102 protein-coding genes and 2 tRNA genes are annotated in these 114,266 nt (G+C 65.1%); 59 read left to right on the top strand and 45 right to left on the bottom strand.

Going from position 1 to position 114,266, the window contains the following annotated elements:
* The first annotated feature begins 191 nt into the window (after positions 1-191).
* Genes DVT68_RS17190 through DVT68_RS17180 form a run of 3 tightly spaced genes read left to right on the top strand, consistent with a single transcriptional unit; the run spans position 192 to position 1,844 of the window.
* Positions 192-701, top strand: a complete 510-nt coding sequence (locus tag DVT68_RS17190; protein ID WP_114826357.1) for a DoxX family protein — start codon at positions 192-194, stop codon at positions 699-701.
* A gap of 28 nt (positions 702-729) precedes the next feature.
* Entirely contained in the window at positions 730-1,116 is a 387-nt protein-coding gene (locus tag DVT68_RS17185) for a thioredoxin family protein (protein ID WP_114826355.1), read from the top strand.
* On the top strand, positions 1,116-1,844 hold the full coding sequence (locus DVT68_RS17180) for a cytochrome c biogenesis CcdA family protein (protein ID WP_114826353.1): 729 nt from the start codon (positions 1,116-1,118) through the stop codon (positions 1,842-1,844). Before DVT68_RS17185 ends, DVT68_RS17180 begins: the two co-directional genes overlap by 1 nt.
* Positions 1,845-1,923: 79 nt before the next feature.
* Here the strand turns inward: DVT68_RS17180 and DVT68_RS17175 are convergent, their stop codons facing one another.
* The 5 genes from DVT68_RS17175 to DVT68_RS17155 form a co-directional block, all read right to left on the bottom strand.
* Positions 1,924-2,304 (bottom strand): potassium channel family protein, encoded by a 381-nt coding sequence (locus DVT68_RS17175; protein WP_114826351.1) that lies wholly within the window; start codon positions 2,302-2,304, stop codon positions 1,924-1,926.
* 87 nt (positions 2,305-2,391) lie between these two features.
* Complete coding sequence (locus tag DVT68_RS17170) at positions 2,392-3,426, bottom strand: DUF2955 domain-containing protein (protein ID WP_114826350.1); 1,035 nt, start codon at positions 3,424-3,426, stop codon at positions 2,392-2,394.
* A complete protein-coding gene (locus tag DVT68_RS17165) occupies positions 3,426-4,547 on the bottom strand; it encodes an HlyD family secretion protein (protein WP_114826348.1) in 1,122 nt (373 codons plus the stop codon). The genes DVT68_RS17170 and DVT68_RS17165 overlap by 1 nt, the downstream gene beginning before the upstream one ends.
* Positions 4,547-6,127 (bottom strand): TolC family protein, encoded by a 1,581-nt coding sequence (locus DVT68_RS17160; protein ID WP_199536116.1) that lies wholly within the window; start codon positions 6,125-6,127, stop codon positions 4,547-4,549. The genes DVT68_RS17165 and DVT68_RS17160 overlap by 1 nt, the downstream gene beginning before the upstream one ends.
* Positions 6,128-6,145: 18 nt before the next feature.
* On the bottom strand, positions 6,146-7,252 hold the full coding sequence (locus tag DVT68_RS17155) for an AI-2E family transporter (RefSeq protein ID WP_114826346.1): 1,107 nt from the start codon (positions 7,250-7,252) through the stop codon (positions 6,146-6,148).
* Between the two features lie 299 nt (positions 7,253-7,551).
* Here DVT68_RS17155 and DVT68_RS17150 point away from each other — a divergent pair, with 299 nt between their 5' ends.
* Both DVT68_RS17150 and DVT68_RS17145 read left to right on the top strand, forming a co-directional pair.
* The gene (locus tag DVT68_RS17150) at positions 7,552-8,394 is read left to right on the top strand and encodes a class I SAM-dependent methyltransferase (protein ID WP_114826344.1); all 843 of its coding nucleotides are present in this window, start codon (positions 7,552-7,554) and stop codon (positions 8,392-8,394) included.
* A 285-nt stretch (positions 8,395-8,679) separates the two neighbouring features.
* On the top strand, positions 8,680-10,173 hold the full coding sequence (locus tag DVT68_RS17145; RefSeq protein ID WP_114826342.1) for a S10 family peptidase: 1,494 nt from the start codon (positions 8,680-8,682) through the stop codon (positions 10,171-10,173).
* Between the two features lie 454 nt (positions 10,174-10,627).
* On the opposite strand, the gene DVT68_RS17140 is transcribed toward DVT68_RS17145, so the two are convergent.
* The 6 genes from DVT68_RS17140 to DVT68_RS17115 form a co-directional block, all read right to left on the bottom strand.
* Positions 10,628-11,662 (bottom strand): TraB/GumN family protein, encoded by a 1,035-nt coding sequence (locus DVT68_RS17140; protein ID WP_158543530.1) that lies wholly within the window; start codon positions 11,660-11,662, stop codon positions 10,628-10,630.
* 167 nt (positions 11,663-11,829) lie between these two features.
* Positions 11,830-13,422 (bottom strand): inorganic phosphate transporter, encoded by a 1,593-nt coding sequence (locus tag DVT68_RS17135; RefSeq protein ID WP_114826338.1) that lies wholly within the window; start codon positions 13,420-13,422, stop codon positions 11,830-11,832.
* Between the two features lie 117 nt (positions 13,423-13,539).
* Positions 13,540-14,970, bottom strand: a complete 1,431-nt coding sequence (locus DVT68_RS17130; protein ID WP_114826336.1) for an aldehyde dehydrogenase family protein — start codon at positions 14,968-14,970, stop codon at positions 13,540-13,542.
* 15 nt (positions 14,971-14,985) lie between these two features.
* A complete protein-coding gene (locus tag DVT68_RS17125; RefSeq protein ID WP_114826334.1) occupies positions 14,986-16,629 on the bottom strand; it encodes an acetolactate synthase large subunit in 1,644 nt (547 codons plus the stop codon).
* A gap of 110 nt (positions 16,630-16,739) precedes the next feature.
* A complete protein-coding gene (gene xseA, locus DVT68_RS17120; protein WP_114826332.1) occupies positions 16,740-18,119 on the bottom strand; it encodes an exodeoxyribonuclease VII large subunit in 1,380 nt (459 codons plus the stop codon).
* Between the two features lie 107 nt (positions 18,120-18,226).
* Positions 18,227-19,684 (bottom strand): phospholipase D-like domain-containing protein, encoded by a 1,458-nt coding sequence (locus DVT68_RS17115; RefSeq protein ID WP_114826330.1) that lies wholly within the window; start codon positions 19,682-19,684, stop codon positions 18,227-18,229.
* A gap of 122 nt (positions 19,685-19,806) precedes the next feature.
* On the opposite strand from DVT68_RS17115, the gene DVT68_RS17110 reads away from it, so the two are divergent.
* Positions 19,807-21,747: an acetyl-CoA hydrolase/transferase C-terminal domain-containing protein gene (locus DVT68_RS17110; RefSeq protein ID WP_114826328.1), complete on the top strand. Its 1,941-nt coding sequence runs from the start codon at positions 19,807-19,809 to the stop codon at positions 21,745-21,747.
* 55 nt (positions 21,748-21,802) lie between these two features.
* On the top strand, positions 21,803-22,153 hold the full coding sequence (locus DVT68_RS17105) for a GFA family protein (RefSeq protein ID WP_114826326.1): 351 nt from the start codon (positions 21,803-21,805) through the stop codon (positions 22,151-22,153).
* A gap of 54 nt (positions 22,154-22,207) precedes the next feature.
* Here the strand turns inward: DVT68_RS17105 and DVT68_RS17100 are convergent, their stop codons facing one another.
* Positions 22,208-22,948 carry a helix-turn-helix domain-containing protein gene (locus tag DVT68_RS17100; protein ID WP_114826325.1) on the bottom strand — a complete coding sequence of 247 codons (741 nt, stop codon included), beginning with the start codon at positions 22,946-22,948 and terminating at the stop codon, positions 22,208-22,210.
* Positions 22,949-23,121: 173 nt separating this feature from the next.
* Between DVT68_RS17100 and ispG the strand changes: the two genes are divergently transcribed.
* The 5 genes from ispG to DVT68_RS17075 all read left to right on the top strand — a co-directional run bounded on the left by ispG (position 23,122) and on the right by DVT68_RS17075 (position 26,518).
* Positions 23,122-24,378: a flavodoxin-dependent (E)-4-hydroxy-3-methylbut-2-enyl-diphosphate synthase gene (gene ispG, locus DVT68_RS17095; protein ID WP_114826474.1), complete on the top strand. Its 1,257-nt coding sequence runs from the start codon at positions 23,122-23,124 to the stop codon at positions 24,376-24,378.
* 7 nt (positions 24,379-24,385) lie between these two features.
* A complete protein-coding gene (locus DVT68_RS17090; protein WP_114826323.1) occupies positions 24,386-25,063 on the top strand; it encodes a class I SAM-dependent methyltransferase in 678 nt (225 codons plus the stop codon).
* Between the two features lie 14 nt (positions 25,064-25,077).
* Positions 25,078-25,371, top strand: a complete 294-nt coding sequence (locus DVT68_RS17085; protein ID WP_114826321.1) for a DUF1905 domain-containing protein — start codon at positions 25,078-25,080, stop codon at positions 25,369-25,371.
* Positions 25,372-25,465: 94 nt separating this feature from the next.
* Positions 25,466-26,284 (top strand): HD-GYP domain-containing protein, encoded by an 819-nt coding sequence (locus tag DVT68_RS17080; RefSeq protein ID WP_114826472.1) that lies wholly within the window; start codon positions 25,466-25,468, stop codon positions 26,282-26,284.
* A gap of 48 nt (positions 26,285-26,332) precedes the next feature.
* Positions 26,333-26,518: a hypothetical protein gene (locus DVT68_RS17075; RefSeq protein ID WP_114826320.1), complete on the top strand. Its 186-nt coding sequence runs from the start codon at positions 26,333-26,335 to the stop codon at positions 26,516-26,518.
* On the opposite strand, the gene DVT68_RS17070 is transcribed toward DVT68_RS17075, so the two are convergent.
* Positions 26,515-27,480 (bottom strand): GlxA family transcriptional regulator, encoded by a 966-nt coding sequence (locus tag DVT68_RS17070; RefSeq protein WP_114826318.1) that lies wholly within the window; start codon positions 27,478-27,480, stop codon positions 26,515-26,517. The two genes, DVT68_RS17075 and DVT68_RS17070, sit on opposite strands and share 4 nt — an antisense overlap.
* Before the next feature lie 114 nt (positions 27,481-27,594).
* On the opposite strand from DVT68_RS17070, the gene DVT68_RS17065 reads away from it, so the two are divergent.
* On the top strand, positions 27,595-28,233 hold the full coding sequence (locus DVT68_RS17065; protein WP_114826317.1) for a cysteine hydrolase family protein: 639 nt from the start codon (positions 27,595-27,597) through the stop codon (positions 28,231-28,233).
* On the opposite strand, the gene aat is transcribed toward DVT68_RS17065, so the two are convergent.
* On the bottom strand, positions 28,219-28,950 hold the full coding sequence (aat, locus tag DVT68_RS17060; RefSeq protein ID WP_114826315.1) for a leucyl/phenylalanyl-tRNA--protein transferase: 732 nt from the start codon (positions 28,948-28,950) through the stop codon (positions 28,219-28,221). The genes DVT68_RS17065 and aat overlap by 15 nt on opposite strands.
* Before the next feature lie 95 nt (positions 28,951-29,045).
* On the opposite strand from aat, the gene DVT68_RS17055 reads away from it, so the two are divergent.
* Positions 29,046-30,455 (top strand): serine hydrolase domain-containing protein, encoded by a 1,410-nt coding sequence (locus DVT68_RS17055; protein ID WP_158543529.1) that lies wholly within the window; start codon positions 29,046-29,048, stop codon positions 30,453-30,455.
* An 18-nt stretch (positions 30,456-30,473) separates the two neighbouring features.
* Here the strand turns inward: DVT68_RS17055 and DVT68_RS17050 are convergent, their stop codons facing one another.
* Positions 30,474-31,616 carry a GNAT family N-acetyltransferase gene (locus tag DVT68_RS17050; RefSeq protein ID WP_114826312.1) on the bottom strand — a complete coding sequence of 381 codons (1,143 nt, stop codon included), beginning with the start codon at positions 31,614-31,616 and terminating at the stop codon, positions 30,474-30,476.
* A gap of 170 nt (positions 31,617-31,786) precedes the next feature.
* The gene (gene trxB, locus DVT68_RS17045; protein ID WP_114826311.1) at positions 31,787-32,752 is read right to left on the bottom strand and encodes a thioredoxin-disulfide reductase; all 966 of its coding nucleotides are present in this window, start codon (positions 32,750-32,752) and stop codon (positions 31,787-31,789) included.
* A 675-nt stretch (positions 32,753-33,427) separates the two neighbouring features.
* Between trxB and DVT68_RS17035 the strand changes: the two genes are divergently transcribed.
* The 3 genes from DVT68_RS17035 (at position 33,428) to DVT68_RS17025 (ending at position 37,305) form a co-directional block, all read left to right on the top strand.
* The gene (locus DVT68_RS17035) at positions 33,428-35,755 is read left to right on the top strand and encodes a DNA translocase FtsK (RefSeq protein ID WP_114826307.1); all 2,328 of its coding nucleotides are present in this window, start codon (positions 33,428-33,430) and stop codon (positions 35,753-35,755) included.
* A gap of 215 nt (positions 35,756-35,970) precedes the next feature.
* Positions 35,971-36,633 (top strand): outer membrane lipoprotein periplasmic chaperone LolA, encoded by a 663-nt coding sequence (gene lolA, locus DVT68_RS17030; protein WP_114826305.1) that lies wholly within the window; start codon positions 35,971-35,973, stop codon positions 36,631-36,633.
* Between the two features lie 9 nt (positions 36,634-36,642).
* On the top strand, positions 36,643-37,305 hold the full coding sequence (locus DVT68_RS17025) for a YoaK family protein (protein WP_114826303.1): 663 nt from the start codon (positions 36,643-36,645) through the stop codon (positions 37,303-37,305).
* Positions 37,306-37,317: 12 nt separating this feature from the next.
* Here the strand turns inward: DVT68_RS17025 and DVT68_RS17020 are convergent, their stop codons facing one another.
* Entirely contained in the window at positions 37,318-40,314 is a 2,997-nt protein-coding gene (locus tag DVT68_RS17020) for a ligand-binding sensor domain-containing diguanylate cyclase (protein ID WP_233523531.1), read from the bottom strand.
* Positions 40,315-40,740: 426 nt separating this feature from the next.
* On the opposite strand from DVT68_RS17020, the gene DVT68_RS17015 reads away from it, so the two are divergent.
* The 6 genes from DVT68_RS17015 (at position 40,741) to DVT68_RS16990 (ending at position 46,035) form a co-directional block, all read left to right on the top strand.
* Positions 40,741-42,087: a replication-associated recombination protein A gene (locus tag DVT68_RS17015; protein WP_425477526.1), complete on the top strand. Its 1,347-nt coding sequence runs from the start codon at positions 40,741-40,743 to the stop codon at positions 42,085-42,087.
* A 20-nt stretch (positions 42,088-42,107) separates the two neighbouring features.
* Entirely contained in the window at positions 42,108-42,737 is a 630-nt protein-coding gene (locus DVT68_RS17010) for a 2-hydroxychromene-2-carboxylate isomerase (RefSeq protein ID WP_114826300.1), read from the top strand.
* A gap of 81 nt (positions 42,738-42,818) precedes the next feature.
* The gene (locus tag DVT68_RS17005; protein ID WP_114826298.1) at positions 42,819-43,394 is read left to right on the top strand and encodes a hypothetical protein; all 576 of its coding nucleotides are present in this window, start codon (positions 42,819-42,821) and stop codon (positions 43,392-43,394) included.
* 396 nt (positions 43,395-43,790) lie between these two features.
* The gene (gene serS, locus DVT68_RS17000; protein WP_114826296.1) at positions 43,791-45,071 is read left to right on the top strand and encodes a serine--tRNA ligase; all 1,281 of its coding nucleotides are present in this window, start codon (positions 43,791-43,793) and stop codon (positions 45,069-45,071) included.
* A gap of 10 nt (positions 45,072-45,081) precedes the next feature.
* A complete protein-coding gene (locus DVT68_RS16995; RefSeq protein WP_114826295.1) occupies positions 45,082-45,441 on the top strand; it encodes an LrgA in 360 nt (119 codons plus the stop codon).
* A 504-nt stretch (positions 45,442-45,945) separates the two neighbouring features.
* Positions 45,946-46,035, top strand: a tRNA-Ser gene (locus DVT68_RS16990).
* Between the two features lie 64 nt (positions 46,036-46,099).
* Here the strand turns inward: DVT68_RS16990 and DVT68_RS16985 are convergent.
* From DVT68_RS16985 to DVT68_RS20890, 3 genes are all read right to left on the bottom strand, one after another.
* Positions 46,100-47,962 (bottom strand): caspase family protein, encoded by a 1,863-nt coding sequence (locus tag DVT68_RS16985; protein ID WP_114826293.1) that lies wholly within the window; start codon positions 47,960-47,962, stop codon positions 46,100-46,102.
* Positions 47,959-48,600: a hypothetical protein gene (locus tag DVT68_RS16980; RefSeq protein ID WP_114826292.1), complete on the bottom strand. Its 642-nt coding sequence runs from the start codon at positions 48,598-48,600 to the stop codon at positions 47,959-47,961. The genes DVT68_RS16985 and DVT68_RS16980 overlap by 4 nt, the downstream gene beginning before the upstream one ends.
* A 120-nt stretch (positions 48,601-48,720) precedes the next feature.
* Entirely contained in the window at positions 48,721-48,993 is a 273-nt protein-coding gene (locus DVT68_RS20890; RefSeq protein WP_199536114.1) for a helix-turn-helix domain-containing protein, read from the bottom strand.
* A gap of 920 nt (positions 48,994-49,913) precedes the next feature.
* Here DVT68_RS20890 and DVT68_RS16970 point away from each other — a divergent pair.
* The 6 genes from DVT68_RS16970 (at position 49,914) to DVT68_RS16945 (ending at position 55,203) form a co-directional block, all read left to right on the top strand.
* On the top strand, positions 49,914-50,552 hold the full coding sequence (locus DVT68_RS16970) for a DUF5671 domain-containing protein (protein WP_114826290.1): 639 nt from the start codon (positions 49,914-49,916) through the stop codon (positions 50,550-50,552).
* Positions 50,549-50,989 (top strand): hypothetical protein, encoded by a 441-nt coding sequence (locus DVT68_RS16965; protein ID WP_147281761.1) that lies wholly within the window; start codon positions 50,549-50,551, stop codon positions 50,987-50,989. Before DVT68_RS16970 ends, DVT68_RS16965 begins: the two co-directional genes overlap by 4 nt.
* Before the next feature lie 201 nt (positions 50,990-51,190).
* On the top strand, positions 51,191-52,039 hold the full coding sequence (locus tag DVT68_RS16960; RefSeq protein ID WP_114826287.1) for a hypothetical protein: 849 nt from the start codon (positions 51,191-51,193) through the stop codon (positions 52,037-52,039).
* A gap of 157 nt (positions 52,040-52,196) precedes the next feature.
* Positions 52,197-52,967: a TIGR00266 family protein gene (locus tag DVT68_RS16955; protein WP_114826285.1), complete on the top strand. Its 771-nt coding sequence runs from the start codon at positions 52,197-52,199 to the stop codon at positions 52,965-52,967.
* Positions 52,968-53,148: 181 nt separating this feature from the next.
* A complete protein-coding gene (locus DVT68_RS16950) occupies positions 53,149-53,706 on the top strand; it encodes a sugar O-acetyltransferase (RefSeq protein ID WP_114826283.1) in 558 nt (185 codons plus the stop codon).
* Positions 53,707-53,970: 264 nt separating this feature from the next.
* Positions 53,971-55,203, top strand: a complete 1,233-nt coding sequence (locus tag DVT68_RS16945; RefSeq protein WP_199536112.1) for a patatin-like phospholipase family protein — start codon at positions 53,971-53,973, stop codon at positions 55,201-55,203.
* Positions 55,204-55,603: 400 nt separating this feature from the next.
* Here the strand turns inward: DVT68_RS16945 and DVT68_RS16940 are convergent, their stop codons facing one another.
* From DVT68_RS16940 to DVT68_RS16930, 3 genes are all read right to left on the bottom strand, one after another.
* Positions 55,604-56,107 (bottom strand): PepSY domain-containing protein, encoded by a 504-nt coding sequence (locus DVT68_RS16940; protein ID WP_114826464.1) that lies wholly within the window; start codon positions 56,105-56,107, stop codon positions 55,604-55,606.
* A 461-nt stretch (positions 56,108-56,568) separates the two neighbouring features.
* Entirely contained in the window at positions 56,569-56,757 is a 189-nt protein-coding gene (locus tag DVT68_RS16935; protein WP_114826282.1) for a hypothetical protein, read from the bottom strand.
* 343 nt (positions 56,758-57,100) lie between these two features.
* Positions 57,101-57,634, bottom strand: a complete 534-nt coding sequence (locus DVT68_RS16930; protein ID WP_114826280.1) for a dihydrofolate reductase family protein — start codon at positions 57,632-57,634, stop codon at positions 57,101-57,103.
* Between the two features lie 309 nt (positions 57,635-57,943).
* On the opposite strand from DVT68_RS16930, the gene DVT68_RS16925 reads away from it, so the two are divergent.
* Positions 57,944-60,295 (top strand): winged helix-turn-helix domain-containing protein, encoded by a 2,352-nt coding sequence (locus DVT68_RS16925; RefSeq protein WP_114826279.1) that lies wholly within the window; start codon positions 57,944-57,946, stop codon positions 60,293-60,295.
* Positions 60,296-60,493: 198 nt separating this feature from the next.
* Here the strand turns inward: DVT68_RS16925 and DVT68_RS16920 are convergent, their stop codons facing one another.
* The 3 genes from DVT68_RS16920 to DVT68_RS16910 all read right to left on the bottom strand — a co-directional run bounded on the left by DVT68_RS16920 (position 60,494) and on the right by DVT68_RS16910 (position 64,073).
* The gene (locus DVT68_RS16920) at positions 60,494-61,759 is read right to left on the bottom strand and encodes an MFS transporter (RefSeq protein WP_158543528.1); all 1,266 of its coding nucleotides are present in this window, start codon (positions 61,757-61,759) and stop codon (positions 60,494-60,496) included.
* Positions 61,760-62,208: 449 nt separating this feature from the next.
* Positions 62,209-63,090, bottom strand: coding sequence for a threonine/homoserine exporter RhtA (gene rhtA / locus DVT68_RS16915; protein ID WP_114826277.1), 882 nt, complete (start codon positions 63,088-63,090; stop codon positions 62,209-62,211).
* 167 nt (positions 63,091-63,257) lie between these two features.
* Positions 63,258-64,073, bottom strand: coding sequence for an META and DUF4377 domain-containing protein (locus DVT68_RS16910; RefSeq protein WP_114826275.1), 816 nt, complete (start codon positions 64,071-64,073; stop codon positions 63,258-63,260).
* A 168-nt stretch (positions 64,074-64,241) separates the two neighbouring features.
* Here DVT68_RS16910 and fabV point away from each other — a divergent pair, with 168 nt between their 5' ends.
* Both fabV and DVT68_RS16900 read left to right on the top strand, forming a co-directional pair.
* The gene (fabV, locus tag DVT68_RS16905) at positions 64,242-65,447 is read left to right on the top strand and encodes an enoyl-ACP reductase FabV (protein WP_114826274.1); all 1,206 of its coding nucleotides are present in this window, start codon (positions 64,242-64,244) and stop codon (positions 65,445-65,447) included.
* Between the two features lie 90 nt (positions 65,448-65,537).
* Positions 65,538-66,974, top strand: coding sequence for a cryptochrome/photolyase family protein (locus tag DVT68_RS16900; RefSeq protein ID WP_114826272.1), 1,437 nt, complete (start codon positions 65,538-65,540; stop codon positions 66,972-66,974).
* 62 nt (positions 66,975-67,036) lie between these two features.
* Here the strand turns inward: DVT68_RS16900 and DVT68_RS16895 are convergent, their stop codons facing one another.
* The gene (locus tag DVT68_RS16895; protein WP_114826271.1) at positions 67,037-68,242 is read right to left on the bottom strand and encodes a cation:proton antiporter; all 1,206 of its coding nucleotides are present in this window, start codon (positions 68,240-68,242) and stop codon (positions 67,037-67,039) included.
* A 61-nt stretch (positions 68,243-68,303) separates the two neighbouring features.
* Entirely contained in the window at positions 68,304-69,773 is a 1,470-nt protein-coding gene (locus tag DVT68_RS16890; RefSeq protein ID WP_114826270.1) for an MFS transporter, read from the bottom strand.
* Between the two features lie 263 nt (positions 69,774-70,036).
* On the opposite strand from DVT68_RS16890, the gene rnk reads away from it, so the two are divergent.
* Entirely contained in the window at positions 70,037-70,447 is a 411-nt protein-coding gene (gene rnk, locus DVT68_RS16885; protein WP_114826269.1) for a nucleoside diphosphate kinase regulator, read from the top strand.
* 51 nt (positions 70,448-70,498) lie between these two features.
* Here rnk and DVT68_RS16880 read toward each other — a convergent pair whose 3' ends face one another.
* Together DVT68_RS16880 and DVT68_RS16875 are read right to left on the bottom strand one after the other, a co-directional pair.
* The gene (locus tag DVT68_RS16880) at positions 70,499-71,119 is read right to left on the bottom strand and encodes a phosphatase PAP2 family protein (RefSeq protein WP_233523530.1); all 621 of its coding nucleotides are present in this window, start codon (positions 71,117-71,119) and stop codon (positions 70,499-70,501) included.
* Between the two features lie 162 nt (positions 71,120-71,281).
* Entirely contained in the window at positions 71,282-71,902 is a 621-nt protein-coding gene (locus tag DVT68_RS16875; protein ID WP_114826268.1) for a phosphatase PAP2 family protein, read from the bottom strand.
* Positions 71,903-72,032: 130 nt separating this feature from the next.
* Here DVT68_RS16875 and ligA point away from each other — a divergent pair, with 130 nt between their 5' ends.
* From ligA to gloA2, 3 genes are read left to right on the top strand one after another with little or no spacing between them, the layout of a single operon-like run.
* Positions 72,033-74,423 carry an NAD-dependent DNA ligase LigA gene (ligA, locus tag DVT68_RS16870; RefSeq protein WP_114826267.1) on the top strand — a complete coding sequence of 797 codons (2,391 nt, stop codon included), beginning with the start codon at positions 72,033-72,035 and terminating at the stop codon, positions 74,421-74,423.
* Positions 74,420-75,376 carry an EF-P lysine aminoacylase EpmA gene (gene epmA / locus DVT68_RS16865; protein ID WP_114826266.1) on the top strand — a complete coding sequence of 319 codons (957 nt, stop codon included), beginning with the start codon at positions 74,420-74,422 and terminating at the stop codon, positions 75,374-75,376. The genes ligA and epmA overlap by 4 nt, the downstream gene beginning before the upstream one ends.
* A 4-nt stretch (positions 75,377-75,380) precedes the next feature.
* On the top strand, positions 75,381-75,782 hold the full coding sequence (gene gloA2 / locus DVT68_RS16860; protein ID WP_114826265.1) for an SMU1112c/YaeR family gloxylase I-like metalloprotein: 402 nt from the start codon (positions 75,381-75,383) through the stop codon (positions 75,780-75,782).
* A gap of 273 nt (positions 75,783-76,055) precedes the next feature.
* Here gloA2 and aqpZ read toward each other — a convergent pair whose 3' ends face one another.
* Entirely contained in the window at positions 76,056-76,754 is a 699-nt protein-coding gene (aqpZ, locus tag DVT68_RS16855; RefSeq protein ID WP_199536110.1) for an aquaporin Z, read from the bottom strand.
* Positions 76,755-76,968: 214 nt separating this feature from the next.
* Between aqpZ and DVT68_RS16850 the strand changes: the two genes are divergently transcribed.
* Positions 76,969-78,291: an MFS transporter gene (locus DVT68_RS16850; RefSeq protein ID WP_114826264.1), complete on the top strand. Its 1,323-nt coding sequence runs from the start codon at positions 76,969-76,971 to the stop codon at positions 78,289-78,291.
* Between the two features lie 197 nt (positions 78,292-78,488).
* Here the strand turns inward: DVT68_RS16850 and hflD are convergent, their stop codons facing one another.
* The 3 genes from hflD to DVT68_RS16835 are packed head-to-tail and all read right to left on the bottom strand — an operon-like array spanning position 78,489 to position 80,753.
* Positions 78,489-79,112, bottom strand: coding sequence for a high frequency lysogenization protein HflD (gene hflD / locus DVT68_RS16845; RefSeq protein ID WP_114826263.1), 624 nt, complete (start codon positions 79,110-79,112; stop codon positions 78,489-78,491).
* Between the two features lie 10 nt (positions 79,113-79,122).
* A complete protein-coding gene (mnmA, locus tag DVT68_RS16840) occupies positions 79,123-80,262 on the bottom strand; it encodes a tRNA 2-thiouridine(34) synthase MnmA (protein ID WP_114826262.1) in 1,140 nt (379 codons plus the stop codon).
* Positions 80,259-80,753, bottom strand: a complete 495-nt coding sequence (locus DVT68_RS16835) for an NUDIX hydrolase (protein WP_114826261.1) — start codon at positions 80,751-80,753, stop codon at positions 80,259-80,261. The genes mnmA and DVT68_RS16835 overlap by 4 nt, the downstream gene beginning before the upstream one ends.
* A gap of 153 nt (positions 80,754-80,906) precedes the next feature.
* Here DVT68_RS16835 and clpS point away from each other — a divergent pair, with 153 nt between their 5' ends.
* Positions 80,907-81,233: an ATP-dependent Clp protease adapter ClpS gene (gene clpS, locus DVT68_RS16830; RefSeq protein WP_114826458.1), complete on the top strand. Its 327-nt coding sequence runs from the start codon at positions 80,907-80,909 to the stop codon at positions 81,231-81,233.
* 63 nt (positions 81,234-81,296) lie between these two features.
* Positions 81,297-83,564: an ATP-dependent Clp protease ATP-binding subunit ClpA gene (gene clpA, locus DVT68_RS16825; protein WP_114826260.1), complete on the top strand. Its 2,268-nt coding sequence runs from the start codon at positions 81,297-81,299 to the stop codon at positions 83,562-83,564.
* Between the two features lie 157 nt (positions 83,565-83,721).
* On the opposite strand, the gene infA is transcribed toward clpA, so the two are convergent.
* The gene (gene infA, locus DVT68_RS16820; protein WP_019466733.1) at positions 83,722-83,940 is read right to left on the bottom strand and encodes a translation initiation factor IF-1; all 219 of its coding nucleotides are present in this window, start codon (positions 83,938-83,940) and stop codon (positions 83,722-83,724) included.
* 83 nt (positions 83,941-84,023) lie between these two features.
* Positions 84,024-84,299, bottom strand: coding sequence for a polyhydroxyalkanoic acid system family protein (locus tag DVT68_RS16815; RefSeq protein WP_114826259.1), 276 nt, complete (start codon positions 84,297-84,299; stop codon positions 84,024-84,026).
* Between the two features lie 872 nt (positions 84,300-85,171).
* On the opposite strand from DVT68_RS16815, the gene DVT68_RS16810 reads away from it, so the two are divergent.
* The 5 genes from DVT68_RS16810 to kdsB all read left to right on the top strand — a co-directional run bounded on the left by DVT68_RS16810 (position 85,172) and on the right by kdsB (position 90,554).
* Positions 85,172-85,939, top strand: coding sequence for an FHA domain-containing protein (locus tag DVT68_RS16810; protein ID WP_114826258.1), 768 nt, complete (start codon positions 85,172-85,174; stop codon positions 85,937-85,939).
* A gap of 99 nt (positions 85,940-86,038) precedes the next feature.
* The gene (gene serC / locus DVT68_RS16805) at positions 86,039-87,124 is read left to right on the top strand and encodes a 3-phosphoserine/phosphohydroxythreonine transaminase (protein ID WP_114826257.1); all 1,086 of its coding nucleotides are present in this window, start codon (positions 86,039-86,041) and stop codon (positions 87,122-87,124) included.
* A 77-nt stretch (positions 87,125-87,201) separates the two neighbouring features.
* Positions 87,202-88,290, top strand: a complete 1,089-nt coding sequence (pheA, locus tag DVT68_RS16800) for a prephenate dehydratase (RefSeq protein ID WP_114826256.1) — start codon at positions 87,202-87,204, stop codon at positions 88,288-88,290.
* Positions 88,291-88,331: 41 nt separating this feature from the next.
* Positions 88,332-89,636 (top strand): 3-phosphoshikimate 1-carboxyvinyltransferase, encoded by a 1,305-nt coding sequence (gene aroA / locus DVT68_RS16795; RefSeq protein ID WP_114826255.1) that lies wholly within the window; start codon positions 88,332-88,334, stop codon positions 89,634-89,636.
* A gap of 144 nt (positions 89,637-89,780) precedes the next feature.
* The gene (kdsB, locus tag DVT68_RS16790) at positions 89,781-90,554 is read left to right on the top strand and encodes a 3-deoxy-manno-octulosonate cytidylyltransferase (protein ID WP_114826254.1); all 774 of its coding nucleotides are present in this window, start codon (positions 89,781-89,783) and stop codon (positions 90,552-90,554) included.
* A gap of 6 nt (positions 90,555-90,560) precedes the next feature.
* Here the strand turns inward: kdsB and DVT68_RS20575 are convergent, their stop codons facing one another.
* Complete coding sequence (locus DVT68_RS20575) at positions 90,561-90,719, bottom strand: hypothetical protein (RefSeq protein ID WP_199536108.1); 159 nt, start codon at positions 90,717-90,719, stop codon at positions 90,561-90,563.
* Positions 90,720-90,858: 139 nt separating this feature from the next.
* Between DVT68_RS20575 and DVT68_RS16785 the strand changes: the two genes are divergently transcribed.
* From DVT68_RS16785 to DVT68_RS16755, 7 genes are all read left to right on the top strand, one after another.
* On the top strand, positions 90,859-91,335 hold the full coding sequence (locus DVT68_RS16785; RefSeq protein WP_114826253.1) for a low molecular weight protein-tyrosine-phosphatase: 477 nt from the start codon (positions 90,859-90,861) through the stop codon (positions 91,333-91,335).
* 19 nt (positions 91,336-91,354) lie between these two features.
* Entirely contained in the window at positions 91,355-93,181 is a 1,827-nt protein-coding gene (gene uvrC / locus DVT68_RS16780; protein WP_114826252.1) for an excinuclease ABC subunit UvrC, read from the top strand.
* Between the two features lie 177 nt (positions 93,182-93,358).
* The gene (pgsA, locus tag DVT68_RS16775; protein ID WP_114826251.1) at positions 93,359-93,967 is read left to right on the top strand and encodes a CDP-diacylglycerol--glycerol-3-phosphate 3-phosphatidyltransferase; all 609 of its coding nucleotides are present in this window, start codon (positions 93,359-93,361) and stop codon (positions 93,965-93,967) included.
* A gap of 60 nt (positions 93,968-94,027) precedes the next feature.
* A tRNA-Gly gene (locus DVT68_RS16770) sits at positions 94,028-94,103 on the top strand.
* Between the two features lie 152 nt (positions 94,104-94,255).
* On the top strand, positions 94,256-94,990 hold the full coding sequence (locus DVT68_RS16765; RefSeq protein WP_114826250.1) for a hypothetical protein: 735 nt from the start codon (positions 94,256-94,258) through the stop codon (positions 94,988-94,990).
* A gap of 4 nt (positions 94,991-94,994) precedes the next feature.
* On the top strand, positions 94,995-95,501 hold the full coding sequence (locus DVT68_RS16760) for an RNA polymerase sigma factor (RefSeq protein ID WP_114826249.1): 507 nt from the start codon (positions 94,995-94,997) through the stop codon (positions 95,499-95,501).
* 134 nt (positions 95,502-95,635) lie between these two features.
* Positions 95,636-96,100 (top strand): hypothetical protein, encoded by a 465-nt coding sequence (locus tag DVT68_RS16755; protein ID WP_147281760.1) that lies wholly within the window; start codon positions 95,636-95,638, stop codon positions 96,098-96,100.
* Positions 96,101-96,123: 23 nt separating this feature from the next.
* Here DVT68_RS16755 and cycA read toward each other — a convergent pair whose 3' ends face one another.
* The 5 genes from cycA to DVT68_RS16730 all read right to left on the bottom strand — a co-directional run bounded on the left by cycA (position 96,124) and on the right by DVT68_RS16730 (position 100,977).
* Entirely contained in the window at positions 96,124-97,536 is a 1,413-nt protein-coding gene (gene cycA / locus DVT68_RS16750; protein WP_114826456.1) for a D-serine/D-alanine/glycine transporter, read from the bottom strand.
* An 81-nt stretch (positions 97,537-97,617) separates the two neighbouring features.
* Positions 97,618-98,343, bottom strand: coding sequence for a 2OG-Fe(II) oxygenase (locus DVT68_RS16745; protein WP_114826247.1), 726 nt, complete (start codon positions 98,341-98,343; stop codon positions 97,618-97,620).
* Positions 98,344-98,439: 96 nt separating this feature from the next.
* On the bottom strand, positions 98,440-99,438 hold the full coding sequence (locus DVT68_RS16740) for an AraC family transcriptional regulator (protein WP_114826246.1): 999 nt from the start codon (positions 99,436-99,438) through the stop codon (positions 98,440-98,442).
* A gap of 19 nt (positions 99,439-99,457) precedes the next feature.
* Positions 99,458-100,342, bottom strand: a complete 885-nt coding sequence (locus tag DVT68_RS16735) for an oxidoreductase (RefSeq protein ID WP_114826245.1) — start codon at positions 100,340-100,342, stop codon at positions 99,458-99,460.
* Between the two features lie 95 nt (positions 100,343-100,437).
* On the bottom strand, positions 100,438-100,977 hold the full coding sequence (locus DVT68_RS16730) for a DUF2058 domain-containing protein (protein WP_114826244.1): 540 nt from the start codon (positions 100,975-100,977) through the stop codon (positions 100,438-100,440).
* 152 nt (positions 100,978-101,129) lie between these two features.
* Here DVT68_RS16730 and DVT68_RS16725 point away from each other — a divergent pair, with 152 nt between their 5' ends.
* Positions 101,130-101,528 carry a YidH family protein gene (locus DVT68_RS16725; RefSeq protein WP_199536107.1) on the top strand — a complete coding sequence of 133 codons (399 nt, stop codon included), beginning with the start codon at positions 101,130-101,132 and terminating at the stop codon, positions 101,526-101,528.
* Positions 101,529-101,928: 400 nt separating this feature from the next.
* Here DVT68_RS16725 and DVT68_RS16720 read toward each other — a convergent pair whose 3' ends face one another.
* From DVT68_RS16720 to DVT68_RS16710, 3 genes are all read right to left on the bottom strand, one after another.
* Positions 101,929-103,137 (bottom strand): acetyl-CoA C-acyltransferase, encoded by a 1,209-nt coding sequence (locus DVT68_RS16720; protein WP_114826243.1) that lies wholly within the window; start codon positions 103,135-103,137, stop codon positions 101,929-101,931.
* A 196-nt stretch (positions 103,138-103,333) separates the two neighbouring features.
* Positions 103,334-105,721: a 3-hydroxyacyl-CoA dehydrogenase/enoyl-CoA hydratase family protein gene (locus DVT68_RS16715; RefSeq protein WP_114826242.1), complete on the bottom strand. Its 2,388-nt coding sequence runs from the start codon at positions 105,719-105,721 to the stop codon at positions 103,334-103,336.
* A gap of 68 nt (positions 105,722-105,789) precedes the next feature.
* Positions 105,790-106,416, bottom strand: a complete 627-nt coding sequence (locus DVT68_RS16710) for a TetR/AcrR family transcriptional regulator (protein WP_114826241.1) — start codon at positions 106,414-106,416, stop codon at positions 105,790-105,792.
* A gap of 225 nt (positions 106,417-106,641) precedes the next feature.
* Between DVT68_RS16710 and ndk the strand changes: the two genes are divergently transcribed.
* From ndk to der, 7 genes are all read left to right on the top strand, one after another.
* Complete coding sequence (gene ndk, locus DVT68_RS16705; RefSeq protein ID WP_114826240.1) at positions 106,642-107,067, top strand: nucleoside-diphosphate kinase; 426 nt, start codon at positions 106,642-106,644, stop codon at positions 107,065-107,067.
* A gap of 5 nt (positions 107,068-107,072) precedes the next feature.
* A complete protein-coding gene (gene rlmN, locus DVT68_RS16700) occupies positions 107,073-108,212 on the top strand; it encodes a dual-specificity RNA methyltransferase RlmN (protein WP_114826239.1) in 1,140 nt (379 codons plus the stop codon).
* Positions 108,202-108,999 (top strand): type IV pilus biogenesis/stability protein PilW, encoded by a 798-nt coding sequence (gene pilW, locus DVT68_RS16695; RefSeq protein ID WP_114826238.1) that lies wholly within the window; start codon positions 108,202-108,204, stop codon positions 108,997-108,999. Before rlmN ends, pilW begins: the two co-directional genes overlap by 11 nt.
* Positions 109,000-109,070: 71 nt before the next feature.
* Positions 109,071-110,063, top strand: coding sequence for a helix-turn-helix domain-containing protein (locus DVT68_RS16690; protein ID WP_233523529.1), 993 nt, complete (start codon positions 109,071-109,073; stop codon positions 110,061-110,063).
* A gap of 153 nt (positions 110,064-110,216) precedes the next feature.
* Complete coding sequence (locus DVT68_RS16685) at positions 110,217-110,861, top strand: YfgM family protein (RefSeq protein ID WP_114826236.1); 645 nt, start codon at positions 110,217-110,219, stop codon at positions 110,859-110,861.
* Complete coding sequence (bamB, locus tag DVT68_RS16680) at positions 110,858-112,084, top strand: outer membrane protein assembly factor BamB (protein WP_233523528.1); 1,227 nt, start codon at positions 110,858-110,860, stop codon at positions 112,082-112,084. The genes DVT68_RS16685 and bamB overlap by 4 nt, the downstream gene beginning before the upstream one ends.
* A 24-nt stretch (positions 112,085-112,108) precedes the next feature.
* Positions 112,109-113,509 carry a ribosome biogenesis GTPase Der gene (gene der / locus DVT68_RS16675; RefSeq protein WP_114826234.1) on the top strand — a complete coding sequence of 467 codons (1,401 nt, stop codon included), beginning with the start codon at positions 112,109-112,111 and terminating at the stop codon, positions 113,507-113,509.
* Positions 113,510-114,266: the final 757 nt, after the last annotated feature.

Raw genomic sequence — 114,266 nt, 5'->3', positions numbered from 1 at the left:
ACAGGGACATTCTCGGCATCGCGGCCGGCGCGGGCTGTCCCCCGGCGTCCCGCATTTGTGCCCGATCGTCCGGTCGTGCGGTCCTGCCGAAGGACCGGACGGACGGCAAGAAAGCGCGGACGGGTGAACATGGCGGCCGACGCAGGTGATTCGCATGATGCGGTTCCGTCCCCACCACGGAATGCCCTGCCATGCGTCAGCTCATCGCCACCACGGCCTCGCGCCTGCTCGAGATCCTCAACCGCGTCGACTGGCTGGGGCCGCTCGTCGTACGCGTGGTGTTCGGCTACTTCTGGCTGGAGACGGGCATCGCCAAGGTGCACAACCTTGGCGGGTTCACCCAGCGCTTCGTCGGCTGGGGTATTCCGTATCCCGCGTTCAGCGCGACCTTGTCTTCCTGGACCGAACTGATCGGCGGCCTGTTGCTGATGCTCGGCCTGTTCACGCGGCTGGTGTGCATACCCATGCTGATCAACATGGCGGTGGCCGTAACCCTGGTCGTCTCGACCAACCTGATGGGCCTGGATGACTACGTCGAGGCGGATGAAATCGTCTACAGCCTGATTTTCTTCTGGCTACTGGTGTGCGGCCCCGGCAAGGCGAGCCTCGACACGCTGGTGGCCCGCGCCCTCGGCATCCGGCCCCGATCCGTCGACACGACGACGGCCACACGCGCCACGGTCCGCGCCATCACCCACTGACAGCCCGCCATCGGGAGCAAAGGTCGCCATGAACACGAACATCTTCGGCGTCGCCATCGGAGCATTGCTGCTGGCGCTGGCCGTTCGAGCGCACGCCGATGAGGCGCCATACAACGCCACGCAGTACCAACAGGCCATGGCCGCCGGCAAGCCGGTCGTGGTCTATCTTCATGCTGACTGGTGCCCTATCTGCCGGGCGCAGAAGCCGATCGTCGACCGCCTGTCACGCGAGCCGAAATTCAAGGCGGTGACCATTTTCGTCGCCGACTTCGACACGGAAACCGCGCTCGAGCGATCGTTGAAAGTCACCCAGCAATCCACCTTCGTGGTGTTCCGGCAGGGACACGAGGTGACCCGCTCGACCGGGCAAACGGCTGAGCCGGAGATTCGCGCGACCCTCGAGCAGGCTCTCTGATGGATTTCGGCCTGGGCACGTTTGCGCTGGCATTCCTGGCGGGCGCAGCGACCCTGCTTTCTCCCTGCGTGCTGCCGCTGCTGCCGATCCTGCTGGCATCGGCGATGTCGCGGCATCGCTGGGGCGCGGCGATGCTGGCGCTGGGCCTGAGTCTCTCCTTCGCACTGGCAGGTACGGTGCTGGCGAGCGTGGGCGCGTCGGCAGGGCTCGATCCGCGGACATTCCGACGGATCGCTGCGTGGCTCATGCTGCTGTTCGGCCTGGTCATGCTGCTGCCGCCCTTGCAGCGCGTGTTCGAGAGGATGACCGCCCGAGTGGGCAACACCGGGCAGCAGGCCCTCGGCGGCGTGCGCGGCGGGGGCGTCTTCAGCCAGTTGTCGGTCGGCCTGCTGCTGGGCCTGGTATGGAGCCCTTGCGTGGGGCCGACGCTGGGCGCCGCCACCACGCTGGCGGCGCAGGGGCGGCATCTACCCCAGATCGCGCTGCTGATGGTGGTGTTTGGCCTGGGGGCGGGACTACCGCTGCTGGTCTTGAGCACGGTCTCCGGCGCCGCCATGACCCGTGCACGCGGCGCGCTGGTGACGTTGGGAATGGTGGCCAAGCGCGTGCTGGGTGGCTGCTTCGTGCTGATCGGCTTGCTGGTGCTGAGCGGATTCGACCGCCGGATCGAGGCGCTGCTGCTGGGCGTCAGTCCAGACTGGCTGACGCGCCTGACGACTTCGCTCTAGCAACGAGCGCGGGACCCTTCCTCCGTGCGATGGGGTTGCAGCGCAGTTTTGATTGCCGACGTGCGCCGTTCGCCTTCCACTAGTCTGGAAGATCAATCTCGCGGGAGGCCGCTTGAACCCCGCGCACCGCCGCGGCGATGATCAGCCCGGTGATCAGCAAACCATCCAGGCCCAGCAGCAGCGCATCAAGCCGGCCGAAAGCCGTGGTCGGCACGACGTCGCCATAGCCGATGGTGAGCGCGGTGATACCGCAGAAGTAGATGGTTTCACCAAAGTGCGTGGGTGTCCGGTTCAATGTCTCCACCGGGCCACCGAAGTAGTACATCGCGACGGTCAAGATGGCGAACAGGAGCAGCAGGCCGGCCAGGATCGCGCCCAGATACCAGAGCGTTTCCAAAAACTCCGACAGCACGTCGCCAGCTCTCAGTCGGACTTTTCCTTCCTTCGCGGTCTTTGCCATGGTGGAAACCTCTCGATCGGATATGGCCGGCCCCGCCGGTGTGGTGGGCGGATGCATGCGGCGGCGCTCAGGTGCGCATGCCGGTGGCTAGGAGCTTGGTTGGGGAAGACGTTGCCTCACCTCGAGTAGCTGGAGCATGAAGCACGCATACAGGGTGACGGCGATGAACAGCCCCATGCGCACCGCAAACGCCGTATAGACGTCTTTTCCCGCGACGCTGTCCTGCACCGATTGGCCCAGCAGGATGATCAGGGTGACCAGGGTGTTGAGCCAGAAGCCGGGCTTGTACCGGCCCGGGCGCAGACCGTACAGCTTGCGCGCCACCGCCAGGCCGAACAACAGCATCCACAGGAAGAACATCCATAGATTCACGAACCACTTCAGTGCGAACCAGAACAGGATCGCCAGCAGTCCGCCAAGCAGCGTGGAGCCCAGCAGCTCGCGCGCCGCGCCGCGTGCTGAGGTCGTGCAACTTTGCCGTCCGAGGCTCACCGATTTCATGATGATGGGCATGTAGGCGGCTGGATCGGCCAGCGCGAACAGGAACGCAGGCAACACGACTAGCGTCGCGCGCAGCGCCAGGCGACTGGCTTCGCGATTGGACAAGCTGCGGCTCGCCGCCGCCCTGGGAGCGCCGGCGGGATCGGGTAGAAGCCAGTGGCAAAACGCGAGCACAAGGACGGCGAGCAACAGTCCCTTGATCAAGGCCCCTACCACGGTGATGGCCAGTTGCATCTCGGCGGCGCCTGCAGCGGAGATCATGGTCAGGCCGGCGGCCAGGAAGGTCGCGACCAGGTTGTTGCCGCCGCGCAGGCCGTAGCGAAAGGCCAGGAACAGGCACAGCCCCACCAGCAGCACACCGGCCTGGACGTAGTAGCGAAGCAGGGGAACCAGCAGCAGGCCACTGCCCGTGGCGAGCCCGACCACCAGCGGTAGCCCCAGCGCTGCCTTGAGTGGGAGCGGTCGCGGCAGTGTCGCGAACAGGAATACGGCGAACACGGGCGCCACCATCGGCAGCGGCAGGTCCATGCCAAAACTGATCGCCAAAGTCAGCGCCGTGCCGAGGCCCATGCGCAGCGCACGGCGCCCAAGGATCTCTCGTTGGCTGGATGGGGTTGTCATCAGTAGACGTAGGAGAGCCAGCTCATCACCCGCAGGAACACCCGGCCGAGCGGATTGAGCGGGTTGCCACTCGTGGGAAACGCCATCACTTCGACTTGCCCGCCGACACGGATATCGCCCGTGGGCACCGTTTCGTCGGGCGCAAACTCCACGATCACCGGGAAGCGTTGCGCCGGCCGCAGCCAGTCGCGGCTGTTCTGCACCGTGGGCAGGGAGCCCGGCGGCGTGGGCTGGCCTGCGCTGACGCCGTAGCTGATGCTGCGTATGCGGCCCCGGAACAGCTCGCCCGGCCGCGAATCCAGCACCATCTCGACTGGCGTGCCGGGGCGCAGATGACCGAGATTGTTCTCGGTCATGTCCGCGCTCACCCAGACGTCGTGGATGGCGATCAGCGTCATCACCGGGGCGCCCGCAGCCGCGAACTGTCCAATATCCGTGCGCAGATCGGTGACCAGTCCCGACGAGCGCGCGCGTATTCGGGTATTGGACAGATCGAGCTCCGCCTTCTCGACAGCCGCCGTGGCGCTGCGCAACTGCCCGTTCTGCGCATCGCTGCCGCCCTGCTGCTCGCGGGCGCGTTCCACTTCGGCCTGGGCGGCGCTGACCTGACTGGTGGCTTCGTCGTGGGCGGCCCGCGCAACTTCCAGGCGTCGCAGCGAGATCGTGCCCTGGTCCTCGCTATAGAGTCGTTCGAGACGATCACTGTCCTGGCGGGCCTTGACCTCGTTGGCGTTGGCGGCGCGCAGCTTGGCTTCCGCGGAATCGATGCCCGCCGTGTTCGCGCCGATCTGGCGGCGCGTCGTTTCCAGGTTGGCGCGCGCGCTGGCCAAGGCGATCCGGTACGGTTCCGCATCCACTTCGAACAGCACCTCGCCTGCCTTGACCTCCTGGTTGTTGCGAGCGAGTACGCGGGTGACGCGGCCCGAGACTTCCGCCGCCACTGGGATGACGAAGGCCTGCACGCGCGCTTGTTGCGTGTAGGGCGTGTAGCGGTCGGCGAGCAGGTACCACAGCAGGCTCACGCCGATCAGGATCAGCGTCCACTTCACGCCCTTGCCCGAAGGCTCGGCAGCGGGAGGCGTGGGCGCCGCGCTCGGGGCGGGCGAGGGTGCGTCGCTCATCAGGGTTGGCCCTTGGGCTGGGAGATGCTGGCGGACGGGGCGTGCGGCTCATCGAACAGGTCGCCCCAGTCGGTGCGCTCTTGCATCTGCTGGCGGGTGGCGGGATCAATCAGCGGCTGGTCGGTATGCCAACCGCCACCCATGGCCTTGTAGAGGGCGATCAGGCTGCCCACCGCGTTGCTGCGGTTGACGATGTACGCATCCTGCTGGGCGAAGAGTGCGCGTTGCGCATCGAGCACGCGCTGGAAGTCCGAGTAGCCCTCGCGGTAAAGCGTGTTGGCCAACGCCAGCGAGCGGTGCGCGGCCTGCTCCGCGTCGTGCAGGATGGTGTCGCTTTGCAATGCCGATAGCAGTCCGGTGGCGGCGTCGTCAGCCTCGCGTGCGGCCTGGCGCACGGTGTTCTGGTAGGCGACCTCCAGTTGCTGAAGGCGGGCGTCCTGCACGCGCACGTTATTCATGATCCTGCCGTGGTCGAACACGTTCCAGGTGATGCTGGGACCGACCGCGAGGGCCAGCTTGCTCGGTGAGCCTGCGATGGAGCTGGCGCTGAGCAGCGAGTCGGGCGTGCCGGAAGATGAGCTGCCGCTCCATGCCAGCGTGCCCAGCAAGGTCACCGACGGATACAGGTCCGCCTTGGCCACGCCGATGAGTGCCGATTGCGACGCCATGTAAAGCTCGGCGGAACGCACATCGGGACGACGCAGCAGCAGGTTGGCCGGCACATCCTGAAGTACCGCATGATCGACCAGCGGGATCACGCCTTCCTTTCCCGCCTGCACCTCCAGCTCAGGCAGCGGGCCGGGCGGGCGGCCGATCAGTACGCACAGCGCGTGCTGCGCCAGCATGATCTGGCTTTCCAGTTGCGGGATGCTGCTCAGCGTGCCCAGGTATTGGGTCTTGGCCTGCTGGAAGTCCAGTTCGTCGGTTTCGCCACCCTTGAACAGGCGCTCGGTGATCTCGAAGCTGCGCTTCTGCAGCACGGCGTTTTCACGCGCGATGCGCAGGCGTGCCTCGGCCGTGCGCATGGTGTAGTAAGTGTCGGCGACCTGGGCGTGCAGCAGCACCAGCACGCCATCGCGATTGGCCTGCGAGGCGAAATAGGCCGCATCCGCCGACTCGATGGCGCGCCGGAAGCGACCCCAGAAGTCCAGCTCCCAGCCGATGTCGAAACCCGCGCCGTACTGCCAGGAGCCGCTTGAGCTCGTGTCGCTGCCGGAGTGCTTGCTCTTGGTGTACAGGGCCTGGCCACCGATCTGTTGCACCTGGGGGTAGCGCCCGCTCTCGGCAATACCCAGTTGGGCGCGCGCCTCCAGCACGCGCAGTCCTGCCACCTTCAGGTCGGCATTGTTGGCGTCTGCCTCGGCCATCAGGCGCTCGAGGTTCTGGTCGCCGAACACCTGCCACCACTGGCTGGCGTCCGGCTGCGCACGCTGGGACGTGGCCTGTTCGACCTGTGGGCTGCTCCAGTGCTCGCTCAGGTCGGCGTGCGGCGGGTGGAAATCCGGGCCCACGGTGACGCAACCGCCGAGGCAAACCATGCCGGTCAGCAACAACCGGTTTGGGCCAGAGAGGCGCGACACGGCACGTGTCCCACGACGTCAGGGCTGTTTCGGCTCGACCGGCGGCGCCTCGGCGTGCGGCTGGTCCTCGACCCAGCGCCAGAACAGTTGATAGCCGACGGCCAGCACTACCGGGCCGATGAACAGGCCGATTACCCCGCCGGTCACCATGCCGCCGAGCGCGCCGATAAGCACCACTGGCATCGGCACATCGACGCCGCGACCGAGCAGCAGCGGCTTGAGCACGTTGTCCGCCAGGCCCGCCACGAAGACATAGACGGCGAACACGACCCCGCCGACGGTGAATCCTTCGGTGGCGAACACGAAGATGATCACCGGGATGGTGATCAGCGTGGCCGGCAACTGCATGATGCCCAGCAGCAGCACGGCCAGCGCCAGCAGGCCTGCACCGGGGATGCCCTTGGCCACGAATCCGATGCCGACCAGCAACATCTGGATGAAGGCGATGCCGACCACGCCCTGGGCTACCGCGCGGATGGTCGCGGAACACAGATCGGTGATCTTCGGGCCGCTTTCTGCGCCGAAGATGCGCGAGGCGATCTGTTCGGCGCTGTGCCTGGACTCTTCGCCGTAGGCCATGAAGATGCCCGAGATGATCAGGGCGAAGAAAAAGATAAGCAGGCCCGCGCCAACGCCGGTGGCGGCATCCAGCAGCCCCGTCGCGACACCCTTCAGATGCGGCATGAAAGTCTGCAGCAGGCCGGTCAGGTCCGTCGAGGCCTGTTGCCAGAACGCATACACCTTGCCGCCGATCAGCGGCCAACTTGCCACGGACTCGGAAGGCGCAGGAATGCGCAAGCTGCCGCCCTTGACGATTTCAATGCCGTGCTCGATCGAGTCGACCAGGGCTACGCCAAGCAGATAGGTGGGAATGGTGATGACGAGGAGCGAGATGACGACAAGCAGCGTCGCCGTCAGTCCGTCCTTGTTGCCCAGGTGTTTTCGCAGGCGCAGGTGCAGCGGGTACAGGGCCACCGCCAGGATCAGCGACCACACCATCAAGTTGGCGAACGGGTAAAAGATCCGGAAGCAGGAGACCGCGAGGATCACGATGAGACCCGCGCGAATCAGCACGTCAAGCATGCCGCGGGAGAGTTTCTTTTCAGTAATCGGCGCAGACAGCATCGATGATCTCCTTGCTGGTTGCAGTAGAGATATCCGAGCAGTAAGCCAAAGTAGTCGAGTGGCCTATGCCGGCCGGCGCCGGGAACCCAGCACCTCGATAGTCCGCCGGGGTGGCGTGTTTGACGCACGAAATTTTAGGTCGGGGGGCCTACCGGTGCATCGGTAGATTTACTTAACGTGCGCGGCGGTAATGCGAGAGTGTCGCGTTTGGGCCTTTGTGCCGTGGCGGCGCCCGTGCACGCTAAACTTCACACCTTTGCTGGGCGCCTGATGGGCCCCGCTTCAGGTGAGGTTTCGTCTTGTCGCACTATTCCGGTCCGTTGCTCACGCGCCCCGTTCTCGACACGCTGCTGGCTGCACGCGATGCAGGCGAGGGCGCATGGCGCGGCTCCCTGGACCTCGGTCGTTCCAGCGGCGACGCCGTGCTGGCGCCGGATGCATGGGAGTGGAAAGGGTTGCGCTATCCCTATCCGCACAAGCTGAAGGACCGCACGATCTACTACTGGGATGGTGAGGAATTCTCGCCGGTGTCGCGCTTTTCCGGATCGCTGATCAAGCTCGTGCCCACCGAATGGGGCGCGCCCACCTTCGAGATCGACGGCATCAAGATGCTGCCCACGTCGAAGGAGTCGCCGTTCGAGGACGCGCGACGCAAGGTGGCGCTGGTCGAGCCGCGCGGCAAGGTGCTGCTGGACACCTGTGGCGGCCTTGGCTACTTCGCTGCCTGCTGCCTCGAGGGCGGCGTCGCGCGCGTCCTGTCGTTCGAGAAGAATCCCGATGTGCTGTGGTTGCGCACGATCAACCCGTGGTCGCCGGACCCGGACGATCCGGCCCACGCCGGTCGCCTGCAGCTGACGCACGCAGACGTGTCGCAGGCCATCACTCAGGTCGCTGACGCCTCGGTGGACGCACTGCTGCACGACCCACCGCGCTTCGGCATCGCGGGGGAGCTCTACTCCCAGGTGTTCTACAACCAGCTGGCGCGCGTGCTCCGGCGTGGCGGACGGCTGTTCCACTACACCGGCAGCCCCAACAAGCTGACCAGCGACCGCGACGTTCCGCGCGAGGTGGCGACGCGTCTGGAGAAGGCGGGTTTCAAGGCGCAGCTGGCGCTGGATGGCGTGCTGGCGACGCGGCGCTGAGCCTTTTCGGACCCGGGCGCCGCCAGCTGCCGCAAGCAATTTCGCAGGACTGAGGCGGTCACCCCTGCCGAACGGCACTGGTGGTGGGGTCGGCCGTGCCGCATCTATTGGCGTTCGCCCGGGCGTCCCTTGGCCTGTTCCCACGTAGAGCAGGGGAGTGGCGCGCGCCGGGGCGTCCATCGCTTTCCGTTGAACTGCCTTTGTGTGAGATGCCTGATGAATCGTGATGTACCTGCTCGTGCTCGTGTAGCCCGCGCCGGCCGATGCGCCGCCTGGTGTGCGGCCATGCTGGTGGCCGGATTGGCGCTGGCCCCGTGGTCGACCGCCGCGGCTGCCGCGGCCAAGGACGCCAAGCCGGCGGCCGATGCCGCCGCCGACAAGAAGCCCGATGCGGAGCTGCCGCCCCTGCCGGCGGACAAGACCATCAAGCAGAGCGTACGCGTGGGTGGCCGCACGCTGTCCTATGAGGCGACGGTTGGCACCATCCCGGTGCGCGACGCCAAGGGCAAGAAGATCGCCGACGTGGTCTACACGGCCTATACGGTGTCCGGCAACGATCCGCACCGCCCGGTGACGTTCGCCTTCAATGGCGGTCCCGGCGCGTCGTCGGTGTACCTCAACATGGGCGCCATCGGTCCCAAGCGCATCCAGTTCGGCGTGGATGGCGACGCGCCATCCGATGCCGCGGTCACCAAGGACAACCCCAACACCTGGCTCGACATGAGCGACCTGGTGTTCATCGATCCGGTGGGCACCGGCTTCTCGCGCTCGCTGGAGGATGAGGAGCAGACCAAGAAGGACTTCTACTCGACCGAGGCGGACATCAAGTACCTCTCGCGCGTGGTCTACGACTGGCTGGTCAAGCATGGCCGCCTGCGCGCGCCCAAGTACGTGATGGGCGAGAGCTACGGCGGCTATCGCGCGCCGCGCATCGCTTATGCGCTGCAGACCAAGATGGGCGTCGGCGTGAACGGCCTGGTGATGGTGTCGCCGTATCTCGATCCGGCCGCCATCGGCGACGGCGATGCGCTGTCGCCGCTGCCGTGGATGATCAACCTGCCGTCGATGACGGCGGCGCACCTGGAAGGCCAGGGCCGGCTGAGCCCGGCGGCGATGGCCGACGTGGAGAACTACGTGCGCACGCAGTTCGTCACCGACTTCCTCGCTGGCCGCTCCGATCCCGGCGCGATCAGCCGCATCGTGCAGAAGGTGTCGAGCTACACCGGCCTCGAGCCGTCGGTGGTGTCGAAGCTGGATGGCCGCGTGGACATCGGCTCCTACCTGCGCGAAGTGCATCGCGCCGACAAGAAGATCGGCAGCGTGTACGACTCCAACGTCACCGCGTTCGATCCGTTCCCGGGCTCGGCCGAGCGCCAGTCGGGCGATCCGATCCTCGATGCGCTGCTGGCGCCGACCACCAGCGCGATGGTGGACTTCGTCACACGCGAGGTGGGCTGGCAGACCGATGCGCACTACGAGGCGCTGTCGTACGCGGTCAACAAGGCCTGGGATCGCGGCAACGCGGACGACAAGCCGGTCGCCGACCTGCGCAAGGCCATCGGCAACGACCCGAACATGAAGGTGCTGATCGTGCACGGCTACAACGACCTGTCGTGCCCGTACTTCACCTCGCGCCTGATCATCGACCAGATGCCGACATTTGGCCAGTCGCAGCGCGTGAAGCTGTCGGTGTACCCGGGGGGCCACATGTTCTACAGCCGTCCCGGCAGCGCCTCGTCGTTCAAGGCGGATGCGGCGACGCTGTATGGCGTGAAGTAAATCCGTCGCCGCACATTCGTCATTCTTGCGCCCCCCTGAGGGGGCGCAGATTGCGGCGCCTTTGCTCCCAATGGACCCAAAGTCGCTGGATTCCCGCTTTCGCGGGAATGACGTTGTGGTATTCGAAGACGCTTGCAGTACAGCCACACCGGCAGCGTCGCCTCATCCAGCCCAGGTTCGGCGAAGGTGTATGGCGTGAACACGGGCGGCGTCGCCCCGTCTAAGGCAGATCTGGCTAAGTTGCATGGCGTGAAGCTGAATCGCCTCTACACATTCGTCATCCCTGCGAAAGCAGGGATCCAGTGCCTTTGCTCTTGAACGCCTGGAAGTCGCTGGATCCCCGCGCTTGCGGGCTGACGGCCGGCGAAATGGAGTGTCGAGGTTGACCTATTGGGGCTTTGGGCTCGCGGTCCCGCCAGCGCCGATCACAGCGAGCGCCACCCAAGCACGTACGTCAAGGCACCACCACACCCTCCGGCGCCCTCACGATGTAACCCAGCGACTTGAGCCGGGCCAGATAGCCATCCGGTGACATCAGCTGGTCCATGGTGAGGATCGCCACGGTGCGCTTGTTGCGGGTCATCGCTTGCTGCGCGGCCTGGAACCAGGTGGCCTCGATGCGCTTCGGCAGGTCGGGGATGTTGAGCTGGTGCTCGAAGTCGCCGTTGATGGCGGCCACCACGCAGGGCTCGTAATTCGTGCCCTGCATCAGCTCCTGCAGCGTCTTCATGTCACCAGTGGCCCAGGCATTGGCGCGCTGGGTGAGCGTGGGCATGTCGTGCTCGACCATGTGCATGGTTTCGTCGAGACAGGCGATGCCCTGCTTCTGTGCCTGATCGGCGCCCTGGGTCAGGCCGGGAGCGTGGCTTATGACCTGCTCGTAGCGCACGCCGATCACGCGGGTACCGTGCCGGTGGGCCAGCTTTTCCACCATGCCTTCTACGTCGGTTTCGGCGGTCAGGCCATTGGCCTTGAGCGCCTTGAAGTAGAGCTGTTCGGCCACCACGATCGGGCGCATGTATTCAAGCGCGTCGTCATCGCCCAGATACTGATGCCTGACGGCTTCCCAGCGCGCGTACATCTCCGGCGGCAACAGATCGCGCAAGGTGGCGCCGCCTGGATTGAGTTTCGCAGCCGGCTGCAAGGCGAGGCGCGAATACAGGCTGGTCGGCATCTTCAGGTGCGCCGACGGCGCTTCCAGCAGTTCGGTGGAGCGGGCGAGCGCCTGCTCCAGTGTGTTCCACTGCCAGTCGGCGTCCTTGGGCAGCGGCGACAGCGTGCCGATCACCCACATGATGTGATCGCCCCGCCGCACCTCCCACAATGCCGGCCCGGGCAACTCCCCGTGCACGGTCACCGTCTGCAACTGCACGGCAGTCGCGGCGCTGGCCGGAACCTGTTGGGCGGTGGTGGGCGGGCTGCTGGATTGCGCCGAGGCGTGGGCGGCGATCAGCAGCGTCCCAAGGAAAACTGCGGTCTTTGCGTGCATCCGGGAAGCTCCATGAGGGGGACGCGACGGCTTCGGCCCGACGCGGCGGGCCCGCATGATTGAACAACACCCATGGCCGTCACGCCATATATGGCGAGTGAAGGCTGGCCGCGGAGGCCCTTGCTTCCGCCTCGGGGACAGGCGCCGCCCGCCCCTGGTGATAACGCTCAAAAGAGGTGGCGGAGGACCATGTAGAGGCCGCCGGCTAGCAGGATCGAGGCGGGCAGGGTGAGCACCCAGGCCATCAGCAGGTTGCGCACGGTGGCCCATTGCAAGCCTGAACCGTTCGCCGCCATGGTGCCGGCCACGCCCGAGGTGAGCACGTGGGTGGTGCTGACGGGCAGGTGGTACATGTCCGCGGCCTGGATCAGGCCCATCGCCACGAACTCGGCTGACGCGCCCTGGGCGTAGGTAAGGTGTTCCTTGCCGATCTTCTCGCCCACGGTGACCACGATGCGCTTCCAGCCCACCATCGTGCCCAGGCCCAGCGCGAGCGCCACCGCCACCTTCACCCACGGCGGGATGAACTGGGTCGCCAGGGTGCCCAGGCCGCGCCAGCTGGTCAGCGTGGCGGTCTGCTGCTTGGTCAGGTCGGGCTTGGCCAGCACCAGCGGGATCGCCGTGGTGACCAGGTAAATGTCATTGCGCACGTTGCCCATCTGATCCGGCGGCACCGAGCGCAACGAGGGGCGATTGCCGACCTGATGGTCGATCTCGCCGATCAGCGCGGCGAGTGCGGGGACCGTGCTCGGCAGCAGCTGGCGTTGGCGCAGCGCTTCGGTGATCTGGTCGCGCGGATCGCCGCCGACGGGCGAGGTGGTGGCGCCGAGATCGGTGAGCACCTGCCGCGCCTCCACCGACACCTGGTGGAAGGTCTTCACCTGGCTGCCCGCTACCGCGCCGTTGAGCGCATAGGCGGTCGGCACGGTGCCGATCAGGATCAGCATGATCAGGCCCATGCCCTTCTGGCCGTCGTTGGAACCGTGCTTGAAGCTCACGCCGGTGCAGGTGAGCACCAGCAGCGCGCGGATGGGCCACGGCGGCGGCAGCTTGCCTTCGGGGGCGCGATACAGCGCCGGAATCCTCACCACCGCCTTCAGTATCAACATCAGCAGGCCGGCCAGCAGGAAGCCGGCGATCGGCGAAAAGATCAGGCCCCTGAACACGCCGATCGCTGCGTCCCAGTTCACGCCGCTGGTGCCGCCGCTGGTGGAGATCAACTGGTTCGCCAGGCCCACGCCAATGATCGAGCCGATCAGCGTATGCGAGGAGGAATTGGGCAGGCCGAAGTACCAGGTGCCGAGGTTCCACACGATCGCCGCCAACAGCAGGGCGAAGACCATGGCGAAACCGGCCTGGCTGCCCACCTGAAGGATCAGTTCCACCGGCAACAGCGACACCACGGTGAAAGCCACCGCGCCCGATGACGTGAGCACGCCGAGGAAGTTGAACGTGCCCGACCAGATCACCGCCAGGTTGGGCGGCATGGCGTTGGTGTAGATCACGGTGGCCACGGCGTTGGCGGTGTCGTGGAAGCCGTTGACGAACTCGAAGCCCAGCGCGATCAGCAGCGCGACGCCGAGCAGGACGAACGGCGTGATCGAATGGGCGCGTACGCCGGACAGGTCCTGCACCAGGTGCAGGCCGGCGTAGACGCCGCCGATCAGCAGGATGATCCCAAACAGCAGGGCGAAGAGGCGCCCGCTGGCCTGGGACTGGCCGGTGGTAGTGGCAGTGGCGACAGCGGCTTCGGTCTGCATGACGTGCCCTCAAGGTCTGCCCACGTGAAGCAAAACACCGGTGCAAGACAGCTACATGACAGCCTGCGCGGAGAGCCGCCACGGCGCCCTGCGCGTGGCGGTGATACCCACGCCGGCTTACAGCTCGCGCATCACCATCAGGCGAATCTCGGTCATGTCCTCGATCGCGCAGCGCACGCCTTCGCGACCGATGCCGGACAGCTTCAGGCCGCCATAGGGCATGTTGTCCACGCGGAAGCTGGGGACGTCGTTGACCACCACGCCGCCTTGCTCCAGCTCGTTCCAGGCGCGCATGGCATGGGCAAGGCTGTCGGTGAAGATGCCGGCCTGCAGCCCGTAGTCGGAGTCGTTGACCATAGCCACCACCTTGTCGAAGCTCTTGAACGGAGCCAGCAGGGCGAACGGGCCGAATGCTTCCTGGCGATGCGCCTTGGCGCTGGTCGGCACGTTTTCCATCAACGTGGCCTCGAGCATGGCGCCCTTGCGCTTGCCGCCGCACAGGATCTTGCCGCCGCCCTTGCGCGCCTCCTCGATCCAGCCCTCCAGGCGTTCGGCGGCGGCCTCGTCGATCATCGGGCCGAGGAAGGTGTCCTTTTTCTTCGGGTCGCCCGCCTTGAGCTTCTTCACCGCGGCGACCAGGCGCTTCTTCAGTTCGTCGTACAGCGACTCATGCACGTAGATGCGCTGCACGCTGATGCAACTCTGGCCGGACTGGTAGAAGGCGCCGAACACCAGGCGGTCGATCACGCGGTCCAGGTGCGGCTCCTGGTCGGCATCGACAATGCACGCGGCGTTGCCGCCCAGCTCCAGCGTCACCTTCTTGTGCCCGGCGCGGGTCTTGAGATCCCAGCCGATCTGGCTGCCGGTGAAGGACAGCAGCTTGAAGCGCGGATCTTCCACCAGCGGGTTGGCGTGCTTGCCGTCCAGCGTCAGCACCGAGAATGCGCCCTTGGGCAAGTCGGTCTCGGCCAGCACTTCGCCGATGATCAGCGCGCCGATCGGCGTGCGCTCGGCCGGCTTGAGCACGAACGGGCACCCCGCCGCGATCGCCGGCGCGACCTTGTGCGCCACCAGGTTGAGCGGGAAGTTGAACGGCGTGATGAAAGAGACCGGGCCCAGCGGCACGCGCTTGGTGTAACCGTGGTAGCCGTCCAGGCGCTTGGCGAGTTCGAGGTTGATGGTTTCGCCGTTGACGCGCACCGCTTCCTCGGCGGCAATGCGGAAGGTTTCGATCAGGCGGGTGACTTCGCCATCGGAGTCCTTGATCGGCTTGCCGGCCTCCACGCACAGCGCATACGCCAGTTCCTCGCGGCGCTCGGCAAAGCGTTGCGCGCAGTGTTGCAGCACCTGCTGGCGCGCCCACGGCTTGAACTCGCGCATCGGCCCCGTTGCCTTCACCGCGGCGGCGATGGCTTTCTCGGTGGCCTTGGCGTCGGGCACGGCCACGCGCGTGGCGACCTTGCCGCTGTACTTGTCCAGCACATCCATCATTTCCTTCGAGGTCTGCGGCTGGTTGGCGAGGTAGTACGGATAACTTTTGGCGAGCATGGAAACTCCAGACGATCAGACGGCTGCGCTCAGCCGACGGATCTCTTCGTTGAGGATGCGGTGATTGTCCGAATAGTCGATGGCCAGGTCGATCAGGTGCACGCCGCCGGTGTCGAACGCGTGCCGCAGCGTGGGCAGGAATTCGTCCGCGCTTGCGGGGCGGTGGCCACGCGCGCCATGCGCTTCGGCGAACTGCACGAAATCGGGGTTGCCGAACACCATGCCGTAGTCGGCATAGCCCATCTCGGCCTGTTTCCAGCGGATCATGCCGTAGGCGTCGTCGCGCAGCAGCAGGATCACCAGGTCCAGCTTGAGGCGCACCGCGGTTTCCAGCTCCTGCGCATTCATCATGAAGCCGCCGTCGCCGCAGATGGCCAGCACCTTGCGCTCCGGATAAACCATCTTCGCCGCCATCGCCGAGGGCAGGCCGGCGCCCATGGTGGCGAGCGCGTTGTCGAGCAGGATGGTGTTGGGCTCACGGGCGCGGTAGTAACGGGCGTACCAGATCTTGTACATGCCGTTGTCCAGGCAAAGCACGCCGTCGTCGGGCATGAATCGGCGGGTGTCGTCGACCACGCGCACCGGATGCATCGGGAAGCGCCCGTCGCGGGCATGATCATCGAGCTGCCGGTGGAAGGCTTCGCGCACCCGGTCGAAGAAGTGGAAATTCCAGTGTTCCTGCGCCTGCAGCGCGTCGGTGAGCCGTTCGACGGTGTGCGCGATGTCGCCCACCACCTCGATCTGCGGGAAGTACACCGCGTCGACTTCGGCGCTGGAGAAATTCACGTGGATCACCGTGCGCCGCCCCTTGCGCATCAGGAATGGCGGTTTCTCCACCACGTCGTGGCCCACGTTGATGATCACGTCGGCCGCATCGATCGCGCGGTGCACGAAGTCGCCATCGGACAGGGCCGCGTTGCCCAGCCACAGCGGGTGATCCTCGTCGATCACGCCCTTGCCCATCTGCGTGGTGAAAAACGGGATGCCGAGCTTGTCGATGAAGGCGCGCAGCGCCACCGTCGTGCGTTGCCGATTGGCGGCGGCGCCGATCATGAGGATGGGATGCCTGGCCTTGCTGATCGCCTCGGCGGCCTGCACCAGCGCGGCATCGTCGGGCGCGGGGCGGCGCGCGTATTCGGTGGGCAAGAGGATGGCGTCTTCCACCGTGTCGCGCGCGATGTCCTCGGGCAGTTCCAGGTGCACGGCGCCGGGACGTTCCTCCTCGGCGCGGCGGAACGCTTCGCGGATGCGCGCGGGGATGGTGGAGGCGGACACCAGTTGGCGCGTGTACTTGGTCAGCGGTTGCATCATGTCGACCACGTCGACCAACTGGAACAGGCCCTGCTTGTGCTCGCGGATGGGCTTCTGCCCGGTGATCATCAGCATCGGCATGGCGCCGAGCTGGGCATAGGCCGCGGCGGTGACCAGGTTGGTGGCGCCGGGGCCAAGGGTGGAAAGGGCGACGCCCGCTTCGCCGGTGAGACGTCCCCAGGTGGCGGCCATGAAGCCGGCGGCCTGCTCATGTCGGGTGACGATCAGCTGGATCGAGGATCCGCGCAGCGCTTCCACCAGATCCAGGTTCTCCTCGCCCGGCACGCCGAAGATGCTACGCACCCCTTCGGCCTCCAGCGCCTTGACGAACAACGCAGCAGCCTTCATGCGACGCTCCCCGCGATGAAGCGGTCAGGATGCGGGAGGGCGCGTTCAGACCACGTGAGGTGCTGGCCCTTGCGGGACCGCACGCGGTGTGAGGCCGCGGAGCTTCGTCGTTACGGCTTGGCTGGCTTGTCGCCCACGGGGCGGGGGCCGGTCACGGCTAGCGGCAGTTCGCCATCGGCGAGGCGTGCGCGGAGAGGCGTGCCTTCGGCCACGTTGTGCGACGAGCGCAGCACCTTGCCCTGCGCATCGAACAGTATCGCGTAGCCGCGATCGAGCGTGGCCAGCGGGCTGATGGCGTGCAGCGCGCGGCCCGCTTGCCCCAGGGTGAGGCGCTCGCGTTCCAGGCGCCGCTCGATGGTCTGGCGCAGGCGCTGGGACAGTTCGGTGAGCTGTCGCTGCAGTAAGGCCAGGTGCTGGCGCGGATGCTGGGCCAGCAGCCGGGCATGCAGCCGTTCGAGTTTCACCCGCCGCCATTGGGCCTGCTCGCGTTGAACGCCCAGCAGGCGACGGTGCAGGTTCATCAGCCGCTCGCGGTCGCGTTCCAGCCGCGCCTGCGGCCGTTGCGCCTGCAGGCGGGCAAACAGGTGGTCGACGCGCTGGATCCGCGACTGCAGTCGCCGCTGTTCCAGCGTCACCAGCCGTTGCTGCAACTGGTGCAGATGACGCCGGAGCGCCTGCGCGTCTGGCGCCAGCAATTCCGCCGCGGCCGACGGCGTGGGCGCGCGCAGGTCGGCGACGAAGTCGGCAATGCTGAAGTCGATCTCGTGGCCCACCGCCGACACCACCGGAACAGCGCTGGCGTGGATGGCGCGCGCCACCTGTTCGTCGTTGAAGGCCCACAGGTCTTCGAGCGAACCGCCGCCCCGGGTGAGCAGCAGCACGTCGTAGCGTCCGCTGGCCGAGGCCTTGCGCAGCATGTTGACGATGGCGGGTGGCGCCTCGCGACCTTGCACCGGCACCGGCAATACCTCGACCTCAGCCAGCGGCCAACGCCGCGACATCACGCTGAGCACGTCGCGGATCGCCGCGCCGGTAGCCGAGGTGATCACGCCGATGCGGCGCGCATAGTGGGGCAGGGCGCGCTTGCGCGCCGGGTCGAACAGGCCTTCGGCATCGAGCCGGGCCTTCAGTTGCTCGAACTCGCGTTGCAGGGCGCCTTCGCCGGCCGGCTCCATGTGCTCGGCGACCAACTGGAACTCGCCGCGGGGCTCGTACAGGCCCACCCGTGCGCGCACCAGCACGTGCATGCCATCGGCGGGTCGGAACTTCAGCCAGCCGCTCTTGGGGCGGAACATGGCGCAGCGCACCTGCGCGCTGCTGTCCTTGAGGGTGAAGTACAAATGCCCCGACGCCGGGCGCGCCACGTTGGACAGCTCGCCCTCGATCCAGATCAGCGGCAGCGCGTCTTCCAGCAGGTCTCGCACCAGCCGGTTGAGCGAGCTGGGCGTGAGGATCTGCCTTGAAGGCGGCTGGTCGTCGGACATCTGCATGGACTGTGCAGCCTATCACGGTTCGCTTGAAGAACAATCGCTTGGCCGATTCAGTGCAAGCATTTTCTCGCTTGCGGGACGCTGACCGGCCGGTCGCGGCGAGGGCTTCAGTCTTCGGCGGCAGGGTACTCGTGGCGTCGGCGGCGTCGCCGCAACTGCCAGGCCCGGGCGACAAAGTTCAGCGACAGCCAGACAGCGACCACGGCCAAGGGCAGGCCCAATACCAGAGGCCACAGCAGGGCGACGATGGCGAGCAGCGCGAGGACCAGCGCGGTGGTGAGCAACGGGCTGACCGAGGTGTCGCCGAGCACCCGGCGGTCGGTCAGCGCCGCGCCTACCGTGTTGGCGATGCGCAGCGCGCCCGCGGCGGTGCGTCCCGAGCTGCCGCCGGGCCGGCGCTGCCTGGGGGGGCGCGCCATGCTGCTGCACACCTGTTCGGACTGGCGGGCCCAGCGCCTCGGCGCAAGCACGATCTCGGTGGCGTTCTCCAGGTCGCGTTCGTATTGGGCGGCCAGCAGGGCGGCGAAGCCGGCGTCTTCCACTGCCACGTCGATCTCGCGATTGCTCAGCCAGCTGGCGAGGTTGAGGTTGGAGGAACCAACACGCGCCCACCGTCCGTCGGCAACCGCCGACTTGGCGTGCAACATCGACCCGTTCCACTCGAATACGCGGATGCCTGCCTTGAGCAAGGGGCGGTAGCCGGCGCGGGACATGCTCGCCACCGCCGGGATGTCGCTGCTGCCCGGCACCAGCAGGCGCACGTCCACGCCATCGTGGGCGGCGGCGGCCAGCGCCTGCGTGTAGGTGGCCACGCCGACGAAATAGGCGTCGGTCAGCCACAAGCTTCGGCGCGCCATCGAGGCGATTAGCTGGTCCAGCCGATACATGCCGGCAGTAGCAGGTTGTGTAGCGATCACGCGCAGCGCCACGCCGCCCTCCGCAGCGGCGCCACCGGGCGGTGGGGGGGGCGTTGGCAACGGCGTGCCGATGCTTGACCAGCTTTCCGCAAACGCAGACTCGAGCTCGGCCACGGCCGGGCCGCGCAAGGCGACGCCGGTATCGCGCCAGGGCGCCACGCCGCGCCTGGGGTCGCCCAACCACTTCTCGCTGAGGCAGACGCCGGACAGGAAGCCCAGCCTGCCGTCGACCACCAATTGCTTGCGATGGTCCCGGCTGATCCAGCCGAACGGCTGTCCGAATCGCGGCGGGTTGTAGGCGCGCACCTGGCCGCCGGCTTTGCGCAGCGGTTCCCAGAAGCTGTTCCTCAATTGGCCCCTGCAGCCCAGCCAATCGTAGATGACGGCCACGAACACACCGCGCCGTGCGCACTCCACCAATGCTTCGAGGAAGGAGCGCCCCACGGCGTCGTCGCGGATGATGTAGTTCTCCAGCAGCACGCGGCGTTGCGCGCCGCGGATCGCGGCGAGCCATGCCGTGAAGTGCGCCTCGGCATCGATCAGCAATTCCGCGGCGTTGCCGCCGAGCAGGGGCGCCCCGGCGGCGCGACTGAGGGCTTGTTCGGCCAGCAGCCGGGCGGAAGTGGAAGCAGGCGGCATCGGACTCATGAAGACGGAGTGTAGGCCATGCCTGTGCGGCGCCTTCAAGCCGTATTCACTCCCGCCATGCCACGAATACCCCACTGACGCATGGGATGCCGCCGCAATGAACCTTCTGTCATGCTTGATCCATGTCGCCTGAGCAATGTCACACTGACACCGAAGCCTGTGCGCAGCACATTGCCGAGCGGCTCGGTCCCGACCTGCGCGTGGCGGCCCCGCTGGGGCTGGGGAAGCCGCATGGACTTCTCAATGCGCTGTACAAACTGACGGTCGCCGACACCTCGCGCACGTTGTCGCTGTATACGGCGCTGTCGTTGACGCGACCGCATCCGGCGCCGGGCTTCGAGCAGCGCTTCGTGGCGCCTTTCGTCGAGCGGCATTTCGGCGCCGACGCGGTGGATCCGCAATACGCGATCGACCAGGCGCGCCAGACGCTGCCTTCGAACGTGGCCGTCCACGAGTTCTACATGCAGTCGGGCGCGCTGCTGCGCTCGCCCAGCGCGCAACGCAACTACATCAGCCAGAACTACACGCACGTGGCGCGCGACCTGGCCGTGCAGGACATCAACCTGCTGGTGCAACTGGTGGCGAAGCGCCAGACGCCTGAGGGCGTGCGTTACAGCCTGTCATGCAATCCCGATCTGACCCTGGACTTCATCGACCAGGTGGTGCAATCGGGCAAGCCGCGCCCGTTGTGCGTGGCGGTGGTGCATCCGGAGATGCCGTACGTGAGCGGTCACGCTGAGGTAAGACAGGACTATTTCGACGTGGAGTTGCGGCCGGAGTCCTTGCCGAAGCTGTTCGCCTTGCCGCGGCAGCCGATCGACCTCGTCGAATACTCGCTCGGCCTGCATGCGAGTGCGCTGGTGCGCGATGGCGGCTGCCTGCAGATCGGCATCGGGGCATTGTCCGATGCGCTCGTCTACGGATTGCGCTGGCGCCACGAGGACAACATGCAGTGGCGGCGCGCGCTGGTGGCGCTGGATCCGCGTGGGAGCACCCATGCCCTGGCCGCACGGATGGGCGGGCTGGCGCCGTTCAAGACGGGCCTGTATGGCGCGAGCGAGATGGTCATGGACGGATTCATGCACCTGCAGCGCGCCGGCATCCTCAAGCGGCGCGCCTGGGACAACATCGCGCTCGAACGCGCGGCGGCCAGCGGCCGGCTGTCGCCGAAAACGCCAGGTGGCCACTATCTGCGTGGCGCCTTCTTCCTCGGTTCGCAGGCGCTGTACGACTGGATAGGCGAGCTGGAACGGGACGACCCGGACGCGCTGGACATGTGTCGCGTGTCCAACGTCAACCAACTCTATGGCGACCACCAGGCGCTGGCCGTGATGCAGCGCCGCGGCGCGCGCTTCTTCAACACCTGCATGATGGCGACCTTGCTGGGTTCGGCCGTGTCCGACGGACTGGAAGACGGCGCCGTCGTGAGTGGCGTCGGCGGCCAGTACAACTTCGTGGCGATGGCGCAGGAGTTGCCCGAAGGACGTTCGGTGCTGATGCTGCGCTCGACCCGGCGCGGCCGGGATGGCGCCGAGACCAACATTCGCTGGAACTACGGGCACACCACGATCCCCCGCCATTTGCGCGACATGATAGTGACCGAGTACGGCGTGGCGGACCTGCGCGGCAAGACCGACAGCGAATGCATCGAGGCCATGCTGTCGATCACAGATGCCCGCTTCATCGATGCCTTGTGCGCCGAGGCCAAGTCCAACGGCAAGCTGGCGGCCGATTTCCAGGTGCCTGAGCGCTGGCGCAACAATCGCCCGGAATTCCTGCGTGATGCGCTGGCGCCATGGCAGGCCAAGGGCCTGTTGCCAGCGTTTCCGTTCGGCAGCGATTTCACCGACGAGGAACAGCGCCTTTTGCCGGCCCTCGACTGGCTCAAGCAACGCAGCGCCAACTGGCGCGGCAAACTCGGCATCCTGCACGCCATCGCGCGCCCGGGCGCGCCGGTGGAAGGCGAAGGTGAAGCGATCGCCCGCATGGGCCTCGCCCAGCCGTCCGGTCTGCGCGAGCGAATGCTGCGTCGGATGCTGGCCGGCGCGTTGCGTCGAACCTGACTCGCGTCCGCCTGATTGGCGGCGTCTGGGGTCCTTTCCACAAGGAGTCATCGACATGTACCAGGGCAGTTGCCATTGCGGTCGCATCGCCTTCGAAGTCGAAGGCGAGCCCGCTCAGGTGTATGAGTGCAACTGCACCCATTGCAGTCGCAAGGGCATCCTGTGGTGGTTCATGCCTCGCACGCAGATGCACCTGCGAACGCCGGAAGAGTCGATGTCGAGTTATCTATTCAACACGCATCGCATCGATCACCGGTTCTGCCCGAATTGCGGCTGCGAGCCATTCGCCTACGGCACGGACCCGAAGACCGGCGAGGCCACCGTGGCCTTGAACGTGCGTTGCCTCGAAGGGCTGGACCTGGCCGCGCTCCATCGAAAATCGTTCGACGGACTGCACCTGCTCTAGGGATAGATCCTTGGTGGCAGGAGCGCAGCTTGTGCGCTCCTGCAAGGGACGTGCTTAATGCATCAGCAGCGACTGGCCAAGCTCGCGCAGCGTCTTCAGGTCGGTCACGTGCAGGCCCTGTCGATCCAGCGAGATCATGCCGCGCTGGCGGAAGCGGCCCAGCAGGCGGCTGACGGTTTCCGTGGTCAAGCGCAGGTGGTTGCCGATATCGGCGCGCGACATGGGCAGCGGCAGGTAATCGGCCGACAGGCCCAACACGGCGCGGCGGTCGCGCATATCGACCAGGAAAGCGGCGAAGCGCTCCTCGGCCAGGTAATTGCCGCCGCTCAGCTGCAGGCGCGTGATGCGCTGGCTGGCTGCGTGCATCAGGTGCCAGGGAACGTCGGGCTGCGAGGTCGCCACCTGGCGAATCGCGTGGTAGGGAAAACGGCAGAACTGCGTCTTGCCCAGCGCCACCACGGCGTTGTCGTGCAGCTCACGGTCGATGGCGTCCAGCCCGATCAGTTCGCCTGGAAGGTGGAAGGCCAGCACCTGTTCGCGGCCGGCGACGTCCACGGCCACGGTCTTGGCCATGCCGGACTGCACCGCATAGACGGCGCGGAATGGCGAGAGCGGCCGGTACAGATATTCCCCGGTGCGCAAGGGACCGATGCGTTCGGCAATGTGGCGCAGGCCGGAAAGTTCGGCGCGATCGTAGCCGCTCGCCTGGCATACCGATGCGTGGCCGCAGCCGGCGCAGGACGGTGATGGGGTCATGCGCGGGGCGCCATCCTGGCGGTGAAGTGTCTGGAGCATGGTGCGTCAGGCCTCCGGGTTCCTTGCTCGATTCCAGGGTTCTCATGATCCTCGCTCCCGGGGCCGAAGCGTGCAGGCTGCGCGGTTTTGTCGCATAAACCGCGGGGTGTTCGGGTATCCTTCACCTGATTGCCGCCAGCCTCATACGGCCCCCCGCCCAAATCGTGTACTCCATGAGCGATCTCTCTTCCTCCCCGCGTCCTGCACAGCCCGCCTCGCGTCGACCCAGCGTGGCCGTGAAGATCGGCAAGATCACCGTCGGTGGCGGCGCACCCGTCGTGGTGCAGTCGATGACCAACACCGACACCGAGGACCCGTCCAGCACGGCCAGGCAGATCGCCGAACTGGCGCGTGCGGGCTCGGAGCTGGTGCGCATCACGGTCAATACACCGGCCGCAGCAGCGGCGGTGCCGCGCATCCGCGAGAAGCTCGAAATGATGGGCGTGGACGTGCCGATCATCGGCGACTTCCACTACAACGGTCATCAGCTGCTGGAGGCCGAGCCGGCCTGCGCCGAGGCGCTGGCCAAGTACCGCATCAATCCCGGCAACGTGGGCTTCGGCAAGAAGAAGGACAGCCAGTTCGCCTCGATCATCGAGATGGCGCTGCGCTACGACAAGCCGGTGCGCATCGGCGCCAATTGGGGCTCGCTCGACCAGTCCATGGTCGCCACCCTGATGGACGAGAACCACCAGCGCGCCGAGCCGTGGGACGCGTCGCACGTGGCGCGCGAGGCCCTGATCCGTTCGGCGCTGGATTCGGCCAGGCGCGCGGAGGAGATCGGTCTGCCGCGCGAGCGCATCATCCTTTCGTGCAAGGTCTCGGGCGTTCAGGAACTGATCGCGGTCTATCGCGATATCGCCGGCCGCTGCGACTACGCATTGCATCTGGGCCTGACCGAGGCCGGCATGGGCTCCAAGGGCATTACCGCTTCGTCCGCCGCACTTGCCGTGCTGCTGCAGGAAGGCATCGGCGACACCATCCGCATTTCGCTGACGCCGGAGCCGGGCGCCTCGCGCACCGGCGAGGTGATCGTGGCGCAGGAGCTGCTGCAGACCATGGGCCTGCGGGCGTTCACGCCGCTGGTGACTGCCTGTCCGGGTTGCGGTCGCACCACCAGCGAGTTCTTCCAGGAGCTGGCGCGCACGGTGCAATCGCACGTACGTGAGCAGATGCCGCTGTGGCGCGTGAAGTACGACGGCGTGGAGAACCTCACGCTGGCGGTGATGGGTTGCGTGGTGAACGGACCCGGCGAATCCAAACACGCCAACATCGGCATTTCCCTGCCGGGCAATGGCGAGGCGCCATCGGCGCCGGTGTTCATCGACGGCGAGAAGGCGATGACCCTGCGTGGCGACAACATCGCCAACGAGTTCATCGGCATCCTCGACAACTACGTCGCCACCAAATACGCCAGCCGCGCCGGCTGACCAGCGCATGCCCGGCGCATCGACGGAGTCACGGATCCTCGATGCCTGGCAGGCCAACGCGGACGCCTGGACAGGCGCGGTGCGCAACGGCTGTATCGAAAGCAGGCAGCTCGTCACCGACCGAGCCATTGTCGACGCTGTTCTGGCGCAATCGCCGCGCCGCGTGATCGACCTCGGTTGCGGCGAAGGCTGGCTGACCCGTGCGCTGGCCGACGCCGGCATTGCCGTCATCGGCGTGGATGCCGTGCCGTCATTGATCGAGGCGGCGCGAGCGGATGGTGGCGGTGATTTTCGCGTCCTGTCCTACGCTGAGCTGACGGCGGGCGCACTGCGTGAGCGGGCCGATGTGGTGGTCTGCAACTTCTCCTTGCTCGGCGAGGACTCGGTGGCCGGCGTGCTCGCGGCTGTGCCCAGCTTGCTCGAAGCTGGCGGCGTCCTGATCGTGCAGACCCTCCATCCGCTGGTGGCGACAGGCGACAAGCCTTACCGCGACGGCTGGCGCGAAGGCTCGTGGGCAGGCTGCGGCGAGGGTTTTGCCGAACCGGCCCCGTGGTATTTCCGCACCATGGGCGGCTGGTTGGCGGCTTTCGCCAAGGCCGGTCTGCACCTCAAAGGCATGCTCGAACCCATTCACCCTCACACGGGACGGCCTGCGTCCGTTATCTTCTTGGCGGGGGAAAGCTAGGAGGGGATCGGGGCATGACCAGGCATCGTGCGGTAGCGTTTCGCGCCACTGTGCAGAACGGCCACAGCCAATGGGCGGTGGCCTTGCCATTCGATCCGGTCACTCAATGGTCCACGCCTGCGCGGCCACTGTGGAAATGCGGACGCGGCCATCGCGTGCGCGGCAGCCTCAATGGCCAGGATTTCCAGGGTTCGGTGGTCGAGCGCGCCGGAGCGTTCTGGCTGCTGCTGGAAGAATCGCTGGCCGCTACCGTCGGACTCAACGCCGGGCAGTCGGTCGACGTGATGATCGAGCCCGTCGACGCCTGATGACGGCCATGCGTGGACAACGATCGCGGCTCGCCCATTCGCGGGTATGCTCCGCACGTCCTGCAGACAGATTTGGCAGGCGATGGGAAATCCGGTGACGCTCAAGCCACAAATCCGCATTGTCGCTATTTATCTGACGGCCTCGTGGCTGTGGGTGTTCTGTTCGGATCGCCTGCTGTTCTCGTTGGGCTACGACAAGCACACGCTGAGCATGCTGCACAGCCTGAAGGGCGGTTTCTTCGTACTGTGTTCCGGCCTGTTGCTGTACTGGATGATCGGCCGCGTGTTCCGGCGGATGGACCGCCTCAACCACGCGCTGCTGGAAGGCAACGAGCAGTCGTTGACGGCGCTGGTGTCGGCGATGGACGCACGCCACAAGGAGACGCGCGATCACTCCGAGCGCGTGATGCGCATGACCGTGGCGCTGGCGCAGCGCGTCGGGCTCGACGGCGATGCCTTGCGCCACGTTCGATTTGGCGCGCTGCTGCACGACATCGGCAAGCTGGCCCTGCCAGACGCCATCCTGATCAAGCCCGGCCCGCTGACGGAAGACGAAACGACGCAGATGCGCACCCATCCGTCGCTGGGCAAGGACCTGCTGATGCGCACCACCTTCCTGCGGCCGGCGATCGACATTCCCTATGCACACCACGAACGTTGGGACGGCACAGGATACCCGCGCGGCCTGAGCGGCGATTCGATTCCGCTGGCGGCGCGCATCTTCAGCGTGGTCGACGTGTGGGACGCGCTGAGCTTTCCGCGCGTGTACAAGCACGCGTGGCCGGAACACGACGTGCTCGACTATCTACGCAATGCCGCCGGCGGCCAGCTCGATCCGCAGATCGTGGCGCTGTTCCTGGAACACTACGACGAGCTCAAGGCTGTCGGCATGGATGCCGCCGTGGCGGATTGATGATCGCCGCCCCGCGGTTTCACGGCGCGCTCATGACTGCCACAGCTTGTGCGCCTCCTCGGCGATGAGGTCGGGGTATTCCTCGGGAAAGAACAGCTTCGCGCCGGGATTGCAGCGGACGCCTCGCTGCGCGACGTGACGGTGGAAGAATTGCGCATCGAATGCTGGTTCCCCGACGACCAGGCCACGGCGGCGTTATGCCGGCAACTGGCGCGAGAGCCGGTGGAAGCCTAGGCGGATTCCCTGGTTGCGTTGAACGCGCGCCGGTAGTTGGCAGGTGAGGTGCGATAGGCGCGCTGGAAGTGCTGGCGCAAGGTCACCGGTGAGCCGAGTCCGATACGGCTGGCGATGCGCTCCAGCGGCAGGCGCGTGGTTTCCAGCAGGCGCTGCGCTTCGGCAAGGCGCTGCGTCATCAGCCAGTCGCCGAAGCTGCTGCCGGTGAGCTGGCGGAAGTGCCGCGTGAAGCTGCGCCGGCTCATGGCCAGTTGCTCGGCCAGCGCATCCAGCGGGTGATCCTCGTGCAGTCGCCGTTGCACCTGTTCGAGCAGGCGCGCGAGACGCCGGTCGGCGGGCGCCTCGGGCAGCGGCTGTTCGATGAACTGGGCTTGCCCGCCGCGACGGAACGGCGGCACCACCATGCGCCGCGCGATGCGGTTGGCGACCTCGCTGCCCAGCAGCTGGCGTACCAGGTGCAGGCAGCAGTCGATGCCGGCGGCGGCGCCGGCCGAGGTGACGATGGCGCCGTCGTCGATGTACAGCACGTCCGGATCGACTTCGGTGGCCGGGAAGCGCTCTTCCAGTGCCTGCGTCCAGCCCCAATGGGTGGCGGCCCGGCGGCCGTCCAGCAGGCCCGCGTAGGCCAGCACGAAGGCGCCCAGGCACAGGCCGACGATTCGCGTGCCGCGGCGCGCGGCGCGTTGCAGCGCGCCCAGCAGCGCTTCCGGCGGCCGCTCCGCGGGATCGCGCCACGAGGGCACGACGATCAGGTCGGCGCGGGCCAGTTCCTCCAGCCCGTACGGCGTGGCGATGGCAAAGCCAGCGGCGGTGCCGAGCTGTCTGCCTTCGGCCGAGCACACGCGCAGGCGGAACGGTGTGGGGCCATCCGGCGATGGCGCCTGGAACACCGCGCAGGGCACCGACAGATGGAAGGGGAGGATGCCTTCGAAGGCGACCACGGCGACACGGATGCTGCGCACGGCTTCGTTTCCTGCTTGGCCCGATAGCAGCGATCGTTGTCCTTCGGGCCACTCGTGCGCAAGTGCCACCGGGCTCAACATGCACACACCTTTTCATCCGACAGGAGTCGCGCCATGTCCCAGCAGCCCCGCCGTGCCGTCATCGTGGTCGACGTGCAGAACGAGTACTTCACCGGCAACCTGCAGATCGAGTACCCGCCGTCCTCGCAGTCGCTGGCCAACATCGCGTGCGTCATGGATGCGGCGACCGCCGCCGGCGTGCCGGTGATCGTGATCCAGCAGCATTCGCCGGCTGATGCCCCGGCCTTTGCCGAAGGCAGTGACGGCTGGCTCCTGCACCAGGAAGTGGCCCGTCGCCATCGCGATGCGTTGTTCCAGAAGCCGCTGCCCAGCGCCTTCAGTGGCACTGGCCTTGCCGACTGGCTGGTCGCGCACGACGTCGACACCGTCACCGTGGTCGGCTACATGACCCACAACTGCAACGACACCACTATCAAGCACGCCTTCGATCGTGGCCTGCAGGTGGAATTCGTACACGATGCCTCCGGCTCGGTTTCCTATGCCAATCGCGCGGGCCATGCCAGCGCGGAGGAAATCCACCGCGTGTTCAGCGTGGTGGAGCAGTCGCGCTTCGCCGCGGTGCTGAGCACCAGCGAATGGCTGCACGCGCTCGCCAGTGGAGAGACGCCGGTACGCGAGAACATCCTTGATTCGTATCGCGCGGCGAAGCTTCGCCGGTCAGCCGCCGCCTGAGGGCTGCAACTGGATCAGCCCGGTGAATTCCGCCCAGCTGCCGGGCTGGCCGGGCAGGTGGGTCAGCTGGGCGACCATGCGCAGGAACTGGGTGCGGGGGTACTCCGCCGCGCCCAGCTGCAAGAGGTGGGGATTGGTGACCTGGGCATCGATGAGCGGGAAGTCCCAGCGGCGCAGCAACTGGGCCAGCCCCATCAGCGCCGCCCGCGAGCCGCCGCTCTCCAGGCTGAACATGGATTCGCCGCAGAACAGTCGCCCCACGGCGATGCCGTAAACGCCGCCGACCAGGCGCTCACCGTCCCAAACCTCCACGCTGTGCGCGTAGCCGAGCTCGTGCAGGCGGACGTAGGCCTCGATCATGGCCGGGACAATCCAGGTGCCGGCCTGGCCTGGCCGCGGCGCGGCGCAGGCCTCCACCACCTGGCGGAAGGCGTGGTCCACGGTGATGCGCCACGACACCTGGGTGAGCCGCCGGCGCAGGCTGCGGTTCGGCAGCAGCCTCGCGGTGTGGAACACGCAGCGCGGGTCCGGCGACCACCACAGCAGCGGCTCATCCTCGTTGAACCAGGGAAAGATGCCCTGCGCGTAGGCCGCCAGCAGCCGCCGGGTCGACAGGTCCCCGCCGAACGCCAGCAGGCCGTTCGGTTCAATCAGCGCCTTGCGCGGATCGGGAAAGTGCTCCGGCTTGGCTGAATCGAGCAGGGGCAATCGGATCATCGGCGGTACGGCTGGGCATCTGTGGCTCCCGACACATGCTACCGGCACGCGGTCAATTTAGGATCATGGACCTCGTCATTCGTTCCGGGCCGTGTATGCGCCGCTTCGCCTTGCTGCTGTCTTTGACGATGCTTCCATTGGCGCAGGCCGGCGCCACGAATCTCGATACGGCAACGGCCGGGCGCATCGATGCCGACGTGAACACGGTGCTGGCCCGCACCGGGACGCCGGGCGCGGTGGTCGCGGTGTACCGCAAGGGCGAGCTGCTCTACCGCCACGCCTATGGGGTGCGGGACCGCGAAGCTCGCCTGCCTGCGACGCCGGATACCTGGTTCGAGATCGGCTCCATCACCAAGCAGTTCACTGCCGCCGCCATCCTGCAGCTCCAGGAAGCCGGCAAGCTCAGCATCGATGCGCCGCTGGCCACCTATCTGCCGGACGCGCCGCACGCTGGCGAGGTCACCCTGCGCCAACTCCTGTCGCACACCAGCGGGCTTCCGGAGTACCTGGACGGGCCAGACGCCGAAGCTTTCGCGATCAAGCCGCAAACGCCGGCGGCGGTGCTGGCGCGCGTGGCCGGCAAGCCGCTGGACTTCAAGCCGGGCAGCCGCTGGTCGTACTCCAACACCGGCTACTTCCTGCTGGGTCGGGTGATCGAGGTGGTGTCCGGCCAGACCTACGATCAGTACATCCGTGAGCACCTGCTCGAACCCGCCGGCATGCGACACACCTACACGATGGCCGACGAAGGGCGCCTGTCGCCGATGGCAGTGGGATACCGCCACGAGGGCGGCCAGCTTCAGCGCGCCCCCGCCATCCACGATTCGGTGGGCTGGTCCGCAGGCAACCTGGTGTCCACCATTGGTGATCTGCAGCGATGGAACGACGCGCTGGCCGGCGGGAAAATCGTCCGTCCTGCGCATGTCGCCCTGATGGGGACCTCGGTGACCACCACCGAGCACGGCAGCGCCGATTACGGCCTGGGCCTGTTCGTGGACAAGGTCGATGGCCAGCCGCGCATCGGCCACACCGGCGGCTCGTTCGGCTTCACCACCGCCAACGAGTACTTTCCCCGGCAGGACCTGCGGATCATTGCCTTCACCAACAACGGCGACAATCCGGAGCCGGGTGAGATGCTGACCCGCGTGATTTTCGATCAGCTCTATCCCGCTCTGGCCGCTGCGGCGAAGAGGCCGGCCGCCGGCGCCGATCCTGCCGCGACTGCGTCTGACAAAGCCGCCTTTGCGCAGATCCAGAACGGAAAGGTGGACGGCGCGCGCTTCGGCGCGCGTCTGACGGCGAAGCTGCAGGCGGGGCTTGGGAAGCGCCTGGCTGGCCAGTTGGGACCATTCGGCGCACCGACCGACTTCATCTACAAGGGAACCCGTCACGAGAACGGGATGACCTGGCGCGACTACCTGATCGTCTTCGGCCCGGGCAGCACCCTGAAGTTCGGCTTCGGCGTGGATGCGGACGGCAAAGTGGCGAGCATCTCGATGAATTGAGCAGGCGCCGCCGCGTGCTCAGGCAGTGTCGTGGCGGGCGTAGGGGCTGTGCGCCGCCAGGTCCGCGGCGTAGTCGTCCATGGCTTCGGCCTCGCGCGCGAGGGCGTGGCGTACCGCGTCCCTGAAGTTCGTGTCCACCAGGTAGTGGCGCGAGTGCGTGCGCACCGGCAGGAATCCGCGGGCCATCTTGTGCTCACCCTGCGCGCCCGGTTCGAAGCGTTGCAGTCCGTGCCGTATGGCGTGCTCGATGCCCTGGTAGTAGCAAAGCTCGAAATGCAGGCCAGGCACGTCACGTGAAGCGCCCCAGTAACGCCCGTACAAGGTGTCGCTGCTCTGCAGGAACAGCGCCATGGCGATGATCTCTGCGCCGTCGCGGGCAAGTGCGACGCTGACCTGCTGGCCGAGCGTCTCGCCAAAGGCGAGGAACATGGCGCGGGTCAACGCGGCGTGGTTGCCCTTGGCGTCGAACGTGGATCGGTACAGCGCGTGGATGCGCCGCCAAACCTGCGCGTCGAGTTCATGCCCGGCGCGCATCTCGATGGTCAGGCCGCTGTCGGCCACGTGGGCGCGCTCCTGGCGGATGTTTTTCCGCTTCTTGTGGTTGAGCGCGGCGAGGAACTGGTCGAAATTCGTGTAACCGTGGTTTCGCCAGTGGAACTGCACGTCGGAACGAGCCAGCCAGGGCGCGTCGAAGGCCGCTAGCTCGTCCTCGCCGAGAAAATTGGCATGCACCGAGGAAAGATTCATGCGCTCGGCCAATGCGCGCATGGCCGTGGCAAGCGCGTGCCGTCGCGCGGCCGCCTGCGGCCCGTTGCCGGCGAGCAGGCGCGGACCCGGCACCGGCGAATACGGCACGGCGTTGAGCAGCTTGGGATAGTAGTCGCCGCCGGCGCGCTCCCAGGCGCTGGCCCAGCTCCAGTCGAACACGAACTCGCCGTGCGAGTTGCCTTTCAGGTACAGCGGCGCAGCGGCCACCAGGGCGCCGTCTTCATAGAGGCCGAGGTGATGGGCTTGCCAGCCCCAGTCGGCGCGGATGCAACCGGTGTGTTCCAGCGCGGCGAGAAAGGCGTGCGAGACAAACGGATTGTCGTCGGGCCGCAACGCATCCCAGGCCTGGGCCGGGATGCTGTCGATGCTGTCGTGGAAGCGGGCTTCGATCACGTCTCTCAAGACTAACGCATCAGTGCACTTCTGCCGTCATTCCGGCGCAGGCCGGAATCCAGTTGCCGTGAGACACGGTTGTCGCGAAAGGGCTGAAAGCTCATCCCGTGCGCGAGAATCCTGCCGTCTCTCCACTGGATTCCGGCCTGCGCCGGAATGACGAGTAAGGATCAGCTCGCCGGACCCTGCTGGTCGAGCCAGCGTTCGGCGTCCAGCGCGGCCATGCAGCCGAAGCCGGCCGAGGTCACCGCCTGGCGATAGACATGGTCGGCCACGTCGCCGGCCGCGAACACGCCCGCTACCGAGGTCATGGTGGCCATGCCGTTCAGGCCGGTGCGGATCTTGATGTAGCCGTCGTGCATGTCCAGCTGGCCATCGAAAATGCCCGTGTTCGGCGTGTGGCCGATGGCGACGAAGAAGCCGGTGGCCGGGATGTCGCGCGTGGCGCCCGTATTGATGTCCTTCACGCGCACGCCGGTGACGCCGGAGTTGTCGCCCAGCACCTCGTCCACGGTGTGGTTCCACACCAGGTCGATCTTGCCGGCGGCCGCCTTGTCGAACAGCTTGTCCTGCATGATCTTCTCGGCGCGCAGCTTGTCGCGGCGATGCACGAGGGTGACCTTGCTGGCGATGTTGGACAGGTACAGCGCCTCTTCGACCGCGGTATTGCCGCCGCCGATCACCACCACTTCCTGCTCGCGGAAGAAGAAGCCGTCGCAGGTGGCGCAGGCAGACACGCCGCGGCCCTTGAAGTGCTCCTCGCTAGCGATGCCCAGGTACTTGGCGGTGGCGCCGGTGGCCACGATCAGCGCGTCACAGGTGTACTCGCCGGAATCACCCTTGAGGCGGAACGGCCGCTGCTTGAGGTCCACTGTGTGAATGTGGTCGAAAACCATCTCGGTCTTGAAGCGCTCGGCATGCTCAGCCATGCGCTGCATCAGCGCCGGTCCCTGCAGCCCCTCGACATCACCCGGCCAGTTGTCCACGTCGGTGGTGGTCATCAGCTGGCCGCCCTGCTGCAGGCCGGTGATCATGGTCGGCTTGAGGTTGGCGCGAGCAGCGTAGACGGCGGCGGTGTAACCGGCGGGGCCGCTGCCGAGGATCAGCAGTCGGCTGTGCTTGGTGGCTGTGTTCATGCGTTCCTTCTATCCGCGTTGCAGGCGGTGGGTTGCGTCGATCGGGTTGAATTTGCGGGTCGGCCGCCCCGGGCAGGGGAGGCGCGCTCCGTCGAATGGTAAGTGGGCCAGCGTTCTCATGGGGGCGGCCGAGCGGTTTTTCACGGTCGCCGCTTGTATCCCTTTGACTTTCCTGACCTCGGTGGCTTGCCGCGTCAGGTGTCGGGAAGAAAACGGGCTGGACGCCATGGGCGTCATCCTGCGGGTTCACGGTTCGGTTGAACAGCCCTTGCCATGCCGCGGGCCATGGCTTTGGCCGCGGGCCAGGGCTGGCGCCCACCGGCGCGGAGCAGCGTCGATTCCCGCGTGAGATGGCGGCAAGCGAGTGACCCGGTGCGACTCGTGGCGCCGCCATACGCGTCAGCGTCACGAAAATGCCGGCTGCCATCTCGCGCATCTCGTCGGTGGCGGTGTCTGCCGCTATCCTTCCCATCGAGCGCAACATCGGTTGCCCGGCGGCGATGACCGCCGGGGCGGGCCGGTTGCGTGGGGACATCGGCGTCGACACGGCGGGCTGGTTCATCCAGCGCTCAAGGGCATGCTCTATGGTCTGCCTGCCGGCACGACGGGTGTAACACGGGGCGGTCACCCTGAGGGTGGCTGGCGCCAAGCACGAGACAAGGGAAAAGGACCACGGTGGCGCGTAGCGCGAACGTCAAAAAGGAAAAGCCGCGCGAGGGCCTCAGCGAAGAGCTGAAGCGCCGCTTGCGCGAAGCCGGCGCCCTGTTGCTGCTGCCGTTGGCCCTGTATCTGCTGGTCTGCCTGTTCAGCTACAACGACCAGGACCCGAGCTGGGGCCACGCCGGCAATGCCGACCACGCTCGCAATTTCGGCGGCGCGGTGGGGGCGAACATCGCCAACGTGCTGCGCTACATCTTCGGCCTGGTCTCCTACTTCTTCCCGGTGCTGCTGTTGATCCTCGGCATGCAAGTGCTTCGCCATCGTGGCGAGCGCACTGTGCAGCCGTGGGAACCGTCGCTGCGCCTGATCGGCTCGGTGTTCTTCTTCATCACGGCGCCGGCGCTGCTCTATCTCAATTTCCATGATGAGCCGGTGCTGCCCCAGGGCGTGGGCGGCATCATCGGCATGTGGGTGGGCCGTGGCCTGTTGCACGGACTGGGCGACAAGGGCGCGCCGCTGTTGCTGCTGGCGCTGTTCCTCGTGGCCGTGACGCTGGCCACCGGTCTGTCCTGGTTCCGCGTGATGGACGTGACCGGGCAGGGCGTGTTGCGCCTGGCCGGCTGGTTCGGCGGCAAACTGCGTGAGGCGCCGGAAGTGATCGCCGCCCGCCAGGCCCGCGCCGAGCGCGAAGTGGTCAAGAAGACCGAAGCGGTCAAGCAGGCCAAGCGCGAACCGGTGCGCATCGAGGTGGCGCCGACCCCAGTGGTCAAGAGCGAGCGCGCCAAGCTCGAAACGCAGATCCCGTTGTTCACCGGCGCCTCTGCGCCGGGCGAGCTGCCACCGCTGTCGCTGCTGGACGAGGCGCCGGAGCAGGGCCCCGGCTATTCGGAAGAAACGCTGGAAGTGCTGTCGCGCCAGGTCGAGCTCAAGCTCAAGGATTTCCGCATCGAGGCCAAGGTGGTCGGCGTCTATCCGGGCCCGGTCATCACCCGCTTCGAGCTGGAGCCCGCCGCCGGCGTGCGCGGCTCGCAGGTGTCGAGCCTGGACAAGGACATCGCGCGCGGCCTGTCGGTGGTCAGCGTGCGCGTGGTCGACGTGATCCCGGGCAAGAACGTGATCGGCCTGGAGATCCCCAACGCGAAGAAGCAGATCGTCTATCTCTCGGAGATCCTGCGCTCGGACCGCTACGACGCGATGAAGTCGCCGCTGGCTCTCGCGTTGGGCAAGGACATCGCGGGTCGCCCGGTGGTCGCCGATCTGGCCAAGATGCCCCACCTGCTGGTGGCCGGCACCACCGGCTCGGGCAAGTCGGTCGCGGTGAACGCCATGGTGCTGAGCCTGCTGTACAAGGCTAGCGCCAAGGACGTGCGCATGATCATGATCGACCCGAAGATGCTGGAGCTTTCGGTCTACGAGGGCATCCCGCATCTGTTGGCGCCGGTCGTCACCGACATGAAGGAAGCCGCCAACGCGCTGCGCTGGTGTGTGGCCGAGATGGAACGTCGCTACAAGCTGATGGCCGCGGTGGGTGTGCGCAACCTGGCCGGCTTCAACAAGAAGGTGAAGGACGCCGAGAACGCCGGCCAGCCGCTGCTGGATCCGCTGTTCCGCCCGAACCCGGAGATGCCGAACCTGGCGGCCGAGCCGCTGGAGCCGCTGCCGTACATCGTGATCATCATCGACGAGTTCGCCGACATGATGATGATCGTCGGCAAGAAGGTCGAGGAACTGATCGCCCGCCTGGCGCAGAAGGCGCGCGCCGCCGGCGTGCACCTGGTGCTCGCCACGCAACGCCCTTCGGTGGACGTGATCACCGGCCTGATCAAGGCCAACATCCCCACCCGTATCGCCTTCCAGGTGTCGAGCAAGATCGACTCGCGCACCATTCTGGACCAGTCCGGCGCCGAGGCGCTGCTCGGCCACGGCGACATGCTCTACCTGCCGCCCGGCACCGCCACCCCTGAGCGCGTGCACGGCGCCTTCGTGGACGATCACGAGGTGCACGGCGTCGTGAACTGGCTCAGGTCGCAGGGTGCCCCGCAGTACATCGAGGGCGTGCTGGAAGAGGTGCAGGCCACCAGCGACGGCAAGTTCATCAACGACTCCGGCCTGCCGCAGGAAGGCGAGGAGGGCGGCGACGCCGACGCGCAGCTGTACGACAAGGCCGTGCGCATCGTCACCGAGACGCGTCGCGCCTCGATCTCCGGCGTGCAGCGCCACCTGCGCATCGGCTACAACCGCGCCGCGCGCCTGATCGAACAGATGGAGCAGGACGGCGTGGTCAGCGCGCCCCAGCACAACGGCAACCGCGAGGTGCTGGCGCCGCCACCGCCGAAGAATTGAGGTCGGGTATGCGCACCGCCGGACTTCTCCTCACCGTCATCCCAGCGAAAGCTGGGATCCAGTGACTTTGGCGCCTTGGGAAGCCGGACTTAAAGTCACTGGATCCCGGCTTTCGCCGGGATGACGAGCCGATGAAGCCGCGCGGTTAAGCCTCACCGCACCACAATTCCGCCATCGCCTAAACTTCATCAATCGCCTAACCACCCAAGGCACCCATGAAACGCTTTCTCCTCCTCGCCACCACCGCCGTCGCGCTCTCCGTGGGCAGCCTCGCCCAGGCGGCCAGCGGTCCGGCGCGCGCCCGGCTCGACGCCTTCACCACCGGCCTGCACTCGCTGACCGGCAAGTTCTCCCAGACCATCAAGGACGCCAACGGCAACCCGGGCAAGCCCAGCACCGGCACGTTGGCGTTGGAAGCGCCGCGCCAGTTCCGCTGGGAGACGCTGGCGCCGTCGAAGCAGACCATCGTCGCGGACGGCAGTCGCGTGTGGCTGTACGACCCGGACCTGGAGCAGGTCACCGTGCGCGTGCAGAGCAGCGAGGAGTCGCACAGCCCGCTGACCGTGCTCACCGACGTCAAGCAGATGGACAAGGACTTCAACGTCGCCGAGCAGGGCGAGCACGACGGCCTGGTGTGGATGCGCCTGACCTCCAAGGCCAAGGATCCGCAGTTCGATTACGCGGACCTCGGCTTCGACGCCAATGGCCTGGCCCGCATGGAGTTTCGTGACCAGCTCGGCGCCGTCACCGACATCCGCTTCTCTGGCTGGCAGCGCAATGTCGACATCCCGGCGGCCACCTTCAACTTCGTGCCGCCGCCGGGCGCCGATGTCATCGGCGACCTGCCGGTGATCCAGACCCAGCCGATCAAGAACTGACCGAAACCCGTGCTGCGTCAGCTTCCGCGCTGGGCATGGATCGGTGGTGGCCTGCTGGCGTTCATCGCCGGCACCATCAACACGGTCGGATACCTGTGTTTCCGTCACCAGCCGATCACTCACCTGACGGGCACCAGCACGGAACTGGGTATTGCGCTGGCGCAGCTTGACCTGGGCGAGATCATCCACTGGGCGGGCGCCATCGCGTCGTTTCTTGCCGGCGCCGTAGTCAGCGGCTACATCGTGCAGCAGCGCACGCTGCAGCTCGGACGCAGCTATGGCGTGGTGCTGATGCTGGGGTCGCTGCTGCTGTTCGCCGCCACGCCACTGATCCATCGCGGCAGCGATATAGGACTCTATCTGGCTTCGGCGGCGTGCGGTTTGCAGAACGCCATGGTCAGCACTTATAGCGGCGCCACGTTTCGCACCACCCATGTGTCCGGCATGTTCACCGACCTGGGCATCTATCTCGGTCAGCGCCTGCATGGCCTCGAGGTGGACCGCCTGCGCATCCAGGTCTGTCTGCTGGTGATCAGCAGCTTCATCGCGGGAGCCGCGGCCGGGGCGGCGGGCTTCATGGTGCTGCAGGAACGCGTGCTGCTGGTCCCTGCCGCCCTGACTGGCGTGGTTGGACTGGGCTACACCATCTACCGCCACCGCCACTTCGGCTGAGCGGACGCACGTTCAATCGGCCGCCACGCAGCGGTTGCGCCCCGAGCGTTTCGCCTGGTACAGCGCGCTGTCGGCGCGGCAGAGCCATTGCGCCAGCGTTTCGCCTTCATGCCAGGCGGCCACGCCGATGCTGGCGGTCATGGGGATGACGGTTTGCTCGTACGGCACGGGCGAGTCGGCGAGGGCCTGGCGAATGAGCTCGGCCATGGCCATGCCCTGATCGAGCGTGCAGTCCGGCAGGCACAGCACGAACTCTTCGCCGCCATAACGGCCGACCAGGTCGTCGTCGCCGCACTGGCCAAGCACGACGGTGCTGGCGGCACGCAGCACGATGTCGCCGGCCATGTGGCCATGGGTGTCGTTGATCTGCTTGAAGTGATCCAGGTCGAGCAGGGCGATGCAGGCGTTGGCTTCGCGGGCGTGCTGGCGTACCAGCTCTGCCTGCTCGAGGAAGCGGCGGCGGGTGGATACGCCGGTCAGGTCGTCCGTGCTGGCGAGTTCATCCAGCCGACGGTTGGCATTGACCAGTTCGCGCGTGCGCGCGTCCACCTGCTGTTGCAACTGGCGCGCCTGTCGGCGCAGATACAGCGTGCGCAGCTGGATCACGCCGAACAACGCGACCAGCAGCAGCACGCCGCCGGCGATCATCGCGGCGACGGTTTCGAACCAGCGCGGTTCGGCCGCCACATTCACGGCTGTCTCGATCACGCGTGCCTGCAAACCCTGCGTGCGTGCGCGCAGGTGCAGCGTGTATTCGCCGTGCGGAAGGTTGGTGTAGATGGCGGTGGGCGGGCCGCCGCGGGGCACGTCGATCCAATCGTCGTCGAGGCCCTCCAGGCGGTAGCTGTAGCTGGTTTCGGTGGCCGGCTGGAAGTCGAGCAAGGCGAAGTCCACACGCAGGCTGCGATTGCGCGGGCTGATCTTGAGCGTTTCGTTGGCGCGCGGCAGGCGGCCGAACGGCAAGGACAGTCCGTTGACCGCGGCGTAGGTGATGGCGAGGGGCACATCCGGCGTCTCCGGCGGATGCCAGTCGGGGCGCACCACGGTGAGCCCGCCTAGGCCGCCAAACAGCAGCTCGCCGCCCGGTGCGACGGCGGCCGCGGCGTAGATATAGCTGGAGACGTGCAGCCCATCCCGGCTGCCCAGGTTATGCACCGCGTGGGTCGTGCCGTCGATCATCGACAGGCCGTTGGGCAGACTCACCCAGGCATTGCCCCGGTCATCGGTCAGCACGGCGTTGATGTTCTCGCTGCTGAGTCCCTGCGCCGCGCCGATGTTGTTGAAGTGGAAAGGCTCGCCGGGGCCGTGCGACTGCAACGTGGCGAGACCGCCGTAAGTACCAACCCACAGGCCGCCCTGCTCGTCGTCAGCGACCGCACTCACCATGTTGCTCGGCAGGCTGTGGGGATCGCCCGGCACATTGAGCAGGTTGAGGAAGCCGCGTGTTTGCGTGGCGTCGGTGGCGATGCTGATGCCCCGGATGGTGAGGTACCAGATGGTGTCGCCGATGCGCCTGATGCTGCGCACGGTGTCACTCGCCAGGCTGTCGGGGTCGTTGGCGTCGTGTCCGATATGGGCCAGCGCTTTGGTGCGCGTGTCGTAGCGGAAGGCGCCGTCGTAGGTGGCCACCAGCAATTGCGGGCCATCGGCGAGCAGATGGAGCACGGGCTTGTCCTGCAGGGCCGGGACCATCGATTCCTGCACGTCGAACGTGCCGGGCGCGATGCGAGCGAGGCCTTGCGTGCCGATCCAGATGGCGCCGTCGGGCGTTTCGGCAAAGGCCTGCACGTCGCGCCTGGCCTGGGCGCCGTCGAGCTGCAGATGGCGGATCTGCGCACGATCCAGCTCGATGACATCGATGCGCCCGCCGCTCATGCCCAGCCAGATGCGCCCGCGCGTGTCGACATAAATGCCGCGAACGTTGGTGTTGGCGATGCTGCGGTCCTGATGGGAAGAGGGCAGCAGCGCGAAAGCGGTGCGGGCATGGGGCGTGCTGCGCGCCACGCCAAGGTCGGTGGCGATCCATACATTGCCCGCGCGATCGTGCAGCAGCGCGCGCACCGAGTCGCCGGGCAGCGATGAAGGCGTCGCCGTGTCGTGCCTGATCGGGCGCGCCTCACCGTCGCCTGGCGTATAGGCCAGGATGCCGTTGCCGTCGGTGCCCAGCCACACGGTGTCCTGGTTGATCTCGAGGAAATCGCGCACAGTGGCGCGCCGTTCGTGGTCGGCGCCGTAGCCGCTGAATCCGCGGACCGGTTGCCAATGTCCATCGGTGTCGCGATAGACGGCGCCAGATTGCGTGCTGCCAACCCACAAACGGCCAATAGGGTCTTCGCGCAACGCCCAGATGCCATCGCTCAGCACGGTGTCCACCTCGCCGTTGGGGTGAGGCGGACGCACGAAGGTCGTGCTGCCGGCAGGGCGGACGAACAGGCCGTTGCTGTTGCCCAGCCAGAGGTTGCCGGCACGGTCCTGCAGCACGCTGAAGTTGCGCCGCGCGACGCCCTCGCCGGTCGCCACCGAGGTGATTTGGTTGGTGCGCAAATCCAGGTGATCCAGCCCGCGCTCGCTGGCGATCCACACGCCGGTGCTGCCGTCAGGCGCCAACGCGTAGATCTTGTGGTCGACGGTGCCACCCTTGCCGACCGGATAGGGACGGAAGCGGTTGGTGGCCGGATCGAAGCGGGTCAGTCCCCCCGCATTGGTGCCCACCAGGACGCTGCCGTCGGACAGGGCGAGCAGGCAGCGCACATAGGCATCGGGCAATCCGAGGCCGCCGCCCGCCGCAGCGGTATACACCTGCATGCGGTAGCCGTCATAGCGCACCAGGCCCCCCAGCGTGCCGATCCAGACCAGGTTGCGCTCGTCCTGGGCCAGCGCCGTGGTGATGGAGTGGGGCAGGCCGTCGGCGACGTCCACGCGGTCGAACCACGGCGTGTCGAACGGGGCCCACGGGTCATCGGCGCAGGCAGCGCCAAACGGCAGCAGCAATACGAGAAGCAGCGCCACGCGGCGGCGCCTGTCTTGCCCGTGACGGGAGAACAGAAGGGGCCAGTTGTGGCGTAGGTGCGCCACCCACGAGATCAAGGCGCGGGCCATCGGGCGGAACGCTTGCATTGTCGCCATGGCACTCGTCCCACCCAGCCTGCGCGCTGTACGTGGGGAGCCATGATAAAGGCAGCGGGGCGCTTCCCGGCACGCCGGGCCGGGCGCCCGCGGGTTGATGGCCGATGCACGCCCGAAAAAGACCCCCATTCGATACGGCCCGCGGGCGACGCGACAACGCTTGCCGTGGGGCGTGCCGGTGGTTGGCGCCCCGATGGTGAGCGATGCAGCGCTGAGCCCGCTGTGTTGCGGGTGGCGCCGCGCTCCGGGCTCCTGGCAGAGGCCGGCGATTGGCGCGGCAGGCGGCCCATGCCGGGCCAATGCCCTATCATGCGCGGTATGTCACGCAGCGATATGTACGACGCGCCGGGCCTGTTCGCCGAGCCCGACGACCTTAAACCCCTGGCCGAACGCATGCGGCCGCGCACCCTCGACGAGATCGTCGGCCAGCAACGCGTGCTGGCCCCCGGCAAGGCGCTGCGCCGCGCGCTGGAGGCAGGGCGCGTCCACTCGATGGTGCTGTGGGGCCCGCCCGGTTGCGGCAAGACCACCCTGGCCCTGTTGGTGGCGCGCTACGCCGATGCCGATTTCCGCGCGATCTCCGCCGTGCTGTCGGGCCTGCCCGAGGTGCGCAAGGCGCTGGCCGAAGCCGAGGCGAACTTTGCGCAGGGCCGGCGCACCGTGCTGTTCGTGGACGAGGTGCACCGTTTCAACAAGGCGCAGCAGGACGCCTTCCTGCCGCATATCGAACGGGGCGTGATCATCTTCGTCGGCGCCACCACCGAGAACCCCTCGTTCGAACTCAACTCCGCCTTGCTCTCGCGCTGCCGCGTGCACGTGCTGGAAGCGGTCACGCCGGATGACATCGTGGTGGCGCTCCAGCGCGCACTGCGGGATCACGAGCGCGGGCTGGGCGCGATGGCGCTGGAGGTGTCCGACGAGTCGCTGCGCCTGATCGCCCAGGCCGCCGACGGCGACGTGCGCCGTGGCCTGACCCTGCTGGAGATCGCCTCGGAGCTGGCCGAGGATCACCGCATCGACGAAGCCACCCTGACCCAGGTGCTGGCCGACCGCACACGCCGCTTCGACAAGGGCGGCGAGCAGTTCTACGACCAGATCTCGGCGCTGCACAAATCGGTGCGCTCGTCCGATCCCGATGCCGCGGTGTACTGGCTGTGTCGCATGCTCGATGGCGGCGTCGATCCGTTGTACCTGGCCCGCCGCATGACTCGCATGGCGGTGGAAGACGTCGGCCTGGCCGAGCCGCGCGCCTGGCGCATGGCGCTGGACGCCTGGGACACCTACGAGCGCCTCGGCAGTCCCGAGGGCGAGCTGGGTCTGGCGCAGCTGGCGATCTGGCTGGCCATCGCGCCCAAGAGCAATGCCGCCTACACGGCGTACAACCAGGCCCGTGCGGTGGTGCGCGAGACCGGCACGCTGGAAGTGCCGATGCACCTGCGCAACGCGCCGACCAAGCTGATGAAGGGCCTCGGCTACGGCAAGGGCTACCAGTACGACCACGATGCCGACGGTGGCATCGCGCTCGACCAGCAGTGCCTGCCCGATGCGCTGGACGGCACGGTGTTCTATGAACCGGTCGAGCGTGGGCTGGAACTAAAACTGCGTGAAAAGCTGCTGAGCTTGCGCGAGGCCCGCCGGCAGGCGCGCGGCAAATGACGCGCTGAAGAGGACCATCCATGCAGATCCGCTGGTACTTCGATTTCATCTCGCCGTTCGCGTGGTTGCAGTGGCCGAAGATCAAGGCGCTGGCCGCCACGCAGCCCGTGGAGTTGCGTCCGATCCTGTTCGCTGGCGTGCTCGAGCAGCATGGGCAGAAAGGGCCGGCGGAAATTCCCGGCAAGCGTGAGTTCACCTACCGCCATGTGCTGTGGCGTGCGCGCCAGGCGCAGGCACCGCTGCGATTTCCGCCGACGCATCCGTTCAACCCGCTGGCCGCCCTGCGCCTGTGCATCGCCGGCGGCAGCACGGTGGCGGCGACCGACGCCATCTTCGAATGGATCTGGGGGCAGGGGAGTGCGGGCGACAGCATCGCCGCGCTCGCGCCGGTGGCGGAGCAACTGGGTATTGCCGATCCGGTCGCCGCGACGGCGGATCCCGCGGTGAAGGCCCGGCTGCGCGACAACTTCGACGCGTCCATCGCCGAGGGCGTGTTCGGCGTACCGACCCTGTCGCTGGATGGGCGGCTGTTCTGGGGCGACGACGCCCATGACTTCGCCATGGCCTGCCTGCGCGATCCATCGCTGTGGGACGAGGCGGAGATGCATCGCGTGGCGACCTTGCCGATCGGCGCCGCGCGCAAGCCCTGAGCCGCCCACCGTTTGGCCGACTTGCGACGACTCCGGGCGCGGGCATAGATTCGCTGGGCCAACAGCCACGAGGGGCGCGTCATGCGGGTACTCGTTGCAGCTCTGCTCGGCGGTATCGTGATGTTCCTGTGGGGCGCCGTCTCCCATATGGCGCTGGGGCTCGGCGACGTAGGCATGCGCCAGCCGGCCAACGAGGATACGGTGCTCAGCGTCCTCCATCCGGGCCTGGGCGAGCGCCCAGGGGTGTTCCTGTTGCCATCGATCGACCCGGCGCGCATGAGCGACAAGGCCGCCAGGGAAGCCTACGCCGCCAAGTCCAAGGTCTCGCCGTTTGTCCTGATGGTTTACCTGCCGGAGGGCGGCGACCTGACCGACATGAGTGGGCAGTTGCCGCGCCAATGGGCGTCGGACACCTTGTCCGCGCTGGCGCTGGCCTTCGTGATGGCGCTGGCGCCCTTCAGCTTCATGACCCGGCTTAGCATCGCGCTCGCCGCCGCCGTGTTCGCCTGGCTGAGCATCCTGGTGCCGTACTGGAACTGGTACCACTTCCCCACCAGCTTCATCCTGGCCGCGCTGATCGAGCAGTTGATCGGCTGGTTGCTGGCGGGCATCGTGATGGCCTGGTGGCTGGGGCGTGAGCGCCGCCGCGCAACCTAGCGAGCCCTACTGCGACCCCTCATCGTCATCCCGGCGCAGGCCGGGATCCAGCGCCGCGCTGACCGTTTGTCGCGACGACCCGCGCGTATGGGTCACTGGATCCCGGCCTCCGCCGGGATGACGCGTAGGTGGGCTCCAGGGCCCCAGTGACCTTCCAAACTCGGAAGCAGGACGGAGTGCGAAGTGCGCAGAACGCCCGCACGGGCGGCGCCGAAGGGGCGAGCGTAGCGAGACATTCAGCGCCTTTCGCGCCTCAGCAGCACCTAATCGCCCCCCGTAGACCGGCAACCGGCATTGCACTCCGCCCCGCGCAGGGCGCTCCCAACCCCCAACATTGCGACCCCCGCCGCCCCGCAGCGATAATCGCCCGTTCCAATGCCCTGATCTGGACCCATCATGCTGGACCCCGCACTGCTGCGCTCGCGCCTGGCCGAAACCGCCGCCCGCCTCAAGGAAACCCGTGGTTTCGCGCTCGACGTGTCCTCCATCGAGTCGCTGGAAAGCCAGCGCAAGCAGCTCGCCACCGAGACGCAGGAGCTGCAGAACCTGCGCAATACGAGGTCCAAGGCCATCGGCCAGGCCAAGGCCAAGGGCGAGGACGTCGCCCCGCTGATGGCCGAGGTCGCTGGCATCGGCGACAAGCTCAAGGCCAACGAGGCCGCGCTCGCCGACGTGCAGGCGAAGCTCGCTGACGTCGCGCTGGGCATCCCCAACATCCCGCACGAGTCCGTGCCGCTGGGCAAGGACGAGACCGAGAACGCCGAACAGCTGCGCTGGGGTACGCCGCGCACGTTCGATTTCGAGGTGAAGGACCATGTCGACCTTGGCGCCCGCCACGGCTGGCTCGACGCCGACGCCGGCGCGAAGCTGTCCGGCGCGCGCTTCACTGTGCTGCGCGGCCAATTGGCTCAGCTGCACCGTGCACTCGCGCAGTTCATGCTGAACCTGCAGGCCGGCGAGCACGGCTACCTCGAATGCAACGTGCCGCTGATCGTCAACGCCGAGACCATGCAGGGCACCGGCCAGCTGCCGAAGTTCGAGGAAGACCTGTTCTCCACGCACGTGGGCGACAGCAAGCGCTACCTGATTCCCACTGCCGAAGTGGCGTTGACCAACCTGGTAGCTGACAGCATCGTCGAAGCCGACGCGCTGCCGATGCGCCTCACCGCGCATTCGATGTGCTTCCGCGCCGAGGCCGGCAGCTACGGCCGCGACACCCGCGGCATGATCCGTCAGCACCAGTTCGAGAAGGTCGAAATGGTGCAGATCGCCACGCCCGAGCAGTCGCATGCACAGCTCGAGGAAATGGTCGGCCACGCGGAAAAGGTGCTGCAGCTGCTCGGCCTGCCGTATCGCAAGGTGCTGCTGTGCACCGGCGACATGGGTTTCGCCGCGATCAAGACCTACGACCTGGAAGTGTGGCTGCCCAGCCAGAACACCTATCGCGAGATTTCCTCGTGCTCCAACTGCGGCGACTTCCAGGCGCGTCGCATGCAGGCCCGCTGGCGCAACCCCGCCACCGGCAAGCCGGAGCTGGTGCACACCCTCAACGGCTCCGGCCTCGCCGTGGGCCGCACGTTGGTCGCCGTGATGGAGAACTACCAGACCGACGACGGCTCGATCACCGTGCCGGAGGCGCTGCGCCCCTATATGCGCGGCCTCGAACGGATCGCCTGAGCCCATCGCCATGAGCAGCCAGCGTTGGGACAAGGTGGAACTGATCGCCAGCTACACGCTGCTGACCATACTGGCCACCGAACTGCTGACCCGCCTGGGGCTGCTCAGCATGTTCGAGATGCCAACCGTCGACCTGGTGCTCACCAGCATCGCGACGGTGCTGGTGATCGGCGCATTTTGGTTCGCCCGCCGCAGCCGCAAGCTGCGCTTCATCGTGATCGGCTTCGCCGCCGCCACCCAGTTGATCCCTATGGTGATCCGCCAACCGGTCCTGCTGCTCCCGCTAGTCGGCGCAGCCATTCCCGTCGCCATCATGCTGTGGGCGATGATTGCGCTGTCGAAAAAGGGGCAGGGCAACGCCCATTCCTGATAGGATGACGACCCTGCGAGACGGGCAAGAGACCGCAATGCCTCAGCATTGCCCGTCATTCCAGCGAACCCCCAAAAGGGGGCCTGGGGCTGGAATCCAGCGCCTTTCAAGCACTGGATCGCCAACAAATCGGAGAGATGGCCGAGCGGTTTAAGGCAGCAGTCTTGACGCGAAGGCGGGAAGCCGGAGCGAACATCGACGAAGTCGATGGCCCCGAAGGGGTGGAGGGCAGGATGCCCGGAATCAAACTGCCGTAGCGGCGCGCAACGCGCGCCTGCCGCGGAGACAAATCGGAGAGATGGCCGAGCGGTTTAAGGCAGCAGTCTTGAAACTAAGATGGCTTAAAAATCACTCAGTGCTGACTTGGAAATTGTTAAGAAAAACAGATGGTTGCGGGGCGCTAAATTTCTTAAAAGAGAGTGTCGCGCTCCGTCAATCACCGGTCAATCAAGAGCCTCCGACGAGGTTCGAAAATTGAGCGCTGATTGATAGCTAAAAGACCTTGGAAGGGTGGCAGAGTGGTCGATCGCTCCGGTCTTGAAAACCGGCGAGGGAGAAATCCCTCCGTGGGTTCGAATCCCACCCCTTCCGCCATTTACTAGAAGCCGCCTCTTGGGCGGCTTTTTTTATGCCATTGCACATCCGAGCATATTCGTGGTCATGCAGCGGAGAAAAGAAACCAGGGAACCCTGTCAGGGTAGAGAAGCGACGCAGCAACTGCGCCCTGTGCAGCAAGTTCATCTGATGGCGGCGAGACCGTCGGCCAGGAATTAGCCAGTTCTTCTACGCGACACAAGTCTTGGCCAATCGTCCAAACATAATTGTTTCCTCCGTCCATCGACCGAAGACCATATTGGTTGTAGTCGGTGGTTATGTATGCCAGGAACGAAGCGCGATCCAGCTCCCACAACTCATCGTCAACCACATCTTGCAGCCCGAATAGTTCCGCAAACTTGAAAAGCACGGCGAGAGTTTGGCTAGGACGCTCAATGTGATCCATTACTGATGTGAAGTTCGACGAGCGGCATGCCTCGAGATACTTCAGAACTGATTCGGGTGGGATGTCGCTCGCAGCAAGGTTGCCTTGGCGTTCGATCAAGGAGCTATAGAAGAGCCCGAAAACCTGCTCGCTCTCGATATCGAGTTGCAGTGCTTTGGCATGAGCAGCTAGAACCGCGATATAGGGCGCTTGCGCATCGGTTACCAGGGTCAGCGAATTCGTATAGAGCTCAATAAAAACTCGCAGGAGATCGCCAAACGCTCTATCAATCGCTAGTTTGCCGTCGGAATCCGAGAGGAATGAACTCCCAGCAGCAGCCCATGCGAGCACCTTGGTAAGACGGACTGGCAACACGTAAAGGTCTGAAAGACCGCCGCCCTGTTTAGAAAGGAGTGCATATCGGTCGTCCCGGACATCGTCAAGGAGTTGGAGACAGGCGGCGAGAGTTGCGGAGCCTGATCGGTCGAGAAGGGCCTGCATCTGGTTGCGAGCCAAGGGCTCTTGAATAAATGGTAGTAGGCAAATGGCGAGGGTCGCGGATACTTCGGTTGCCCGAAAAGCGTCAGTGGACTTCTCGGCACGCTCTATCGCCGCATTGGATAGCTTGTCAAAGAAGCTAATCAACTCTTGCGGCTGTCCCGAAAGAACCTTTAGGACGGTCGATATGGTGTCTGCGAATTGCCGTGGCTTCCACTTCGAGTCAACGGACGAATACGCCTCCCACAGGTCATTGTAGTGCTCGCGAACTACGTGGTCATGCGTCGCCGGCCACGCATGAAGAGCTGTCTTCAGGTGTGCTGTCGGGTCTGATCCATGGCGCGGATTGCGACAAAAGCCCGAGCTGCTAAAGAGATTCAAGCCCCATACAACAGGCTGCTGCGACGCCGGGTCATGCAGTATGGATTGGATACGATGGCCGATTTCGGCAAGGTCGAGGAAGGGGCGCTGATCGTTAACAACTACGCGCCCCTCAATGCAGTCGAGAATTGCATTGGTGCCAACTCCTCCTGCCGAGGTTTCGCTGGCATATTGATCCTGCGCTGATGTAGCCACTAGCGTCACCCCAGGGGAGCCTGCATTTCCTAGAAGATCAGGCTTGAGCAGCACGCCAAGGTCAGAAACGAGTCCGCCACTTCGGCAAGCGTCAATGACAATGTTGCTTTGGGAGGGCACAAAGTCATTTAGATTGCGAAAGAGTTCGCCGAGCGAGAAAGCAGTCAGGGATATTGCGTCTAGTGATGTGTCTTTAAGGCAGATATAAAAGCTGCCGGCATGGACGTCCCCGTGCCCGGCGAAATAGAACGTCAGTGCGTCCAGCTTCCCAGCAGGGAGAATCTTCCTGAGCACGCCCCTGAGTTCGTTCAGGGTCGGGGAGAGTAGTAGTGTTGAGGTGACTGCATCGTAGTCGCCGACGCCTTGCGTCATAAGCGCTTCGTAGACCCGCTTTGCATCAAGCTCCGCGCCTGAAAGGTCATTGAGGTTGTCGTACGTATTGCACCCAACGGCAATTAGTGATCTCACCCTGCGTTCCCATAACGAGTGAACTTTGACCGGCGGTTGGCCTCCCTAATTCGAGCTTCCTCTACTTTTCTCGTTTGTAGTTCGCGGAATCGCTGGTGGAACTCAGGAGGGGCGGCTTTGAGCTTCTCGTTGAAGTTGCTGAAGTCCTCCGACCCCACATGGAGCTGAGGCATGTGGACTTCGCCGTCACGATCGACGCTCAGCTCAATCTTTTCGAACACTTCATACAAAAGCTCCCAGACGGGCACTCCATCTCTCGCCGAAACCACATTTCCCACAGACGTACAAGAATCTGATACCAGTGAATACAGGGACTCGAAGAAGCCCTGTGTCATGGATTCGGTGACCTGATTTAAGGCTCTCTCGATGCTGCCAAGGTCATGGTTGATGATCTCGTCGAAGGAGGTTTGAGTAAGGGCAGAGTGTGTCTTCATGCCGCCGTCGACAGCATCAGGATTGGCGGGGTGCTGCCACGCCCCTCCATGTCGAAAGTGCTGAACGTTGTCGCGAGAAACGATTTCGCCTGTTACGGCATCCATCCGCTCCTTCACTTCTCGCGCGAATGCACATGAAGAGGCCGCGGAGATCTCATGGTCGGCAAAATATTCCTTCCTCGAAACCTTGGGGTCATCTGCCATCGGAGCTCCCTCGTGTCCTCTATAGCGCCGCTGAACTTATAGCTGGCACGACCACCTAGAGCTCAGCCTGCGGACTGTTGGCTTGCATCATAAGTCGCCGATATCCGGTGGTTGCTCAGATCACGGACTGTTTTTTTTCGCTGGTGATTTGCGGCGAAGCAAGTGCTCGGTTTCGCGAACTAGGTCTGCTGCTTGCACATCAAGCGCTTGAGCTATCGCGAACAAAGTGGTGATCGTGGGCTGCCTAATGCCGCGCTCAAGCCTGGATACGAAGGTCCTGTCCACGTCAGCCCGCAGAGCGAGTTCCTCTTGGCTGATCCCAGCATTGGTCCGATGGCGAGTTAGAACTTCGCCAAAAACGGATCCTATGTCGGGTAGCGGCTTGGTGGTCACGCCGCGAATTTCGTGGCATTGTAGCCTATAGTCCACGGCCTATAGGCACGTACTTGCCATGACAGGTATTGGGCGTCGTCCCCGTCGGATGCCGACCCGCAAGGCATCGCCAGCAGAGCCCGTCGGGCATGGGTCGATGGTAGTCACAGCTGTGCAAGTTGAGGAAGAGGTCCTTACGACTCGCCAGGCCTCGGCGCTTACAAAGATGAGTGAGTCCTGGTTTGAGAAACAGAGATTCATGGGGATCGGCCCCCGTATCGGAAGCGAGGGCGTTCGGTGCGATATATAAAGAGCGAACTGCTCGCATGGTTCACTGAGCTCCGCGAGACAGACTTCAAGGGCACCTACTAGCGCCGAGGATCGGCTTCTCAAAAAAGAGTTTAATCCATCAGTTCTTTTGAGGGTGCCGATCTATAAGTTTCCGTCAATCACCGGTCAATCAGGTGAATTGAATGTCAGTCAGCGGTGACGATACATGGTGAAACAACTTTTTCTCCGTCAATCAGAAGGTTAATGGGTTACTCAGCGGTAACTTATTGTTTCAAAAAGGCTGTCGATTTTTAGGCACATTTGCCTTGAAAACTGCCGTAGGTGTAAGCCTACCGTGGGTTCGAATCCCACTCTCTCCGCCATAGATGCAAATAAGCCCCTGAAATAAGGGGCTTTTTTGTGCCTATGGCCAATGGTTGCCAGTTTCGTTACCACAATAAATTTTGGGGTAGAAACGAGGTTGGAAGAATGCTGAAGTTGGTCCGGCATTCTCAGGCTATCTTGCCGCAAGCGGGGCGTAACGAAAGGTCAGCCTCTGCCCCAAACCAGACACCGCGCAAGGCAGACATCCGCCACACATTAAACTGCGCATAGCCAGGATCATTAGGCATCTTCAACTTCGTCGTGCTTGATCACCAACAGGGGAAGGTATGGCCAGCAGCACACAGGATTTGGAGCAGTTCGTACGGAATTCGCTTATGCGTGGATGCTCACGGCAGAGCATCGATAAGGCACTGATGGACGCTGGCTGGACGCCAGAGCAGGTGCGTGGCGCGTTATCGAACTTCGCAGATGTGGATTTTGCCGTCCCGGTACCCCGGCCGCGGCCCTACGTGTCGGCAAGAGATGCGTTTATATATCTTGTGCTGTTTACAACGCTCTACCTGAGCGTTTATCACTTTGGAAGCTTGCTGTTCGAGTTGATCAACCGCAGCTTTCCGGACGCGGCCTCTCCCTACAACAATGGTGTGGCGCGAAGCATCCGCTGGTCCGTTGCCTCCATCCTCATCGCGTTCCCGGTTTTTCTTTGGCTCACCGCACGGATTCGCGGAGAAGTGAGCCGACAACCAGTGAAGCGGCAATCGGCAGTCCGCCGGTGGCTGACCTATCTGACCCTCTTCGCAGCCGCCGTGGTTCTCATCTGCGACCTGATCACGTTGGTGGATGGAGTACTCGGCGGGGAGATTACTGTTCGCTTCACGCTCAAGGTTTTCGTTGCCGCCGTGATCGCATGCACGGTCTTTGGCTACTACCTGTGGGACCTGCGCGCCGACGAGCGTGTCGCATGAAGCCCCGCCACGGAGTGCGACTGCTTGCAATTGCAGCATCCACGGGCATGGCCGCGGCCGTTGTCGCGGGAATGGGCGTGCTCGGTTCGCCCATGCACCAACGGGCGCTGCAACTGGATTCGCGCAGGGTGACTGATTTGAGTCTTATTTCCATGCAGGTTAACGCGTACTGGTCGCAGCATAAGTCCCTGCCAGCCGACCTCGACGCGATTAACCTTGCACACCCAATGACCAGCGATCCGGTGACCGGAACGTCGTTTGAGTACGCGGCGACCGGGAGCGAAACTTATCGGCTATGCGCCAAATTCGATGCTGCATCTGAGTCCGATGGGCGGTCGTTGGGAGGCAATGTGCTTCGCTGGAGCCACCCTGCTGGCAGACACTGTTTCGATCTCGGCACGAAGTCTGGTGGCCCGATAGGCCAACCCATGTCATAACAAGCCGCGGGACAAAATGATGCGGGTTCCGGCCAGGTGGAAGCCCAATGCCGGCACACCCGGAATACCTTCATGGGGCTTGTGGGCGAGCTGTGGGGCCTGGGCGATATTTTGGGAGGGTCCGCTTCCGACACGAAGCGGCCATCGTCTTGATCGAGCTCATGGCAAACAATACTGTCATCGGCACGGGGGGCTGGAGGCATGATTCATCGCGTCATTGCCATGGCTGCGTTGATGCTTGCGCTAACGGGATGTCAGTCCACGTCATCGCGAGTGTCGGGTTTGTCCAGTACGTCCTTATCCAGCGACATGGGCGGATCTGTGCAATCCGCCATTGTCATCAAGGCCGGCGATGAGAGGGATGGCGTTGCGCAGGAATACGCGTGGCTTGCTGCGAATATGCCCGGCGCAAAAGTCTTGTCGCAGACCTTGAAGGCGGATGCCGGCCTGTTCGACGTGATCGAGGTGCGTCAACCCAATGGAGCGCGCCGCGACGTCTACTTCGACATATCGTCGTTTTTCGGAAAGAGCAAAGCGCATCCGGACGCGACTGGCCAGGCCGATCCAAAAGCATCAAGGGATCATTTGGCTTCTGATCCCATGTTCCAATTCCCAGGAGTATGGGAAGGCCGAATCGAATTATTTGACGCGCCACGTTTTGCCAACGGTGCAGGCCACACCATCAACGTCAGGTTCGTCATCGACGCGAACGGCGCCCATGTGTTCACCGGAGAGGTCGGAACACTTCACAACCCGGATTTTGATTGGAGGGAGGTGAAGCCCGGCCAATTCGATTTGGTGCAAAACGGGGCGCAGGCTGTGGTCACGGCCACGACCACGGGGCACGATAAGGATGGCTTATGGGTGGAATCGTCGACCTACACTCTTGTCCACGATTCACCAAATACCCTGGTCGTGTACTGGGTTCGGGCAGTCAACAACCTCGATCTTCCCGCCGACAACCCGGATCACCACTTCGCCTGGGGCGGAAGCGGGCGGTTTCATCGGGTTGATGAATCTGATGTGCCGATGGCGGGCACAACGCGTTAGCCGCGAGCGAATTTTGATGAAAGGCGATGTCCGCTTCCGGGCCAACGCGGACATCGGCTCCGAGCTCAGGCAAACTTGTAATGACCGCCTTCGACACGAGGCGGAATCGTTCTTTCAATGACTCGCCAGCAACCATCCACCATCCAGAGAACACCACATGCAGACGCGCATACAGGGCACGGTGATGCCCGTGCTGGAAGTACGGCTCGAACCCAATGAAAGCGTCTTCGCCGAGAGCGGCGAGCTTTCGTGGATGACTTCGTCGATCCAGATGACCACGCATACCCAGATGGGTGGCGGCGGGGGCTTGATGGGGATGTTCAAGCGGGTGGTCGCCGGCGGCAGCTTGTTCATGACCGAGTACCGCGCCTGGCAGACGCCTGGCGAAGTGGCTTTCGCCACCAAGGTGCCGGGTCACATCGTGCCGGTGCAGGTGAGCCCGGGTAATGAATACCTTGTGCATCGGCACGGCTTCCTTTGCGCCACGTCGCAAGTAACGATCGGCGTGGGATTTCAGCAGTCGCTGGGCGCCGGCATCTTCGGCGGTGATGGCTTTGTGCTGCAAAAGGTGGGCGGTACGGGCACGGCATGGCTGGAACTGTCCGGAGAACTGATCCGGAAGGACCTGGCTCCCGGTGAAACCTTGCGTGTCCATCCGGGGCACGTCGGCGCCTTCCAGGCGTCGGTCAGCTTCCAGATCACTACGGTGCCCGGCATCAAGAACGCCATCTTCGGCGGCGATGGCATTTTTCTGGCAGCGTTGACCGGCCCCGGGACGGTCTGGCTGCAGACCCTACCCATCTCGCGGCTGGCGCACCAGGTTGCGGAATACCTGCCAAGCAACGAGGGTGGTGGCGGGCGAGCTGCGGTTGGCGGTGGCCTGATCGGTGGCATCGTTGGCTCGCTGCTGAGCGGCGACGACAACTGAGTCGCTGCGGTGAATGGGCGAAGTCTTCTCCGGCTTCGCCCCATGGCTTGCATCTCGCCTGTACACCATCCATCGTCGCTCGCGTACCCAAGTCGAACTGAAACCATGTCGGGTTCCGGGCCGAACGCGAGGTGGTGGAAACATTCCAGGCCTTTGGCAGGCATGAAGACGGACAAACCACATGACAGCTGACGATGGCGCCAGGATCATCCACGGAAAAACGCCGGAATCGGCGAGGATGGTAGCCAATGTCAGGCGGGCAGGGCGGATCACCGCGGCGCTCAACCGGCTGACGTTTGACGATGCTGACGAAGTCCGTGCCTTGTTCAGTCAGCTCATCGGCCAGCCGGTCGACGCCAGTTTCATGTTGATCCCGCCGTTCTATACCGCCGGTGGTGAAGAGATTCGCGTGGGGCGGAATGTCTTCATCAATCAGAACTGCACCTTCTACGATCTCGGCGGCCTCCACATCGCAGACGATGTGATAATCGGGCCGAACGTGAATATCATCACGACCGGCCATCCTCTGGATCCTTCACAGCGCCGATCCGTCACCATCGGCAAGCGCATCGTCATCGAGCGAAACGTCTGGATTGCAGCGGGCGCCACGCTCATCGGCGGGGTGACGGTGGGTGAAAACTCGGTCGTCGCTGCGGGCGCCGTCGTCACCCGGGATGTTCCTCCGGACAGCTTCGTGGGAGGAAATCCTGCGCGGGTCATTCGTTCGCTGGATGACTGAAGTTCTTGGCAGGTAAAGCGAGTGACGTTCTCGCTTCCTGCTCGAAGTGGACGCACTTTCCGTCAGAGCATGGCAAACCATGGTCTGCAACAGATGGAAAGCGATTCGCGTTCACGTGTGAAAGACGCGTGAGGCGCGACAGTCTCCCGGTTAGCCGCCAGCCACGGTGGGGTACGCCATGGGCGCTTCCTGCCCAACGATGTCATGCCCCCCGGCAACCGAGGCGAAGGCGCCAGTCGCCGGGTCGGTGCGATGGTCATGCCCTTGACCAAGACCCTTGTGCATTGGCTTGCCGTGATAACCATCGCTTGCAGCGTCAGCGCGTGCGCAGTATTGCCGCGGCACCCCCTGCCGCCCGAACTGATGTCGGAGGCAAGCATTCGTGGCATGCCGGACGTTCGCGCGCTGGCAGGCGCGCCCAACGCCGCCATGGAGAGGGATTTCGAACTGTCCATGACACAGCAGTCCGACGCCGATTTTCCCAAGGACGCGGATGGAGCCATTCGTTACCCGCATCTTGCGCTTTCAGGTGGCGGAGCCGTTGGCGCCTTTGGCGCCGGATTTCTGGAAGGTTGGACAGAGACGGGGCGCCGACCGACGTTCAAGATTGTGACCGGCGTTTCTACCGGCGCCCTGATGGCTCCGTTTGCATTTCTGGGGCCCCAATATGATGAGCGGCTGCGTCGCTTCTATACGCAGACCACGTCAAGGGAGATCTTCAAGCCCATCTCAGTCTTGACGGCGCTTTTGCGCAGGGAGTCGCTGGCGCAAACGACACCTCTCGAGGAGCTGATCAGAAACACCATCGATGCGCCTTTGCTTGCAAAGATCGCCGAAGCGCATCGCCATGGCAGGCGGTTGTACATGGGAACCGTGAACCTGGACAACCGAAGGTTTGTCGTCTGGAACATGGGCCTGATCGCCACGTACCAGAATCAGGCTGCCCTGGAACTTTTTCGGCGTGTCATGCTCGCCTCGGCATCCGTTCCGATTGCGTTTCCGCCTGTGCTCTTTCAGGTCGAAGCCAATGGCCAGACGTACGATGAAATGCATGTGGACGGGTTCGTGATCGCCAACGTCTTCGTGCTTGGCAGCATCTTCAGCCCGTCTGAAATCTACAGTCGCCATGGTGATGGGCGTGGGCGCGAAGACATCTTTATTGTCCACAACGGCAAGCTGACCGTTGAGCCGAGTGCAACTGAGCGATCACTGCGTGGCATTGCGCTTCGTTCGATCGAGGTCGCCGGTTGGTCTGGCATCGTCGGTGATCTTTTTCGGGAATTCGCTTTCGCCCGCCGGGACAACGCGGGCTTTCACTGGGTCACCATTGCCGAGGGAACGCCGCTTCCCGAGTCTCTCGAGTTCAATCCAGAGGAAATGCTCAAGCTTTATGAGGTAGGGCGAGAGGATGCGAAGGCGGGGCCCGAATGGCGCTTATGGCCGCCGGGCATGCGGGGTGATCGGAATCAGGGCTCGCCGGCCTCAACAACACGCTAGAAAAGCGTGCGGCCGCGCTTCTCGCCACCACTCTCCGGATAGGTATGGCGGGCGCCTGCGCAGCGTGTGTGTCGAGGACATCTTCGGCGCATGCCTGCTTCTAGGACGCAGCGGCACACAGCTGCCGAGCGAGCCATGAGGTTATCAGTTTTTAGAGGGGGCTTTTGCGTCTCGTGATGTTCTTGATCGCATCGCACCTGCCGGGACGAAAGCCCATGCCCAACGCGGCAAGGGCTTCGTCCCCCTATCAGGCAGCCTGGATCGAGAGACTGTTCCGCCCTGGTATGCCGGCTCTTTCGTAGGCAGTGATTGTGCAGGGCGGAGATGGTCAGGTTCGACGCCGATGAAGGTCACTTCTCATGGCCAAGGTTGGTCCATTGATTGGCCATCTCCGAGAGCGTCAATCGTGCGACCTGGCTACCACGCTGCCATCGGTCGGGTCGACCAACAGGGCGACGTGGTCGCCACGCGTATTCCTTGCGTCCGCGCCCCACAGGCCGTTATCGAACTTCACATGCTTGATGTTGACGTAGCCGACCGTGGCCAGTTTGGCATTGACCTCGTCCTGATTGAGTTTGGACGGTGCATCGGCTGGATAGACCTTGCCGCTGACAGGGCCAACCGCAAGTTTGACCCAACGCTTGTTGCCGCCGCGGGCCTCCGTGCGCCACACGCCTTCCTTGAACTCCAGGTTCTTCACTTCCTTGTAACCGGCGTTCGCTATCGACGTCTTGATGGCGTCCTCACTCAATGCACCAGATGGCGGAGTAGACGTCCACGTCGTAATCGTGGGGAGGGTTTGCGTGGCGCTGGCCACCGATGGCGCGGCGCTTGGCATATTCTGCGCGAAGGCGATGCCGCAAACTGAAAGTCCAACCAACAGGGGAAGTATGCGCTTCTTCATGGTGAACTCCTTCTGCATTTCGCAGGAAGTCGTGCAACTAGCATGCGCATATGTAGTGCAATCCGATATGAATTTGGGGCTGTGGTTTTGCGAGCAGTCACAAATTCACGGTGGAGCCACAGTTTCCGAATTGACAGCGTGAATCGGTCATGACTTCTCTGGCGACGTCTGAACTAATGCCAACGTGCGGAGGAGGTGGGTGGTCTCGTTGCCAAGGCGATCGCCGCGGGTGGCTCGATCTACGACAAGCCGGAAGAATTCAGCTTCATGTATGCACACGGCTTTTTGATCTGGACGGGCACGGATGGAGCGTCATCCACATGAGCGCCATGGCAACTCAGTCGTGAGCTACGCGAATCCGACCGACACTGGGCACACCCGACTGCACGGGGTGCTCACATTTGGCTTGAAGGGGCCTTGATGTTGCACAACGCCCGCGATTCCATCGGTGTTGAACCTGTTCAAGCCGCTGCCTTGAACAGGGCGATAATGACGGCCGATGCATGTTGCGTGTGCGGCAGAACTTCGGCCTCCTTGCCCTGCAAGTGGCCCAGCGATTCACCGATAAATCGCAGATTCGTCAGGGCCGATATCACATCGTCGAACAGCTCGCGTGAAATCGTGACGGTCGAGGAAATTGTCTCAGTCATTTATTGCACCTCATTGCACAACGGCCGGCTTCGCGCAGAAGACCTGTTGGGAGTCAGCGCGCCGGCCATACAAGAAACTGTGTGCGAGCAATGACTGCGACAATCTTGTTGCGACAAAACGCCCTAGTGAAGCGTCGTGAGTGGCGTCGAACTTGCCCTCTAGGTGCAAGGAACGGCGTTGGTGGAATGGGGCGCTCAGATGTTAAGTCGGCGACGCGTCGTCGTCGCGTCCCATGCGTGCGCGGCATGGTTGACACACGGCGGTAGCGGCACGTTGGTAGTGTCCGTTTCCGACCCCATCCGGCTTTGTGCTCCGGTGTCGTCCGTCGCGCACGTCGCGCCATCAGGCAGGTACGTACGTCAATCTGATTACGCCAGCGGCAATCACATCGTTGGCGACGAGGCGGAGCCGCGGATGTGGGCCCGCGAAGAACGGCTTTCCGTGGCCAAGCACGACGGGGTGGACGTAGAGCTGATACTCATCAATGAGACCAAGATCGGTCAGGCCTTGCGCAAGGCCGGGTCCGGCGACTTCGATCTCCCCGGTGAGTTCTTCCTTCAGCCGCTGTATTTCTGTCTCGATGTCAGCGGTGACAAGGGTGGCGTTCGGTCCGACCGACTTCAGCGAGCGTGATACGACCCACTTCGGTTGGCTCCGCCACACTGCCGCGTAGTCGCGCTCATCCGCGTCCAAGTCAGGAGAATCATCGTCCCAGTAACGCATGACCTCGTACATCCCGCGACCGTAGAGCATGCCCGACTGGTTGCGAACTTGCTCCGTGAAGTGACGAAACAGCGAAGGATCAGGCGGCCCGAATGCCTGGTGGTCGACGTAGCCATCCAGGGACATGTTCAACCCGAAGACAAACTTTGCCATGGGGAAGTCTCCACGCCAGAGGTTTCAGGGTAGCTTGAGCCACGGCTGTGCAGAAGTGTGTTTGAGACGGCGTGCAGCTCGCTTTGGCTGCATGACCAATGGCCGGTGTTTTGCGTTCGACTCATGGCGCAAACTATCCATGCTCGCAAGCCAGCGTTAAGGTCGGAAGCGCCAGCACTACGTTGAGGTGGCGATGGAAGGCCGTTCAGGCGATAACAAATTCCACACGCGTTGCATGCCGGGGCCCACTACAGACTTGGTGTAGGGTGACGGCGACCGGGAACGGGAACCGTAACGGAGGTTGAGCAAATGCCTGCAGAGACCGCCTCTGCTCCGTGGATGGCATTCGGCGCCGTGGAGATCGACACCCTGGGCCATCGCTTGTTTGTCGAAGGCGAGGAGGTCGGGCTCGAGCGCAAGGCATTTGCGGTGCTCGTGCTGCTTGCGCGCGACGCCGGTCGCGTCATCAGTCGTGATGAGATTCTTGACGTGGTGTGGGGGCATCGCCATGTCACGCCTGGTTCGCTCAGTCGCATCATCACGTTGTTGCGTCACGCCCTCGGCGAGAGCGGCGAAGAGGCACACTATCTGCATACCGTGCACGGCGTCGGCTTTCGCCTCGATGCCGAAGTGAGAGCCGCCGCGTCGCGCGAGGAGTTGGTGGCCGATGGCGCACTGGAGGAAACGGAACTAGCATCCGTGTCGACGCTCATCAGCGATGTCGGCGCGTCTCCCGCTGCAAAGGCGGCGACTCCGGTAACGGCCTTGCCACCTGCAAAGGCCCGACGGGTCGACCGGCGAGTCGCTGCCGTGGTCATGGGTTTGCTGCTGGTGGGGGCAGTCCTGCTCGGCTGGCGTCAGGTGTCACGTCACCCCGCCGACACGGCGGCGGTGGTCGATCTCAAATCCATCGCGGTGTTGCCGTTCGAGAACCTGAGTACCGACAAGAACAACGCCTATTTCGCCAGCGGGATGCAGGACATGATCCTGACCCAGTTGGTGGGTATCGGTGGGCTCAAGGTGATCTCCCGCACCTCGACAGAGAAGTACCCAAGCCATCCGGAAGACGTGAAAACCATCGCGCGGCAATTGGGTGTGGCGACCCTGCTGGAGGGCACGGTACAGAGGGTCGACAATCAGGTGCTGGTCAACGTGCAGCTGATCGATGCGAGCAGCGGCGATCATCTCTGGGCGAAAGCCTATACGCGCACGCTGGACAATGTATTCAATGTGGAAGGTGAGGTTGCGCAGAACGTGGCGGAGGCGTTGAAGGTGCGGCTGACGTCCGCCGAGACTGCGCGCATGGACAGAATGCCGACGTCGAACGCCGAGGCGTACGACCTTTACCTGCAAGCGGGCGCGCATGCCAACCGGGCCTATGACGATTCCTCCTTGACGTCGAACGAATTGCCGCTGGCGATTTCGCTCTATCAACAGGCGCTGGCGAAGGATCCGAACTTCGCGCTGGCCTCGGCCGCCATGGCGCGCGCCCATATGCAGATCTATTTCTTTGGTCCCGACCGCACGAACGCTCGTCTGGCCGAAGCGAAGGCCGCCGCTGATCGGTCCCTGGCGCTGCAGCCCAATCTTGGCCAGGGACACTACGCGCTGGGGTTGTACGACTACTGGGGACATCGGGACTACGCTGGCGCCATGGCCCAGTTGGAGTTGGCGCGACAGGCATTGCCCAACAGCGCCACAGTGGAGCTCCTCCTCGCCGCGATTGCCCGGCGACAGGGGCACTGGGATGAGGCGGTAGCGCAGTTTCGCGCTGCCACCGTACTCGATCCACATAGCGAATTTGCGTACAACCAGCTGGGAGTGACCTATCAGAGCTTGCGTCGCTATGCAGATGCAGACCAGGCTTATACCGCCGCCATGGCGTTGAGCGAGAATCCTTCCGGCGAGCGGATGGCCAAGGCTTTCAATATGCTCATGTGGAAGGGCAATCCGGCCCCGCTGCGCACCTTGCTTGCGGATCTCACTCCGGGCAGTGATGCCTACTCTGCCAACATTGCGGCCGTCTATTTCGAGCGCTCGTTGGCGCGCGATTACGCCGGGGCCGTCAAGGTGGCCGAGGCCGACAAGGCGCAGGACTGGTCCGATCCGGACAACATCGTTTTGCCGCGACGCCTGTTCGTGGCGTGGGCCATGCAGGCGGCGGGCGACACCACCAAGGCCACTGATGCGTACGCCGAAGTGGCGGCACGTGCTCGCACCGCCCTCGTCGAGCGCCCCGATGATGCGGACCTGCATCTCGCCTTGGGATATGCCTATGCCGGACTCGGGCGAAAATCCGAGGCCGTGGCGGAAGGCGAGCGTGCCATCGCCCTGATGCCGGTGGCGCAGGACGACCTCACCGGGGTGGATATGCTCGAGCACCAGGCCAACCTCTATGTGCGCGTCGGCCAAAACGACCAGGCCATCGCCCTGATCGAGCAGGTGCTTTCTCTGCCGGCTGGCGAGGTCCTGTCGAGCGAGATGCTCCGCCTCGACCCCGTATGGGATCCGCTGCGTGACGATCCACGCTTCAAGGCGCTGCTCGTGAAATACCCGACCAATATTCCGGCTGTCGTTCGTGCCGAACCAGCCAGGCCCCAGCAGGGGCAAGAGGTGGTCGACGCAGTTGCCAGACGTCGCGTCGATCCACTGTCGCGCTAAGGGCTGGGCGAGAGTCGAATGTAAAGGCGCTCGAAAGCTAGCTGGGGGCTCGTTAGTTTGAACGTCTGCAGCTACGGAGTCTCATGTGGCATGGAAGTCGCTGTGTTCGCGTCGCGGTGAGATTGCAGGCTTTGATGCCGAGGGTCTGGTGAGCCAATCACCCCTGATCCGAGATCGCCTTCCAGGCCATGAAGAAGTTCAGTGCCGCCTCGCGGGATAAGTTTCGCGCATGATCAAAGCGATGATCAGCGCGAGGCACAGGCCGGCCATGAGCGGTCGTCCCGCAAATTGGGCGAGTTCCAGCGTGGCGGGCGTAAGCCCCTGTTCAAGCCCCAGGCCGGCGCGCATGCCCGGCCTGCTGATCATCACGCCGCCAATGATGGAGAACATGCCGTTGATCATGGCGGCGGACGTTCCGATGTATTGCTGCGCAACGACATCGGCGGCGGTGCTGAAGGCAAGCATGTGGACCGCATTGCCCAGGCCAAAGGTGAAGCAGAGCAGCATGTCGAATGTGCTGCTTTTGGTTGGGACATAGAGCAGAAGAACCAGCGCGAACATTTGCACGGCGAGGCCGATCAGGACGGGGAGCTTGCGTCGCTGCACGCGGTCCGAAATCCAGGGGATGGTGAAGCTGCCCACCGCCAGTCCAAGCCATAGCAGGGAGGAGGCGAGGTTGGCCGACTCTCTGCCAAACCCACGGATCGTCATGAGCTTCGGGCCCCAGACCACGCCAAGGCTCAGCAAGACACCAAAGCACAAGGCGCCAAAGGCGGCGGCTGCCCAAACGTGAGGTACTTTGGCCACCTTGGCGAGCGAGCGAGGAATGCTCAGAAGTAGCGCGCCGAAGGTCTGTCCGGCAGGCACGGTCACTGTGTTCGCATCGCGCAGCCAGACCATCGCAATGCCAAGGAGGACGACTCCTCCCATGCCCGCGCCATTGAACAAGGTTCGCCATGGCAGTACGGACAAAGCCAATGTCAGGAGGTTTTGGGTGAAGACGGCCAGCATAGAAGCGGCGAACTGCACGAGGCCGAACATGAAGCTGAACTTGTGCCAGCCAAACCAGGTGCCGCCAATGTAGCCGGCGCCGACGAACCCGGTGCATGAGCCGAGTGCGACGCAGGCTTGCGCCACAAGTAGCATGCCGAAGCTGTTGGCGTTGGCGAACGTGAAGACGCCAAGCGTGACAAGCACCATGGCCGGCAGCAGCACGCTTCTGGCGCCGAGGCGGTCGAACAGTGGCCCGCTCAGGAACTGGCAGGCAGCGAGTACCCAGGTGTAAAGCGCTGCAATATGGCCTACCTGAGCAACCGAAAGGCCCACGTCCTTTTGCACGTTGGCGTTGACGATGGAGTAGCCAGTCTGAAAGCTGAAGTAGTAGCTCACGAAGGCTACGGCTATGCACCAGACGCCCCACGCTCGCGCGCCGCCTTGCTGAACTGATGGGGTGGCTGCTTCCATCGTAAGGTTCCGGAGCGCCATGGATTACGGTGCCGACAGATGTATTTTCTCGCCAACTCCAGTGACAGGCCCGACGCGAAGGCGGTCGTGGGCGAAAGGCTTGCGTGGTTTACGAATTAGCGTGATTTCCACCCCGTGCTGCCAAGGGGTGCGACTCATTTCGGCATCTGGCTTGTTCGCCCGTGCACGAAGTGTGAAGTGTCGAACACCGTTCCGTTGCCGGAGTTTCCAGTGAATGAAACGCGCAGGTTCATGGCGGAGATCCATGTGCGTTCGAAATTCGGAGCGGAGTTGCGTGGCCGGCGCGCGCTACACCGTACTGACGTGCCACTGCATCGGCCCTCTGGCGCGCCAAGGCGGCGATTCCGGAAGCGTAACTTTCCCGGTCGCTGTTCTCACAGAGCAGCGCACGAGCGCAACGGAGGAAGCGCCGGTTCTTCGCTCGGAAATCAGTTCGCCAACGGCCCCGTCACCGGTTTGCGAACGCTCAGCGCCACGCCGCCGGACGCGGCGATGATTGCGGCCACCGCCACCCATTGCTGCAGGTTCAAGCGTTCTCCGAGAAAGGCTGCGCCTGCCAATGCGGCAACGGCAGGCTCAAGGCTCAGCAGCACGCTGAAGGTGCGGGCGGGAAGTCGCGTCAACGCGATCATTTCCAATGAATAGGGAAGTGCGGAACTCAGGATGGCGACGCCAAGGCCGAGTGGAAGAAGTGCAATGGAGAAGAGCGCGGAGCCGGCATGGGCGATGCCGGTGGGAACGGCCACCAGCGCGCCGATGAGGATGCCCAGCGTCACGGCGTCTCTGCCGTAGGCGACGCCGGCCTTCTGTCCGAACAGGATGTACAGCGCCCAGCCCACGCCTGCGGCCAGCGCGAACATCACGCCAACGGGATCGAGCGCATGGGCCTGCTCGCGCAGCGGAAGCAGCAGCAACAGGCCGGTCACCGCAAGGGCAATCCACACGAAGTCCACCGCACGCCGTGAGTGGAAGATGGCGATGGCCAGCGGGCCGGTGAACTCCAGCGCAACCGCGATGCCGAGCGGGATGGTGCGCAGCGCCATGTAGAACACCAGGTTCATCACGCCTAGGGATAGTCCGTAGCCCCACAGCACACGCCAGTCGGCGTTGGGGCGGGTGGAGCGCCACGGCCGTCGCGCCAGCACCATGATCAGGCCGGCCAGGCCAAGCCGGAATGCGGTGGCTCCCTGCGCGCCCACCAGCGGAAATAGCCGTTTCGCCAACGCAGCGCCGCATTGGTAAGAAGCCATGGCTACAAGGAGGCAGGCAATCGCCAGGAGTAGCGGGGCAGTGGAAGAGCGCGGGGACATGTCCGGTCCGAGGGGAGTGGCAGACACCCATCATGCCCGTAAGCCGCGCAACATGGCGCTTCTTCAGGCCGACGTTGCTGACAGGACGTGACAACAGACTGCCGTGGCCGGCCGCGGACAGCCGACGGCTTGGCCGGCAGGAGTCTTCCGAGTCGACACGTGGCGCCTTACTGCGCGACCTTTTCCGACTCCACCACCATATCCAGCACGTAGGCGGTGTTGGGCGCGTCCGCCGGCGGGTTCTTGATCGCGAAGCGCTTGATCCGAAGCACGTTGCGGATGCCGGGCTCGTGCGTATAGCCCTCGATGGGCTGATTCAGCGGCTGCCACTCGCCGGGCGTGCCCGTCTGCAGGCCGTGTTCGTCGAAGTGCCGTTCGCGCACGTTGAGGCACTGCTTGTCGGGAATCAGCGGGTGACTGCAGGGCACGGTCTGCGCGGACACTTCGAGGAAGATGGTTTCGCCCGGCCCGCCATAGCGCGTCTCGGCGGTCGGTTCGCCGACGAAGGTCAGCGTGTCGCCGTTGGCCGCGACCAGTTGCAGGCGTGGCGAGGCTTCGCCGGTCTGCAGGGTCACCTTCAACTTGCCTTGCAGGCGCTGGCTGATGGCGTCGTCGAGTGAGGCGAGGGCAGGATCAGGGCAGGCCATCAGGGTGTGCGCCATCTGGCCGATCTCGATCTGTCCGTCGCTGATGCTGTAGCTGCCGGTGATGCTGTTGCAGCTGTTGACGACATTGAGCCGGTTGGCGGAGAAGTCCAACGACAGGGGTTTGTCGGCGCGGATGAACAGCGCATCGATGCGTTTGCCCGCACTGTCCGTGGCGTCGCTGAGTCGCCAGTGGTATTGGGGCAGTACGCTGGCGTCGATCGCCGCAGCGCCCGGGGCTGGGGTGGCCGTGGCGGAGGGCGAGGGGGCCGCAGGCGGCGCCGGCGAAGGCGAGCAGGCAGCCAGGGCGAGGGGGAGCCAAAGCAGGCGGACTTTCATGGGGTTGCCTCCATTCGGGTGCGGGTATGCCGCGCCCCTGGCGTATCTTGGCAAGGTCGGCGTCAACCCTATCTAAACGGGTGCGGCGCGGCGCCCGGTCCCTACGGTAGCGCATGGCCCCGACCCCGGGTTACCATACGGGTTTGCGTCATCCCCAGGAGTCATCGCGTGATCATCAATCCCAAGGTGCGTGGTTTCATCTGCGTGTCGGCCCACCCGGTCGGCTGCGAACTCAACGTGCTGGAGCAGATCAACATCACCAAGGCGCAGGGCGACCTGGGTCCGGGCCCCAAGCGCGTGCTGGTGATCGGCGCCTCCACCGGTTACGGCCTGGCTTCGCGCATCACGGCGGCGTTCGGTTACGGCGCGGCGACGCTGGGCGTGTTCTTCGAGAAGCCCAGCAGCGAGACCAAGACCGGCACGGCCGGCTGGTACAACTCGGCCGCGTTCGACAAGTTCGCCAAGGAAGCTGGTTTGTACAGCCGCTCGATCAACGGCGACGCGTTCTCCAACGAGACGCGTGAGCGTGCGATCGAGATGATCAAGAACGAGATGGGCGGCCAGATCGACCTTGTCGTCTACTCGCTGGCCTCGCCTGTGCGCAAGCTGCCGGACACCGGCGAAGTGGTGCGCTCCTCGCTCAAGACCATCGGCCAGACCTTCACTGCAAACTCGGTCGACACCAACCGCGACACGGTCGTGCAGGCGTCGGTGGAACCGGCGAACGAGCAGGAGATCAAGGACACCGTCACCGTGATGGGCGGCGAGGACTGGAAGCTCTGGATCGACGCGCTGAGCAAGGCCGGCGTGCTGGCCGACCATGCCAAGACCGTCGCCTATAGCTATATCGGCACGGAAATCACCTGGCCGATGTACTGGCACGGCACGCTGGGCCAGGCCAAGCACCATCTGGACAATACCGCCAAGCAGCTGATCGCCGAGCACAAGGCCGAGCACCTCGACGCCTACGTGGGCGTGATGAAGTCGGTAGTGACGCAGGCGAGCGCGGCCATCCCCGTGCTGCCGCTCTATATCTCCATTTCCTTCCGCGTCATGAAGGAAAAGGGCATTCACGAGGGCACCATCGAGCAGATCAACCGCCTGTTCCGCGACCGCCTGTACCGGAAGGACCACCAGCCGGTGGAACTCGACGACGAAGGCCGCGTGCGCCTGGACGACTGGGAGCTGCGCGAAGACGTGCAGAGCGAGTGCAAGGCGTTGTGGCCTGTCGTGACCACCGAGACCCTCTTCGAGCTCACGGACTACGCCGGCTACAAGCGCGACTTCCTGCGCCTGTTCGGCTTCGCCCGCGAAGACGTCAACTACGAAGCGGACGTCGGCTCCGATCGTCGCTTCGACGTGGTCGAACTTTGATCCACGCGTGACCCGGGAGCGCCGCAAGCGGCTCCACCATCGTTGAACAGCGGGGCTCCTTTGGAGCCCCGTTTTGCTTATGCTCCGACGATGCGTACCGCCATCGTCTGGTTCCGCCGCGATCTTCGCCTGGCCGACAACCCGGCGCTGGCCGCCGCGTGCGCCACCCACGATCGCATCCTGGCGCTATACATCCACGCGCCGCATGAAGAGGGCGGCTGGGCGCCAGGCGCAGCCAGTCGCTGGTGGCTGCACCATTCGCTCGCGTCCCTGCAGGCGGAGCTTCAACGCATGGGCGTCGCCCTGCACCTGCGGTTGGGCGACAGCCTTGCCGTGCTGCAGGAGCTCATCCGCGAGTGCGGCGCGACCTCGGCTTACTGGAACCGTTTGTACGAGCCGGCAGCCATCGCTCGCGATGCGGGAGTGAAGTCGGCGTTGCGCAACGAAGGCGTGGAAGTGCACAGCTTCAATGCGGCGCTATGGCGCGAACCCTGGCAGATCGAGACGCGAGAGTGCGGGCCCTACCGCGTGTTCACGCCTTACTGGCGTGCATTGCGCGAGCAGCTTGGCAAGCCCAAGTTCCTGCCTGCGCCGACGGTGATGCGTGGTGTTCCGGTGGCGGGCGGACTGCCGCTTGAAGCGCTCGGCCTCTTGCCCGACTTGCGCTGGGATGCCGGCCTCGCCAGCAGTTGGAAGCCCGGAGAGCAGGGGGCAGGGGAATGGCTGGACATCTTTGCCGATGATGCCGTGGGCGACTACGCCAACGCGCGCGACCTGCCTGCGCGTCATGGCACCTCCCGACTTTCACCGCATCTGCATTTTGGCGAGATATCCCCGCGCCAGATCCATCGTCGGCTGGCGGATCGAGCAGCGGCCACCGATGCACGACGTCGCCCAGACCTCGAACCGTTCCTTCGGGAGCTGGGCTGGCGCGAATTTGCCCATCACTTGCTCTACCACTTTCCACAGACGCCGACGGTCAACTACAACTCGCGGTTCGACGGCTTTGCTTGGAGCGCCGACAGTGAGGCGCTACAGGAGCGGTGGCAGCGCGGACGTACGGGCGTGCCCCTGGTGGATGCAGGCATGCGCGAGCTCTGGCATACGGGATGGATGCACAATCGCGTGCGCATGATCGTGGCCAGCTTCCTGTGCAAGAACCTCCGGCAGCACTGGCTTCATGGCGCGCGGTGGTTCTGGGACACGCTGGTCGATGCCGATCTCGCCAACAATTCACTGGGCTGGCAGTGGGTGGCAGGCTGTGGCGCCGATGCGGCGCCGTATTTTCGCGTATTCAATCCGGTGACCCAGGCGCGAAAGTTTGATCCGGAAGGACATTACTTGCGTCGCTGGCTACCCGAGCTGGCCCAAGCGCCGCTGCCATTGCTGCATGAACCGTGGAACGACCCGGCGTTGCTCCGGAGCAGTGGTTACCCGGCGCCCATGGTGGATCTGGCTGGAAGTCGCGATGCGGCGCTTGTGGCGTTTCGCGAGATGCGCCGCGATGAGCGCAGGGACGAAGACTAACCCCATAAGGCGTTTGAAGGTCTTCCTCGCAAAAGGCGCACTGCTGCCGGGCAGTGTCTTGCTCAGCGCACTTCAGGTGGTTGGGCGACTCCATCCGACGCGCTGCTGCGACGTAGCAGCCACGCCAGCACCGGCGGCGTCACCATTGCGGTGAGCAGGGACATAGCCACGATGATGGCGTAGATCTGGTCGGTGAACACGCCAGCGCTCAGGCCGAGACTGGCGATCACCACGCCGACTTCGCCGCGGGGCACCATGCCGAAGCCGACGATGGTGGCGCTGCGTGCGCGCAACGACAGCGCGCCGAAGAAGCCGCCGATCAGCTTGGATGCGATGGCGATCAGGGTGACAACGAGCAGCATGAGTTCGGCCTGCAGGTTGGCGAGCTGGTGCAGGTCGATCTTGCTGCCGGTGATGACGAAGAAGAAGGGCGTGAGCAGCGACAGCAGCGGCTGCATCTGCCTTTCCAGCGTGTGCTGCTGACGTGTCTCGGACGCGATCATGCCGGCGAGGAAGGCGCCGATGATTGCGGCCAGGCCAAACAGGGTGGAAACATAAGCCAGCCCGAGGCACAGCGCCAGCACGATGGCCAGCGCCGAATGCGGGTTTCGGGGCTTGTCGAGCCAGCTGGAGTTCCAGCGCATGACCCGGGCGCCACCCACGCCGATCACCGCGATAAAGCCAACCGCGCCGGCGAGCACCGCGAGCAGGTGCACCACGTCAATGCCTTCGCCGCCTTGCACCGACACCACCACGCCGAGCAGCAGCATGGCGAGGATATCGTCGATGACCGCGGCGCCGAGGATGACCTTGCTTTCGATGCGCTGCAGAGCGCCCAGCTCCTGCAGCACGCGCGCCGTGATGCCGGCGGACGTCGCCACAAAGGCGGCCGCGATGAACAGCGACCGGCTCCAGTCGAAGCCGTTGCCGTGAGCCCACACGCTACCCATGGCGAACGGCACCAGTACGCCAAGCACGCCCACCACGAAAGCGATGCGACCGACCTTCTTGAGGTCTTCCAGACGCGTTTCGAGACCGACCGAGAAAAGCAGCAACACCACGCCGACCTCGGACAACACGTCCAGCGGGGTGCCGGAGGCGATCTGCTCAGGGGTGATCCAGCCGAGCGCGGACGGGCCGACCACGCAGCCCGCGGCGATCTCGCCGACCACGCCCGGCAGCTTTAGGCGCTGCGCGATCTCGCTGCCGATCTGCGCGGCGACGAAGACGATGAACAGCGTAAGCAGAATGTCACTGGCGTGGTGCATGGGAGCGCATGGTGGTGGAGCGATGCCACGCATGCTACATGCTCGCGATGGCCCGCGTTGCTCAGCCCGATGCAGTCTTGCTGCGCGGCGACGCGTCGGCGTCCAGTCGACTGAACACCCAGCTCGCCGTGGCAGTCACCACGCCGAGCAGCAGTACGGTCCAGCGGAATGCAGGGATGTAATCCTCGTGGGCGTGGCCTTGCAGCAGTGCCTCCATCAGCAGCGAGGCCAGCGCAATACCGAAACTCATCGACAGGTATTGCGCGGTGGACGCCATCGAGGACGCCTGCGAGGCGTACGACACGTCCAGGTCGTTGTAGATCAGCGTGTTCATGGCGGTGTACTGCATGCCCATGAACCAGCCATAGACGTAGACCATCAGCGCGATCAGCCACATCGGCGAGCCCTTGCCGAGCAGGGCGAACGAAGCCAGCAGGACGGCCACGATCAAGGTGTTGGTGAACAGCAACCGGCGGTAACCGAAAAGGTTCAAGAGGCGGTTGATGCCCCACTTGGCGGTGATCGATCCCAGCGCCTGCGGCACCATCATCATGCCCGCCATCAGCGGCGACCAGCCGCAGCCGACCTGCAGGAACAACACCAGCAGCAGGAACATGCCGGATACGCCGAGGCGGGTGAACAGGTTGCCGGCCAGCGACACCCACACGCTGCGTATGCGCAGCAGGCTGAGGTCGGCCACGGGGTGGTCGGTGTGCCGGCTGTGCCACACATAGACAGCGCCGAACACCACGGCCAGCGCGCCGTAGATGGCGATCCACACCCACTTCCCACCGCCGCCGCTGGCCACTTCCGACGCGGTCAACAACATCGCCGACGACGCGGCGAACAGCAGGAAGCCGATGATGTCGAACGGATGCGCCTTGTCCAGTCGGTAATCCGGCATGCTCTGGCGGTTCATCCACATGCCGACCACGCCCACCGGCACGTTGATGAGGAAGATCAGTCGCCACGAGGTGTACTGGGCGAGGGCGCCGCCCAGCAGCGGGCCAAGCACCGAGCCGAGCAGGCCCACGGTGGCTACCGTGCTCATCGCCCTCACAAAGTCCCGCTTGTCGATGCTGCGAACCAGCACATAGCGGCCCACCGGCATCAGCGCCGCGCCACCAAGGCCCTGCAACACGCGTGCGGCCACCAGCTGCGGCAGCGTCTGTGCAATGCCGCACAACAGCGAGCCGATGGTGAAGGTGGCGATCGCCGCGCCAAAGATGCGCAGCGTGCCGAAGCGGTCGCACAGCCAGGGGCTGGCGGGAATGAAGATGGCGAGCGTCAGCACGTAGCTGGTCAGTGCGGTGCGCATGCCGAGCGGTGTGACGTGCAGCGCCTCGGCCATCGCGGGCACCGCCGTGTTGACGATGGTGGAATCGAGCGCCTGCATGAAGAACGCCGCGGCCACCAGCCAGATCAGTCCGCGGTAGCGCTCGCGTGATGACACGGGCGTGGGTGCAGGCGCCGATCCGTCAGCAGGCGGGACGGGGAGGTTGGCCTCCGTGGCAGCGGGATTCTCGGGCATGGCCGCTTATGATACCTGCTACGACAGCTTGCTTTTGGACAGGGGCGCGTCCAAAGTCAGTACGGTTTCATCTTTCGGGTTTGTGTGTGCGCAGGGCGTCAACCGCCACATGGCTGGCTGACGCGCGGACGCGACAGGCCTGCATCGACAACGATCGGGCAGTAGCCAGGCGCGCCGGAACGGTTTCGTTCCGGCGCGTCGTCTTTTTGTTTCATGGTCATCAGAAGACGGATGCGACACGCATCCGGCAGACAGGAGTCAGCATGAGCAGTCAACCATCCATCGTCATTTCGCGACTCGACCTGGAGCGCATCGAAGCGCTGCTGGAGCGCATGCCGCCCGCGCAGGCGGTTGAGTACGACGCGCTGCGCGCGGAGCTGGACCGCGCCGAGGTGGTTGAGCCTGCCCAGGTGCCCGCTGACGTGGTCACCATGAACTCGGTGGTCACGTTCCAGGACGAGGACAGCAGCGACGAATTGACCCTGAGCCTGGTCTATCCCTCGGGCGCCGGCGTGCCGGGCACGGTTTCTATCCTGGCGCCGGTAGGCAGCGCCTTGTTGGGCCTCAGGGTCGGGCAGAAGATCGCGTGGCCCACTCCGGATGGCCGGCAGCGCATGCTGCGCGTGCTGGAGATCGAGTACCAGCCCGAAGCTTCGGGCGATCTGCATCGTTGATGCTGATGGCGTTACGGCGGGTGCGCACACCTGCCGTAACGCAGGTCATGCTCAGTCGAAGTAGTGCGAGTAACCCAGCCGGAAGCCGTCGGGCAGCAGGCTGATCGTCCACGGCGAGGAGCGATGGACGGCCCACAGGCCCATGCCGGTACCGACGGCGGCGCCGACCAGCACATCACTCTGCCAGTGTCCATGCGTCTTCACGCGCGCCACGGCGTCGTAGGCCGGCAGCAAGGCCAGCAGATACACCGAAGGCTGCTCCTTGCCGTAGGTGGCGATGAACGGCGTGACCGCCGCGGAGATGGCGCCCACCTCGTTGCTTGGGAAACTGTGCGCTCCCCAGCCCTGGAAGAACTTGTTCGGATCGTCGGTCTGCGACGGACGCTCGCGCTGAAACACCCACTTCATGGTCTGCGTGGTGATGCCCGACATCACCATGGCGTCGGCCGCGCGCCAGAACGTGTCCCCCAGCCGATTCTCGTCACCCAGCCACAGCGCGCCGCCACCAATGGCGAGCCCTGTGCCGTAGAAGACGAAGTTCTGCGTGCTGCGCTTCCAGATGCCGCTGTTGTCGTAAGGCACCTTGTGGTCGATGCCGAAAGGACCCCCGCCTGCCCATGCCGTGCCGCTTGCCGCGAACAGGGCCCAACCTACCCATTTTCGAAGTCGCACCCGCTTGTTTCCCCCTGTGTCCGTCTGCAACACGCGACGGATCGCAGGAAATTGTAACGGAAGTGTCACCTCACGGACGGCCGCCTGGATGGCCAAGGCGCTTGTCGCGGCGCCGATGCTTCACGCCACGTCGACAGTTCGAGCAGGCCCTGATGGCGGGGATCAGTCGAAATGATGGACCCAGCCCACCTTGAAGCCGCCCGGCAACAGGGAAATGATCCACGGCGAATCGCGGTGGGTAGCCCAGATGCCGACGCCGGCGCCGATGGCGGCGCCGAACACCACGTCGCTCTGCCAGTGGGCATGGACCTTCACGCGGGCTACCGCATCGTAGGCGGGCAACAGGGCCAAAAGGTACACCGCCGGATGCTCACTGCCGTAGGTGGCCATGAACGGCGTGACCGCCGCAGTGACGGCGGCCACCTCACCGCTGGGAAAACTCTGCGCGTGCAAGCCCTGAAACCACTTGTTGGGGTTGTCGGTTTCGGAGGGGCGCTCGCGCTGGAAGGTCCACTTGAGCGCCTGCGTGCCAACGGCAGTGACCACCATCGAATCCACCGAGCGCCAGAACGTATCGCCCAGCCGGTCGTTGTCGCCCAGCCAGAGGGCGCCTCCGGCCACGGTGACGATGGTGCCGTAGATCAGGATTTCCTGGTTGCTGCGCTTCCAGATGCCGCTGTCGTCATAGGGCACCAGGTGATCCATGCCGAGGATGCCGCTGCCGGCCCAGGCGGGGCTGCAGGCAAGGGAAAGCGTCAACACCACGGATAGTCGAGTACGCATGGGCCCGTCCTCTCGCGTGCGAATCGACGGGAATCGACTTGTTGGACCGTACGCCGCCGTGCTTGCTGGACCCTTACAGGATCGAAAACCGTGGCTGAACCGTTAAACTCCCGCTCATGAGGACCCCCGCATGAGCCAGAGTCACGCTCCCGACGCGCGCACCCGCGCCGCCGAACTGCGCGAGAAGATCGAACGCGCCAATCATTGCTACTACGTGCTCGACGAGCCGGAGATCACCGATCTCGACTACGACCTGATGCTCCGTGAGCTGGAGGCGCTGGAGCAGGCGCATCCCGAGCTGGCTACCCCCGATTCGCCCACCCGACGCGTGGGCGCCAAGGCCAAGGGCGGTTTCGCCGAAGTGCGGCACGCCATTCCCATGCTGTCGCTCAACAACGCCTTCGAGCAGGAGGGCGATACCGACCGCGAGCGATTCCGCGAGGTGGCCGAGTTCGAGCGGCGTATCGAGCAGACGCTGGACCGCCGCACCCCGGTATTTTCCGTGGAACCGAAGCTCGACGGCCTGGCGATCAGCCTGCGCTACGAGGATGGCGTTTTCGTGCAGGGCGCGACGCGAGGCGACGGCGAAACCGGTGAGGATGTCACCGCCAATCTGCGCACGGTGCGTGCCATTCCGCTGCACCTGCGCGGCGAGGGTTGGCCGCGCGTGCTGGAGGTTCGCGGTGAGGTGATCATGCTGCGCAAGGATTTCGAGGCGTTCAACGAGCGCGCCCGCATCCATGGCGAGAAGACCCTGGCCAATCCGCGCAACGGCGCCGCCGGCTCGCTACGCCAGCTCGATCCCTCGATCACCGCGAAGCGCAAGCTGAGCTTCTTCGCCTACGCGGTGGGCGAGGTGCGGGGCGGTGAACTGCCGTTGACGCATTCGAAGACCCTGGCGCAACTGCGCGAGTGGGGCTTCCCGGTGTCGCCCGAGGTGGACACCGCGCGCGGCCTGGACGGGCTGATCGCCTATTACCACCGCATCGGCGAAAAGCGCGACCGCCTGCCTTACGACATCGATGGCGTCGTTTACAAGCTGGACGACTATGAGGGCCAGCGCGTGATGGGCTTCGTCTCGCGGGCGCCGCGCTGGGCCATCGCGCACAAGTTCCCGGCGCAGGAACAGACCACCACGGTGGAGGCGATCGAGATCCAGATCGGCCGCACCGGCGCGGCCACGCCGGTGGCGCGACTGGCGCCGGTGCAGGTGGCCGGCGTCACCGTCACGAATGCGACGCTGCACAACGCCGACCAGGTGGCGCGGCTGGACGTGCGAGTCGGTGACACGGTGATCGTGCGCCGAGCTGGCGACGTGATTCCCGAAGTGGTTCGCGTGATTCCGGAACAGCGCCCGGCCCATACCCATCCCTGGCACATGCCATCGCACTGTCCCGTGTGCGGCTCGGCGTTGTTGCGCGAGGAAGGCGAGGCTGCATGGCGCTGCTCGGGAGGTTTGATCTGCGCAGCGCAGCGCAAGGAGGCGTTGATCCACTTCGCCGCGCGCCGCGCGATGGACATCGAGGGCATCGGCGAGCGCTTTGTCGATGCGCTGGTGGACTTTGGTTACGTGCACACGCCGGCCGACCTGTACAAGCTCACGCTCGACGACTTCCTGGAGATGAAGCGCCGCGCAGACGAGCGCGACGGCACCACGCCGGAGACGGTCAAGCAGGGCAAGGTCGCCACCAAGTGGGCGGAGAACCTGATCGAGGCGATCGAGGCCAGCAAGCAGACCACCTTGCCCCGCTTCCTGTTCGCGCTCGGCATCATGCATATCGGCGAAAGCACGGCCAAGACACTGGCCGCGTGGCTGGGCAGCCTGGCGGTGATTCGCCGCATGCCGGCCGCGGTGCTGCGCGTGCTGCCGGACGTGGGCAGCGAAGTGGCTGCTTCCATCGCGGGCTTCTTCGCACAGAAGGGCAACCAGAAGGTCGTCGATGCGCTGTTGGCCTCGGGCATAACGTTCTCCGACGAAACACATCCTTCGCCCAAGCTGCGCCAGCAGCTCGACCTGGCGGTGCTGCTGGACATGGCCGGCGTCAATAAGCTTGGTCCCAAGAGCACCAAGCTGCTGGCCGAGCGTTTCACCACGCTCGACAAGCTGCTCGCCGCCGGGCCGGCGCATTGGGTGACGGCAGGTTTGCCATCAGCTGCCTCGACCAACCTGGAGGGTTTTCTCGCACACGAGAAGAACCTCAAGCCGCTGCGCGAGGCCGATGAGGCCATGCGCGAGCTGCTGGCTGCCATTCCCCAGGCGTCGACGGCCGCGGAGGCGGCGCTGGACGGACAGACGGTGGTGCTCACGGGCACGCTGGCCTCGCTCAGCCGCGATGAAGCGAAAGAGCGGCTCGAAGCGCTGGGCGCCAAGGTGGCCGGCTCGGTATCGAAGAAGACCAGCTTCGTGGTGGCCGGCGAAGCGGCCGGCTCCAAGCTCGACAAGGCGCAGGAACTCGGCGTGCCGGTGTGGGACGAAGCCCAGTTGCTCGCCTTGCTGGCCCGGCATGAGGGCGGGGCATGAACCTGCACCTCGCCGGACGCCTGCACCTGCGCGCGCGCCTTTATGCGTTGATCCGAACCTTCTTCGCCGAGCGCGCCGTGCTGGAAGTGGAAACGCCGATCCTGTCCGCCGCCGGCAATACCGAACCCAATATCGAGAGTTTCAGCACCACCTTCAGCGGGCACGTCGATGCCGGTTCGCGCGAGCGCTGGATGCGCACGTCGCCGGAATACCCATTGAAGCGCCTGTTGGCACAGGGCGTGGGCGACTGTTACGAACTTGGCCGGGTGTTCCGCAACGGCGAGGCAGGCGGGCGGCACAATCCTGAGTTCAGCATGCTGGAGTGGTACCGCGTCGGCTGGGACCATCACCAGCTGATGGAAGAAACCATCGCCCTGGTGGAGGCGGCGTTGGCCATGGTGGGCCGGCGGGCCGAAGTGTGGGTGGAAGGGTACCGGCAGCTATTCATTGATGAGCTGGGCATTGATCCTGCGCATGCGCCGATCGACGAACTGCGCGCGCCGCTGGAGGAGTTCGGCATCGATCCGGCGGGCTTGACTCGCGATGATTGGCTGGACCTGCTGATCACGCATCGCCTGCAGCCGACGTTTCCCAGCCACCGCATCACCGTCATCCACGACTATCCGGCGTCGCAGTGCGCGCTGGCCAAGGTCCGCGATGGTGATCCGCCGATCGCCGAACGTTTCGAGCTTTACCTCGGGCGTTACGAGTTGGCCAATGGCTACCACGAACTCAACGATGCGGCCGAACAGCGCCGACGCTTTGAGCGCGACAACACCGTGCGTGCTGCACGTGGGCAGCGTGAGGTACCGATCGACGAGCGGCTGCTCGAGGTGTTGGCCGGTATGCCCGACTGCGCCGGCGTGGCGCTGGGCATCGAGCGCCTGCTGATGTGCCTGGTGGGCACCGACGCGATCGCCGACGTGCTGACCTTTCCGTTCTCCGAGGCCTGAGCGCATGGCTCGGCCGTTGTTGGCGGCGATCCACCATGTCGCCCTGATCTGTTCGGATTACGCGCGATCGAAGGCGTTCTACAGCCAGACGCTGGGCCTGCGCATCATTCGCGAGGTGTACCGGGCCGAGCGCGACTCGTGGAAGCTCGACCTGGAAGTGAGCCCCGGGGTGAGCCTGGAGTTGTTTTCGTTTCCATCGCCACCGCCGCGTCCGTCACGACCCGAGGCGCAGGGTCTGCGCCACCTGGCGTTTGCCGTGCCTGATATTGACGTCGCGATCGCCACGCTCGCGCAACGGGGCGTCACGTGCGAGCCGGTGCGCGTGGATGAATACACCGGGCGTCGCTTTACTTTCTTCGCCGATCCGGATGACTTGCCGATCGAGTTGTACGAATCGCAGGGCTGAGTGGCGCTGGTGATCTTTGCGTCTTTGCGGCGGTTGCTGGGTTTATCTGGATGAAGCGCCTACGGCAGAGGTCTAAGGCACTGGATCCCGGCCTTCGCCGGGATGACGGTGAGGATACGTGACGCGTCCAGCATGGCCGGTCTCCTCGGTCTTCAATCCCGTCATTCCGGCGAAAGCCGGAATCCAGCGCCTTGTGTTGACTGCGTAAGGCGCCGATTGTCGGCGCCGGCCCTTCCTCGGCATTCACCAGAATGACGGTGCGGACTCGACGCGCTAGTCGCGCGTCTCCAGCAAATGCTTGTAGATCAACCCTCCCACCGCGCCGCCAATCAGCGGTACCAGCCAGAACATCCATAGCTGCTGGATCGCCCAGCTGCCCTGGAACACCGCCACGCCGGTGCTGCGCGCTGGATTCACCGAGGTCGCCGTAATCGGAATGCTGATCAGGTGGATCAGGGTCAGGGCAAGGCCAATGGCGAGAGGGCCAAAGCCGGCGGGCGCCCGCTTGTCGGTGGCGCCGTGAATCACAATCAGGAAGAACGCCGTCAGCACGAACTCGGCCACGATGCAGGCCATCAGTGAGTAGCCGCCCGGCGAATGTTCGCCGTAACCGTTGGCTGCGAATCGCGCGCTGGCGTCGAACCCCTCCTTGCCAGTGGCGATCAGGTACAGCACGGCGCCGGCCGCCAGGCCGCCGATCACCTGCGAGATAATATAGGGCACCACGTCCTTGGCTGCGAAACGACCACCTGCGCACAAGCCGAGGGTGACGGCAGGATTGAAGTGGCCACCGGAAATGTGGCCGACGGCATAGGCCATGGTCACCACCGTGAGACCGAAGGCGAGCGCCACGCCTGCAAAACCGATACCCAGCTCGGGGAAGGCCGCGGCGAAGATGGCGCTGCCGCAGCCGCCAAAGACCAGCCAAAACGTACCGAAGAATTCCGCTCCCAAACGCTTGCCCATGTTCATGGGGACTCTCCTTGCAGGTTTCAGGGAAAAGTTCGCGCGCATCCTTGAGTGAATTTCACAACGCTCCCGATCCGGCGCCCACTGCGGGCCAGGGCACGGGCGGGCATAGGCTAGCAAAACCGAACATCGCGATTGGATGAAGTCCGACGGCGTGAATTGACCTTTCCTTTGTGTATGCTGCCCCGTCGCCTACATTCAGATTGCGGGTCCGCCGATGTCGCAAGTCTTTGCCACCACCTCGTCGATGACCAGTCCCAGCCGAATGCTGGCCGGGCGCGACATCCAGACCCTGCTGCTGGCGTCACTGGGCGGCGCGCTGGAGTTCTACGACTTCGTGGTGTTCGTGTTCTTCGCCCTGCCGCTGAGCCATCTTTTCTTCCCGCCCGATACCGCGCCATGGCTGGCGCAGATGCAGGTTTACGGCATCTTCGCCGCGGGCTACCTCGCCCGTCCGCTGGGCGGCATCGTGATGGCCCACTTCGGTGACCGTCAGGGCCGCAAGCGGATGTTCACGCTCAGCGTGTTCCTGATGGCGTTGCCGACGCTGGCGATCGGCCTGCTGCCGGTGTACGCCTCGGCGGGCGCCCTCGCGCCGTTGCTGCTGTTGCTGATGCGCGTGGTGCAGGGCGTCGCGATCGGCGGCGAAGTGCCGGGGGCCTGGGTATTCGTGGCTGAGCACGCGCCGCGCGGACGCGTGGGTTTCGCCTGCGCCTGCCTTACCTCGGGCCTCACCGCGGGCATCCTGATCGGCTCGCTGACCGCGGCGTGGATCAATCACCACCTCACGCCCGAACAGGTGCTGGGCTGGGGGTGGCGCCTGCCGTTCCTGCTTGGTGGCGTGTTTGGCTTCATCGCCGTGTGGCTGCGCCGCTGGCTGAGTGAGACGCCGGTATTCGCCGAGCTGCGCGCACGCAAGGCGCTCAGCCGCGAGCTGCCGTTGCGCCAGGTGCTGGCCGGTCATGGCGGCAGCGTGGTGCTATCGATGGCGGTGACCTGGATGCTTACGGCGGCGATCCTGGTGCTCATCCTGATGCTGCCGAATCTGGTGCAGAAGTCGTTCGGCATCGCGGCTGACGAGGCCTTCTTCGGCAACAGCCTCGCGGCGTTCTGCCTGGGCATCGGTTGCATCGCGTTTGGCTGGCTGACAGACCGCATCGGCGCTGCACGCGCCCTGTTGCTGGGCTCGCTGGCCTTGCCGGCGGTGACGTACGTCCTGTTCGCCGACCTCGCCGCGGGCGGCGCGCATTTCCTCCCGCTCTATGCGCTGACCGGTTTCCTGGTGGGGGCAGTAGGCGTCGTGCCGACGGTGATGGTGGCGGCCTTCCCGGCGCCGATCCGCTATTCGGGACTGTCCTTCGCCTACAACATTGCCTACGCGATATTCGGCGCCAGCACGGCCACCTTGATCGGTTATTTGGCCGAGCGCGCCGGGCGGATGGCGCCGGCGCACTACGTGGCCGTGACCGCCGTGGTCAGCGTGGCGGCTGCCTTGTGGTTGATGGCGTCGGGGAAGGGGAAGTCGGCGGACATGGCCTGACGACGAGCACTCGCCGTCTCGTGTTCTCCGTCATCCCGGCGCAGGCCGGGATCCAGTGGCGAAGGCGCGGGGCTTTCGCGAAAACCGACGAGTGAGTCTCTGGATCCCGGCCTGCGCCGGGATGACGAAAATGCAGGGCCGCGCGTGCCTTCATCTGGTGTCCCCAGAGATTCACCCAGACGGCGAAACAAATCCGATCAGGTGTTGTTGATCGTCGATCCCGTCAACAGTCCCCGCGCCAGCATGCTGCACTGCTTGCGATACAGCAGCAGCTGCCACTGGCGCCCGCCCAACTGGCGCCACAGCACCGCCGAACGCACCGCGGCCAGCAGGCTGGTGCGCACCTTCTCCACGATGGCAGGCTGCTGCAGTTGTTGGGGATTGCCGGTGACCATCACGCGCGGTTTCAGGGTGGACAGCGTGCCGGCATAGAGCTCGGCCAGGCGACTGCTTACCTGCGGGGATTCGGCGCCGAAATGTTCAACCTGGCGCTTGGCGGCGACGATGCCCTGCTGCAGGCGATCGAGCAGGTCGCCCCGACGCGACAGGCTGCGTTCCAGGCGCATCACGGTGAACGCCATGCGGGTGATCGCCACGTCACGCTGGTTCTCGTCCAGCAAGGTAATCAGCTGACGCAGCCCCATGCGCACGGCGGACACATCGCCATACACGCCGACCACCGATGGCGCGTCGATGCGGAAGACGCTGGCCATGCTCGCGGCCATCGCGGTTTCGTCGCAGCGGCCTTCGTTGGCCAGTTGCTGGGCGAGCGTGGCGGCCTGGAACAGGCCAGCGAGGGCCAGCACGCGCTCTTCATTCATGGCAAAGGCTTCAAACACCGGTAAGGGACTCGCTGGAAACGGAGGAGGGCTGGACATCATTCCAGCCGCCGAAGGGGGCGTCGGTGCGCTCGATCACGGCGCCGCCCAGACAGGCCTCGTCGTCGTAGAACACCACTGACTGGCCGGGCGTCACCGCGCGCTGCGGTTCGTCGAAGAGGACCTCCAGGCCGCCCTCGCGCACGATCACCTCACAGGCCTGGTCGTGCTGCCGGTAGCGCGTCTTGGCGGTGCAGCGGAAGCGCGACGCGGGGGGCTCGCCGGCCACCCAGTTGGGAGATTCGGTGCGCAGTCGGCGCGAATACAGCCAATGGTTCTCGCCGCCCTGGGCTACATAAAGGACGTTGCCCGGCACGTCCTTGCCGACCACGTACCAGGCCTCGCCGCTGGCGCCGTGGCGGCCGCCGATGCCCAGGCCGTTGCGCTGGCCGAGGGTGTAATACATGACGCCCTGGTGCTCGCCCACGGTCTCGCCCTCCGGCGTGCGCATGGGGCCGGGCTGGGCCGGGATGTACTGGGCCAGGAAGCTGCGGAAGTCGCGCTCGCCGATGAAACAGATGCCGGTGGAGTCTTTCTTGGCGTGGGTAGGCAGGGCGGCCTCGCGGGCCATCTCGCGCACCAGCGGCTTCTCGATCTCACCCACCGGGAACAGGGTGGCCGCCAGTTGCTGCTGGCCCAGCGCGTGCAGGAAGTAGGTCTGGTCCTTGGAGGTATCCACGGCGCGCAGCAGACGGTACTTGCCCTGGTGAAAATCGACCCGGGCGTAGTGGCCGGTGGCGATCTTCCCGGCGCCCAGGGCGCGGGCCTCATCCAGGAAGGTCTTGAACTTGATCTCGCGGTTGCACAGCACGTCGGGGTTTGGCGTGCGGCCAGCGCGGTATTCGGCCAGGAAATGCTCGAACACGCCGTCCCAGTACTCGGCGGCGAAATTGCGGGCATGGAAGGGGATGCCCAGGCGTCCGCACACGGCCACGGCGTCCTTGCGGTCGGCGTCGGTGGTGCAGGGGCCGTCGCGGTCGTCTTCCTCCCAGTTCTGCATGAATAGGCCTTCGACCTCGTGGCCCGCCTGCTGCAGCAGCAGGGCCGCCACCGAGGAGTCCACGCCACCGGAGATGCCGAGCATCACTTTCACGGATAGCGGTCCTCGTCCAGCAGGCTGTGGAGCAGGGCCAGCGGGTAACGCTGACCGGCCAGCAAGGCGTCGATCGTCATCAATACGAGGGGGCTGCGCAGGCGATCGCCCAGCGCGACGATCTCATCACGGGTCAGCCACAGTGCGCGACGGATGCCTTCGTCCAGGGTCCGACCGGGATCGTGGCTGACCGCGCGTGCGGCAAAACTGATGCGCACCACGCCCTCACCGTGCTCGGTGCTGCGCCACTGATGCACCCCGATCAGGTACTCCGGCGCCACCGTCCAGCCGGTTTCCTCCAGCGTCTCGCGGACGGCCGCGGTGACAAGGCTTTCCTTGTCATCCAAATGGCCCGCTGGCTGGTTATAGGCAAGACGGCCGTTCACATCCTCCTCCACCATGAGGAAACGGTCGCCAACGGCGACGACGCACGCCACGGTGACGTGCGGGCGCCAGACAGCGTTGGAGGTGATGACGGAGAAATCAGCCATGAGGGGTAGATGGCGTCGGCAGGGGCACTGGAAAAGGAGCCATTGTGCCATTACCTGAAGCCGGGCCGCCTTCGGAAGGGCCAGATCGCCAGGCACAGGCCCGGCAAGGGCCCCGGCGGTATACTTTTCCTCAGGAAATCTCACAAAGAACCCATGGCTCACGATCCCGAACACGAACAAGGCAGCGGTCACGGCCTGGCGCTCGAAACCTCTCGGCCCGAGGTGGCTCGCCCCCCACTGTTCCAGGTGGTGCTGCTGAACGACGATTTCACCCCGATGGATTTCGTGGTCGAGGTCTTGCGCAGCTTTTTCAATCTGGACCAGGAGCGCGCCGTGCAGGTCATGCTCCACGTCCATACGCGAGGGAAGGGCGTTTGCGGGGTCTTTACCCGGGAAGTGGCTGAAACAAAGGTTACCCAAGTAAACGAATATTCACGTGCTCATCAGCACCCTTTGTTGTGCACTATGGAAAAGCTCTGAGCGCCCCCATTTTGGTAGCCATCGCGGCATTGCCGCCTACCACTTAAAGCGGAGTAGGTCCGGATGTTCAGCAAGGATCTCGAAGTCACCATTGGCCAGTGCTACAAGCAGGCCCGAGAGCAGCGTCATGAGTTCATGACGGTGGAACACCTGCTGCTCGCCCTCACGGAAAACCAGTCGGCCCTGGGCGCCCTGCGTGCCTGCGGCGTCGACCTGCCGCGCCTCACGCGCGAGCTGGAAAAGATCATTGCCGAGACCGTTCCGGTCTTGCCGCACGGTGACGAGCGCGATACCCAGCCCACGCTGGGCTTCCAGCGCGTGCTGCAGCGCGCGGTTTACCACGTGCAGTCCTCCGGCCGTAAGGAAGTCACCGGCGCCAACGTGCTGGTCGCCATCTTCGGCGAGAAGGATTCGCACGCCGTGTATTTCCTGCACCAGCAGGAGATCACCCGTCTCGACGTGGTCAACTACATCTCGCACGGCATCGCCAAGATCGGCGACGAGCCGTCGAGCAGCATGCCGGGCGGCGAGCGCGAGAGCGAAGACGGCGAGCCCAAGGGCAACCCGCTGAGCGAGTACGCCAGCAACCTCAACGAGCTGGCCCTGGAAGGCAAGATCGACCCGCTGATCGGCCGCCAGGACGAGATCGAGCGCACCATCCAGGTGCTGTGCCGCCGCCGCAAGAACAACCCGCTGTACGTGGGCGAGGCCGGCGTGGGCAAGACCGCCCTGGCCGAAGGCCTGGCCAAGCGCATCGTCGATGGCGACGTGCCGGAAGTGCTGGAGAACTCCACCATCTGGTCGCTGGACCTTGGCGCGCTGGTCGCGGGCACCAAGTACCGCGGCGATTTCGAGAAGCGCCTGAAGGCGGTGATCAGCCAGCTGAAGAAGCAGCCGGGCGCGATCCTCTTCATCGACGAGATCCACACCATCATCGGCGCCGGTTCCGCCTCGGGCGGCACCATGGACGCGAGCAACCTGATCAAGCCCATGCTGGCCTCCGGCGAGTTGCGCTGCATTGGTTCGACCACGTTCCAGGAATTCCGCGGCATCTTCGAGAAGGACCGTGCGCTGGCCCGTCGCTTCCAGAAGATCGACGTGGTCGAGCCGACCGTGGCCGACAGCCTGGAAATCCTCAAGGGCCTGCGCTCGCGCTTCGAAGAGCACCACAACGTCGCCTACACCAACGAGGCGCTCAAGGCGGCGGTGGACTTGTCGGTCAAGCACATTCCCGACCGCCTGCTGCCGGACAAGGCCATCGACGTGATCGACGAGGCGGGCGCCCGTCAGCGCCTGTTGCCGGTCGACCAGCGCACCGGCAAGGTCGACGTGCCGGAAGTCGAATACATCGTGGCCAAGATGGCGCGCATCCCGCCCAAGCAGGTGTCGGCCTCTGACCGCGACGTGCTGAAGAACCTCGAGCGCAACCTCAAGATGGTGGTGTTTGGGCAGGATGCGGCGATCGAAGCGCTGGCCGCGTCGATCAAGATGGCCCGCTCGGGCCTGGCCGACCCGTCCAAGCCCATCGGTTGCTTCCTGCTCGCCGGTCCCACAGGCGTGGGCAAGACCGAAGTGACCAAGCAGCTGGCGATGCAGCTGGGCATCGAGATGATCCGCTTCGACATGTCCGAGTACATGGAAGCGCATTCGGTCTCGCGCCTGGTCGGCGCCCCTCCGGGCTACGTCGGTTTCGACCAGGGCGGCCTGCTCACGGAAGCGGTGACCAAGCATCCGCATGCGGTGCTGCTGCTCGACGAAATCGAGAAGGCGCATCCGGACGTGTACAACATCCTGCTGCAGATCATGGATCGTGGTGTGCTGACCGACACCAATGGTCGCGAGGCGAACTTCAAGAACGTGGTGGTGGTGATGACCACCAATGCGGGCGCCCAGCAGGCCTCGCGCCGCGGCATCGGCTTCGTCAAGCAGAACCATTCGATGGACGCGATGGAAGTGATCCGCCGCACCTTCACGCCGGAGTTCCGCAACCGCCTCGACGCGATCATCCAGTTCAACGCGCTGGACTTCGAGCACATCCTGCGCGTGGTCGACAAGTTCCTGATCGAACTGGAGGCCCAGCTGACGGAGAAGCACGTGTCGCTGGACGTCGATGCCGACGCCCGCCGCTGGCTGGCCGAGCATGGCTTCGACCCGCAGATGGGCGCGCGCCCGATGGCCCGCGTGATCCTGGAAAAGGTGAAGCGTCCGCTGGCCGACGAGCTGCTGTTCGGCAAGCTGGCCGAGGGTGGCAAGGTCTCGCTGAGCGTGCGCGAGGGCGAGCTGGTGGTGAGCACCGAGGCTGCGGAGACGCTGCCGGTTCCGGTGTCCTGAGCCAGTAGTCACCAAGGTGTAACGAAAAAGGCCGCGCAACTGCGCGGCCTTTTTCTTGTCGCCGGTTTGCAGGAGCGCACGCTGTGCGCGACCTGCCGGCGTCACCTCTCCGTAAGCGTTTCGCGCACAGGGTGCGCTGCTACAGAGGAGGCAGGGGTTATTTCATGCGGTAGGTGATACGACCCTTGGTCAGGTCGTATGGGGTCATCTCCACCTTGACCTTGTCGCCGGTCAGGATGCGGATGTAATGCTTGCGCATGCGGCCGGAGATGTGGGCCGTGATCACGTGGCCGTTTTCCAGCTGCACGCGGAACATGGTGTTGGGCAGGGTCTCCTGGACCGTGCCTTCCATTTCGATGACGTCGTCTTTGGCCATGCGTTCCGGTGGGGGCGATTGCAGCCGTCATGGCCGCGTAAGCGGTCGATTATGCCACGTAATTCGGGATGGTTAAAGAATCATCAGCCGAAGTGCTCATCGAGCTTGCGGCGGATCTCCTGCTCGACCATGCCCTTGAGGGGCGACAGCATCATGCCGAGCTCGGCCGTGACCTGGATGGCGTCGCTGCCCACCGCGATGCTGCCGTTCACGCCCGGGCGGGAAAAACGCAGGGTGTCGCCCTCCCAATGCCCCTCCATGCCGAACTTCTCGCGCATGCGCGCGGCCACCTGGTCGACCACGGCGCGGGCTTCAGCGACGGGGAGCTGGTGGGGGCGGCGGATGTCGATTTTGGGCATGGAGGGGGTTCCGGGGTGGGTGGGGCGGACATGGTAAGGCAGATTTGGGGGTTGGGGCGCGAGACGCCAGGGTTTTCCGGCGCCACGTACTCTTTCGTCACGCTTGCGAGCTGGGCTGCTGTGGGTGGCTATGGCCGAAAGAGGGTCGGGCACGACAGGTGGAGCACGCGGCGTGCTCTTGGAGCGACCCTGCCGGGTAGGCGCTTACGCCACGCCTCGGAGTGGCATTCTTGCGTGGCGCCTTCAATGTCCGTCATCCCAGCGAAGGCTGGGATCCAGGGACTTTGGCTCTTGGTTCTGTGTGTGGCGTTCCCGCCAGCGTGCCGCCTACGCGGCGGGCGTTTCGATCCTCTGCCGACGCTCGAGTCACTTTTCTTTTGCTGGCCCAAAAGAAAAGTAACCCAAAGAAAATGGCCTTAAGGGCTCGAAGCGATATGCAGGATACAAGCCCGGACGACTGCGGCCAGCCGGATCGCTGACGTGCTACCTCAGGGGCAGCGTCTACACCGCAACGCGCCGAAGCGGGGAGGGGGCGCAGCACTGCCTGGCATACAAGCCCTGACGACTCCGGCAAGCCGAATTCGTCGCGTGCTACCTCACGGATAGCGGCTACCCCGCGGGGCGTCGTCGTAATGAGGACTTAGGGCTGCATCCCTTTTTGTGTCGCTCTGCTTTTAGCTCCCTCTCCCCTGCGGGGAGAGGGTTGGGGCATTGCCACCTTTACGGTGGTGAGGGGCCAACCTTGCCTCGGTCTACGAAGCTCCCTCCGGTACGTCACGCAACCATCCAGCAAAAGCCAGATATCCGCCTTCACGCTCTAAGAATTTGCGCGCATCTGCTAGAGTCGCCCGCGACTATCCAGCGGTTTGGCGATGCGCATCGAGTTTCCCAATTCAGCCCGAGAGGACTTCCACTGGGACGCTCCCGCACTGCGGATCGGTAGTGCGCCGGACAACGATCTGATCCTGGCTGCTCATCAGGCGGGCGCCTATCACATGCGCATCCAGCTCGATCGTCGCGGTTGGGTGCTGCAGGTGTTGCCTCAGGGCGGCCGCATCTACGTCAATGCACGGCCTGTACGCGAGAAGGCGCTGTTGCGTCCCGGCGACATCCTCAGCGTGGGTGACTGCCGCATGCTGTTGCGCGCGGACGAGGAGCCTGCCCACCAGTTGCCGGTGACAGTGCCGGCGGAAGGGCGCTGTACGGTGGCGTTGCGCGCGGTGGCCGGTCCCTTGTCGGGGCGAGTGCTGTCCTTGCGGGACAAACTGGAACTGGGGCCACTGGGCCGTGTTCCGCTGGAGCTTCCGCAAGGCGAAACCGCTTCGCTGGCGGTCTTCTGGCACGAGGGTCAGCTGATGCTCGAGGCGGGCCAGCAATCGGCCCGTTACCCCTTGCGCGTCAACGGCGCGCCGGTGAGCCAGGCCGCGCTGAGGCCGGGTGACCAGGTCGGCCTGGGCATGCACCGTTTCGTGGTGGACGCCCCGGGACTGGAGCCGGAGCCGGAAATCGTGCGGCCGGAGCCGGCCCCCGAGCACTTGCCGGAGGAAGATGCCGGCCCGAGCGGCGAAGTGTGGTGGTTGATCGCCACCGCCGCCGTGCTGGCGCTGGGCATCGCGGTGGTCCTGCTGGTGCGTTTCTGAGGCGCGAGCCAGGCATTTTCGTGGCGTCTCACCCCTAGTTGACGGCGCATTGCTGCGACGCGGCATAATGCGGTGATCCACCTCGTATAGGCGCCGTCAGTGAGCAGAGTCTGGAATTTCAGCGCGGGTCCCGCCGCGATGCCGCAAGCCGTCCTCGAACGCGCCCAGCGTGAACTGCTGGACTGGCAGGGTTGCGGCGCCTCCGTGATGGAGCTGTCCCATCGCGGCAAGCTGTTCATGGGGCTGGCGCAACAGGCCGAAGCCGACCTGCGCGAGCTGCTGGCCATTCCCGACAACTACGCCGTGCTGTTCCTGCAGGGCGGCGCCACCCAGCACTTTGCGCAGATTCCGATGAATCTGGCGGGGGAGGGCGAAAGCGCCGACTACGTGGTCACCGGGCATTGGGGTGAGAAGGCCGTCAGTGAGGCCAGGCCCTACGTCACGGTGAATGTCGCCGCCAGCAGCAAGGACGAAAACTACCTGCGGCTGCCGCCGCGCGCGAGCTGGCAGCTGAATCCCCGCGCGGCCTATGTGCACTACACCACCAACGAGACCATCCACGGCGTGCAGTTCCACGATGTGCCGGAGGTAGGTGATGTGCCGCTGGTGGCCGACATGTCCTCGGACATCCTGTCCGGCCCCGTCGACGTGTCGAAGTTCGGCCTGATCTACGCCGGCGCGCAGAAAAACATCGGGCCGTCCGGCCTGGTGGTGCTGATCGTCCGCCGCGACCTGCTGGAGCGCACCACGCGCCCGATGGCGCGCATCTTCCGCTACGCCGACCACGCGGCGAACGACTCGATGCTCAACACGCCCAACACCTGGGGCTGGTATCTGGCGGGGCTGACCTTCCAGTGGCTGAAGGAGCAGGGTGGCGTCGCCGCCATGCGTGAGCGCAACCTGGCCAAAGCCACGCTGCTGTACGACGCCATCGACGGTTCGGGTGGCTTCTACCGCTGCCCGGTCGAGCACGCGGCGCGCTCGCGCATGAATGTGCCCTTCACCCTGCACGACAGCGCGCTGGACGCGGACTTCCTCAAGGCGTCAGAAGCCGCCGGGCTGCTGGCGCTCAAGGGACACAAGGCGGTGGGCGGCATGCGCGCCTCGATCTACAACGCCGTGCCGCTGGAAGCGGCGCAGGCGCTGGTGGATTTCATGGGAGATTTCGCCAAACGTCACGGATGAAACCATTGCAGGGGTCAGGCTAGATCAGTGACCATCCCCGATTCCCCATTTGGACTGCTTTACCTCCAGATCACGATATGACCGACAAGAAATCCTCGCTCACCGACGTGCGCCAGCGCATCGACAGCATCGATCAGCAGATCCAGTCGCTGATCTCCGAGCGCGCCGGATGGGCGCAGGAAGTGGCCCGCGTCAAGGGCGAGGGACTTTCGGCGATCGACTATTACCGACCCGAACGCGAGGCCCACGTGCTGCGCATGGTGGTCGACCGCAACCATGGCCCGCTGTCGGATGGGGAGATGGTGCGGCTGTTCCGCGAGATCATGTCGTCCTGCCTGGCGCAGGAAGATCCCCTCAAGGTGGGTTTTCTTGGCCCTGAAGGCACCTTCAGCGAACAGGCGGTGCGCAAGCACTTCGGCCACGCGGCCTATGGCTTGCCGCTGGGCAGCATCGAGGAAGTGTTCCAGGAGGTCGCCGCCGGCCACGCCGACTTTGGCGTGGTGCCGGTGGAGAATTCCGGCCAGGGCATGATCCAGATGACGCTGGACATGTTCCTCACCTCGCAGGCCACCATCTGCGGTGAAGTGGAATTGCGCGTTCACCAGTGCCTGCATTCGCTGCTCGGGCGACTGGAGGACATCAAGCGTGTCTACGGCCATGCGCAGTCGCTGCAGCAGTGCAAGACCTGGCTTCGCGTCAACCTGCCGAATGTGGAATGCATTGCGGTCAGTAGCAATGCGGAGGCCGCGCGCGTGGCGCGCCACGCCGACGACGCTGGCGCCATTGCAGGCGAGACGGCGGGACGTGTGTATGGCCTGAAGACCGTCGCGCAGGCCATCGAGGACCGCGCGGACAACACTACCCGCTTCCTGGTGATCGGCCGCTCGCTGTTCCCGCCGTCGGGCAACGACCGTACATCGCTGCTGATCACGGTGAACGACAAGCCGGGCGCGCTGTACCACGTGCTCAAGCCGTTCGCCGAACACGGCATCAGCCTCAATCGCATCGAGTCGCGCCCCGCGCACTCGGGCAAGTGGCAGTACGCGTTCTTCATCGACGTGTCCGGCCACATCAACGACGGCCCATTGCAGGCCGCCATGGCGGAGATCGGTGAGGCGGCCGCCAATGTGCGCGTGCTCGGCTCCTACCCGGTGGCGCTGCCCTGACATAAGCGGCTGCCCTCGGAGGCAGCCTCTGGAGAATTCCCTTGAGTCGACTCGACTGGACCAGTCATACCGGCCGCGCGCTGCACGGCAGCGTGCGCGTACCCGGCGACAAGTCCGTTTCGCACCGCGCGCTGATGCTCGGGGCGCTGGCGGACGGCACGTCGCGGATCCGCGGCTTCCTCGAAGGCGAGGACACTCGCGCCACGGCGAGGGTGCTGCAGCAGCTCGGCGTTCGCATGGAGGCTCCCGCCGATGGCGAGCGCGTGGTGCATGGCGTGGGCCTGCATGGCTTGCGCGGCACGACGCAGGCGCTGGATTGCGGCAACGCCGGAACCGGCATGCGCCTTCTCGCCGGTCTGCTGGCCGGGCAGGCATTCGACAGTACCCTGGTCGGCGATGAGTCGCTGTCCAAGCGCCCGATGCGCCGGGTTACCGAGCCGCTGGCGCGCATGGGCGCGAAGATCGACACGCAAGACGGCCTGCCGCCGCTGCAGGTGCGCGGCGGCCAGCAGTTGCATGGCATCTCCTACACGCTGCCGATGGCCAGTGCGCAGGTGAAGTCGGCATTGCTGCTGGCCGGACTGTACGCGCAGGGCGAGACCGAAGTGATCGAGCCGCACCCGACGCGCGACTACACGGAGCGCATGCTGGCTGCATTCGGCTGGCCGATCGACTTTTCTCCGGGGCGGGCGCGACTGAGCGGCGGCCATGCGTTGCGCGCGACGGACGTGGACGTGCCGGCCGATTTTTCCTCGGCAGGGTTCTTCCTTGTGGCGGCGAGCATTGTGCCGGGCTCGGAACTGCGTCTTCCGTCCGTCGGCCTCAACCCGCGGCGCACCGGCCTGCTGCAGGCGTTGCGACTGATGGGCGCGGATATCCGCATCGAACACGAGCGCGAGAGCGGCGGCGAACCGGTGGGCGATCTGGTGGTGCGCCATGCGCCGTTGCACGGCATTGAGCTGCCCGAAGCGCTGGTGCCGGACATGATCGACGAGTTTCCGGTGTTGTTCGTGGCCGCGGCTGCGGCGAAGGGCAAGACCGTGGTTCGCGGCGCCGCAGAGCTTCGTGTGAAGGAGTCCGACCGCATCGCCACCATGGCCTCCGGCTTGCGTGCGCTGGGCGTGGCCATCGAGGAGGCGCCGGATGGCGCAACCATCGAGGGCGGCGCGATCGGCGGTGGCGCCATCGACAGCCACGGCGACCATCGCATCGCGATGAGCTTCGCGGTGGCCGGCCTGGTGGCAAACGGCGCGGTGCGCATCAACGACTGCGACAACGTGGCCACCTCGTTCCCCGGCTTCCTCGACCTGGCCAACGGCTGCGGCTTTCATCTAGGCCCCGTATAGCAGGGCGCCCCGTGCGCGACCGCGGCGTTGCGGGAGACCGCAACGCCCGGCGGTCGCGCCGCGGCGTGGACTCCTGCCATGCTGCGCCGACCCTCGTCTGCCGTGGCGCGTGCTAGTACCCTTGACGCCTCAACCGAGGTCGCCATGTCCGTCGATACACCGCCCTTCATCGTCGCCATTCCCGCCCGTTACGGCTCCACCCGCCTGCCGGCCAAGCCGCTGCGGGAGATCGCAGGCGTGCCGATGGTGGTGCGCGTGGCGCAGCGCGCGCTGCTGGCGGGCGCCGCGCAGGTGGTGGTGGCGGTGGACGACGAGCGGATCGCCGATGCACTGGCAGGGCAGCACGTGGATGTGTGCATGACGCGCAGCGACCATGCCTCGGGCAGCGACCGATTGGCCGAGTGCGCGGTGCACTACGGCTGGGCGGACGACGCCATCGTGGTGAACCTGCAAGGCGACGAGCCGTTCGCGCCTGCCGCGGGTATCCGTGAGGTGGCCTGCGCGCTGCATTACGACGAGGCTCCGGTGGCGACGTTGGCGACCCCGATCACCGACGCGCATGAGTTGTTCGATCCGAACGTGGTGAAGCTGGTCCGGACCGCCGAAGGGCGCGCTCTGTATTTCAGCCGTGCGCCGCTGCCGTGGGCGCGCGACGCTTTCGCGTTGCAGCGCGATGCGCTGCCCGATGGCGTGCCGTTCCTGCGCCACATCGGCATCTACGCCTACCGGGCAGGCTTCCTCAAGCGTTACAGCACGCTGTCGCGCACACCGCTCGAGCAGGCCGAATCGCTGGAGCAACTGCGTGTGATGGAACACGGCCACCCGATTGCGGTGCGTCTGACTCCCGAGCCGTTTCCGCCGGGCATCGATACCGAGGCCGACCTGCAGCGCGCCGAACGCTGGCTGGCGCAGGGCTGAGGCGGCTCAGCGCCGCCGCCGCACCAGCAGCACGAACACGCCGGCCAGCAGCAATCCCACGGCCAAGCCGATGCCAGCGCCCCATAGCGCGCCGGTCGTGCCTCCCACGGCGCGGCCGATCAGAAAGCCCATGACGAACAGGATTGGTAGCGGCAGGCAGCCCATCGGCGCTCCTTTGCCGCTATCGTTGCAGTGGCGCCGATGACTGCGCAATGTGCTCTCGAGACTTGCAGCGCGAAGGCATCGCCCACACTGAAGCACGGGGCCTGAAAGCGGGCCCATCCCGATCACACTGGAATTCCGGATGCCTTCCAACGACAGCCCCGTCTCCGTCCTGTTCGTGTGCCTCGGCAACATTTGTCGCTCCCCGCTGGTGGAGGCGGTCGCACGCCAGCGCTGCGCGGATGCAGGTCTCAACGTTGCCCTGGCTTCCTGCGGCACCGGCAACTGGCATGTGGGCAAGGGCGCCGATCCGCGCATGCTGAGGGCCGCGGCGCACGCCGGTTACGATCTGTCGACGCACCGGGCGCGCCAGATGCGCGCTGCGGATTTCGAAGCGTTCGACTGGGTGCTGGCCATGGACGAGGACAACCTCGACGCGTTGCTGTCGCTGCGCCGCGGAGAGGGCGCGCCGACCGAGCTGTTCCTGCCCTGGGCGGGTGTTCCGCACCCACGGGAATTTCCCGATCCCTACTTCGGCGACGAGGAGGGTTTCCGCGAGGCAGTGGCCTTGGCGGAGCGCGCCGTGGACGGCCTGATCGCCCGCCTTCGGGCCGGTTGAAACCGGCTAGAATCCAGCGATGCAGTCCACTTCGCCGCAAGCCTTCGACGGCAAGGCCTTCGTCAAGACACTTACCAGCTCACCCGGCGTCTATCGGTATTTCGACGAGGACGGCGACCTGCTGTACGTGGGCAAGGCCGCCAACCTGAAGAAGCGGGTCGGCAATTATTTCCTCAAGCCGCGGATGGAACCGCGCATCGCCTCGATGGTGTCGCAGATCGCGCGCGTCGAGATCACCGTTACCCGCACCGCGGGCGAGGCGCTGCTGCTGGAATCGCAGCTGATCAAGTCGCTCAAGCCGCGCTACAACATCCTGCTGCGCGACGACAAGAGCTATCCCTATATCTACCTGTCGGGCGGCGAGGATTATCCGCGCCTGGCCTTTCACCGCGGCGCGCGCAACCAGCCTGGCCGCTATTTCGGGCCGTATCCCAGCGCGTTCGCGGTGCGAGAGAGCCTCAACCTGATGCAGAAGCTGTTCAAGGTCCGCCAGTGCGAGGACAGCTACTTCAAGAACCGTTCGCGTCCTTGCCTGCAGCACCAGATCGGCCGTTGCACGGCGCCTTGCGTGCAGCTGATCACGGTGGACGACTACCGCAATGACGTGCGCCACGCCGAGATGTTCCTTGAAGGGCGCAGCAGCGCGGTGATCGATGAGCTGGCGGGCCAGATGGAGCAGGCCAGCAAGGCGCTGGAATTCGAGCGGGCCGCGGCGCTGCGCGACCAGGTGGCGGCGCTGCGCAAGCTGCAGGCCGAGCACCATGTGCAGGGCGCCAGTGCCGACATGGACGTCCTGGCCTGCCGCATCGAGGCCGGCATGGCCTGCGTGAGCGTGCTGTTCTTCCGCAACGGCATCAGCCTGGGCACGCGCGACTTCTTCCCGCGCCTGCCGCTGGATGCGGAGCCGTCCGACGTGCTCGAGCAGTTCATCGCGCAGTACTACCTCGATCGCCCGGTGCCGCGCGAGCTGATCCTTGGCGAAAGCCTGCCCGACCAGCAGATCCTTGGCGAAATGCTTACCCAGCAGTCCGGGCATGCGGTGGAGCTCAAATCCAGCGTACGTGGCGAGCGTGCGCGCTTCCTGCAGATGGCCGAGCGCAATGCGCAGGCCTCGCTGACGGCCCGACTGGCCAGCCGGCAGACGCTGGGAGCCCGCTTCGACGACCTGCAAAAGCTGCTGGAGCTGGACGAGCCGCCGCGCCGCATCGAGTGCTTCGACATCAGCCACACGCAGGGCGAACTGACCGTGGCCTCGTGCGTGGTGTTCGGCCCGGAGGGACCGGAGAAGTCGCATTACCGGCGGTTCAACATCAGCGGGATCACGCCCGGCGACGACTACGCGGCCATGCACCAGGCGCTGGTGCGTCGTTTCCGCAAGGTGGCCGAGGGCGAGGGCGCGCGTCCGGATGTGCTGCTGATCGACGGTGGCAGCGGCCAGGTGGCGCAGGCGCTGGATGTGCTCAGGGAACTCGGTGTCAGCGGCATCCACGTGGTCGGCGTGGCCAAGGGGCCCGGGCGACGCGCCGGTGAGGAAACCCTGGTGATGGCCGATTCGGGGCGCAACCTGCATCCCGGGCCGGCGTCCCCGGCGCTGCACCTGGTGGCCGCCGTGCGCGACGAGGCGCATCGTTTCGCCATCAGCGGCCATCGCAAGCGCCGCGAGAAGGCGCGCGAGCGCAGCGTGCTGGAGGACGTGCCGGGCATCGGCGCCCGCCGCCGCTCGGCCCTGCTGAAAGCCTTCGGCGGACTCAGCGGGGTCGAAGCTGCCGGCGTGGAGGAGCTGACGCAGGTGAAAGGCATTGACCGCGGACTGGCCGAACGCATTTATGCTGTGCTCCACGGTTAGGCCAATCGCTGCTGCGCCTTGCCGACCGACATTCCAGCAAATGCTGGAATCGCCGTTACAGTCACACGATCCCGGGGTCTGCCCTTGTCGGGCTTTCTCCGGGATGACGAGCAACGTGGCGTGTCGCGACAAGACGCGCTGCCTGCTCCGCTGAATGCATCAACCCGGAAAGGATCTATGCGCATCAACCTGCCAACCTGGCTCACCCTGTTCCGCGTGCTGCTGTTGCCGGTCATGGTGGTGGTCTTCTACTGGCAGTTTCCCGGGCACAACATCACGGCGGCGATCGTGTTTCTGCTGGCCGCCATCACCGACTGGCTGGATGGCTACCTGGCGCGGCGCCTGAACATGACGTCGGCGTTCGGCGCATTCCTGGATCCGGTGGCCGACAAGCTGATGGTGGCGGTCACGCTGTTCCTGCTGGTGGAGTCCCATCGAGGCGGCTGGCCTGGCATCCTGATGGCCATCACCGCGGCGATCATCGTGGGTCGTGAGATCAGCGTCTCGGCGCTGCGCGAATGGATGGCCGAGATCGGCATGCGCGCCACGGTCAAGGTCGCCTTCATCGGCAAGCTCAAGACCGTCATGCAGATGGTGGCGCTGGTGGTGCTGATCGTGCAGCACGAGAAGAGCGCCGAAGCGCTGCGGCTTTATCACATCGGCGAAGCATTGCTGGTGATCGCCGGCATCCTCACCATCTGGTCGGGCCTGTATTACCTGCGCGCGGCCTGGCCCAGCCTGCAAGGCGATGGCGCCGGTCGCGTACTGCCGCGCGACGAAGGCTGAACTGATTTGTGACGGGTGCTTGACGAGCCGCGATTACCCATTACAATGCGCGACTCCGATGCGGGAATAGCTCAGTTGGTAGAGCACGACCTTGCCAAGGTCGGGGTCGCGAGTTCGAGTCTCGTTTCCCGCTCCAAATTCCATGGATTGAAGCATCGCAATCCATACAAAAAGCGGCCCTGGTGGCCGCTTTTTTGTTGCCATTCAAAAAACGCTCGCGCCATGTAAGGTTTTCGGCAGCGCGGGTGACTCTCCGGATGACATGCATCCACCCAAGGAGAGTCATTCATGGAAGCTTTGGCAGGCACTGCCACTGTGGTCCTCCCGGCCCGTCGGGCCTTGCATTGGTGTGCGGAAGGGCTGCGGCTTTGGCGGCGCTATCCTCTTCGCCTCTTTGTACTCAGCCTCGCCCCCCTCGTGCTCGAGAGCGTGCTTCAGGCGATTCCCCTTGTGGGAGTGGCGCTTTCCAAGATGGTCGTGCCGCTGCTGGGATTCGGCCTGCTGCAAGGATTGGTGGATGCAGAGCGCAACGGCTCGTTGCTTTGGTCCAGTCCTTTCAGCGTGTGGAAGCACGGCTATCGATGGCGCGCAATGGGGCTTGGCGCGCTCATGGGACTGATCATCGTCGGGACCCAGCAATCGGTCGTAGCTGCAATCTACGGATGGCCCGCCGTGGACGCCGTGTTGCTGGGACACGTAAGGGCGCATCCCGCATTGCTCACGCGAGGTTTCGTCTCGGTGCTGGTGCTTACCGGCATTCCGCTGACGGTTCTGTTCGGGATGGCGCCGATGCTCCTCATGTTCCGCGGGGCGCTACCCTGGGCTGCGGTGTCCGCAAGCGTGCGTATGTGTTGCCGCCATCTGGCGCCGTTCGCGCTCTATACGCTGCTCCAGATGGTGGTCATGGGTGGCATGCTGGCGGCGCCATTCGGCATGCTTGCCGTGCTGCTTTGGGCACCATGGATGACAGCGTGTTGGTACGTGATCTGGAAAGACATCGAGATATTGCCGGGCGGAACATGACTCGATGACTCATGTCGGGGGCAAGGGGGAGTTCGATCAGCTGCTGCGTGAGCACGCAGGGCTGCTGTCGCGCATTGCGGCGAGCTACGAAGCGGACCGCGCCTTGCGCGACGACCTGCTGCAGGACATGGCGCTCGCTTTGTGGCGGGCGTTGCCCAGCTGGCGTGGTGACGCGCCGCTACGGGCTTTCGTTGCGCGCGTCGCACATAACAGGGGCGCAACCCATGTGATCGGACAGATGCGCCGCCCTGTTGGCGGCGAGCTGAGCGAGGATTGGGCGGAGTCGCGTCACGGACCGGACGGACACGCCGAACTGGAGCAACGCCGCGTGCATTTGCAGGACGCCGTGCGACGCCTGCCGCTGTCGTTGCGACAGGCTGTCACCCTTGCATTGGAAGGCTTCAGTCATGCCGAAATCGCCGACACGCTGGGCATCACCGCCAATAGCGTGGGTGTTCGCCTTAGCCGGGCAAAAGCGGCGCTCAAAGCCGTTTTGGGAGATGGTCAATGACGGCACAGGGTAATGACTGGTCTCAGTGGGGAGCGCTCTGGCGCGACCAGCCAGCTATCGACGTGGCGCGTTTGCGCCGGGACGCTGCGCGCAAGCGCTGGCGCATGCGCGTCTTCGTGGCGCTGGAAATCGCCATGTCGCTGGTGGCCTTTGGGAGTTGCCTGTGGCGCATGATGACAACATCCGGTCGCTGGCAACTCTGGAGCGGGGCATCGCTGCTGCTGGTGATCCTGCTGCAGATTTTGTACCTGCACGTGCGCAGGGGTACCTGGCGGGCTTCAGGCCAAGACGTGCGCAGCTTGCAGCAGCTGACGATCGTGCGCGCGAAGGCAGGCATCCGCCTGGCGCGAATCAATCTCTGGAGCACACTGGCGTGGACGGTATTCACGTTGCTGATCAGCGCACCTGAGCTCGAACCTTCGCGCTGGCAGGCCGACCACAGGCTGAGGCTGATGCTGACGCTTCAGGTCGCCGTCAATGGCCCGCTGATCCTGGCTACGGTCGCGCTATGTGCGTGGTACATCCGGCGACAGCGCAAGCGCATCGAGAGCGTGGGCGCGATGGGCCTGTCCGAGGATGCTCCGGCGCATCGAATCTGATCGATGCGCCGGTTGTACTGCACTTAATGGGTTTCCTTCCGATGCTCGATCGCCTGCTTGCGATAGAACGGGTAGCAGACCGCCAGCGCCAGGAACCACAGCGGCGTGTAGACCAGGCCGGCCAGCGTGTCCTGCTTCTGCGCGAACACCCACAGCACGAAGGCGAAGAAGGCCAGCACCAGCCAGCACATCGCCACGCCGCCCGGCATCTTGAAGATGGAAGCGGCGTGCCGCTCCGGGTGCAGTTTCCGGTAGCGCATGTAGGCAATCAGGATGAGCGACCACACGAAGATGAAGCAGATGCTGGAGATCGTGGTGACGATCGTGAATGCCTTCATGATGTCGCCTTCCTGGTAGAGCAGGAGCACGCCGATGAAGAGCAAGATGCAGGAATACGCCAGGCCGTTGGCCGGCACATTGTTGTTGCTGAGCTTGGCGAACGGACGAGGTCCCAGCTTGCCGGCGGACAGGCCGAACAGCATGCGCCCGGTGGAGTAGATGCCGCTGTTGGCCGATGACGTGGCCGAGGTCAGCACCACGAAGTTGATCAGGCTCGCTGCGATCGGAATGCCGATCAGCATGAACAGGTTGACGAACGGGCTGCGATCGGGCGCGACCTGGTCCCACGGTGTGACCGTCATGATCACCAGCAGGGCCAGGATGTAGAACACGATCACGCGGATCGGGATGGAGTTGATCGCCTTGGGCAGCGTCCGCAGCGGATCCTGCGCCTCGGCGGAGGCCGTGCCCACCAACTCAATGCCGACGAAGGCGAACACCGCGATCTGGAATGCGGCCAGGAAACCGGCGCCTCCATGCGGGAACCAGCCGCCGTGCGTCCACAGGTTGGATACTGCGGCCCGCGCGCCGGAAGGCGAGGTGAAGCCGATGCCGATGAGCACGGCGCCGATGGCGATCAGCGACACGATGGCCACGATCTTCACCAGCGCGAACCAGAACTCCAGTTCGCCGAACAGCTTCACGGTGAGCAGGTTCAGGCCCAGCAACAGCGAGATGCACAGCGTTCCGGGCAGCCACAGCGGCACGCCGGGCGCCCAGAATTTGATGTAGCCGGTGATGGCCACCACGTCGGCGATGCCGGTAATCACCCAGCAGAACCAGTAGGTCCAGCCGGTGAAGAAGCCGGCGCAGGGGCCCAGCAGGTCGTAGTTGAAGTCGACGAACGATTTGTAGTTCAGGTTGGAGAGCAGCAGCTCGCCCATCGCCCGCATCATGAAGAACAACACGCTGCCGATGATCGCGTAGGCGAAGATCACCGAGGGACCGGCCAGGCTGATGGTCTTGCCCGAACCCATGAACAGGCCGGTGCCGATGGCGCCGCCGATGGCGATCAGCTGCAGGTGGCGATTGCGCAGACTGCGCTGCAGGTGGTGATCCGGCGCGGCGGGCCCGAGGGGTGTTTCGCGGTTCTTCATCGGCGGCACGGTCCTTTCGGCGGCAGGGGCGAAAGCAGCCATCCTATAGGATTCGCCCTCGAAGATGCCGGCCCGGGCAACTCACTGCGCGTCGTGGAAAATGATGCCCAGCGTGTGGCGTTGACCCTCGCGCACCCGACTCACGCCGTGGCGCATGGTGACCCGGTAGCTGCCCCGTGCGCCCTGCACCGGACGCTGGTTCACGGCGAAGACCACGGCGTCGCCCTGGCGCAGCGGCGCCACCTCCACGCGCGACTGCATGCGCGGCCGCTGCTCCGTCAGCACGAATTCTCCGCCGCTGAAATCGCGTCCTGGCTCAGACAGCAGGACGGCCACCTGCAGCGGAAAGACGTGCTCGCCGTAGAGATCCTGGTGCAGGCAGTTGTAGTCGCCCGGTCCGTAGCGCAACAGCAAAGGCGTCGGGCGAAGCTGCCCGGCGGCATGGCAGCGCGCAAGGAAGTCGTCCAGGGTCGCGGGAAAACGGGCGTCGATGCCAAGCTGCGCCTGCCAGGCATTGGCGATGGACGCCAGACCTGGGTACAGGCGCGACCGCAGGCGCCCGACCAGCTCGGGCAAGGGATAGGCGAAGTACTTGTACTCGCCGCTGCCAAAACCGTGGCGCGCCATCACCACGCGGCTGCGGAAAGCTTCGTCCCGTGGGTACAGCGAGGCGAGGCCGCTGCAAGCGTCGGCGCCGAGCAAGGCCGGCAGCATGGCGGCGCCGCCGGCGGCCAGTTGCGCCGCCATGTCGTCCCAATCGATCTGTCGCAGTCGCGTCTCAAGCAAGGACATTTTCTCGGCCAACATGGCATTCACCCGGCTTTGTAACGCTTGCCAGCTTACGGGCAAGCAGGACGAGGGCACTCCGTTTCTTGCGCGGGAAGGTGAGACGTTGGGTGTTCTTCAGCTCGCCGCGACCTGCCGCCAACGGGCCGGCGTGGCGCCTTCCCATTGGCGGAAGGCGCGGTGGAACGAATTGAGTTCCTCGAAGCCGAGCAGGAAGGCGATCTCACCCACGTCAAGATCGGTGGCGTCGAGCAGACGCCTCGCCAGATGATGGCGCACCTGGTCGAGCACCTGCTGGTAGCTGGTGCCGGCCTCGCCAAGTCGACGCTGCAGTGTGCGGGGACTCAGGTAGAGCGCATCGGCTACCTGCGCCATGCGTAAGTGACCGCCGCGCATGCCGCGCGCCAGCACGTTCCATACCTTGTCGCGCAGCGGCGTAGCGGCGCTCTGTTCGCGCAACGAGTCCTCGAGCAGCGGCAGCACCCGGGTGAGGTGGCTGTCGTCGCGGGTGACGAAGGGCAGCTCCAGGTCCGAGCGCTGGTAGATGATGCGGTCCTGCGGCGCGTTGAAGCGCAGCTCGCAGCGGAAGTGCGCTGCGAGAAGCGCGCCTTCGGCCGGGCGTCGGGTCAACTCGAGCCGACGCAGATGCAGGTGGCGCCCCGTACCGCGTTCGGCCAGCGCGAAATTGGAGGCGAACATGGCGTCCACCAGCAGGCGTGGCGTGTGTCCTTCGGCGAGCATCCAGCGCATCGACACCGCCGCCTCATCGCGGTTCAGCTCCACCACTACGTCCTCGGGGCAGGTGAGGCGCTTGTAGCGGGCCAGCTTGTCGAGGGCTTCGCCGAGGTTGCCAGCGTGCAGGGCTGCCGCGGTCACCATGTCGTAGACCTCGGTGCGCGTGCCGTCGCCCAGCCTCAGGCCAAGCGAGGGGTCCTGGCCGATGGCCTCGACCGCGTGCCAGAACCCGAAGAACTGCGCCGTGGTTACCACCGGTCGCGCAGCCGACATCAACTCCAGCGACAGGCCCGCCTGCGCCAGCACGGCGGGCACATCGAGGCCGACCGCCGCCATGCGCGCGAAGGCGCCACGGCTGAGCGGGATCTGATCGGCTCTCATCGTCGCGTCACCTCGGCACTCAAAGGACCGAACGCACCATTCGCTCGCGGTCTTCGGCGGCTTGCGGCGAGAGGTCGAAGTCGGTCGAAAGGCTGAGCGTACGCCACTTCGCATCCTCCTCGGCCATTTTCGCCGCCTGCTGCTCGGCCAGATAAACCGCATCCGAGCCCAGCAGCAGACGCAGTGGCGGCTGCGGCGCGCGAGCGATGGCCAGGATCGCCTGCGCCGCCTTGGCCGGGTCACCCGTCTCGTTGCCGACATAGCTTTTGCGCGCATTAAGCATGGGGGCGAGCACGGCGCCGTATTCGGAATTCGCGTCCGGCTCATGCACCATCATGGACGGGCCGCCCCAATCTGTGCGGAAGCCGCCCGGCTCGACCAACGTCACGCGAATGCCGAACGCCCCGACTTCCTTGGCGAGCACTTCAGAGAAGCCTTCCACCGCCCACTTGGCCGACTGATAGGAGGCGAGTCCGGGTACGCCGATGCGACCGCCGATAGAGGAGAACTGGATGATGTGGCCGCTGCGCTGGCGGCGCAGCACGGGCAGGGCGGCGCGGGTGACATTCACGGTGCCGAAGAAGTTGGTTTCCATCTGGGCGCGAAAATCGGCGTCACTGCCTTCCTCGATGGTGGCCAGGTTGCCGTAGCCGGCGTTGTTGACCACCACGTCCAGGCGCCCGAAGGCGTCGATGGCGGATTGGACGGCCGCCTGGGCGGCGGCGGCGTCAGTGACGTCGAGGGCCACGGTCTTGACGCGGTCGCCGTAGCGATTGGCGAGCGAAGCAAGCTGGGCAGGCTGGCGCGCAGTGGCGACCAGCCGGTGGCCAGCCTCGAGAACGGCTTCAGCCAGCGCCTTGCCGAAACCGCGGGAACTGCCGGTGATAAGCCAGACTTGGGACATGGGGAACCTCCTAGGTCGTGTGGGTAGGCAGACCTTAGGAGGCGAGCGGCGGCGCCCGGTAATCCGATCGCGCCAAAAGCCGGCGCGGCTTGGCTTTACCAGATGAGGTCGTCGGGCACCTTGAACTGGGCGTAGAACTCGTCGTCTTCGCTCTGCAGCTGGTGCTCGCCGGGCTGGCCGTGGTCAAGCACGATCGCCGAGGCATCGCGCTCACGCACCTTTTCGGCGGCGGCGCGCGGCAGCAACTCGTAGCCGTCGCCGCTGCGCACCACCACCAGCGAACCCTTGGCGAGCTGCGCCTTCAGCGCCTCGTTGACCAGCACGCTGTGGATCTTGTCGCCGTCGGTGAAGCGGTAGCTGATCTCGCCTTCGCGCTTGACCTTGTTCGCCTCGACGATCTGACGGATCTGTGCTGCCAGCTCGCGCGCCTGCGCCTGGGCGTTGCGCTCGGCGGCCAGGGCGCGATCGCGTTCAGCCCGCTCGGCCTGCAGGCGCTGGGTGTCGACCTTCTCGGCGGGAGCGGAGGCAGGGGCCTTGCCCTGGCGCTGCTTGGCCTGCTCGCGGGCGATCTGGTCGACCTTGCCCTTCTTGGCGAGGCCGGCCTTGAGTAGTTGTTCCTGCAGGGGATTGCGCATGTGGAAGCGGCATCTGGACGGGCGTGACTGGACATTCTAACGCGCCCTGGGGCGCCGCCGCCCCACGGAAACCGGTGGCCGCCGCAGGCTACACGGCGAGGCGACAAGGCTTGGGAGCAAGATGCACGCCGCGCGGGACCATTGATGCCCGCATGAAAGGGGCTGCCGTGATACCTCATTTCACCGACCATGCGGCCAATGAACGTACCTACCTGGCCTGGGTGCGCACCGCCATTTCCGTGATGGCTTTTGGCTTCCTGCTGGAGCGCTTCGACATCTTCCTGCTCTATGCGGCCAAGGCGACCACCCAGGTTCCTGCGGGCCTGCACACCAAAGCCTCGCAGTGGCTAGGCCTGTCGTTGTTGCTGGTTGGCGCCCTGATGATTGTCGGCGCCACAGGGCGGTTTTACCGGAACCGGCGCGCGATTGAGGCTGAGGGGTCTTCGATGTATGGCGACAGCTGGGCCGCGCGCGGCATGGCCCTGTTGCTGGTGCTGATGGCGATCTTTCTGACCATGTATGTGGCGAGGCAGATTGCGGCGCTGAGCTAGGAGGCGCGGACACTGTTGCTCGCCGTACTGGGACTTCCTCGAAAACGGTGCGCATGCAGGGAGCTTCGATACGTTTCGCCAAGCACGGCACGAAAGGCGCTGGATGACTCGCTACGCTCGCCCCTTCGGGGCCGCCCAAGGGGGCGTTCTCCTCGCTTCGCGCTCCGTCCTGCTTTCGCAGGAATGACGAGATCGGAAGGTCGCGTCGAGATGAGTGGCAGTGCTCGGCCACTCACGACCGTCATCCCGGCGAAGGCCGGGATCCAGCGCCTTTACCCCGTATTGAGCGAGGCGCTGGATTTCTCCCCCTCACCTGAAAGAAGGCCGCGTGAGACTCGCGGCCAAACAAAAACGGCGCCGTATCACTACGGCGCCGTTCGTCATGGTGAAACAGGGTGGATCAGAGCGCTTCGAACACGCCCGCAGCGCCCATGCCGGTGCCGATGCACATGGTCACCATGCCGTACTTCTGCTTGCGGCGACGCATGCCGTGCAGCAGGGTGGCGGCGCGGATGGCGCCGGTGGCGCCCAGCGGGTGGCCCAGGGCGATGGCGCCGCCCAGCGGGTTTACCTTGGCGGGGTCGAGGCCGAGGTCGCCGATCACCGCCAGGGCCTGCGCGGCGAAGGCTTCGTTGAGCTCGATCCAGTCCAACTGGTCCTTGGTCAGGCCCACCTGCTTGAGCGCCTTCGGAATCGCTTCCTTCGGGCCGATGCCCATCACTTCCGGCTTCACGCCCGCCACCGAGTAGCCGACGAAGCGACCGATCGGGGTGAGGTTGAACTCCTTGATCGCCTTCTCGCTGGCCAGCAGCAGCGCGCCGGCACCGTCGGACATCTGCGAGGAGTTGCCGGCCGTCACCGAGCCGCCGAACTTGTCGTTGCGGAACACCGTGCGCAGCTTGCCGAGCACATCCAGCGTGGTGCCGGCGCGCGGACCTTCGTCGGTGTCGATCACGCGGCTGTCGGTCTTGATGCCGCGCGTGGCGAGGTCGGGGTAGTGGTCATCGAGCTGGAACGGGGTGATCTCGTCCTTGAACTCGCCGGCGGCGATGGCGGCCAGCGCGCGGCGATGGCTTTCCACGGCGAAGGCATCCTGCTGCTCGCGGGTGACCTTCCACTGCTCGGCCACCTTCTCGGCGGTGATGCCCATGCCGTAGGCGATGGCCACGTCTTCCTTGTTGGTGAAGATCGCGGGGTTCATCGCGATCTTGTGGCCCATCATGGGCACCATGCTCATGCTCTCGGTGCCCGCGGCGATCATGAGGTCGGCGACGCCGAGCTGGATGCGGTCGGCGGCCATGGCGATGGCCTGCACGCCGGAGGAGCAGAAGCGGTTGATGGTCACACCCGGCACCGTATACGGCAGGCCGGCGAGCAGCGCGCCGATGCGGGCGACGTTCATGCCTTGCTCGGCTTCCGGCATGGCGCAACCGACGATGACGTCCTCGATGCGATGCGGGTCGATGCCCGGAGCCTGCGCCATCACGGCGCGGATCACGTGGGCGAGCATGTCGTCCGGACGGGTGTTGCGGAACACGCCGCGCGGCGCTTTGCCGACCGGCGTGCGGGTGGCGGCGACGATGTAGGCGTCTTGCACTTGCTTGGTCATGGTTTTGCTCCGTGGCGTCGCGCGTGGTTCGCAGCGACGCTATTGGTGTTTTTGATCGTCACCGGAATGCGTGGTGACGAGCCATAACGGTTCTTGCCCTTTGCTCGTCATTCCAGCGAAGGCTGGAATCCAGTGCCTTTTAAGCCTTTAAGTCGCTGGATCCCCGCGTTCGCGGGGATGACGAGCCTGGGGCTCGTCAGTTACGCAGCGGCTTACCCGTGGTCATGGTGTGCGCGATGCGGGCCTGGGTCTTCTCCGTCTTGGCCAGCTCCACGAAGTGCTTGCGCTCCAGCGCGAGCAGCCATTCCTCGTCAACCTGCGAACCGCGCTCGATCTTGCCGCCGCACAGCGTGTCCGCGATGCGCGTGGCGATCGCCACGTCATGCGGCGAGGCGAAGTAGCCCTCGGCGAGGTTGGCGAGCGAAGCCTGGAACGTGGCGGTACCCACGTCGCCGGCGACCGGGATGTTGCGGCCCATCATCGGCGGACGCCAGCCGCTTTCGGCCAGCGACAGCGCGACCTTCTTGGCGACGTATAGCAATTCGTAGGCGTTGAACACGACCACATCGCTGTCGCGCAGCAGGCCCAGCTGCTTGGCTTCCAGCGCGCTGCCGGAGACCTTGGCCATGGCGACCGTCTCGAACACCTTCTTCAGCGATTCGAACGGATCTTCCGGGTTCGCCTTGGCGGCGCGCACGGCCAGCTCATGCAGGCCGCCACCGGCCGGCAGCAGGCCGACGCCAGCCTCGACCAGGCCGATATAGCTCTCCAGCGCGGCCACGGTGCGGGCCGAGTGCATCTGGAATTCGCAGCCGCCACCCAGGGCGAGGCCACGCACCGCCGACACCACCGGCACCAGCGAGTGCTTGATGCGCATACTGGTGGCCTGGAAGTTGGCGACCATCTTCTCGAAGTCATCGAACTTGCCGGCCTGCAGCAGGCCCAGGGCGCCCTTGAGATCCGCGCCGGCCGAGAACGGCTCGCCGGTCTGCCAGATCACCACGGCCTTGAGCTGCTGCTCGGCGACGTCGATCGCCTGCTGCACGCCGTCGAGCACGGCGTCGTTGACCGTGTTCATCTTGGTCTTGAACGAGATGATGCCCACGCCGTCGTCGCCCAGCGTCCACAGGCGCACGCCGTCGTTCTCCCACACCGTCGTGCCCTGGTCGAACTTCTCGCCCAGGATCGGATCGGGGAACAGCTGGCGCTGGTAGACCGGGTGCTGCGAACGCGGCTTGTCGGTGTTGGCGCTTGCCGAGTACGAGCCGCCCTTACCGTGCACGCCGTTGCGGCCGTCGGTGACCCACGCCGGCAGCGGCGCCTTGCTCATGGCCTTGCCGGCGGCGATGTCCTCGGCGATCCAGCCGGCGACCTGCTGCCAGCCAGCGGCCTGCCAGGTCTCGAACGGACCGAGTTTCCAGCCGTAGCCCCAGCGGATGGCGAAGTCGACGTCACGCGCGGTATCGGCGATGTCGGCCAGGTGATAGGCGGTGTAGTGGAACAGGTCGCGGAAGGTCGCCCACAGGAACTGCGCCTGCGGATCGCTGGATGCGCGCAGCTTGCCGAACTTCTCGGCCGGGTCCTTGATGGCGAGGATGGCGGACACCTCATCCGAGGCCTTCTGCTCGGACGCACGGTAGTCCTGCTTGGCCACGTCGATCACGACGATGTCCTTGCCGGCCTTGCGGTAGAAGCCGGCGCCGGTCTTCTGGCCGAGCGCGCCCTTCTCGATCAGGGCGGACAGCCATACCGGGGCCTTGAAGTATTCGTGCCACGGATCGTCGGCTAGGGTATCGGCCATGGTCTTGATCACGTGCGCCATGGTGTCCAGGCCCACCACGTCCGCGGTGCGGTAGGTGGCGCTCTTGGGACGGCCCACGGCCGGGCCGGTCAGCGCGTCGACCACGTCGAAGCCCAGGCCGAACTGCTGGGTGTGGTGCATGGTGGCCAGCATCGAGAACACGCCGATGCGGTTGCCGATGAAGTTCGGGGTGTCCTTGGCGATCACCACGCCCTTGCCGAGCGCGGTGGTGAGGAAGGCCTCGAGGCCTGCCAGCACGTTCGCGTCGGTCAGCCTGGTCGGGATCAGTTCGACCAGGTGCATGTAGCGCGGCGGGTTGAAGAAGTGCACGCCGCAGAAGCGGTGGCGCATCTCTTCCGGCAGCGCCTCGGCCAGGCCGTTGATCGACAGGCCCGAGGTGTTGGACGCGATCACCGCGGTCGGCGACAGGTGCGAAGCGATCTTCTTGTACAGATCCAGCTTCCAGTCCATCCGTTCGGCGATCGCTTCGATCACCAGGTCCACGTCCTTCAGGTGCTCAAGATCCTCGTCGTAGTTGGCGGGGATGATCGCGCCGGCGATGGTCTTGTCGGCCAGCGGGGCAGGCGAGAGCTTCTGCAGGTTGGCGATGGCCTTCAGGGCGATGCCACTCTTGGGACCTTCCTTGGCGGCCAGGTCGAACAGCACGGTATCGACGCCGGCGTTGGTCAGGTGCGCGGCGATCTGCGCGCCCATGACGCCGGCGCCGAGCACCGCAGCCTTGCGGATGCGCAGCGCTGCCTTGGGTGTGGATGGAGCGGTCATTGGTTTCTCCGTAGTGCAAGACACAGGAAGGTGAAACGGGTGGCCGGTTTGGCCGGAAGGATTCGGGGTCAGCGCGCCATGAGGCCGGCGGCCGAAAAGCTGATCAGGTGTTCGGCGGTGAGCTCGCGGTGCTCGTGTTCGGTGACGTCGCTCCTGCGCTGGATCATGCCGATGCCCGACATGGCGTGGATCAGGGCGCCGGTCACCAGGTCGACGCGCCAGTACACCTCTTCCTTGGTCAGGTGCGGCAGCAGTCGGGCGAACTCGGAGGTGAACATGCGCATCACGTGGCGGTAGTTGTCCGACAAGAACTTGCGCAGGGTGTCGTCGTCCTCGGCGAAGGCGCGCACCAGCACGCGCATGAACAGCTGGCCGCCGGCATCGTGGGAAAGCTCCAGTGCAGGCACGATGAAGGCTGCCAGCACGTCTTCAATGGTGGTCTCGGGCAGGCCTGCGACCTTGGCCAGGGCGGTGCTGCGGTGGCCGTTCAGCTGGTCCAGGCGGCGGCGGAACACTTCCTCGACCAGGCGGTCCTTGGAGCCGAAGTGGTAATTGACCGCCGCCAGGTTCACCCCGGCCGCGGATGTCAGCTGGCGCAGGGAAGCCCCTTCGAAGCCGTGCCGGGCGAACAACTCCTCGGCGGCGCCGAGAATGCGCTCCTTGGTGGACTGGGCTGCTGCGCTGGGTGCTGGCATGGTCCGTCGGCCTCGGCGAGTTCAAACGATCGTTTGAGCATACGCGGATGGATTTGCGGCCGTCAAACGATCGTTGGGACTGGCCGGCGGCCAGGTTGCTAATGAGGTAGAATCTGTCAAACTTTCGTGAGCTAAATCCGCTTATCTCGACAGGATTTAGCTTAACTTTCGCCGGCAAGGGCCGGCCCGCCCACTCAGATACCCGTTTTTTCCGGAGCAGACCTTATGGCGCTGGAGCGCACCCTTTCCATCATCAAGCCCGACGCAGTTGCCAAGAACGTGATCGGCGAAATCTATGCACGCTTCGAAAAGGCTGGCCTCAAGGTCGTGGCCGCCAAGATGAAGCACCTGTCGCGCAAGGAAGCCGAAGGCTTCTACGCCGTGCACAAGGAGCGCCCGTTCTTCAACGCACTGGTCGAGTTCATGATCTCGGGTCCGGTGATGATCCAGGCGCTGGAAGGCGAGAACGCCATCCTGAAGAACCGTGACCTGATGGGCGCGACCAACCCGAAGGACGCTGCGCCGGGCACCATCCGCGCCGACTTCGCCGACTCCATCGACGCCAATGCGGTGCATGGTTCCGACGCAGCCGAAACGGCTGCTGTCGAGATCGCGTACTTCTTTGCGACCACTGAAGTGCACGCGCGGTAAGAAAAATGTCTGACCAGGCTGTAACCACCATCACCACCGACAAGGTCAACCTGCTGGACTTCGATCGCCAGGGCCTGCGTGATTTCTTCGCGCAGCTGGGCGAGAAGCCGTATCGCGCCGAGCAGGTGATGAAGTGGATCTACCATCGCCTGGAAGACAACTTCGAAAACATGACTGACGTCGGCAAGGCGCTTCGAGCCAAGCTCGAAGCGTCGTGCTATGTCGGTCCGCCGAAGACCCTGTTCGACAAGGGCGCCGCCGACGGCACGCACAAGTGGCTGCTCGGCATGGATGGCGGCAACGCCATCGAGGCGGTGTACATCCCGGAGCCGACACGCGGCACGCTGTGCGTGTCCTCGCAGGTCGGCTGCGGCCTCAACTGCCAGTTCTGCTCCACCGCGACGCAGGGCTTCAACCGCAACCTCTCCACCGCCGAAGTCATCGGCCAGATGTGGGTGGCGGCCAAATACCTCGGCAACGTCACGCACCAGAACCGCCGCATCACCAACGTGGTGATGATGGGCATGGGCGAGCCGCTGCTGAACTTCGACAACGTGGTGAAGGCGATGAGCCTGATGCGCGACGACCTGGGCTTCGGCCTGGCGTCCAAGCGCGTCACCCTGTCGACCGCCGGCCTGGTGCCGATGATCGACAAGCTGTCGGAAACCATCGACGTGTCGCTGGCTGTGTCGCTGCATGCCGCCAACGACGAGCTGCGCACCGAGCTGGTGCCGCTCAACAAGCGCTACCCGATCGCCGAGCTGATGGCCTCGTGCCAGCGCTGGCTCGATCGCAAGCCGCGCACCTCGATCACCTTCGAGTACACCCTGATGAAGGGTGTCAACGACCAGCCCGAGCACGCGCGCCAGCTGATCAAGCTGATGCGCCGCATGCCGACGTGCAAGGTCAACCTGATTCCGTTCAATCCTTTTCCTGGCACGCGTTTCGAGCGCTCGGACGCCGAAACGATCCGCGCCTTCCAGACCCAGTTGCTCAATGCCAACGTGCTGACCATGCTGCGCCGCACCCGCGGTGACGACATTGATGCGGCATGTGGTCAGCTCAAAGGGCAGGTATTGGATCGCACCCGTCGCCAGGCCGAATTTCGAAAGCGTCTGGACGAAGGGGCGAGTCATGCGGCTTGATCGAATCTTGTTGAGTGCCGGCCTGGCCATGTTGTTGGCCGGCTGCGTCACCACCACAACAACAGACGCGGGTGGTGTCTCCACCAAGATTCCGCGGACCAGCAAGGCCGAGCAGAAGCAGGAAGGGGCCCGCATCCATACCGATCTGGCCCAGCAGTACCTGACCGAGGGTGATCTGCAGGACGCGCTGGTCAAGGTCAACAAGGCTTTCACTTTCGATCCGAACTACGTCCCCGCGCATACGATCGCGGCGGTGATCTACGAGCGCATCAACGACCTGCCGAACGCGGAGCTGCATTACCGCAAGGCGCAGGCGCTGGCGCCGCAGAAGGGTGACACCAACAACAACCTTGGCTGGTTCCTGTGCAACGCCGCCGGCAAGCCTGCCGAGGCGATGCCGTTTTTCCAGAAGGCCGTCGCCGATCCGTTCTACCAGACGCCAGCCCTGGCCTTGACCAACGCGGGCGCCTGCCTGGTGCGTAGCCACGACCTCGCGGGAGCCGAAGTGAACTTCCGCAAGGCGCTCGAGATCGACCCCCAGAACGGCGGGGCGTTGTATCAGCTCGCCAACGTGCTTTATCTTCAGAACGATGCATTCCGCGCAAGGGCCTTCATCCAGCGTTTCGACGCGCTGGGCCAGCCCAGCGCGTCGGCATTGAAGCTAGGTCATGACATTGAGTCTCGGTTGGGCAACAGGGATGCTGCTCTCAACTACAGCAGGCGGCTGCAAAGCCAGTTCCCGGATTCGGAACAGGCGCGCGCCCTCGACGCAACTGCACGCCAATGACATCCGAGCAGTCCCCATTAACCCATAGCGGCGACCACGCCCTCCCACTTACCGAAACACCCGACGCCATCATGGAAACGGAACACTCCTCGTTGGAAACGATCACCGGTAGCCTGGGCGGACGCTTGCGAGCCGTGCGCGAAGCGCGCGGCCTGGACGTTGAGTCGTGCGCTCACGCCTTGCGCTTGCCGGTGCGGGTGGTTCGCCAGCTCGAAAGCAACGACTACAGCGGCATCGACTACCACGTGTACCTGGGTGGCTACCTGACCAAGTACGCGCGCTACCTGGGCATGGACGAGGCCGAGGTCAAGGGCGAGCTGGAGCGCATCAAGCCCAGCGAGCCGACCCTGGTGGCGACGGGCGGCATCTCGCATTCGCGTTACCTGCTTGAGAATTACGCTCGCGCGGCCACCTATGTGGTGCTGACCGCCGCGATCGTGGTGCCCACCATCTGGCTCGGCGTGCGCGGCACGCTCGATCGCGATCCCAGTCACCTGGCGCCGCTCGATGCCGCGCCGGTCGCCCAGGTGGACGCCCCGGCGGCTGCATCGACGGTGGCATCGGTTGTCGCGCCTGCGGGTACCCCTGCAGCCAATGAGGCTGGCTCCAACAGTGATGCGGCCGTGGCCAGCGCGCCGGCCGCGTCCCCGCAGCCGGCAACTGCTGCGCCTGCCGCCACCCCGGCGCCGGATCAGCAGCCGTTGATGGCGTCGATGGCGCCGTTTCCCAATCTGGGCAGCGATGCGGCGCACCCGGCGCAGCCTGCGTCCGCGACCACTTCGGTGGGCAGCGGCGCCCACAGTCTGGTGTTGAGCCTGCAGGGCGCCAGCTGGGTGGAAGTGACCACCAAGGATGGCTCCCGTCTTGAATATGGCCTGCTTCCGGCCGGCAGCACCAAGACCTACCACAGTGACCAGCCGCTCGAAGTGCGCATTGGCAATGCCACCGGCGCCCAGGTCACGCTCGATGGTCAGCCGATGGCGCTGGACAGCTTCCGCCACTCCAATGTCGCCCATTTCCGCATCGAAGTTCGCGACGGCAAGGCTGCGCCGACCGGCGTCTGATCCGTCCGCCGGACCTGTGCGGTCCGGCGCAATCGGTTATGCTTGCCCATTGTCCGCTCGCCCGCGAGCGGACTTTTCGGGTTGGTGACTTTTCCCGCATGTCAGGCCCCGCAGGCGGTTGCCGGCGACGCGCGGTTCCCCAAGGGTGATTGCATGGCATTTGAAGCGTACGACGAACACGAACAGAGCGAACTCGTACAGCAGTGGCTGCGCCAGAACGGCTTGTCCATCGTCGTCGGTATTGCGATCGGCCTGGTTGGCATCTTCGGCTGGCAGCAGTGGAACAAGCACAAGGCTGGCCACCAGTCCGAGGCGGCCAATCTTTACGAGCAGGTGCAGACGGCGGCAGCGGCCAACAAGAACGAAAGCGCCGACACGTACACCGAGCAGCTGATCAAGGATTACGCGGACAGCTCCTACGCCGTGTTCGCCGTCAGCGACCGTGCGCAGCGCCAGGTCCAGGCGAAGCAACTGGACAAGGCGATCGACTCCCTGAACTGGGCTGAGGCGCATGCCGCCGACGCCAATCTCAAGGCGTTGACCCAGTTGCGCATTGCGCGCGTGCTGCTGGCCCAGGGCAAGGCGGCCGACACCCTGGCCGCGCTGGATCGTCTGCCGCCTAACAGCTTCGAAGGCGCAGCCCAGGAACTACGCGGCGACGCGCTGGTCAAGCTTGGGCGTCCTGACGATGCCCGCAAGGCATACCTCGCTGCCAAGGCAGCGCTGGGCGAGAACGCGCTTCCGAGCGTGCAGATGAAAATCGATGATCTGGCCGTGGCCGGGAAGCAGGGTGCATGAAAGCTGAAGTGATGAAGCGCGGTGCAATGAAGCGCGTTTGGCTGGTGGCGCTGACCTCGCTGGTGGCCCTCGCCGGCTGCCATTCGTTCAAGAAGGAAAACGTCCAGCCGCCGACGCCGCTGGCCAAGGATTTCAAGCCCACCGTCCAGGTCACCAAGGTGTGGAGCAGCAGCGTGGGTGAAGGCGCCGGCGACAGCGGCGTGCGCCTGCGCCCGGCGTTTGCCGATGGCGTGCTGTACGCCGTCAGCACCGACGGCAAGGTTGCGGCGCTGGATGCGGCCAGTGGCAAGACCATCTGGTCCAAGAGCTCGCGCACCCAGGGCTGGTTCGGCTGGGGTGACAAGAAGCGCGCTGACGCGCTGTACGCCGGTGGTCCGGCCGTGTACGGCGACCTGGTGGTGGTGGGCACCCTCGACGGCCACATCTACGCGATCAACGCGAAGGACGGCAGCCCGCGCTGGGAGTCGGTGGTCAATTCCGAAGTGATCTCCGCGCCGGTGATCAGCGGCAACCTCGTGATCGCGCGTACGCAGGATGGCCGTCTGTATGGTTTCGATAGCGCCACCGGCGAGCGTCGCTGGGTCTACGATCAGGACAGCGTGCCGCTGCTGAGCCTGCGCGGCAATGGTTCGATGCTGGCCGCCAACGGCGTGCTGTTCTTCGGCAACGACGCCGGCAAGCTGGTCGCGCTGCGTCTGGACAACGGCGAGAAGTTGTGGGAGCAGACCCTGGCCAGTGGCGAGGGCCGCACCGAGATCGAGCGCCTGAGCGATGCCGACGGCGCAATCCTACTGCAGGGCTCCACGCTGTTCAGCGCGGCCTACCACGGCAACATGGTGGCCGTGGACGGTCCCAGCGGCCGTCCGCTGTGGGCGCGCCCGTTCTCCACCTTCACCTCGCTGGATCTCAACAACAACGCGCTGTTCGGCGTGAATGACGAGTCCCAGGTGTGGGCGTTCGACAAGAACGGCGGCGCGGACATGTGGAAGAACGACCAGCTGCGGTATCGCTGGCTGAGCGCGCCCGCCGTGCTGGGCGACTACGTGGTGGTTGGCGACCTGGAGGGCTACGTGCACTTCCTGCAGACTGGTGACGGCGCACTGGCTGGACGCGAGCGCCTGTCAAAGAAGCCCATCCGCGCCCAGCCGCTGGTGGTGGGTGACATCGTGTACGTCGTGGACGTGAAGGGCCGCATCGGCGCTTACCGTCTCGGCGCGCACTGATCGCCGCACAAGGTTGTCTGACTCATGCTGCCCGTCGTTGCCCTGGTCGGTCGTCCCAATGTCGGTAAATCGACCCTCTTCAACGCACTGACGCGCAGCCGCGACGCCCTGGTGGCCGACATGCCGGGCGTCACGCGAGATCGTCACTACGGCGTGTGCCGCACCGGTGCACGCCCGTTCGTGGTGGTCGATACCGGCGGCCTGACCGGTGTCGAGGAGGGCCTCGACGCGCTGACCGCGCAGCAGGTGCGCTTCGCCATCGAAGAAGCCCACGTGCTGGTGTTCGTGGTCGATGCGCGCGACGGCCTGCTGCCGCAGGACCGCACGATCCTCGACGAGCTGCGCCGCAGCGGCAAGCCGATCATTGCCGGGGTCAACAAGACCGACGGCCTCGACTTGCAGAACGCGATGGCGGAGTTCGCCGCGTTCGGCATCGCCAATACCTTGCCGTTGGCCGCCGCGCACAATCGCGGCACCGAAGACCTCGTTGCTTCGGCGCTCACGATGTTGCCGGAAGACGAGCACGAGGAAGTCGAGCCGGGCGACCCGGACAGCATCCGCGTGGCCATCGTCGGCCGCCCGAACGCCGGCAAGTCCACCCTGATCAATCGCCTGCTCGGCGAAGACCGCCTGATCGTCTCCAGCGTGGCCGGCACCACCCGCGACCCCATCAAGGTGTCGCTGGAGCGCGACGGTCGCAAGTACACCCTGATCGACACGGCCGGCGTGCGTCGCAAGGCGCGCGTGGAAGAGGCAGTGGAGAAATTCAGCGTCATCAAGACGCTGCAGTCGATGGCCGCCGCCCAGGTGGTGGTGGTCATGGTCGACGCCCGCGAGAACCTCGCGGACCAGGACCTCACCCTGATCGGCCACGCGGTCGATGAGGGCAGGGCGCTGGTGATCGCCGTCAACAAGTGGGACGGCATGGACAGCTACCAGCGCGAGCAGTGCCAGAACGCGCTGGCGCGTCGCCTGCAGTTCGTCGACTGGGCGAAAACTGTATTCATCTCGGCGTTGCATGGCTCCGGCCTGCGCGAGCTGATGAAGGCGGTCGTGCGCGCCCATCACGCGGCGACCAAGGAGCTGGGCTCCTCCGAACTCACCAAGACGCTGGAGCGGGCCTACGAGGGCTACCAGCCGCCTTTGGTGCGCGGCCATGCGCCGAAGCTGCGTTTCGCGCATCCGGGCGGCACCAACCCGCCGACCATCGTCATCCACGGCAGCCGCACCAAGCACATTGCGCCGGCCTATCGGCGCTACCTGGAAAACTTCTTCCGCAAGCGCTATCGGCTGGAAGGCACGCCGGTGCGCATCGAATTCCGCGACGGCGAGAATCCGTTTGCGGGCAAGAAGAACGTGCTGACCGAGGGTCAGATGCGCAAGCGGCAGCGCATGATCCGCGAGATGAAGAAGCGCAAGCGCTGATTCATTGCCACGGCCAGAGCACAAGCTCGGCCGTTTCCATGCCGGGGAGTTACCCCAGCGAGGACTGAATTGACGCCAAGCGCAGAAGGCGCTGAGCGCAGGCTACCCGTCGCCGCGTGCCCGTCATCCCAGCGAAGGCTGGACGGAGCGCGAAGCGCGGAGAACGCCCTCAGGGCGGCCCCGAAGGGGCGAGCGAAGCGAGTCATCCAGTGCCTTTGCTCGTCGAACCCAGCTTGGGATTTCCGCAATCTGGCTCGCCTGTGGCGGGCTTCCAGCCGTCTGCCGACGAGCGGGTTAATACGCAGCGCGAAAGCCAGAGCTCGAGCGGCGTGGGTCAGTAGCCAAACGGAAAGCGAATGTCGCATTGGCGCTTCGCCGCGACAGCGTAAGCGGCCGTCCGTGCCGCGCGCGACTCATCCCGTGTTTTCCACAGGACATGTGGATGTTCCTTGGAGAAGCCTGTGGACAGTTGCGCTATCCGCTTGATGACAAAGACGTCGCGACGTGTTGGCGCGCAAATGCGCAGCATTGAGATCAGGCAGGATCGCGCGCTAGTCCGCTGCTGAAGAGGGTCGCTTCTCTTTTGTGGGCGAACACCTTGGGTGCGATTCGCTGTTGCGCGGAATGTTTTCCACAGCGCATGTGGATGCTCTATGGAGAAGCCTGTGGATAGGTGTCCTAGATGCTTGATGCCAAAAGGCAACATGACACCGTGATGCGCTTTTGATCAGCGCGATGTGCCGCGTAGCGGCACGAG

It is taken from the genome of Dyella solisilvae, from assembly GCF_003351225.1.
Lineage (GTDB): Bacteria > Pseudomonadota > Gammaproteobacteria > Xanthomonadales > Rhodanobacteraceae > Dyella > Dyella solisilvae.
This window is presented reverse-complemented; position numbering and strand designations above follow the sequence as displayed.

Bases quoted from the DNA above. Each gene is read 5' to 3' on its own strand.
- DVT68_RS17190 (WP_114826357.1), top strand. From the start codon at position 192: ATGCGTCAGCTCATCGCCACCACGGCCTCGCGCCTGCTCGAGATCCTC.
- DVT68_RS17185 (WP_114826355.1), top strand. From the start codon at position 730: ATGAACACGAACATCTTCGGCGTCGCCATCGGAGCATTGCTGCTGGCG.
- DVT68_RS17180 (WP_114826353.1), top strand. From the start codon at position 1,116: ATGGATTTCGGCCTGGGCACGTTTGCGCTGGCATTCCTGGCGGGCGCA.
- DVT68_RS17175 (WP_114826351.1), bottom strand. From the start codon at position 2,304: ATGGCAAAGACCGCGAAGGAAGGAAAAGTCCGACTGAGAGCTGGCGAC.
- DVT68_RS17170 (WP_114826350.1), bottom strand. From the start codon at position 3,426: ATGACAACCCCATCCAGCCAACGAGAGATCCTTGGGCGCCGTGCGCTG.
- DVT68_RS17165 (WP_114826348.1), bottom strand. From the start codon at position 4,547: ATGAGCGACGCACCCTCGCCCGCCCCGAGCGCGGCGCCCACGCCTCCC.
- DVT68_RS17155 (WP_114826346.1), bottom strand. From the start codon at position 7,252: ATGCTGTCTGCGCCGATTACTGAAAAGAAACTCTCCCGCGGCATGCTT.
- DVT68_RS17145 (WP_114826342.1), top strand. From the start codon at position 8,680: ATGCTGGTGGCCGGATTGGCGCTGGCCCCGTGGTCGACCGCCGCGGCT.
- DVT68_RS17140 (WP_158543530.1), bottom strand. From the start codon at position 11,662: ATGCACGCAAAGACCGCAGTTTTCCTTGGGACGCTGCTGATCGCCGCC.
- DVT68_RS17135 (WP_114826338.1), bottom strand. From the start codon at position 13,422: ATGCAGACCGAAGCCGCTGTCGCCACTGCCACTACCACCGGCCAGTCC.
- DVT68_RS17130 (WP_114826336.1), bottom strand. From the start codon at position 14,970: ATGCTCGCCAAAAGTTATCCGTACTACCTCGCCAACCAGCCGCAGACC.
- DVT68_RS17125 (WP_114826334.1), bottom strand. From the start codon at position 16,629: ATGAAGGCTGCTGCGTTGTTCGTCAAGGCGCTGGAGGCCGAAGGGGTG.
- xseA (WP_114826332.1), bottom strand. From the start codon at position 18,119: ATGCAGATGTCCGACGACCAGCCGCCTTCAAGGCAGATCCTCACGCCC.
- DVT68_RS17115 (WP_114826330.1), bottom strand. From the start codon at position 19,684: ATGAGTCCGATGCCGCCTGCTTCCACTTCCGCCCGGCTGCTGGCCGAA.
- DVT68_RS17110 (WP_114826328.1), top strand. From the start codon at position 19,807: ATGTCGCCTGAGCAATGTCACACTGACACCGAAGCCTGTGCGCAGCAC.
- DVT68_RS17105 (WP_114826326.1), top strand. From the start codon at position 21,803: ATGTACCAGGGCAGTTGCCATTGCGGTCGCATCGCCTTCGAAGTCGAA.
- DVT68_RS17100 (WP_114826325.1), bottom strand. From the start codon at position 22,948: ATGCTCCAGACACTTCACCGCCAGGATGGCGCCCCGCGCATGACCCCA.
- ispG (WP_114826474.1), top strand. From the start codon at position 23,122: ATGAGCGATCTCTCTTCCTCCCCGCGTCCTGCACAGCCCGCCTCGCGT.
- DVT68_RS17090 (WP_114826323.1), top strand. From the start codon at position 24,386: ATGCCCGGCGCATCGACGGAGTCACGGATCCTCGATGCCTGGCAGGCC.
- DVT68_RS17085 (WP_114826321.1), top strand. From the start codon at position 25,078: ATGACCAGGCATCGTGCGGTAGCGTTTCGCGCCACTGTGCAGAACGGC.
- DVT68_RS17065 (WP_114826317.1), top strand. From the start codon at position 27,595: ATGTCCCAGCAGCCCCGCCGTGCCGTCATCGTGGTCGACGTGCAGAAC.
- aat (WP_114826315.1), bottom strand. From the start codon at position 28,950: ATGATCCGATTGCCCCTGCTCGATTCAGCCAAGCCGGAGCACTTTCCC.
- DVT68_RS17055 (WP_158543529.1), top strand. From the start codon at position 29,046: ATGCGCCGCTTCGCCTTGCTGCTGTCTTTGACGATGCTTCCATTGGCG.
- trxB (WP_114826311.1), bottom strand. From the start codon at position 32,752: ATGAACACAGCCACCAAGCACAGCCGACTGCTGATCCTCGGCAGCGGC.
- lolA (WP_114826305.1), top strand. From the start codon at position 35,971: ATGAAACGCTTTCTCCTCCTCGCCACCACCGCCGTCGCGCTCTCCGTG.
- DVT68_RS17015 (WP_425477526.1), top strand. From the start codon at position 40,741: ATGCGCGGTATGTCACGCAGCGATATGTACGACGCGCCGGGCCTGTTC.
- DVT68_RS17010 (WP_114826300.1), top strand. From the start codon at position 42,108: ATGCAGATCCGCTGGTACTTCGATTTCATCTCGCCGTTCGCGTGGTTG.
- DVT68_RS17005 (WP_114826298.1), top strand. From the start codon at position 42,819: ATGCGGGTACTCGTTGCAGCTCTGCTCGGCGGTATCGTGATGTTCCTG.
- serS (WP_114826296.1), top strand. From the start codon at position 43,791: ATGCTGGACCCCGCACTGCTGCGCTCGCGCCTGGCCGAAACCGCCGCC.
- DVT68_RS16995 (WP_114826295.1), top strand. From the start codon at position 45,082: ATGAGCAGCCAGCGTTGGGACAAGGTGGAACTGATCGCCAGCTACACG.
- DVT68_RS16980 (WP_114826292.1), bottom strand. From the start codon at position 48,600: ATGGCAGATGACCCCAAGGTTTCGAGGAAGGAATATTTTGCCGACCAT.
- DVT68_RS16970 (WP_114826290.1), top strand. From the start codon at position 49,914: ATGGCCAGCAGCACACAGGATTTGGAGCAGTTCGTACGGAATTCGCTT.
- DVT68_RS16965 (WP_147281761.1), top strand. From the start codon at position 50,549: ATGAAGCCCCGCCACGGAGTGCGACTGCTTGCAATTGCAGCATCCACG.
- DVT68_RS16960 (WP_114826287.1), top strand. From the start codon at position 51,191: ATGATTCATCGCGTCATTGCCATGGCTGCGTTGATGCTTGCGCTAACG.
- DVT68_RS16955 (WP_114826285.1), top strand. From the start codon at position 52,197: ATGCAGACGCGCATACAGGGCACGGTGATGCCCGTGCTGGAAGTACGG.
- DVT68_RS16950 (WP_114826283.1), top strand. From the start codon at position 53,149: ATGACAGCTGACGATGGCGCCAGGATCATCCACGGAAAAACGCCGGAA.
- DVT68_RS16940 (WP_114826464.1), bottom strand. From the start codon at position 56,107: ATGAAGAAGCGCATACTTCCCCTGTTGGTTGGACTTTCAGTTTGCGGC.
- DVT68_RS16935 (WP_114826282.1), bottom strand. From the start codon at position 56,757: ATGACTGAGACAATTTCCTCGACCGTCACGATTTCACGCGAGCTGTTC.
- DVT68_RS16930 (WP_114826280.1), bottom strand. From the start codon at position 57,634: ATGGCAAAGTTTGTCTTCGGGTTGAACATGTCCCTGGATGGCTACGTC.
- DVT68_RS16925 (WP_114826279.1), top strand. From the start codon at position 57,944: ATGCCTGCAGAGACCGCCTCTGCTCCGTGGATGGCATTCGGCGCCGTG.
- DVT68_RS16920 (WP_158543528.1), bottom strand. From the start codon at position 61,759: ATGGAAGCAGCCACCCCATCAGTTCAGCAAGGCGGCGCGCGAGCGTGG.
- rhtA (WP_114826277.1), bottom strand. From the start codon at position 63,090: ATGTCCCCGCGCTCTTCCACTGCCCCGCTACTCCTGGCGATTGCCTGC.
- DVT68_RS16910 (WP_114826275.1), bottom strand. From the start codon at position 64,073: ATGAAAGTCCGCCTGCTTTGGCTCCCCCTCGCCCTGGCTGCCTGCTCG.
- DVT68_RS16900 (WP_114826272.1), top strand. From the start codon at position 65,538: ATGCGTACCGCCATCGTCTGGTTCCGCCGCGATCTTCGCCTGGCCGAC.
- DVT68_RS16895 (WP_114826271.1), bottom strand. From the start codon at position 68,242: ATGCACCACGCCAGTGACATTCTGCTTACGCTGTTCATCGTCTTCGTC.
- DVT68_RS16890 (WP_114826270.1), bottom strand. From the start codon at position 69,773: ATGCCCGAGAATCCCGCTGCCACGGAGGCCAACCTCCCCGTCCCGCCT.
- rnk (WP_114826269.1), top strand. From the start codon at position 70,037: ATGAGCAGTCAACCATCCATCGTCATTTCGCGACTCGACCTGGAGCGC.
- DVT68_RS16875 (WP_114826268.1), bottom strand. From the start codon at position 71,902: ATGCGTACTCGACTATCCGTGGTGTTGACGCTTTCCCTTGCCTGCAGC.
- ligA (WP_114826267.1), top strand. From the start codon at position 72,033: ATGAGCCAGAGTCACGCTCCCGACGCGCGCACCCGCGCCGCCGAACTG.
- epmA (WP_114826266.1), top strand. From the start codon at position 74,420: ATGAACCTGCACCTCGCCGGACGCCTGCACCTGCGCGCGCGCCTTTAT.
- gloA2 (WP_114826265.1), top strand. From the start codon at position 75,381: ATGGCTCGGCCGTTGTTGGCGGCGATCCACCATGTCGCCCTGATCTGT.
- aqpZ (WP_199536110.1), bottom strand. From the start codon at position 76,754: ATGAACATGGGCAAGCGTTTGGGAGCGGAATTCTTCGGTACGTTTTGG.
- DVT68_RS16850 (WP_114826264.1), top strand. From the start codon at position 76,969: ATGTCGCAAGTCTTTGCCACCACCTCGTCGATGACCAGTCCCAGCCGA.
- hflD (WP_114826263.1), bottom strand. From the start codon at position 79,112: ATGAATGAAGAGCGCGTGCTGGCCCTCGCTGGCCTGTTCCAGGCCGCC.
- DVT68_RS16835 (WP_114826261.1), bottom strand. From the start codon at position 80,753: ATGGCTGATTTCTCCGTCATCACCTCCAACGCTGTCTGGCGCCCGCAC.
- clpS (WP_114826458.1), top strand. From the start codon at position 80,907: ATGGCTCACGATCCCGAACACGAACAAGGCAGCGGTCACGGCCTGGCG.
- clpA (WP_114826260.1), top strand. From the start codon at position 81,297: ATGTTCAGCAAGGATCTCGAAGTCACCATTGGCCAGTGCTACAAGCAG.
- infA (WP_019466733.1), bottom strand. From the start codon at position 83,940: ATGGCCAAAGACGACGTCATCGAAATGGAAGGCACGGTCCAGGAGACC.
- DVT68_RS16815 (WP_114826259.1), bottom strand. From the start codon at position 84,299: ATGCCCAAAATCGACATCCGCCGCCCCCACCAGCTCCCCGTCGCTGAA.
- DVT68_RS16810 (WP_114826258.1), top strand. From the start codon at position 85,172: ATGCGCATCGAGTTTCCCAATTCAGCCCGAGAGGACTTCCACTGGGAC.
- pheA (WP_114826256.1), top strand. From the start codon at position 87,202: ATGACCGACAAGAAATCCTCGCTCACCGACGTGCGCCAGCGCATCGAC.
- kdsB (WP_114826254.1), top strand. From the start codon at position 89,781: ATGTCCGTCGATACACCGCCCTTCATCGTCGCCATTCCCGCCCGTTAC.
- DVT68_RS20575 (WP_199536108.1), bottom strand. From the start codon at position 90,719: ATGGGCTGCCTGCCGCTACCAATCCTGTTCGTCATGGGCTTTCTGATC.
- DVT68_RS16785 (WP_114826253.1), top strand. From the start codon at position 90,859: ATGCCTTCCAACGACAGCCCCGTCTCCGTCCTGTTCGTGTGCCTCGGC.
- uvrC (WP_114826252.1), top strand. From the start codon at position 91,355: ATGCAGTCCACTTCGCCGCAAGCCTTCGACGGCAAGGCCTTCGTCAAG.
- pgsA (WP_114826251.1), top strand. From the start codon at position 93,359: ATGCGCATCAACCTGCCAACCTGGCTCACCCTGTTCCGCGTGCTGCTG.
- DVT68_RS16765 (WP_114826250.1), top strand. From the start codon at position 94,256: ATGGAAGCTTTGGCAGGCACTGCCACTGTGGTCCTCCCGGCCCGTCGG.
- DVT68_RS16760 (WP_114826249.1), top strand. From the start codon at position 94,995: ATGACTCATGTCGGGGGCAAGGGGGAGTTCGATCAGCTGCTGCGTGAG.
- DVT68_RS16755 (WP_147281760.1), top strand. From the start codon at position 95,636: ATGTCGCTGGTGGCCTTTGGGAGTTGCCTGTGGCGCATGATGACAACA.
- cycA (WP_114826456.1), bottom strand. From the start codon at position 97,536: ATGAAGAACCGCGAAACACCCCTCGGGCCCGCCGCGCCGGATCACCAC.
- DVT68_RS16745 (WP_114826247.1), bottom strand. From the start codon at position 98,343: ATGTTGGCCGAGAAAATGTCCTTGCTTGAGACGCGACTGCGACAGATC.
- DVT68_RS16740 (WP_114826246.1), bottom strand. From the start codon at position 99,438: ATGAGAGCCGATCAGATCCCGCTCAGCCGTGGCGCCTTCGCGCGCATG.
- DVT68_RS16735 (WP_114826245.1), bottom strand. From the start codon at position 100,342: ATGTCCCAAGTCTGGCTTATCACCGGCAGTTCCCGCGGTTTCGGCAAG.
- DVT68_RS16730 (WP_114826244.1), bottom strand. From the start codon at position 100,977: ATGCGCAATCCCCTGCAGGAACAACTACTCAAGGCCGGCCTCGCCAAG.
- DVT68_RS16725 (WP_199536107.1), top strand. From the start codon at position 101,130: ATGAAAGGGGCTGCCGTGATACCTCATTTCACCGACCATGCGGCCAAT.
- DVT68_RS16720 (WP_114826243.1), bottom strand. From the start codon at position 103,137: ATGACCAAGCAAGTGCAAGACGCCTACATCGTCGCCGCCACCCGCACG.
- DVT68_RS16715 (WP_114826242.1), bottom strand. From the start codon at position 105,721: ATGACCGCTCCATCCACACCCAAGGCAGCGCTGCGCATCCGCAAGGCT.
- DVT68_RS16710 (WP_114826241.1), bottom strand. From the start codon at position 106,416: ATGCCAGCACCCAGCGCAGCAGCCCAGTCCACCAAGGAGCGCATTCTC.
- ndk (WP_114826240.1), top strand. From the start codon at position 106,642: ATGGCGCTGGAGCGCACCCTTTCCATCATCAAGCCCGACGCAGTTGCC.
- rlmN (WP_114826239.1), top strand. From the start codon at position 107,073: ATGTCTGACCAGGCTGTAACCACCATCACCACCGACAAGGTCAACCTG.
- pilW (WP_114826238.1), top strand. From the start codon at position 108,202: ATGCGGCTTGATCGAATCTTGTTGAGTGCCGGCCTGGCCATGTTGTTG.
- DVT68_RS16690 (WP_233523529.1), top strand. From the start codon at position 109,071: ATGGAAACGGAACACTCCTCGTTGGAAACGATCACCGGTAGCCTGGGC.
- DVT68_RS16685 (WP_114826236.1), top strand. From the start codon at position 110,217: ATGGCATTTGAAGCGTACGACGAACACGAACAGAGCGAACTCGTACAG.
- bamB (WP_233523528.1), top strand. From the start codon at position 110,858: ATGAAAGCTGAAGTGATGAAGCGCGGTGCAATGAAGCGCGTTTGGCTG.
- der (WP_114826234.1), top strand. From the start codon at position 112,109: ATGCTGCCCGTCGTTGCCCTGGTCGGTCGTCCCAATGTCGGTAAATCG.